We start from the raw sequence: 113,925 nt of genomic DNA on the forward strand, positions 1-113,925 counted from the left end.
CCATCCGCATATCTCACACACCACGGAATACAGCCAACGCCCCAGGTCGATCAGGGACTTCGAAAGAGATCACCCTAACGAGCCGAAGTCAGTAACCATCGCGCCTGAGTATCTGTACTCATGCGGAACCGGGACCTCGGTCGGGTGGGCCGACGCTGCCCGGCGCGCTCGGGGCCGAATGCGCGGCGTGCATGAACCCGGCATCTCGGTAAGGGAATTGGCTCGGACAGATCGTGGCCTTCTGGAATGACGCCGCAGGGGACCGACGCTTGCGGATGGCTGCGCGAATCGTGGGTGCTCCTCCGAGATGTATTGCCGTCCCGATACACCAGAGTGATCCAGAAGGTGCTGTCGTCGTCCTTCGCTGCGGAGGCCCTTGTGGCGGAGTCGTCCTCCTTTGCCGACGCATCGGTGCTGTTGGATCTGGAGGTGCCGGGAGACGACGCCTGCGACGCTGTGGCTGCGAGGTCCGGGAGGGGAGTACTCGTTGGCGGGGCACTGGTGCCAGGGTTCTGCAGAGCGATGCGGGGCGTACGGCGCCGTAGCCGAGGTAGTCGGTGCGCCCCTTGCGGCTCTTGGGCTTGTTTGTCGTGTTGAGCATGCCCGTGAGTATCTGGTTGTTCGTCCGGTGTCGTTCGTCCGGTCGGGACGCTTGGGCCAGATCATCGAGGCGGAGGCGGAGGCGGAGGCGGAGGCGGAGGCGAGGGCGGTGCCGTCGCTGGTGCCGTGCGTCTTGCATAGTTCCGTACCGCCGAGACAGGCCGTGAACATGCCCTCGCCCGGCGCGACCAGGTCGACGTGGGGGCCGTGCTGAGATTCCTTCGTCGCCTTGACGATTCTGTTGATTGCCCCGACGCCCTCCACGCCAGGAGTCGCTGCCGGATGTTCCAGTTCGTGGCGAGCATCGCCGGTGTTGCCCACTCCCGCGACGACCAGCTTGCCCTTGGACAGCGCGTAGGCGACGGACTCGGTCAGCCAGCTCCCGCGGGCGCCCGGTGCCGCCCTGCGAGATGTCGATGACCAGGGCGTCCGAGCCCGCTGGGCGTTCGCGGGCGCGGGTTACCACCCCGCCTCGGCCCCCAGTTCCGCGAGGCGGGTCAGGGCGGGGAGGGCCGCGGCGATCGACTGTCGTTCCTCGGGGGACAGCTGGGCGAGCAGCGGGAGCAGGTGGCGGCCCCGGTCCTCGTGGCGGGCCAGGCCTATCCTCCGGCCGTTCTCGGTGATGTGGACGAGGACGGCGCGTCCGTCCGCCGGGTCGGGGTGGCGTTCCACGAGCCCGTCGCGTTCGAGGCGGGTGACCAGCTGGGTGACCCCGGGCTGGCTGATCTGCTCGGTCCTGACGAGTTCGGTCAGCCGCTTCGGGCCGCCGAAGGCCAGGGTGTCCAGCACGGACAGCGTCGTGAACGACAGCTTCTGGACCGTGGGGAGCCGGATGTAGTAGCGGTTGAAGTTCTCGATCGCTCTGGTCAGATCGCCGACGTCCAAGTCGGCGTTCTCAGCGGGGTGTTGAGATGGAGTCACCCTGGAAATGTATCGCAGACTTATATAAGATCCTGATCGATCGCGGACCGGCGTGCTGCCTGGTGCGCGGTCCGCATCGCACCTCGGCGCAACGGCGCGTCAATCGACCACCTCAAGAGCGCTAGGTGAGGAGCACACCTCATGACCGTGCGTGTCGGTATCAATGGCTTCGGACGCATCGGCCGCAACGTCTTCCGTGCGGCGGCCGCCCGGGGTTCGGAGCTGGAGATCGTCGCCGTCAACGACCTGGGCGATGTGCCCACGATGGCCCACCTGCTCGCCTACGACTCGGTCCTGGGCCGTCTCCCCGAAGAGGTCACCGCCGAACCGGACGCGATCCGCGTGGGCGACCGGAGGATCAAGGTCCTCTCCGAGCGCGACCCGGGTGCCCTGCCCTGGGGCGATCTGGGAGTGGACGTCGTGATCGAGTCCACCGGTGTCTTCACCAACGCGGCGAAGGCGCGTGCTCACGTCGACGGCGGGGCGAAGAAGGTCATCATCGCCGCTCCGGCCAGCGGTGAGGACGTCACGGTCGTGCTCGGCGTCAACGACGGTGCCTACGACCCGGAGCACCACACGGTCATCTCCAACGCCTCCTGCACCACCAACTGCCTCGCCGTGCTGGCCAAGGTGCTGCACGACGCGGTCGGCATCGACGGCGGCATGATGACCACGGTCCACGCCTACACGCAGGATCAGAACCTCCAGGACGCCCCGCACAAGGACCTGCGCCGGGCCCGGGCCGCCGCCCTGAACATCGTGCCCACCTCCAGCGGCGCCGCCAAGGCCATCGGCCTCGTCCTGCCGGACCTCGACGGCCGGCTGGACGCGTTCGCCCTGCGGGTGCCTGTCCCGAACGGCTCGGTCACCGACCTCACGGTCACCACCCGTCGCGCCACCACCGTGGACGAGGTGAAGGAGGCGTACGAGGCCGCGGCCTCGGGGCCGTACAAGGGCCTGCTCTCCTATGTGGACGCGCCGCTGGTCAGCACCGACATCGTGGGCGACCCGGCCTCCTGCGTCTTCGACGCCGGGCTCACCCGGGTGTCCGGCCGACAGGTCAAGGTCGTCGGCTGGTACGACAACGAATGGGGCTACTCCAACCGCCTCATCGATCTGTCCCTGCTCGTCGGGTCGTCCCTCTAGCTCTCGCCGACCCGGTGCCCGCACCATCCGAACGCCCGCACCATCCGAACACCCGCCCCATCCGAACGCCCGCACCATCCGAACACCGCGGCGGCCGCCCCATCGGGCGGCGGCCCGCCGCTTCGTCGCGCCCGTGGCCCGGTGCGCGGCACATTCGGCGCCATCGAAGCCTTCGGCCTGCCCGGATGCCCGACGGACCCCCGCGCACGACGTCACGAGGACAAGGAGCTATGACGAACGCGATCAGCGATTACGTGGACTGCACGCCTCTCCTCGAAGACCGTGAGGCCCTCGACCGGTTCTACGACGAGCACGGCTACGTCTTCCTGCGGGGTGTCCTGGACCGCGACCTCGTCCGGGCCGCCGCCGAGCAGATGCTCGACGGCCTCGTCGAGCTCGGCCACGCCGCCCCGGACGCGACGCTCGACACCCTCACCATCGACTCCTTCGAGGCGGTCGACGAGGTGGCGATGCACGGACACGTGAAGTACGACGACTTCTGGAACCACCCCTCGACCCTCAGGGTCTTCGAGCAGGTCTTCGGCGAGCCGGTCTTCGTCTTCAGGTCCACGACGATCCGCTACTACCCTTCCGCCGCGGGCTCCGAGAAGCCGGACTTCTCGCACCTCACCCCGCTGCACCAGGACGGCTTCTACATAGGTCCGAACAAGGACTTCCGCACCGCCTGGATACCGCTCATCGCGACCACCCCCGCCTCCGGCGGTGTCGCGCTCGCCGACGGCAGCCACAAGAAGGGGCCGCGCGAGCACGTGCTCAGCGAGGACTACCGCAGGTTCGGCCACCCCGTGCGCGGCATCCCGCCGCAGGAGCTGGGCGAGGACGAGCGCCTGCTGTACTCCCCCATGGGGCCCGGGGACGTGCTCCTCTTCCACGCCTTCTTGTGCCACAAGTCCCTGCCGAACATCTCGGCGGACCCGGCGATCATGCGGATGTCGATGGACACCCGTGTCCAACCCGCCTCCTCGCACCGCGGGTTCAACGCCCTGACGCCCTGGACGGAGTCCGCCAAGGACCCCTCCAAGGGAATCATGTCGAAGATCACCGGCACCCCGACCACCGTCGACTAGCGGCGGCACCCCACGGCCGAAGAGCGAGCCCATGACGAAGAACCGGGGAACCACCCCCGCACAAGGACCGACCGCCCGGCAGACGCCCGCGGCCCGGGCGGCCCCGGCCGCGCCGGGGCTCGGCGGCGTCGCCCTCGTGGTGGTGCTCACCGGATACGCGCTGTCCATCGTGGACGCCTTCATCGTCAACGTGGCGCTGACCACGATCGGCAAGGACCTCCACGGTGGCCCCGCCGCCCTGGAGCTGGTGGTGTCCGGTTACGGGCTCACCTACGCCCTCGGCCTGGTGATGGGCGGGCGGCTGGGCGACGCCTTCGGCAGACGGCGCCTGTACGCCTACGGGCTCGCGGCGTTCACCCTCACCTCCGCCTTGTGCGGAGTCGCCCCGACCATCGGATTCCTCGTCGTGGCACGCCTGTTGCAGGGCCTGGCCGCCGCCATGCTGGTGCCGCAGGTGCTGGCGACGATCCAGGCGGCCACCGAGGGCCAGGCGCGCGCCCGGGCGATCAGCCTGTACGGCGCGACGGCGGGTCTCGCCGCCGTCGCCGGGCAGATCCTGGGCGGTCTGCTGGTCTCGCTGGACATCGCCGGGCTCGGCTGGCGGTCGGTCTTCGCGATCAACGTGCCGATCGGTCTGGCCGCGCTGCTGGCCGTGCGGCGCGTGCCCGCGACGAAGGCGGACCGGAGGCCGGGCTTCGACCCGCTGGGCACCGTGCTCTTCGGCGTCGCCATGGTCTGCGTCCTGGTCGTGGTCGTCGAGGGCCGCGAGCTGGGCTGGCCGCTGTGGCTGTGGTCGCTGCTCGTGGTGGCCGCGGTGGCGGCGGTGGCGCTGGTCCGGGTGGAGCGCGCGCTGGAGGACCGGGGCGGATCGCCGCTGCTGGCGCCGACGGTGCTGTCCCATTCGGGCATGCGGATGGGGCTGGCGGCGATGGTGCCGTTCTCCATCGGGTTCGGCAGCTTCATGTTCGTCTACGCGTTGATCGCGCAGGGCAGGTTCGGCCTCGGCGGGCTCGCCTCCGGCGGTGTGCTGTCGCCGTTCGCCGCGGCCTTCTTCGTGGTGGCGCTGTTCACGCCCAGGATCGCGGCGGCCCTGGGGCGGCGGATCGTTTCGCTGGGCGCGCTCGTCCAGGGCGCCGGTCTGCTGCTGATGGCGCTGGTGATCGGGGTGAGCTGGCCGCATCCGCCGCTGCCGCTGGTGCTCGCCGTGCTCGCCTTCACCGGCGTCGGGCAGGCGCTGATCGGTCCGACCCTGTTCCGCATGATCCTCGCCGATGTCCCGCCGGCCAAGGCCGGCATGGGCAGCGGTGTGCTGGTGACCAGTCAGCAGATGGCGACGGCCCTGGGCGCGACCGTGGGCGGAACGCTCTACCTGTCCCTGGCGCACGCGCTGTCGGAGCCCTCCGCGGCCGTGCTCGTCCTCGTCCTGCTGGCGGGTTTCTCGGCGACCATTTTCGTGATCAGTCTGAAGCTCCCCGATCCCCGCTGACCGGCGGGACGCCGCGTCCGCGGACCTCCCCGTGAGCAGTCCGAAGCCCCCGACCCCGCTGACCGGCGGATACCGCATCCGCCCAGCCCTGTTGACCAGCGCGACCTGAACAGAAGCCCCGTCGGCCGGCGGCGCGCCCCCATCCCGGCGCGCCCGCAGCAGAAGCGGAGACAGCCAGGTGCACTTACAACCCGGGACGGCCGTGGTGACCGGCGCGGCCGGCGGAATCGGTCTCGCCCTCAGTGCCCGCCTCGCGCGGGCCGGAGCGAGCGTCGTCATGGCGGACGTCGAGGGCGACGTGCTGAACCGCCGCGCCGCCGAACTCGCCGAGCAGGGCGGGCAGATCACGGCGGTGACGGCCGACCTGACCGATCCGGACGCCGTCGACCGCCTCACGGCCACGGCCTTCGACCGGCTCGGCCACGTCGATGTGGTGTGCAACAACGCCGGAGTCCTCGGGGCGGTCGGAGAACCGCTGTGGACGGTGCCGCTGGAGCGGATGCGACGGGTCTTCGAGGTGAACCACTGGGCGCACGTCCTGGTGGCCCGCGCCTTCGTCCCGAGGTTGCTCGCCGACGGCCGTCCCGCCCATCTGATCCACACGGCCTCGATGTCCGCCTTCGTGGTCGGCGCCGGCAGCGCGGCCTACGCCGCCTCCAAGCACGCCGACCTGGCGGTGGCACGCAGCCTGCGCGCCGACCTGAGGGGCACCCCCGTACGGGTGTCGGTGCTGTGCCCCGGACGGGTCGACACGCCCATGGTCCAGGGTCTTCAGGCCCCGCCCGGCGCGGGCGGCGACACCACGGTCGGCGCCGAGGAGGTCGCCGAGACCGTCTGGGAGGCCCTCGGGTCCGACCGCTTCTACCTGTTCACCAACCCCGACGCGCGGCAGCGGCTGAGTGAGCAGTTCGACGACGTATGGCGCCACGTTTCCCTTCCGACCCCGTTCATCGAGGAGCAGCTGTGGTCCGCGCCGGAAGCGACGACCGTACCGACCACCGGACGGAGACCGTCGACCTGGAGGCGGTGAGGGCGAAGTACCGGGAGGAACGCGACAAGCGAGCCGACGGCCGCACCTACCGGTTCGCCCGCGGCGCGTTCGCCCGCTACGCACAGGACCCCTACGCGGAGCCGCTGGAGCGCCCGCCGCTCGCCGACGAGGTGGACGTGGCGATCGTCGGAGCCGGCATCGGCGGCCTGCTGGCCGGCGCGCGCCTGCGCCAGTCCGGCGCCGTCGGACGGATCCGTCTGATCGATGCCGCGGGCGACGTCGGCGGAACCTGGTACTGGAACCGCTTCCCGGGGCTCAGGTGCGACATCGAGAGCTACATCTACATGCCGCTGCTCGAAGAGCTCGGCACGGTGCCCGCCGAGAAGTACGCGACCGGGGCCGAGATCCTCGCGCATCTGCGGGCCGTCGCCGAGCACTACGACCTCTACCGCGACGCGCTCTTCCAGACGTCCGTCACCGAACTGCGCTGGGACGACCGCGCCGGGCAGTGGCTGGTGCGCACCGACCGCGGCGACCTCGTCCGCGCCCGGTACGTGTGCATGGCGATCGGCTCGCTGCACCGGCTCAAGCTCCCCTCCGTGCCGGGACTGGAACTCTTCGGCGGGCACAGCTTCCACGCCGGCCGTTGGGACTACGCCTACACCGGCGGCGACAGCGGCGGGGGAATGACCCGGCTGCGGGGCAAACGGGTCGGAATCGTCGGCACCGGCGCCACGGCCGTCCAGGTCGTCCCGCATCTCGCCGAGTGGGCCGAGCACCTGTACGTCTTCCAGCGCACTCCGGCGGCCGTGGACGTGCGGGCGAATCGGCCGACCCCGCCCGACTGGGCGGCGGATCTGGAACCGGGGTGGCAGCAGCGCCGTATGGACAACTTCCACGCGCTGACCTCCGGGGTGCCGCAGGACGAGGACCTGGTGTCGGACGGCTGGACCCGGACCACGGCCCGGCTGGCCGCGATCCTGCCGAAGTCCGGCACCCACGGGGGCGGGGGCGGAGATCCGCGGGAGCCGGCGGCCGAGGCCGAGCGCGCGGACTTCCTCAAGATGGAGGAGCTGCGCGAGCGGGTCGACGCCCTCGTCCCGGACCCGGACACCGCCGCCGCGCTCAAGCCGTACTACCGGCTGTTCTGCAAGCGGCCGTGCTTCCACGACGGTTACCTGGAGACCTTCAACCGGCCCGGTGTGACGCTGGTGGACACCCAGGGGCGGGGCGTGGAGCGGCTGACCCGGACCGGGGTGGTGGCGGGCGGCCGGGAGTACCCGGTGGACTGCCTGGTCCTCGCCTCCGGCTACGAGTCCGAGTACGCCGTGCCGTACACCTCCCGCGCCGGGTACGACATCGTGGGCCGCGACGGCGTCAGGCTGTCGGAGAAGTGGGCGGACGGGGCCCGGACCTTCCACGGGCTCCAGGTGAACGGCTTCCCCAACTGCTTCATCCTGTCCAAGGTCCAGTCGGGACTGCACGTCAACGTCCCGTACATGCTCAACGAGCAGAGCAAGCACCTGGCCTACGTCGTCAAGTCCGTCCGGCAGCACGGCTGTCAGGTCGTCGAAGCCTCCGAGGCGGGCGAGAAGGAATGGGTCGAGGAGATCCTCCGGCTCGCCCGACGTGACACCGAATTCGCCCGGAACTGCACGCCGGGCCTGTTCAACAACGAGGGGAAACCCGGCGAGTTGCACGCCCTCAACTCCAGTTACGGCGGCGGCTCGGTGGAATTCGTGAACATCCTCGAGCGCTGGCGCGCCGCCGGCGATCTCGCCCATCTCGAACTGCGCAGCTGACCATCCGCAACCACCTGCGAAGAGGTGTCGACGACAGTGGAGATATCACCGATACCCGGTGCCGACCTCGGGGCCGTGGTGCACGGCGCCCGCATCACCGGAGACATGGACGAGACCCGGTCCAAAGAGATCTGGTCGGCACTCGACGAGCATCTGGTGCTCGTGTTCCGGGGCCACCGCACCCCCTCCGACGAGGAGCTCCTGTCCTTCGGCCGCCGCTTCGGGCACATACCGAAGACCGGCCTGACCACCGGTGCCCACCCCGACCACAACGAGATCCTGATCATCTCCAACGTGGTGGAGGACGGGCAGAAGATCGGCGTCGGCGACGCCGGGTGGATGGACTGGCACACCGACTACTCCTTCCGCCCCCGGGTCTCCCGGATCGGCTTCCTGGCGGCGGTCGAACTCCCGCCCTCCGGCGGCGGGCAGACGCTGTTCACCAACATGTACGCCCTGTACGAGTCGCTGCCCGAGGAGCTGCGGCGGCGCCTGCACTCCTACCGGGCCCGGCACGCGCTGCGCTCCGGGTACGAGGAGACGATCGAGGAGGAGTACCAGGGCGAGGTGTCCATCTCGGGCGGTGCCGCGGGCGGTGCGGAGGTGCTCGCGGCGGAGATCCAGCCCGAGGACGGCACCTCGACCGTCCACCCCCTGATCGCCCGCAACCCGCGCACCGGCCGCCAGGCCGTCTACGTCAACCGGCTGAACACCAAGCGGGTGCTGGAGCTCGCCCCCGACCAGAGCCGGGAACTGCTCCAGGAGCTGTGGACGCACGCCGGTTCGCCCGGGCACACCTACACCCACACCTGGCTGCCCGGCGACATCGTCATGTGGGACCAACTGGGCACCGTCCACGCCAAGACGGCCTTCGACCCGAACGAACGCCGCATCCTGCGCAAGGTCGTCAGCATCTTCGACGACCCGGCCCAGCCCTGGCGCGCGGAGGAGGCCGTATGACCGCCGTCCCCGCCTGCCTCCACCGCAGCCGCGACGCCATCACGCCGGCGCTGCGCGCGGCCGTGGACCGGCTCGACCGCAAGACACGCCACCAGGCGGCCTACCACTTCGGCTGGATCACCGCCGGGGGCGCGCCGGCCGCCGCCGGCGCCGGGAAGGCCGTCCGGCCGGCCCTGGCGCTGCTGTCGGCCGAGGCGGTGGGCGCGGAGCCGGAGATCGCCCTGCCCGGAGCCGTGGCCGTGGAACTGGTGCACAACTTCTCGCTGATCCACGACGACCTGATGGACGGCGACGAGGAGCGCCGCCACCGGCGCACCGTGTGGAAGCTCTGGGGTGCCTCCAGCGCGATCCTGACCGGTGACGCGATGCTGGCGCTCGCCCAGGAGGTGCTGCTGGACTCCGGGCTGCCCACGGCGGCGCCCGCGGCCGGGCTGCTGGCGCGGACCACCCGGCACCTGATCCGCGGCCAGGTGCAGGACCTGTCCTTCGAGCAGCGGTCGCACGTGGCCGTGGCGGACTGCGTCGACATGGCCGCGGGCAAGACCGGGGCGCTGCTGTCGGCGAGCGCCGCGATCGGCGCCGTACTCGCCGGGGCCCCGGAGGCCGCCGTGGACGCCCTGGCGCTCTACGGCGACCAGGTGGGCCTGGCCTTCCAGCTCACCGACGACGTCCTCGGCATCTGGGGCGATCCGGCCGTCACCGGCAAATCGGTCCACACCGATCTGCGCGCCCGCAAGAAGTCCCTCCCGGTCAGTTACGCGCTCAACCAGGGCGGCACGCTCGGCGTCGAGCTGGCCGCCTGGCTCTCCGCCCCCGGCGAGCCCGGAGAGGAGGAACTGCGGCGCGCGGCGGAGCTGATCGAGGCCGCCGGCGGCCGCGACTGGGCGCTGTCCGAGGCGGCACGGCGGATGGCGCTGGCCGAGGACGCGCTGCGCGGCGTCGACCTGGACGCCGGCGCGCGCGAGGAGCTCCTGGCGCTCGGACGCTTCGTCGTCGACCGCGAGGTGTGAGGCCGGACCGGACCTGATCCGCGCAGCCGTTCCCCCTGTTCCCCCCCAGGCACCACCCCGCCCGCTGTCCACACGTCAAGGATCCCCCATGCCACAGGATGTCGACTTCCACATACCCCTGCCCGGTCGGCAGAGCCCCGACCACGTCCGGGCCGAGGCCGAGCAGCTGGCGTGGCCGCGGTCGCTCGGTCTGATCACCTCCGAGGCGGCGGCCGAGCGCCATCTGCGCGGCGGCTACGCCGACCTGGCCTCCCGTTTCTATCCCCATGCCACCGGCGCCGACCTGGATCTGGGCGTCGACCTGATGTCGTGGTTCTTCCTCTTCGACGACCTCTTCGACGGGCCGCGCGGCGAGAGCCCCGAGGAGGCCAAGCGGCTCACCGACGCGGTGGCGGCCGCACTGGACGGCCCCCTGCCGGCCTCGGCGCCCCCGATCGCCCACGGGTTCGCCGACATCTGGCGGCGTACCTGCGAGGGCATGACACCGGCCTGGCGCGCGCGCAGCGCCCGGCACTGGCGGAACTACTTCGACGGGTACGTCGACGAGGCGGGGAGCCGGTTCTGGAACACGCCGTACGACTCTGCCGCGCAGTACCTCGCCGTGCGGCGGCACACCATCGGCGTGCAGCCGACGGTGGACCTCGCCGAGCGCGCGGGCCGCTTCGAGGTGCCGCACCGGGCCTTCGACAGCGCCGTGCTGTACGCGATGCTCCAGATCGCCGTCGACGTCAACCTGATGCTCAACGACATCGCCTCCCTGGAGAAGGAGGAGGCCCGCGGCGAGCAGAACAACCTGGTGCTGATCCTGCGTCGCGAGCACGGCTGGTCCAAGAGCCGCAGCTTCTCCCACATCCAGGACGAGGTGCACGCCCGGCTCGAACAGTTCCTGCTGCTGGAGTCCTGCCTGCCGAAGGTCGGCGAGATCTACCGGCTGGACGAGGGCGAGCGCGACGCGCTGGAGCGGTACCGGGTGGACGCGGTGCGCACGGTGATCCGGGGGTCCTACGACTGGCACCGCTCCTCGGGCCGCTACGACGCCGAGTACGCGCTCGCCGCCGGAGCCCAGGGCTACCTGGAGGAACTCGGCAGCAGCGCCCGCTGAGCGCCGTCCGCCGTCGCGGGAATCGCCGCCAACGGATCCGTAGAGACAGGAAGTTGAGGAACGGATGTCCGAGCAGACCCCCTTCGCCGCGGGTACGGCGCCCGGGGCCGTGCCCATCGTGGGACACGCCCTGCAGATGATGCGCTACCCGGTGAACTTCATGACGTCGCTGTCGGCCCACGGCGACCTGGTGCAGATCAAGATCGGTCCCACGCCGGCGTACGTACCGACCCATCCCGATCTGCTGAGGCAGGTGCTGACCAACGACCGCCTCTTCGACAAGGGCGGGGTCTTCTACGACCGTGCCCGGGACATCGCCGGAAACGGGCTGGTCACCTGCCCGTTCGCCGACCACCGCCGGCAGCGGCGGCTGATGCAGTCGGCGTTCACCCGCCCCCAGCTCAAGCGCTACTCGGCGGCCATGCACGCCGAGATAGAGGCGACGGCGTCGCGCTGGCACGACGGCCTGGTCGTGGACGCGTTCCCCGAGCTGTACGGCATGGCCCTGCGCACGGTGGCCCGCACCCTCTACTCCACCCCGGTCAGCCCGGAGCTGGCGGCCGGTGTGGAGGGGGCCTTCGACGTCGTGCTCAACGGGCTGTTCCGCCAGATGTTCCTGCCCCGCTTCATCCGCCGTCTGCCCCTCCCGGCCAACCGCCGCTACCGCGACAGCCTGCGCTTCCTGCACCGGACCACCCAGGACCTGATCGACGACTACCGCAGCGACGGCGTCGAGCACGACGACCTGCTCGCGGCACTGCTGGCCTCCCGCGACGACGACGGCGGACGGCTCGGCGACCGGGAGATCCACGACCAGGTCATCACCGTGATGGCCGCCGGCACCGAGACCGTCGCCGGCACCCTCACCTGGGTGTTCTACCTGCTCTCCCAGCACCCGGAGATCGAGGCGGCGCTGTACGAGGAGATCGACACCGTCCTCGACGGGCGCCCCCCGGGCTGGGACGACCTGCCGAACCTCGCCCTGGCCGACCGGATCATCTCCGAGGCGCTCCGGCTGCACCCGCCGGCCTGGCTGTTCACCCGGCTCACCACCGCCGAGACCGAACTGGCGGGCCGCCGGCTGCCCGAGGGCACGACCATCGTCTTCAGCCCGGCCGCGGTGGCCCAGTACGAGGACGCCTTCGACGACCCCACGACGTTCGCCCCGGACCGCTGGCTGCCGGACCGGGTCTCGACGCCGGCCCGCCAGGCGTTCATGCCGTTCGGCACCGGTGCCCGCAAATGCATCGGCGACCTGTACGCGCGCACCGAGGCCACGCTGGGGCTCGCCACGATCCTCGGCCGCTGGCGGGTGAGCTGCGAGCCGGACATGGACATCCGCCCCGTACCGCTGGCGACCATCTACCATCCGCGCCGACTGCGCCTGAAGTTGTCCGCCCGCACCCCGCGGCCCGTGCTGTCCTCCGTACCGGCGCCGAGCGGGGGCGATGCCACATGACGGGGGTGCGGTCGGCCGCCGCCGGGCATCCCGTCCGCCCGGCGTGAGCCCGGCCCCGCACGGCGTCGGCCGGGCCCGGCGGGCGGGCGAGGGAGCGCTCCGGCCCGTGGCGGGGCCGGGGCGCGGGGCGGGTCAGGCGCTCGTGCAGGTCCTGCCCCGCATGACACGTACCGTGATCGGAACTCGCTGCTTTTCTCATGCGCGCGAAGTACGCCGATGGTTCCGCGGGGCGACGCGGTGATCCGGCGGGGCGGGGCGTGATCCGGCGGTACGGACCGGGCCGCGTGTCATGTTCCAGCAGATCAGCGGGCACGTGGATGTCGTCCGCGGTTCACACGGCACTGATGGACTCGGCGGTGTCGAACCCCGTTCCGACCGGTTCCACCCCGTACCGACCTGTGCAAGGAGTCACGCATGCCCGGACCGCGAACGTCCCGCAGCCGTCTGGTGGCCGCCAGTGCCGTCGTGGCGGCCACCGCCGCCGTTGTCGCCGTCACCACGACGGCGGGCGCGTTCGGCCCGAACGAGCAGGCCCAGCGGGCCATCAAGGGCGGGAAGGCGAAGAACGTCATCCTGCTGATCGGCGACGGCATGGGGGACTCGGAGATCACCCTCGCCCGTGACTACACCGTGGGCGCGGCCGGCCGGCTGAACATGGACGAGTTCCCGCTGACCGGCGCCTACACGACCTACGCCGTGCACGCCGACGGCACCCCGGACTACGTCACCGACTCCGCGGCCAGCGGCACCGGCTGGGCGACCGGTGTGAAGACCGTCAACGGCCGGATCTCCAAGACCCCGGGCACCGACAAGGCCGTTCCGACCATTCTGGAGCTGGCCCAGAAGGGCGGGTACGCCACCGGCTCGGTGACCACCGCCGAGCTCACCGACGCCACCCCGGCCGTCCTGGCCGCGCACGCCACCGACCGCTCCTGCCAGGGCCCCGCCGACATGGCCAAGTGCCCCACCGACACCATCGCCAAGGGCGGCCCCGGCTCGATCGCCGAGCAGAGCGTCAACCACAAGGTCGACGTCCTCCTCGGCGGCGGCAAGCAGCGCTTCGACCAGAAGGTGACCGACGGCCGGTACAAGGGCCTGACCGTCACCGAGCAGGCGCAGAAGCTGGGCTACCAGGTCGTCACCGACGACCGGTCCATGAAGGCGGCCAAGGGCGACAAGCCCGTTCTGGGGCTCTTCGCTCCGGGCAACGTGCCCACCGAGTGGACCGGCAAGCCCGCCGCGGTCGGCGGCACCGACCCGCAGCGCTGCGTCACCGACAACCCGAACCGCCCCGCCGGCACCCCGAACCTCGCCGACCAGACCACCAAGGCCATTCAGCTCCTGGAGGCGCAGCAGAAGGGGAAGCACGGCAAGAAGGGCTTCTTCCTCCAGGTCGAGGGCGCCTCGATCGACAAGCAGGACCACGCGGCCGACCCGTGCGGCCAGATCGGTGAGACGGCCGCGTTCGACCACGCGGTGAAGGCGGCCCGCGACTACGCCGCCAAGCACCCCGACACCTTGGTCGTCACCACCGCCGACCACGGCCACACCAGCCAGATCGTGCCGCTGGAGGCCCAGCCGCCCGGCCTGTCCTCCATCCTGATCACCGACGAGGGCCAGAAGCTGAAGGTCAACTACTCGACCAACAGGCCCGGCCAGTCGCAGGAGCACACCGGCACCCAGGTCCGGATCGCGGCTCAGGGCCCGCAGGCGTACCGCGTCCTCGGCGTCACCGACCAGACCGACCTGTTCACGACGATCCGCGAGGCGCTCCGACTGCGCTGAGGGCCGCGCTGACCGGTCGCACCGACCGGCTGCCGGCCGTGTCGCGCCGGCCGGCAGCCACGTCACGCGCGTCCCCCGTGCCGCGTGTGCCGCCCGCTCCGCCCGTGCCATTCAGGTCATGCGTTGACAGGCACGTCGTGTACGCCCGCGAGGGGCCGCCCGGACCGCCGGGCGGCCCCTCGCGGGCGTCTTTCTCTGCCGCGCCCCGGGCCGGTGGTGGCGCGGCCCCGTCTCACTACGATGGGGTGCCACCCGAAGGGGAGGGCGCAGGGGCAGGGAGACGACGGCATGACGGACCAGGAGCACGACCGGGACCGGAGCGTGGGCGGCGGGGAGTGGGGTGCGCGGGCTCGCCGTCGTGGGCAGGGCGAGCTGGAGGCGCAGGTGCTGTCCGCGCTCCGGGTCGCGCCCGGTCCGGAGACGGCCGCCTGGGTACGGGCGCACCTGGGGGGCACGCTCGCCTACACGACCGTGATGACGATCCTGACCCGGCTGCATGCGAAGGGCGTGGTCACCCGGGAGCGTGCGGGCCGCTCGTTCCTGTGGACGGCGGCCGCGGACGAGGCCGGGCTCGCCGCGCACCGCATGCGCAGGGTGCTGGACGGCGAGACCGACCGCGAAGCCGTACTGATGAGCTTTGTGTCGGGCCTGTCCGCACGGGACGAGGAACTGCTCCGCGCGCTCCTCAACGACCCCCATGACACGGCACCGAAGGGCCGGAGCGAACCGAAGGGCTGTACCGAGGACCGGGACGGCCGGGAGAACTGAACCATGGGCGTCTTCGTCTTCCTGCCGCTCGTCCTTCCCCTGACCGCCTGGCCGGTCGCCCGCCTGGCGGAACTCCATCTCCACCCCCGGGCCGCCACCAGGCTCCTGTCCGCGACGAGCGCCGTTCTCGGCCTGTGCAGCACCCTGTGCCTGGTGCTGCTCGCGATCGTCGGCACCGCGCAGCTTCCGGGGAACCCGCTGCCCGACGGCTGGTCCGATCCCGAGGTACGGGCGGCCGTGCCGCACCATGAACTCGTCGGAAAGGCCGCCATCGGGGCCCTCGCGGTGGTGGCCGTGGCGTGTACGGCGCTCCCGCTGCGCCACTACCGGGTGCGGCGCCACGCCGAGCGGGCGCTCCGGGGGCTGCCCGCCACTTCCGTCGCCGTGCTGCGGGACGACACGCCCTACGCCCATACGCTGCCCGGCAGCGGGGACGCGGGCCGGATCGTGGTCTCCACGGGGATGCTGGCCGGTCTGGGGTCCCGGGAGCGCCGTGCCCTGTTCGCCCACGAACGCGCCCATCTCGTCGGGCGCCACCACCGCTTCCTCATGGTGGCGGGGCTGGCGGCGCGGGCCAACCCGTTCCTGCGCCCGCTCCGCACGTCCGTGGCGTACACCGTGGAACGCTGGGCGGACGAGGAGGCGGCCCGCGTGGTCGGTGACCGGCGGGTGACGGCCCGCGCGGTGGGCAAGGCCGCGCTGATCTCGCCCCCGCCGCCCGCCTCGACGCTGGTGGCCTTCGCCGCCGCGGGGCCGGTCCCGCGCAGGGTCGCGGCGCTGCTCGGCCCGGCTCCGGCGGCACGCACCTGGCCGCCCACGTTCACCGCGGTCGGTGCGGCGGCCTGGTACGCCGTGGCCGGCACCGCTCTGTCGGCCATGTCGTCCGCGAACTCCGCCGTCACGATGGTCCTGATCCTGCGGGCGGCCACACCGCTGTGAGCCTCGGCGGGGGCTGAGGGATCCGGGCCGGGGGACGGGGGCCGTGGGATCCGGGGGACGGGGGACGGGCGGGAGCGCGGGTCGGCCGGTGCCGTCGCGCGTCGGTCCCGTCCGAAATCCCGTCTCGGTCCCGTTCCGGCCCCGGTTCAGTCGCGCGAGTTCCCGAAGAGGAGGCGATAGGCGATCAGCAGGACGAGGGAGCCGCCGATCGCCGCCGCCCACGTGGCCAGGTCGAAGAAGCTGTTCTCCACGGGGCGGTCGAGAAAGCGTGCCGAGATCCAGCCGCCGACGAAGGCGCCCGCGATGCCGGTGAGCGTGGTGCCGATGATGCCGCCCGGATCGCGACCGGGCAGCAGGATCTTGGCGATGACTCCGGCGATCAGACCAAGCAGGATCCAGCTGATGATGCCCATGTTGTCGTTCCCCTCTTCGAGCCGTACCGGGCGGATCAAGTCCCGATCGGTGGTGGTGCGTTGCGTGGTTGCGCAACTGTACAGACGATGGTGAGGACGCCGTTCGGACCCTGCTGGTTGCGCGGCTGCCGCGGGGCCCCGCCGTGGCCGGGCGGGGCGGCCGGTGCACGGCCTGGTCGCCTGCACGGCCTGGTCGTCGCGACCGGCACTAGTGTGGTGGCCGGGAAGGTTCACCGGCAGACCTTCCGGGCCGCAGTACTAAGACGTCTAAGGGCTGTCCCGTCATCCGCGGTGGGCCGGCGCGCGGCGTCGGATGCGGTGCGGCACAAGGCGGAGAGGCGTCCGCATACTGGATGCATGTGGACGTTCCGGCAAAGCGGCGAGGTGCCGTAGCCGACGCCTCGCGCCCGCCGGGGATGACGGGACAGCCCGTAGACTGGGCAGGTTCGCAGGCGATCCGGCGAAAGGGAGGGACGACGGTGGCGACAGGCGTGGACGGCTTCGAGGACCCGCCTGCCGAGGTGCTCGCGGAGGCCGCCGCGGCCTTCGGACTGCTGGCGTCCTCGGCCCGGCTGCACATCGTGTGGGCGCTGGCCCAGGGCGAGAGTGATGTCACCGGACTCGCGGAGCGGGTGGGCGGCGCGCTGCCCGCGGTCAGCCAGCACCTGACGAAGCTGAAGCTCGCGGGCCTCGTACGCTCTCGCCGTGAAGGCCGGCGCATGGTGTACTTCGTGGACGATCCCGATGTCGTGACGGTCGTACGGCTGATGGTCGGCCAGTTGACCGCGCGGGCCGACGGCACGTCCGCGCCGGTGCGCGCGCTCCGCAGGACCGGTGCCTGAGACCTCCGAGGCCGAGGAGTCGGGTCTCACGGCGCCCGGACCCGCGGCCCTCGTGCCGTCGGCTGCTCCGTCGCGGGGCGGGACCGCCGTCACCGGCGGGGCCCTGCGCGAGCTGACCTCCCTCCAGGTACTGCGCGCGCTGGACAGCGGCCCGCGCGGCCTGACGGACGGGGACGCGGCACAGCGCCTGGCCGTGTTCGGCGAGAACACGCTTCCCGCCCGGCGGACCGTCTCATGGGCCGGACGCTTCCTGCGCAGCCTTCGTGATCCGTTCACGGGGGTGCTGCTCTGCCTCGGCCTGGTGTCCGCGGCCGTCGCGGCCTGGGGCACCGCCTGTGTGATCACCGTGCTGGTGGTGGTCAGTTGTGTGCTGCGGTCGGCGGGGGAGTACCGCGCCGACCGGTCGATGGCCGGGCTGCGGGAGCTGGTCGCGACCACCGCGACCGTCCTGCGCCGCGCGGACGACGAAGCGGCGCCGGTGGCCCGTGAGCTCCCGGTCGACGAGCTGGTGCCCGGGGACGTGGTCCGCCTGGGCCCCGGGGACCTGGTCCCCGCCGATGTGCGGCTGCTGCGCGCGAACAACCTGAGCGTGAACCAGGCGGCGCTCACCGGGGAATCGGCCCCGGTCGTCAAACACCCCGTCGACGTCCCGAACCGGCCGGTGAGCGGGACGCCGGTGAGCGGGGTACCGGGGTACGAGCGGTCGGAGGCCGGACCGGCGGGGAGCGGGGCGCCCGGGGACCGGGCGGCGGGCGGCGGGACGCCGGAGAGCGGCCCCTTCGGCGCGCCCCAGCTGTGCTTCCAGGGCAGCAGCGTCATGGCGGGCAGCGGCACCGCGGTGGTCGTCGCGACCGGGGCGCACACCCGGTTCGCCGCCGCGCACGACGCCGTGCCCCCGCGCGGCCGGAGCGCCTTCGACCGGTCGGTGCACGGCATCTCCTGGATCCTGATCCGGTTCATGCTGCTGACGCCGCCGCTGGTGCTGATGGCGAACGCGGCGCTGCGCGGCCGGGGCCTGGAGACGCTGCCGTTCGCGGTGGCGGTGGCGGTGGGGCTGACGCCCGAGATGCTGCCGGTCATCGTCACCACGTGCCTGGCGCGCGGCGCGTCGCTCCTCGCCCGCGCCCACGGCGTGATCGTACGGAGACTGCCCGCGCTGCACGACCTGGGCGCTGTCGACGTGCTGTGCCTGGACAAGACCGGCACGCTCACCCAGGACCGGCCCGTCGTGGTCCGCGCGCTGGACGTCGACGGCCGGGAAGACCCGGAGGTGCTGCGCTGGGCCGCGGTCAACGCGTGGTGGACGCTCCAGCTCGCCGACCTGCCCGTCCCCGACGCCCTGGACGAGGCGATCCTCGACGCGGCCGATGCCGGCGGCGGCGGGTCCGGCGCGGCCGACGGCACCGACGGCACCGACGCGGTCGGTCTCGTCGCGGTCGGTCACGACGGGGGCGGCCACGACGGGGGCGGCCACGAGGCGTTCGACTACGACGGGATCGCGGCCGTGCCCTTCGATCCCGCCCGCCGTCTCTCCACCGCCGTCGTGCGCACCCCCGGCCGCCTCGGTGTCCACACCCTCGTGGTCAAGGGCGCGGTCGAGAACGTGCTGGAACGGTGCGCGCTCGACGAGGCCGAACGGCGGCGGCTGCTCGCGCTCGCCGCGAGCCGGGCGGACGACGGGCTGCGCCTCCTCGCCGTCGCCACCGCCGAACGCCCCGCACGGCAGCGCCCGTACACGCCCGCCGACGAGCGCGGCCTGACGTTCACCGGCTTCGTGGCGCTGCGCGAGGAACTGGTGCCCTCCGCTTCCGGCGCCCTGCGCGTCCTCGCCGACCGCGGCGTCACGGTCAAGGTGCTCACCGGGGACCACCCCGGCACCGTGGCCCGGGCCTGCCGCGATCTGGGCCTCGACCCGGGTGAGGTGTGCACGGCGGACCGCATCGACCGGCTCACGGACCGGGAACTGGCCGAACTCGCCGACCGGACCACCGTGTTCGCCCGCTGCACCCCCGAGCACAAGGCGCGCATCGTCACCACGCTGCGGGCCGCGGGTCACACCACCGGCTTCCTCGGCGACGGCGTCAACGACCTGCCCGCACTGCACGCCGCCGACATCGGGATCTGTCCACGCGACGCCGTCGACGTGGCCCGGGAGAGCGCCGGGGTGGTGCTCGCCGACCACGGCAAGGACCTGACCGCGATCGACCACGCGATCACGGCGGGGCGGCACAGCAGCGTCACCATCGCGACGTATCTGCGCATCACGCTCTCGTCGAACCTCGGCAACGTCATCGCCATGCTCGCCGCCGGGCTGCTGCTGCCGTTCCTGCCGATGCTCCCGGTCCAGGCACTCGTCCAGAACCTGTGTTTCGACGCGGCCCAGCTCACCTTCTCCTACGACCGGGTCGCCCCGGCCGCGCTCAGCCGCCCGACCATGCTCCGGCCGCGCGACTTCCTCCGCTTCATCACCGCCTTCGGCGCGCTCAACGCCGTCGCCGACCTGGCCACCTTCGCGGTGCTCGCATTCACCCTGCGAGGCCCGGGCGGCGCGGACGACGAGGCGTTGTTCCACTCCGGCTGGTTCACGGAGAACCTGCTCACCCAGGCCCTGGTGATGGTGCTCCTGCGGACCGGCCGCCGCGCCGCCGAGGCGAGCGGCGGCTTCGGGGCGAGCGGCGGCTTCGGGGCCCGCGGGGTCAGCCCGGTCGGCCGCGCCGCCGCCGCGCTGGCCGTCACCGGTCTGCTGCTGCCGCTCTCCCCGCTGGGCCCGCCCCTCGGCATGATGGTCCTGCCAGGTGTCTATTACCTGCTGCTGGTGGTCGTCCTCGGGCTGTACGCCGTCGCCCTCGCGGTCGCCCGCCGCCGCTACGAGAAGCGCGGTGCCCGCGTGTAGACGCTGTGCCAGGGCCGGGCGCGGTGTCCGTGGACGCGGCGGCCGGTCCCGGCCTCGGGGCGAGCATTGCGGCGTCCGGGTGGGTGCGGGTGGGGTGGTGCCGCTCGCCGCCTCGCCGATGCCGCCGGACTCCGTAGGCTGGTGGGGAATCGGCGGGTGCACCGGAGGAGGCGGCGGAGATGGCGGACTCCGGGGCGCGCGGGCGCTGGTTCACGGTTCCGGTGCTCGTCCTGGTGGCCTGGCTGCTGGTACGCGGAGGCACCGCGTCCGACACGGCGGACGCGTCCCTGCCCTCGCCGTCCGGAGCCCCGTCGGCCACGGCCACGCCCGGCGGGCCGGGCACGACCGCCGAGCCGAGCCCCCCGGCGCCCGGGGCGAGCGGTCCGGCCCGGCCACCGGCCAGGGCCTACGATCCGGCGTCCTACGCCGCGCCGGTACGGACCCATGCGGCCCGGGCCGGAATCGAGCCCCGGCTGCTGATGGCGATCCTCTACAACGAGGCGTACAAGCCGCACGATCCGGAGCTGGAGCGGACCTGGCAGCGATACAAGCCGGACGCCTCCTTCGGCATCGCGAACATGCACCGCGCCGCCTTCGACGAGACGAAACGGCGGCACGGCCTCGCGGGCCGCCGCTGGGAGGACCTGCCCGACGACCGCGACCTGGCGATCGAGGCCGCCGCCTGGCACCTGCACGACCTGGCGGCGATGCTGCCCGCTCGGTGGGCCGGGGCGCACACGAAGGACGAACTGCTGGCGCTCGGCTACAACACCGGGTCGGGCAACATGCTGGCCTTCGCCCGCGGAGCACGTCCGGGCAGCCAGGCCCAGTCCTATCTGGACCGGCTGCACACCAACTGGGACAAGGCCGGGAAGGCGGTCTCGGGACGGTCGTGAGGCCCACGCCGCCTCAGGGCCACAGGGTGCCTGGACGGTCGTGAGGCCCCGACCCGGTGCGCAGGGTCCCGGCCGGTCGGAGGAACCGGCGAGCCCGCCCCGGGGGAGGGCGGGCTCGCCGGCGGTACGGTCAGGGGCTGGCGCGGTCGAAGCCGTACCTCAGCGGTTCGCTCCGTACCCGGAGGTCCCGGCGGTAGACGTAGAGCGCTTCCACCTGTATGTCGCCCGGAGAGGCGTCCAGTTGGCACGGGTATGTCACCTGGAGCACTCCGGGGCGGTCCGTGACGCGCGTCCGCAGTCCGTCGGCGGGGCCGCCGTCGAGAATCGCGCTTTCCCAGCACGGCGAGTCGTTCGCATCCGCAGTCATAGTTCAATTATTGCGCAATTCTTTAAGTTTTGGGTGGGGTGGAGATCACCAGTCGCCGCCTCCGAAGTCGCCTCCGCCGTCGAAGCTTCCCCCGCCGAGGCCCCCTCCGTCGAAACCGCCTCCGAAGTCCGACGAGTTGAAGTCGGATCCGGTGAACTCGCCCCCGCCCGGAGCCCCGGAGCCGAGGCCGCCGTCTCCCGACGGGGCGTCGGCGAACGCGGCCGGGGCGCTGAGCGCCGAACCCAGCATCGTGCCCACCAGCAGCCCGCCCACGGCGCCGACCGCCCCGCCGAAGTAGCCGCCTGCCCAGGGGGCGTAGGCGGGGCCCGCGTTCCAGTACGGCTGCGGGCCCTCGGCGGTCTGGACCTGACGGGCCATCGGTTCTTGCCCGGACGCGAGGAGTTCGGCGTCGACGCGGCACGCGGGCACGTCGCGGGGCGCGCCGCCGGGCGGGGCCCACGACACGTCCTCCGTGGAGGGGCCGTGGCGGGGGTCGAAGAAGCAGGGGACGCGGCGCTCGGGCAGCGGAGTGCCGTTGCGGCGCGCGGCCAGGGTGGCGAGTGCGAACCGTCCCTCCGCCAGGGCCTCGGTCACCGCCCGGACGTCCTGCGGCGCGGCGGCGGCGGCCATCAACTCCTTGGCCTTGTCGTACGCGTCGAGGGCGCGGGTGTAGTCCTCCCGCATCGCGTCGTCGGTGCCCGGCCCGGAGGGGCGGAAGTCGAGCCGGTCCAGTTCCTCGCCGAAGGCGGTGATGTCCTCGTCCACGACGACGCGCAGGGCGTCCAGCTCGGCGCGCTCGCGCTTCTTCCGGTTCCGGCGGTACCAGGCGTAGCCGCCGGCGCCGACCGCCGCGACCGCGCCGACGGCGAGCAGCGCCGATGCCCCGCCGCCCCCGTCGTCCGCGGACCCGCCCCAGGTGTCCGGGGCCCGGCCGCCGGCCTGTGCGGTGGCCCGGTCGACGAAGGCGGTCAGCATTCCGGCGGGGTCGCCGGAGTGGGAGCGCTTGACGGCTCCGGTCAGATTGCCGATCGCGTCGCGCGACATCACCGAGGAGTCCGCCTTCGCGTCGAAGCCGTCGCCCAGGCGCACCGCGTACACGCCGGTGACGCCGACCAGGGTGCGCAGGTCCCGCATCAGCGTGCCGGGCGCGAACTCGGCCGCTTCGGGCAGCACGGCGACGAACACCGGCTTGCCGGCGTCCTCGATCTTCTTCGCGAGTTCCTTGGCGTCGGCCTCGGAGAGCTTCCCCCGGACCCGCGGATCGACGTACACGGGCCCCTTCCGCAGGGCCTCCGCCACGGCGTCGAGTCCGGCGGCCGTGGCCTGTGCGTCGGCGGTCGCGGCCGCCGCGGGCGCCGGTGCGCCCGCGAACAGGCCGCAGGCCACCAGGGTCAGGGCCAGGGCCGCCAGGGCGCTTCGTGCGGCCCGGACGGCGTGTGCGGCCTTCGCGGTCGGGGCGGGGCCGGGTCGTGGTGGCGTCCGGTGGGCGACAGACATCAGAGTCCCTCCTCGGGCGGCGGGTCGCGATTGCGGCGGCCCCCCGTCAACGATTGCTCAGTTGCGTAATCTAGCAACTGAGATGTGTTCGAGTCGGCGGGTGCCGGACGTTCCGTCTCGACGACGGCTCCTTGCGCCGCCCTGCCCTCGCCGCGCCCTCTTGTGTGAGCGCACCACGTGATGCGTAAAGTGATGGTCAACGAAGAGCAAAGACGGTGAACGGGCGTGGGAGTGGCTGCGCGGGGGCAGGCCATGTCGGACCGTCGTGTTGTGACGACTCGTCAACTGTGCTGCCCCGCGAGCGGAACGAGAGCGGGGGTGCGCGGTGTCGGAAGAGTCGAGGGCGTCGAAGGCGCAGAGTGAATCGAGGGCGACGAGCGGGGCGAAGGTGCCGACCGCGCTGAAGGCGCTCTGGAGGTGGCATGGACCGGTCTTCGGTGTGGGCGCGTTGTGCGTCCTGGCGAACGGCCGGGGCCTCGGCCCCCTCTGGTACACCGGCGTTGTGCTGCTCGTCGTCGGCGGCCTGATGCGCTGGACCCTGGGGCGCAGTCAGCGTCCGCGCGGGGAGCGGCCCGCGGTGCCGGTCGGTGTGCCGGTGACCGGTCGGTGGATGGTGCTGAACGGGCCCGCGACGAAGGTCCCCAGCCATGTGCACAGTCATGCGCAGACGTACGCCGTGGACCTGAAGCACGACCCGGCCCCCGCGCAGGACGGAGCGGACGTCCCGGCCCCGCCGCCGTTCAACTGGCTCGTGCCCTTCGGCCGGAGGCCCCGGCACTACTCGTCCTTCGGGGCACCGGTGCTCGCCGTGGCCGACGGGGTGGTCGTCACGACCGCGAGCAAGCAGCGCGACCACCTGTCCCGGACGTCACTGCCCGGCCTCGCCTACCTCTACCTGGAGGGATTCGTCCGCACCCTGGGCCGCCCCCGCCACCTCCTGGGGAACCACGTCGTGATGGATCTGGGCGACGGCGTGTACGCGGTCTACGCCCATCTGCGGCGCGGTTCCCTGCGGGTGGCGGCGGGGGACAGGGTGGCGGTCGGCCAGGAGATCGCCACCTGCGGGAACTCCGGCAACTCCTCCGAACCGCACCTGCACTTCCAGCTGATGGACGGCTCCGATGTCATGACTGCGCGCGGCCTGCCGTTCGCCTGGCGCTATCTGGACGACGACGGTAGGCGGCGGACCGGCGTGCCCGAGGACTTCGCGCACGTCGTCGCCGACCGGGACGGGCATCTCGCCGACCCGGACGGGCGCGTCACCGGTCCGGAGGGGCGCGTCGCCGGTCCGGAGGGGCGCGTCGCCGGTCCGGTGGGGCGCGTCGCCGACCGGGACGGGCGCGTGGCGTCCGGCCGGGACGAACCGGAGCCGGGAGGCGGGGCCGTTCAGGGGCGGGATATCCGGACCCGGTAGTTCCCGTCGTCGTTCTTCTCGACCACGGATATGCGTATCCCGGTCCTCCGGTCGGTGAAGGTCTGGCCGGGCCGGAAAGCGGCGTCGGAGAGTTCGGCGTGCACATTGGGCAGCCGGGTGCAGCCACCGCTCTTCTTGGTGCTGTCCATGACCGACACCGGACCCTGACCGGTGTCGATGTCCGAGTTGACGCGGTAGATGAGCACGCCGGGCCGGCACACCTCCTCGTCGTTGCCCGCCCGGGTCCGTACCTCCACCGCGTAGCCGGATTCGGTGCTCGACGGTATGAACGCCAGCTTCGTGCCGCCCCGGGTGGCCAGCGGTTCGAGGAGGTGTTCGCTGGTGCCGGACCGGGCGACACAGGCGACCTGGCTGTTGTCCAGCCAGCCCAGCTTCCACTTGTGCCAGCCGAGCAGGTCGTTGTCGGCCCCCCAGTCCTCGGACATGATGTCCCAGTGCCCGACCGCACCGCCGCCCTCCATGGTGTACAGGTCGGGAAGGCCGAAGACATGGCCGTTCTCATGCGGCAGGACGCGGAATCCGGTCCGCCTGTACGACCCCGAACCGTCGTCCTGACGGCTGTAGATGAAGGACGTGTTGGCGAGCGGGACGCCGTCCGCGTGCGGGGCGTTGGCGTTGCCGGCGAAGGTCACGGACAGGACGGTTTCGAGCGCGGGAGGACCGGCGTTCGGCGTGACCAGGATGTTGACCAGGTCGTATCTGCTGAAGTCCACCTTCGCATCGGCGGCGGCGACGATGTCCTGGACGAGGTGCCGGTAACCCGGTTCGTACGGTGCCCCCCGGTCTATTCCGTACTCGGCGAACGGCAGCGGCATCCGCAGCCAGCTCTTCACAGGGGCGTCGGGGATGTACACGAGCCGCCCGTACGAAGCGGTCCGGAACCAGGTGACGGTCTGCGGGAAGAACTCCGCGTACCGGTCCATCGCCGGCTCGGTGCCCTGCGCGTCCGGAAAGTCGATCATCAGGTTGAGGGCGCGGACCTTGCCCGTGGAACGGACGTACCCCTTCGGGGTCGGTATGCCCTCCGACATCTGCACCCCCATGGCCGCCGGTATCCGGCACGCGGCCACACCCGCCGCCCGGGGCTCGGCCACCGGACCGGCCGAGGCCGGGCTGGGTATCGGAATGCTGCTGCTGGCCGTCGCCACTGCGGCGACCACCAGAGCCGTCGCCGAGGTGAGCGCGATCGGGCCGCGATGCCTGCGTATCCGGTGGCGGGGATGTTCCATCTAGGCGCCTCGGGGTCCGCGGCAGTCGGCCGACCCCGACTGCGCTCTGCTGATCAGCCTGGGACGGGAGGCGTGACCCCGCTCGCTGGGTGGGCCGTTCGGCTGGTTTTCCGGCCGGGAGGTGTGCGGCGGGTCGCAGCGGACCGCGGAAGTGAGCGGGGGCGAGCTACGGCTACGCCCTGCGCCGACCTACGGCACGCACCGGCGTACGGCTCGGCTCCGTTCCGGTTCCGCGCAGGTGGTACCGGGACGGAGCCGAACCCGGGCTCCGTTCCTCGTGATGACGACCATGACCGCGGCCATGGTTCGGGCGGGGCCGGCCGCCCGCCGAACCGCGCTCACCGAAGCCAGGGGAGATCCGCGTCCGTGTCCTCCGGCTGCAGCCCGGTGGCGATGACCTGCATGATCTCGCCGAGCGAGTGCACCTGCTCGGGCGTGAGCCGGTCGAACATCGCCTGCCGTACGGCGCCGACATGGCCCGGCGCGGACCGGCTGAGCATCTCGTGGCCCCGGTCGGTGAGGACGGCGTTCTGGCCGCGCTTGTCGGACGGGCAGTCCTCGCGGCGCACCCAGCCGCTCTTCTCCAGCCGTGCGACGGCATGGGAGAGCCGTGAGCGGGTGATCTTGGCGTCCTTGGCCAGTTGGGTCATCCGCTTACGGCGGCGCGGCGCCTGGGAGAGCTGGACGAGCAGTCCGTAGTAGATGTGCGGCATGCCGGCGTCACGTTGCAACTGGCGGTCGAGATGGTCCTCCAGAAGCATGGTGGCGTGGAGATACGCACGCCACGCTCTCTGCTCTTCATCCGAGAGCCAGCGCGGTTCGCCGGGTGGTGCCGTGGTCATGTACTCCACTGTATGCCTTTTCTTGAAAGTTTAACTAGATAGGGCTAAGGTCTCAGGGGGTAGGAGCTTGAAGATTAAAGAATCCTTCCTTTTCAAAGAGACCTTAAAAAGACATACCTTGAGCAGCAGCGGATGGGGAGTGCCATGACAGTCGCCGCGGAGCGCATGCCCGCCCTCTACCTCTCCCACGGAGCGCCACCGCTGGCCGACGACCCGGTCTGGCCCGGTGAACTGGCCGCCTGGTCCGCTGCCTTGCCCCGGCCCCGCGCGATCCTGATGGTCTCCGCGCACTGGGAGGAGGCGCCGCTCGCGCTCGGCGCGACGGAGACGGTTCCGCTCGTCTACGACTTCTGGGGCTTCCCCGAGCACTACTACCAGGTGCGGTACGCCGCTCCGGGCGCGCCGGAGCTGGCGCAGGACGTGCGCAAGCTGCTGCGGCGTGCGGGAACGCCGGTCCAGGACACGCCCCACCGCGGGCTCGACCACGGCGCGTACGTGCCGCTGGCGGAGATGTTCCCCGACGCGGACATCCCCGTGCTTCAGATCTCCATGCCGACGCTGGACCCGCGAGAGCTCATGGACATCGGGCGCAGGCTCGCACCCCTGCGCGACCAGGGCGTCCTGATCGTCGGCAGCGGCTTCTTCACCCACAACCTGGTCGCGCTGCGCCACGCGGGTGGTGTCCCCGGCTGGTCGTCGGAGTTCGACGAATGGGGGGACCGGGCGCTCCGCGCGCAGGATGTCGACGCGTTGCTGGACTTCGAACGCAAGTCCCCGGCCGGCCGGCTGGCCCATCCGCGCACCGAGCACTTCGCGCCGCTCTTCGTGACGCTCGGCGCCGCGGAGGAAGAGCTGGACCGGGGACGGAGCGTCATCGACGGGTTCTGGATGGGGCTCGCGAAGCGCTCGGTGCAGTTCGGCTGAGGCGGTGGGCGTCATCGGAATCGTGCGGCCGGCTGCGTCAGGGGGCCGGGGGGATCAGCTCGACCGCGCGGAGCCCGGCGAGCAGGGCGGTGTCGTCGCCCACGTCCAGTGCGGTGTCGGCGAACTTGATGGCGTGGTCGTCGCCGTGCGCCGCAGCCCTGGCGAACAGCTCCTCGGCTGACGAGGAGGAGCGCGGGCACGAGGACGGGGGCGCGGAGGCGGTCGCGGATGCGTGCCGGGTCGGGGCCGGGGCGGGCTCGGACGGGGCGTACGCGGCGGTGACCGCGGCGCTCGCCGCCCAGGCGGCCTCCAGGCTCGGCGCCCACAGCGTGCGGGGGAGCGCGGGCAGGGCGCGCAGTACGGCGTTGGGCGCGGTCGCGGCGTGCACCAGCATGACCGGTTCGCCGTGCCCGTACGCGGCGTAGCGGTGGGTCGCGGCCCGCACCAGTTCTTCCAGGCGGGTTTGCGCCTCGTCCGGGTCGCCGACCGGTTGCCGCGGCCACACCGGGAACCCGGTGAGCAGTGCCAGCCGGTCCCGGATGCCGCCGCTCTGAGCGGACACCGGAGGCACCGCGTCCAGCGCGGTCGCGGCACTCGGGGCGGGCGCCAACGGGGTCAGCGCCGGGAGCGGCTGGTGCCGGGCGGCCCAGTAGCCGAGGCCGTGGGCCAGCTCCGCGACCCGGGGCGCGCTCGCCTCACCGGCGAGCAGGGTGCGCGCGGCGTGGCCGACCCGGATGACGGGGTGGGTGGCGCCCGCCGCGATCCCGGGCAGCAGCCGCGGCCACCACTCGGCCAGCACCTCCCGCCAGGGGCGCTCGGTCGTCTCCTGTGCGAAGTACGCCGTCCAGTCCGCGATCCGTCGCGGGTCGCCCAGGGCCTCGCGCCAGTTCTCCGCCGTGACCCGCGACGTGGTGCCGGGCATGTCCTCCAGCTTGTGCCGGTAGTGGTCGAGCCATCGGTGGACGGTCGGTGCCTGACCGTGCCGGACCAGCGCCTCGACAGCCATCGGGGCGTGGTTGCTCAGCCAGCCGTCGCGCTCCGGGCCCGAGGAGTGGAGCCGCTCCAGCGCCTCGTCGAGCGTGCCGGTGGTGTCGTCGGCGCGGGCGGCGCGGGTGCTGCGGGCGTCCGAGGCGGCGTCACGGTCGACGTGACCACCGTGGGCGCGGTGATCGTCGTGGGTGAACGGGCGCGCGGTGCCGTCGAAGTTCGTGTCCGTGGTTCCGTCGGGGACCCGGGAATCCCCGCTCCTGGTATCGCTCATACGGAAGCACGCTAGGGGCGCGCCCCGTGAAGCGTAACGGGCCGTGGGCGTAATCCGGACCCGTGCCCCGGCCCTAGGACCGCAGACCCAGCCGCTTCCCTTACCAGGTCATGGCACGGTAGGCACCGTGCTTCCACACCCGCCCCGGCCTACGCGCCGGCGCGACGGAGACCGAAACGCGCGAGCGGCCGGTCCGCGGCGGAACCGGCAATACGGACATCCCAAGCAACCTGGAGACGGCGCGGGCCGTCTTCAGGATGGGAAAGGGAACGAAAGCACGGCGGCCGCTGTTCGGGTGTGAAGAGGGCCGAATCGGATGTGACCGCAATCTCATACGCGTCATGGCCGGGGATATGCCCGAGCGTCCGTGGACCGCCCTCAATGCTCGGTCTGACCTGCGTTTCTGCTTGATCGTGCGGTGTGCTCGCCCGTACCGCGGGCGACGCAGGGTACTGCATGATCGCGAAATTGAATGCCGGGCATGGGAATTCTGTCCTGATTCCAGTCGTTGTTTCCATCGGATGCAGGGCACCCGAGGAGGGTGTCGCGACTTACTCAGCAAGGGAGCTCGCATGGCAACCCGTGCCGTCGCCCGTCGTTCGTCCGCCAGTGGTGGGACCAACCGGGCGAGCAGTGCTCGCGCGGGCGGAGAGATCGCCGATCGCGACCTGGTCGGCATGTACCTGGACGAGATCGCCCGTACGCCCCTGCTCGACGCCGCGAGGGAAGTCGAGCTGTCACAGGCCGTCGAGGCCGGTGTCTACGCCCGGCAGATACTCGACGGCGTGGTGGAGAGCGACGCCGGCGGAGCGACGCGCGAGGAGCTGGTGGCTCTGGTCGCCGAGGGCGAGCGGGCCAAGGACATGTTCATCCGCTCCAACCTGCGGCTCGTGGTCGCCGTGGCACGCCGTTACCCGCGGGCCGGGCTGCCCCTGCTCGACCTGATCCAGGAGGGGAACGCGGGCCTCGTGCGCGCGGTCGAGAAGTTCGACTACGCCAAGGGCTTCAAGTTCTCCACGTACGCGACGTGGTGGATCCGTCAGGCCATCACCCGCTCCATAGCCGACCAGTCCCGCACGATCCGGCTCCCGGTCCATCTGGTGGAGGAGCTCGGCCGGATCCGTCGTGTGCAGCGCGAGTTCAACCGCGAACACGGGCGCGAGCCGGAGCACACGGAGATCGCCGCCGAGCTGGACTCCACGCCGGAGCGCGTCGGCGATGTCCTGGACTGGGCCCGTGACCCGGTCAGCCTCAACATGTCCGTGGACGACGAGGGCGAGACGCAGTTCGGCGATCTGCTGGAGGACACCTCCGCGGTGTCGCCCGAGCAGTCGGTCATGACGCTGCTGCGCAGCGAGGAGCTGGAGGACCTGATCGGCAAGCTCGACCAGCGCACCGCCTCCATCATCCGCATGCGGTACGGCATCGAGGACGGCCGCGAGCGGACCCTCACCGAAGTGGGCAAGCAGCACGGCCTGACCCGCGAGCGGATCCGTCAGATCGAGAAGCACGCACTGCTCGAACTGAAGCGCATGGCCCGCGACACGGGTTTTGACGCCGCGGCGTGAGCGGTCGTCCAGTAACCTCCGGAGCAGGTCGCTTCGCTTGAGCCCTGGGCGTCGCCTTTGTGTGACGCCTCGGATGCCGCTCCGCGTGACGCCCTGAGCGTCGTCCCGTACGACGCCCCCGAGCTGAGTCCCGGCGCCCACCCCCCCCTGGCGCCGGGGCTCATTTCTTTACCCCGGTCCCCTTGACCCGGATCCGCTCCCCCCGTTTTCTCCTGCCTCGGCTTTTTCCGCCTCAGCTTCGTTCGCGTCAGTTCCCGGTTCCACGGCCCCTCCTCTCTTCACGGCCCCACCCCTTTCCACGGCCCCTTCCTCCCCGACCTCCGTGGCCCCGAGGTGCTCCGCACCGGCGTGCTGGATGCCGACGCCCTGTCTGCCGGTGTGCCGTGTTCCGGCCGGCGGCGCACCGGTGTGCTCCTCGGCGTTCGTGGCCGTGTTCGTGGCCCTGGCCGTCGCGGTGGTCGCGGTGACCGTCGTGGCACGTGTGGCGCGGTTCAGCCGGGCGCCCAGATCGCTCAGGTACGTCACCAGCGCAGCAGGCCCGTGGACGGTGAACTCGCAGTCCACCAAGGCCAAACGGAGCGCCACCCACTCCAACGAGTCCGTCAGCGTGGCCCGTATCCGGCACCCGTTCCCGGCGGTCGGTTCCGGTGGGCCGAACGAGTGTGGCAGCCTGGCCGACACGAAGTCCGCCGGGGCGGCGAAGCTCACCTCGACCTCCAGTTCCGGCTGCCGTCTGCTGATGGAGCCGCTCAGGAACTTCGCTGCGTCACCCGTCGGCAGCTCGCGCGGAGCGAACCGGGCCCCGGTCGCGAACGGCTCGCTGATCCGGTCGACCCGGAACGTACGCCAGTCCGCGCGCCCCAGGTCGTACGCGACGAGGTACCAGCGCCACCCCGCGCTCACCAGCCGGTACGGCTCGGCCTCGCGCCTGGTCTCGGCGCCGTCACCCGCGCGGTAGGCGAACCGCAGCCGCTCCTGACCGGTGACCGCCGCCGCCATCACCGTCAGCGTGCGCGGATCGATCGTCGAGCCGTCGCCCCGGGTCAGCGGAACCGTGGCGTTCTGCAGGGTCGAGACCCGGTGCCGCAGGCGCGACGGCAGCACCTGTTCCAGCTTGGCCAGTGCCCGTACGGAGGCCTCGTCGACCCCCTCGATGGCGTGCCCGGCACCGGCCCGCAGGCCCACCGCGATGGCCACGGCCTCCTCGTCGTCGAGCAGCAGCGGCGGCATCGCGGTGCCCGCGACCAGCCGATAGCCGCCGATCGATCCGCGCGTGGCCTCGACCGGATAGCCGAGCGCCCGGAGCCGGTCGATGTCGCGGCGGATGGTGCGCGGGCTGACGTCGAGTCGCTCGGCGAGTTCGCTGCCCGGCCACTCGCGGGGCGTCTGGAGCAGCGACAGCAGATTCAGCAGCCGTGCCGGAGTGTTCGTCATGGGCCCACCCTCGGGTCGCAGTGCGGTCGTGTGTCCGAGCCTGGTCGAGCGCCGGTGCTCGGCCGGTCAACGGTGTTCGGCCGGGTAACGGTGTTCGGTCGGGCGCCGGTACCCGGTCGTCCGGCCGCGCATGGCCCGTCTCCGTGCACGGTCCCGTCTCCGTGCACAGTCCCGTCTTCCCGCACGGTCCGGTGCCCGTGCAGGGCCGGGTGCCGGCGCACGGTCCCGCCACCACGCATGGCCGGGGTGCCCGCGCACGGTCTTGTGGCCGCGTGCGGGCGGCGCCGGAGGTCGGTTCGGTGATGTCAGTCACCGGGCCAGGATGCCGGTTCATTGGGCCATGAGCTGACCTAATGAACATCTAGTGTCTTTCCATGCCTTCTTCCGCAACACCGCCGTCCCCGGCGTCCGGCCCCTCGGCCGGTTCGGCCACTCCGGCCGCGTTGGTCACTCCAGCCCCATCGGCCATATCGCCCGCTTCAGCCTCGTCGGGCACCCCGGCCGCGTCGGACCGGCGGCGCTGGTTCGCCCTCGCCATCGTGATGACCGCGGCCTTCATGGACCTGGTGGACGTCACGATCGTCAATGTCGCCGTTCCGAGCATCCGGCAGGACATCGGCGCCTCGTTCAGCTCGATCCAGTGGATCACCGCCGGATACGCCCTGGCCTTCGCGGCCGGGCTGATCACCGGAGGCCGGCTGGGCGACATCCACGGCCGCAAGCGGCTGTTCCTCGTCGGCGTCGGCGGCTTCACACTGGCCTCCGCGCTCTGCGGCTTCGCCGTGAGCCCGGAGATGCTGGTCGCCTCGCGCATCCTTCAGGGCGGCACTGCCGCGCTGATGGTTCCGCAGGTGCTGTCGATCGTGCACGCCACCTTCCCGGCACACGAGCGCGGCAAGGTCTTCGGACTCTTCGGCGCGATCGTCGGGCTCGGCTCGATCATGGGGCCGCTGTTGGGCGCTCTGCTCACCCAGTGGAACATCGCTGGCCTCGAATGGCGGCCGATCTTCCTGATCAACCTGCCGGTCGGCATCGCGGCCCTGATCCTGGGCAACAGGTTCATCACCGAGTCCAAGGCGCCGCAGGCGCTCCGGCTCGACATGGTCGGTGTCGTCCTGGTGACGCTGGGGATGCTGATGTTGATCTACCCGCTGACCAGGGGGCGGGAGCTGGGCTGGCCGCTGTGGGGCCATCTGTCGATGGCCGGCAGCCTGCTGGTGTTCCTGGTATTGGTGCTGTTCGAGCGGGCGAAGGCGGGCAAGGACGGTTCACCGCTGGTCGAGCTCTCGCTGTTCCGGTTCAAGAGCTTCGCGGCCGGTATCGCCGTGCAGCTGACCTTCGGCATCGGGCTCGGCATCTTCTTCCTGGTCTGGACGCTCTACATGCAGATGGGTCTCGGCTGGACCGCGCTGCGGGCGGGGCTGACCGGAATCCCGTTCTCGATCGCCGTCTCGCTCGCCGCCGGGATCTCCGTGCAGAAGCTGGTGCCCAGGTTCGGCCGTAAAGTCCTCCAGACCGGCGTGCTGCTGATGATCGCCGGTCTGCTGCTCTACACAGCGGTGTCCGAACGGTACGGAATGGGCATCACGTCCTGGCAGATGGTGACGCCGCTGGTGGTCATGGGCCTCGGCATGGGCCTGATCGTCGCGCCGCTGACGGACATGGTGTTGTCCGAGGTGCCGAAGGAGCACTCCGGTTCGGCCTCCGGCCTCATCAGCACCGTTCAGCAGATGGGCAACGCGCTCGGGCTCGGACTCGTCGCGGTCGTCTTCTTCGGGGTGATCGACGACCAGCCGGCGGCCCAGCAGACAGGAATGGCCGGAGCGGCGGGACCGGCCTTCGCGGAGGCGTTCCGGCACTCGCTGTGGTGGGTGGCCGGAGTGCTCGGGGTGATCTTCGTGGTGATGTTCGCGCTGCCCGCGCGCCCGAAGCAGCACATGGAGGGTGGCGACGGGGCCATGGCAGGCGGCACCCCGGCCGAGGCCGGCGAGTCGGGGATGGGCAGGGGGGTCGGTGGCGGTTCCGGTGCCGGGTCCGAGGGCGCCGCCGCGCCGGGCAAGGAGCCCGCGCTGCTGTCGTGAGGCCCTGAAGCCGTGGGCGGTGTGCTGTCGTGAGGCCCTGAAGCCGTGGGCGGGTGCGCTGTCGCGATGCTCTGAAGCCTTTCCGGGGGCTGTCTCGTGGGGTCCTGCCGTCGTGAAACCAGTGGTGCCCGCTCCCTACGGGGCGGGCACCGTTGCTTTGCTTGCGCCACTCGTTCAGCCCTGGTGCCGCCCTGGCCCTCTCGGCCCCCAGGGGTGTTCTGGCCCGTGCCGGCGGCCTGACGGCCCCGACCCGGCGGGCCCCGACCCGGCGGGGGCCGGCACGGGCGGCCCGCGGGGGTGGACCCGAGGGCCCGCCCCCGCTCTGGTCAGCAGATGCGCGTACGGCTCTCCATGGCGCCACGCGCGGAGTCCTCGTCGGTGTACACCTCGCACATGTGGCGGCCGTCGGGGGTGGCCGTGTGCTCGACCTCCCACAGGCTCGTCTCGCTGCCGTCCAGGAGGAGGAAGGCGTGCTCATACAACGTGAACCCGGCGTTCCGCCCGCCGACTTGGCACTGGCGGCCGAAGACCTGGGTGATGTGGTGGGCGAAGGCGGCGCGCAGCAGCCGGGCGGTCTCCTCGCCTGGGCCGTCGCTGTTCTCCGCGCGACGCAGCACGCGTCGGGCGTGGTCGGCGGAGTTGTCCGGGGCGTACGTCCGGGGCATCGGGGCCGGGGGAGCGGCCATCAGGATCGTGAGCGTCTCCACATCGGCCTGCGGCCCGTCTTCCCCGAACAGCGGGACGTCCCCGAGACCGCCCGCCAGCCTGGCGGCCGCGACCTGGGCATCGGCCTCGTCGTCGTACAACTCGTGGTGACGGAATTCGGGTTCTTTCCGGGACCGCGGATCCTCCGTGTCCCGCGGACCGCTGTGCACGAGCTCCCACAGGGAGACGGCGGTCCCGTCGGACAGCAGATACGTGTGCCGGTAGGTCTCCCGATGAAGCACGGAACTGTGGTGCGAGGAGTGCAGGGAACTGCTGTGGGCGAGCGCGGTACCGAGTCTTTCGACCGTACTGTCCGGCAGGTCGAAAGAGTTGAGTGCCCGTCGCAGGAGTCGCTCGAGGTGTTGCTCGGTTGTCTCGTACGGATCGCTCAAGGTGCTGTCTCCAGGCCGTTGCCGCGTGTTACGTGGTGCGTGCTTAACGTAGTCCCTGGCTCAGACATCGTGACCGGGGTTCAGGAAAACGATCGGCGCACGAGGATGGTTCCTGGCGGTTCGTCCGAACTTCCTCTCCCCGTAGGGGAGTCGGGGCCGGGCGGGTGTGCGACGGCCGAGGCGCGACGGTAGGCGCTCGGGGCGGTCGGGACCGTCGAAGGCCGGCCGCGCCGGGCCGTCGCGCGGAATATCGGAGCGGTCGTGCGGGGAGGTGCGCGGGGCCGTCGGACGGCGTGCGCGCGGGGCGTCTGCGCGGGGATGCGCCTGGCGGTGGTGGGGCGTGCACGGGGCGGTCATGCGGAGGTCGCGGGGGTGCCGTAGAGATCGCTGTACGAGGGATGGCCGGCCGTGCCCTGGCGGTCCGGGGTCCCCTGCGCCGCCCGGACGGCCTTCACAATGGCGCGGGCCAGGCAGTCCGCTCCGGCCGCCAGCAGGTCGTTGAGGGCGATCGGGTTGTGCGGGTCCAGCGGCCGGGCGCCGGTGGCCAGCGCGAATACGGTGTCCCCGTCGGTCAGCAGGTGCACGGGGCGCACAGCGCGCGCCAGCCCGTCATGTGCCGTTCCCGCGAGCTTCTGCGCCTGGGCCCGGGTGAGGTCGGCGTCCGTGCCGACGACCGCGAGCGTGGTGTTGAGCGGGCGGGCCGCACCGGCCTCCCGCGCCTCCGCCAGGCGCCGCAGTGCCGCGCGATGGATCTCGGGCGCCGGGACGACCGGCGGTTCGGCGGCGCCGTACTCGCCGTACAGCACGCCCGTACGCGGGTCGACCACCGAACCCGCGGCGTTCACCACGACGAGCGCGCCCACCGTGATCCCGGACCCCAGGCGCACGCTGGCCGTGCCCACCCCGCCCTTGAGCCGTCCGGCGACCGCGCCCGTCCCGGCGCCGACGCACCCCTCGGCGACCGGCGCCCCCGGCTCCGTACCCGCCGCGTCCTCCACCGCCGCGCGACCGGTCGAGGCGTTCGGGCGGGCCCGCCAGTCACCGCCCCGACCCAGGTCGAAGAGGCACGCGGCCGGCACCACGGGTACCACCTGCGACGGATCCGGGCCCACCCGCACCCCGCGCCCCCGTTCCTCCAGCCAGGCCATCACGCCGGACGCGGCGTCCAGTCCGTATGCGCTGCCACCCGTCAGGACGACGGCTTCGATCCGCTGCACCAGATTGCGCGGATCGAGGGCATCCGTCTCCCGGGTGCCGGGACCGCCGCCGCGCACGTCCACGGCCGCGATCACACCGCCCTCGGGGGCGAGCACGACCGTGGTGCCGCTCAGTGCCCCCTCGCCCGCCACCCGTGCATGGCCGACGCGCAGCCCGGCGACATCCGTCAGTGCGTCCGCAGGTCCGCTCCCGACCGGCCCGCTCCCGATGGGGCCGGTGTCGAAGAGCCCTGACGCCTCGGCCGGGCCAGTTCCGGAGGCTCCGGTTCTGGTTGTTCCGGCACTGGGGGCCCCGGTTCCGGACCCACCCGGCGCCTCGACCGGGGCGTTCCCGGAGGCGCCGACGTCCGTGAGGCCGCTCGCGGAGGCGCCGGCATCCTCGGGGGCGCTCCCGGTGGGCACGTCCTCGGTCGGGCCACTCCCGGAGGAGTCGCCCTCCATGGGGCCGCCCGGGGTGGTGCCCGGCGGCAGCGGGCCGGTGGTCATGGATTCTCGCCGCTCCTGCGGTTCTTCCGTCACCGTACGCTCCTTCTTCCCGGCCCGACCGGTACGCCTCCGCGCCGGGCTCCGTCCGCCCTACCGCTCACTGCCCCTCCCACATGCTCTCAACGCTTCGTCCACTGCCCGCTGCCCCACCCGACGACCGGGGACGGGTTGACCGGCTGCACATCGTGCTGCTCACCGGTTGTCCAAGCCCGCGCCGCCGACGGCCCCGTGCTCGCGCGACCTCCCCGCACCCGCCCGCGCCCCCCGCATTGGCGCCCCCCCTCCGGAGGTATCCGCTCATTCCGCCGCCGGAGCGGTCCGCCCGGAGAGCAGCACTCCCGTGGTCACGGTCGCAGCCGCCACAAGACCCGCCGCCGACACCGCCCACTCACCGGCGAACGTGCAGGCCAGGATCGCCGGCGCGGCCAACGGGAGGGACAGCTGCTCCGCGGGATCGCGCTTGAAATGACGGGCGTGCAGAGCCCACACCGACAGCAGGAAGACCGCGGTCGGTACGGTGACCGAAGCGGCGGCCGTGATGCCCGAGATAGGGGCCTTGCCCACGGTCTCCTCCGCCGCGACCTCGATGCCCGAGCCGATCGCCGCCGCGGAACCGAGGACCAGGTAGTGCCCGTATCCCCAGACGAACGCCTCCTTGCTGCCGCGAAGGCAATCGTGGATCGGCACGGCGAAGTAGATCCACCAGGCGGAGAAGACGATCAGCAGCCCGCCTGCGGTGAGCGGCAGCAGTTCGCCGAAACGCGTTGTGCTCGGTCATCGCCTCCTGGACCGCGACGGTGGCCGCCGCGATCGACTCGCCCAGCACGATGATCGTGAACAGGCCGTACCGCTCGCCGATGTGACGGGGATGCCAGCTCGTCGCGCGTTCGCGTTCGGCGATCGCCGGAACCGACAGCTCCGCAAACACCAGCACGAGGAACACGGCGGCACGCGCACTCCCCTTGTTCCCGGTCGGGAACAGCATGCCGATCCAGCCCAGTTGCACCACGGCGATGCCGACGGCATACCTCAGCGCGACACGGCGTTCGGTCCCCCGGGTGCGATGGGCGGCACGCAGCCACTGGCTGGTCAGGGCGAGCCGCATCACGACATAGCCCGCGACACCGACCGTCCAGTCGCCCGAGTCGAAGGCGCGCGGCACCCCGGAGGCGAAGATGAGCACGCCGGCGATCTGGATGAAGGTGACCACGCGGTACAACACATCATCGGTCTCGTAGGCCGAGGCGAACCAGGAGAAATTGACCCAGGCCCACCAGATCGCGAAGGAGACGGCCGCGTAGCTGACGACGCCGGTGGCCGCATGCCCCCTCGACGACGGCATGGACCAGCCGTCTGCCCGCCTGGGCCACGGCGACGACGAAGCAGAGGTCGAAGAGGAGCTCCAGCGGGGTTGACGCGCGATGTTCCTCGGTGCGGCTGCGGGCAGTCATTCTTGGCGTGAGGAACAGCACATCAGATGAGGAAAAGGGTGTGCGACGGACGCCATGCCGGAGGCCGGCGCGCACCCCGGACCGTTATCAGACCGCTCGCCCCCGCCGGGCCGCAGGTGGCTGCCTGAGCCCCGGGCCGCTGCCCGAGCGGCGGGCCGCTATCTGAGCCCTCAACCGTCAACCCGACCCGGCCAGGGTCGCTGCTCGGGCCCCTGACCCTTACCTGAGCCCTCAACCGTCTCGCCCGGACCCCGGGTCGACATGCGCGTTTCCGGCCGTCTTCCGGGCCCCGGACGGGCGAACGGCTCACTCTGCCGAACCGCAAAACAGGGCCAACCATCACGTATATCCCTACGGTGGCGGCGTGACCGAGCCACCAGACGACCCTGCGGCGGCAGAGCCCGTCCCCAGTGCCCCCACCGGCCCCCCAGGGGATCAGGGAACCGCGCCGCCTGCCGACACCGCCTCGCCCGGGACGCCCGCCGGAGCCGGGAGGAGGCCTCCCACCGGGAAGCACGCCGAGAGTCGATCTGTCCCGCTCCGGGGCGCCGGGCCCCGTTCCGTCACCGCCCGTGCGACGTGCGCGGGTGTTCTCGTCTCCGCCCTGCTCGTCTTCGCGATCGTGTTCGGCAGCCGGTTCCTGGAGAACTTCGACTCCGCCCTCCTCCCGTATGCCGTGGCCACCGTCTTCCTCGCCTTCGGCGTCGCCTACCGCTACACGGTCTGGATCTCCGCGCCCGGTGCCCGTCGCCTGTTCAAGCAGGGGTGGCGGGGCCCAGCGGCCCCCGGGCGGCCACGGGCCCTCCGAGCCCTCGAAACACCGGGAGCGCGCGCAGCACCGGAAGCACCCGAACCACCCGGAGAACCCAGCGGGCCCGGAGGACGCGGAGGGCCTGGAGGACCCGGCGAGCGTCGACCGCCCGGAGCGCCCGGGTTACCGTTCCGGCAGTGCCCGCCCCGAACTCAACCGCCCGGTCCACCACGGCTATCCGCAGATCCGTGCCACCAGCGGCTACGGCGACCCCCGCGTCCGGCATACCGGCCCCGCTCCGGGCGCGGGAACCGAGCAGGAACCCGAACGCTCCTCGAAGCTGACGGCCCGGCTGGTGCTGGCGATGACCGTGGTCGCGGGGCAGCTCTGGGGACTGACCGTCGTCGTCGACGCGTGGATGACGGGGGACACCCGTACGGCCTGGTGGGGCGCCGGTCTTCTCTGCCTGTCGTTCCTCGTGGTCCTCGGGCTGTGGAGGCTCGACCCGAAGGATCGCTGACCGCCGCCGTACCCTGGATACATGAGCACCGCCCCCGCCCCCGGCCCGCGCGATTCGAAGTCGTCGGAGCCGGGTCGGCCGAAGCCGAGACCGACTCTGATCTTCGACGATCCGTTGGATCAGCAGTCCGCGGACGATACGGACCGAGGGTGGGGCGAGCGGGCCCCGGCCGGTGACAGCGCCGCCGACGATCTGGCGCGCTTCCTGGACGAGAAGCCGCCCCACCACATCTGAGCTCTCCGCTCGGTCGTGGGCCGACGACGCTGCCGCCGGTGCCCCCGCCGTGCGTTTTGCTACCGGTCCTCCCGGCCCCCGCCGGAGTCCGCGCCGGGAGTCCCGCCGGAATCAGTGCCGGCGATCTCCTCCGTCGGGCCGCCGCGCTGCGAGACGAGGGCGTCGCGGATTTCCTTCAGGACCTCCAGTTCGCTCACCTCCAGCGTTTCCTGCATGCCTTCCTTCGCCGCCTGCATGGCCGCCCGCCTGGCCAGGTACTTGGCCATGGGCAGCACCATCAGGAAGTAGACGACGGCCGCGGTGATCAAGAAGCTGAGGGTGGCGCTGAGCACCGAGCCCCACAGGATCCGGATGCCCTCGGTGGCTTCGCCCGTCTTCGGGTCCGTGACGCAGGGCCCCTTGAGGCAGGAGCTGTAGCTCTCCAGGTCCTTGGTGCCGAACGCGCCGACCAGCGGATTGACGACTCCCTTGACGACCGAGTTCACGATCTGGGTGAATGCGGCACCAATGACGACGGCGACCGCCAGGTCGATCACGTTGCCGCGCAGCAGGAAGGCTTTGAACCCTTCCAGCACACCGGCCTTCTTCTTCTCGCTCACGGGTGAGTCTTCCTTCGCGTGTGCCGTGGGTGAAGCAAACTGCTCCGAAATTTACGACAGTACGCATAAGAAACACCCGATTAGCGGCTTTAGTTGTTTTTTGGTGTCGGCGGTCGGGACGGGTCAGCACAGGACCACCGCCAGCCTGGTCGAGATCCCGGCGCCGGCCAGCGAGGCGGCGGTGCCGCGGGGGACGGACAGCACGATCAACGCGCCTTCCTCCCTGAGACCTTCGGCCGGGGCCTGCGGCACATCCGCCACGAGCGCGCCCTTGGCCAAGACTCTGGCGCCCTCTCCCTCTCGTCCTTCTCCGGCTGTGATGACGTCGACGTGGTCGCCCGGACGTAACAGGCGCACCGCCCCCGCGTCCGCGATCCGCACCGGAGCGGACACCAACGGGGCTGGTGGATGCACCCCCTCCGGCGCGGCACCGGCCGTGCCGCCCGCGCTCGTTCCGGCGCCATGTGCGGGGTCACTGCTCGCGCCGCCCCCGCCCAGTCCCGTCGCCGCCAGTGCGGCAGCCGTCAGGGCGAGCCCGGCGGCGACGGTACGGCGTTGCCGCCACAACGCCCGTCGCAGCCGGTGCGCACCGCCCCCACGCACCCGCAATGGCTCGAATGCGGGCACGCCACAGCGCGGGGGCGCGGACGCCGGGGGGTCCGGGACGGGAACGGCCCGGGAAGCCGGAGCCGGTGCGGGCGGTCCGGTCGGCGCGCGCGGCCCGGACACGGTGGGCGATGCGGACTGCGTGGACCGCATGTACGGGCCGGTCGGCGTGCACGTCCCGGAGGACCTGTACGAGGTGGCCGAAGCGCACCGCCCGGACATGGTGGATGACATGGGCGGCCCGGCCGAAGCGGATGCCACGGACGGCGAGAAGGGCCGGAGGGACTGGGGCGATGCGAAATCCTCGGACGACGCGAGGGACGGTGGGAGATTCCGGGACGACGGGGACATGGCCAACACCACCTGCTGTGAGGAGTTTCGGACGAACACCCCTCACGATCCCGGGTCCGCGGATTTCTCGCTGAGGCCTGTGCATGGCCCAGGCGTCGTGGACAACTCCGTCACCCACCCGCGCCACAACGGTCACACAGCAAAACCCTCGTCATGCCGTGCCCGCCCGCATGCGTCCCCCAACAGCCCGCCCACGCTGCCGGCTCGTGTCTTCGAACGGGCGGCGTCCGGCCGGAGACCGCACAGCAGGCGGCAGTGTGAAGAAACGGGCTACGGAAGCTCGATCCCCGGGTCGAGGCCGTCCAGCGCACGCGAGCACGGGCAGTCGCGGCCGGACTCCGCCGGCAGGGCGCCCACCACGTCGTAGAGCACAGCCCGCAGCCGGTCCACGTTGGCCGCGAACACCTTCAGCACCTCGTCGTGCGATACGCCTTCTCCGGCCTCCGCTCCCGCGTCCAGGTCGGTCACCAGCGTCATCGTCGTGTAGCAGAGCCCCAGTTCACGGGCGAGGACGGCTTCCGGATGCCCGGTCATGCCGACCACCGACCAGCCCATCGCCGCGTGCCAGCGTGATTCGGCCCGGGTCGAGAAGCGCGGGCCCTCGACGACGACCAGCGTGCCCCCGTCCACCGGCTCCCACTTCCCCGCGCGGGCCGCCGCCAGCGCCGCCCTGCGCCCCGTGGGGCAGTACGGATCGGCGAAGCCCAGGTGAAGGACGTTCGGGACGGTGCCGTCGGCGCGGGTCTCCCCGTCGTAGTACGTCTGCGTACGGTTCTTGGTGCGGTCCACCAGTTGGTCGGGCACGAGCAGGGTGCCCGGCCCGTACTCCGGGCGCAGACCGCCCACCGCGCACGGGCCGAGCACCTGACGCACGCCGACCGAGCGCAGCGCCCACATATTGGCCCGGTAGTTGATGCGGTGCGGTGGCAGATGGTGTCCGCGTCCATGGCGGGGCAGGAAGGCGACCCGGCGGCCACCGACCTCGCCGACGAAGAGGGAGTCGCTCGGCCGTCCGTACGGGGTGTCCACACGCACCTCCGTGACGTCCTCCAGGAAGGAGTACAGGCCCGAACCGCCGATGACACCGGTCTCTGCGTTCACCATGCGATCACACTAGTGCCGGTCACGGCACTGGGCTCTGTCTCCCCCCCCCCCCCCGCACGTCCCTGTCTCCCCCGCACGGCAGGCGGCGGTGCGAAGGCGTGGTGCTGGGCATGGCCTGGATGGCGCGGTGTGCGGGCAGGACTTGGATGGCACGGTGCGCGGGCCGGACTTGGCGAGCCCGGTGCGATGGCCGGGTCTGAGAGGGGAAGTCGTGCGAAGACAGGGGGCCGGCGGGCACGACCTGAGCGGCAAGCCGTGCGGGGCGGGGTCCGAGGGCGGACGAAAGCGCCGAAGGACCCCGCCGAACGGATCGGCGGGGTCCCAGAGAAGCGGGTCCAGGCACACAGCATCCTGGAGAAGCGGGTCCAGAAAAGTCGAGTCCCAGAGAACTCGGGAGTCTCCTGAAAACGAGAACTCGGGAGTCTCGTGCAAACGCGCGTGACGCGGAAAGCGGTCCGGCTCAGGCGGCCGACGGACCGCTCGTCGAGGACGACGCGGTGGACGAGGAGGAGGCGGACGCCTTCGAGTCCGAACCCGTCGACGAAGAAGACGAGGACGAGGAGTCGGACGAAGAGGAACCGTTGCCCTTGGCCGAGGACGGGGAACTGCTCGACGAGGAGCCCCGGCTGTCGTTCCGGTAGAAACCGGAACCCTTGAAGACGATACCGACCGCCGAGAACACCTTCTTGAGGCGTCCGTTGCAGCTCGGGCACACGGTCAGGGCGTCATCGGTGAACTTCTGCACCGCCTCGAGGCCCTCGCCACATTCGGTGCACTGGTACTGATAGGTCGGCACTTGCTCCTCCTGGCACTCTGACTCAATGAGTGCTAACGACGCTCCATAGTGACGTATTCCGTCGGCTCAGTCCACCGCGACGGACTTCCGGTGACCGACACCACGCGCCACGGTCCGTCCCGGAGCGGCGTGCTCCAGTCGTGAACGCAGTGCCACCAGGGTCGCCAGCGCCAGCACGGTCCCCACCAGCGGCACCATGAAGCCGGAGCTCGCGCCGTGGGCGTCGGCGAGCCGTCCTGCGACCGTCACCGCGACCGCCTGGCCGAGCGCGACCGAGCCTGTCAGCCAGGTGAACGCCTCGGTCCGGGCGGATGCCGGCACCAGCGACTCGACCAGTGTGTAGCCGCCGATCAGGGCGGGGGCGATGGAGAGCCCGGCCAGCAGTCCGAGCCCGGCGAGCAGGAACACCGAGTGCGCCGCCCACAGTCCGGACGCGGTCAGGGCCAGCGCCGTGTACCCGACGATCAGCCGGCGGCGCGGTCCGCTCCGCCAGGCGATGGCGCCGCAGGCGATACCGGACAGCATGTTGCCCGCCGCGAAGATCCCGTACAGCAGGCCGTTCACTCCGGGCCGGCCGATCTCCTCGGAGAACGCGGTCAGGGAGACCTGCATGCCGCCGAAGACCACGCCGATCCCCAGGAACGCCACCGCGAGCACCCGCACACCCGGTATGGACAGGGCGGACGCGTGCCGCTCGGAAGTACCGGGAGCGGTGGCACGCACCGGCGGCTGGGTGCGGTGCTGGGCGGCGAAGAACAGGCCGCCGACCAGCGTCAGCCCGGCCTCCGCGCTCAGCCCGGCCGCCGGGTGCACGCCGGTGCACAGCGCGGTGGCGAGCACCGGACCGATGACGAAAGTGAACTCGTCCGTCACCGATTCGAAGGCGGCCGCGGTGGACAGCAGCGGTGACGCCTCACGGCCCGGGGCGGCACCCAGGACGGCCGCCCAGCGGGCCCGCACCATCGGCCCGACCTGCGGAACGGACGCACCGGTCGGCACGGCGGCGGCGAACAGTGCCCACAGGGGCGCATCGGCCAGCGCCAGTGCCGTCAGCGCCGACACGGACGCCGTGTGCACCAGGACGCCGGGCAGCAGCACGGCGCGCTGGCCGAACCGGTCGGCGAGTTTGCCGGTCTGCGGCGCGAACAGGGCCATGGACACACCGGTCACGGCGGCGACGGCGCCCGCGCTGCCGTACGAGCCGGTGGTGTGCTGGACCAGCAGGACGATGCCGATCGTCAGCATCGCGAAGGGCTGCCGTGCGGCGAAGCCCGGAAGGAGAAAAGTCCACGCACCCGGGGTGCGCAGCAACTGCCCGTAACCGGGCCGTTCAGTGACCGTGGATGCCACGGCCCATGCCTTTCTGCCGCCTGGTGGCCGGGCACCGCGGGGCCGGTCCGGCATGGCGGGCGCCGGCTCGGGGCGAGTGCTGCCGAGAGCTGTCCTCTTCGCGCGGAACTGCGGTAGATGCCGGGCGCTCAGCAGGGCGGAGGACGCCACGACCGCCATACGGTCGCGCCAGCTCTGCATCAGGCAGAGTCGGTCGTTCGATGTGGTCAAGCGGACCGACGGCCCCAGGAAGGGACCGGTCGGACTTTCCGCATGATACAACCGGCGTTCCCTTGGGGCGCACCCCTACATCTGTCGCGTGCATCACGCCCATTACGCCCGTAACCGACAGCATGTGCATCACGCGCGTCACGCGCGTCACGCCCGTCACCCCGTCATGCCCGTCACGTGCGTGGCGCACATGCCGGCCGTCACGTCGGACGCCCACCACGCGGCCCGCATCGCGCACCTCACATGCGCCGCGCGCTTCCGGTACGCCACACACACCGCGTACGCGGTGGCATCCGGCCGTCAGCGATGGGCCCTCGGCCCGTCCGACTTCCCCCGCTTCTTCGCGGCCTTCCATGGATGCGCCACGTCGTGCACCACATGGGCCAGATCCGGTCTGGCCAGGCTCTCCCCGCCGCTGCCGGTGGTGCCCAGCCAGCCCGCGAGCTTGCCGCCCGCGCCGACCGCGTGCAGTCGGCGTTCCGCCGCGTCGCGCACCGGGTCGGTGGTGATCACGAGCAGTTCGTCGCCGCGTCGCAGCACGGTGGACGGCGCCGGGACGAAGCTCTTCCCGTCCCGCACGACAAGGGTGACCGCGGCCCCGGCGGGCAGGCGCAGCTCTCCGACCTCCACGCCGTGCATCTTCGACTTCCCGGGGATGGCCACCGACAGCAGATGGCCGCGCAGCCGCTCCAGCGGGGCCGACTCGATACCCAGGTCGGCCGCCTCGGCCGGATCCTCGGCGAGCTTCAGGGCCTTCGCCATCCAGGGCAGCGTCGGCCCCTGGATGAGGGTGTAGACCACGACGAGCACGAAGACGATGTTGAAGATGCGGGTGGAGCCCTCGACCCCCGCCACCATCGGAATGGTCGCGAGGATGATGGGGACGGCGCCGCGCAGCCCCGCCCATGACATGAACACCTTCTCCTGCCACGGCAACCGGAAGGGTGCCAGCGAGATGAAGACCTCCAGCGGGCGCGCCACCACTGTCAGCACCAACCCCACGATGACCGCGGGCCAGAAGTCGGCGTACAGGTCGTGCGGCGTGACCAGCAGCCCGAGCAGCACGAACATGCCGATCTGGGCCAGCCAGCCGAGCCCGTCCGCGAAGCCGCGGGTGGCCGGCCAGTGCGGCAGCTTGGCGTTGCCGAGGATCATCGAGGCCAGGTAGACGGCGAGGAAGCCGCTGCCGTGGACCAGTGCGCCGGCCGCGTACGCCGACACGGCGATCGCCATCACGGCGATCGGGTACAGGCCGGACGCCGGCAGTGCCACACGCCGCAGCCCGAACGCGCCGATCCAGCCGACGGCCAGTCCCATGGCCGCGCCGATCGCGAGCTCCAGGGCTATCTCGCCGACCAGGGCGTACCAGGTGTCCACCGGCCCTTTGGCGGAGAAGGCCACCACCAGGATGACCACGGGGGCGTCATTGAAGCCGGACTCGGCTTCCAGGACCCCGGTGAGCCGGGCGGGCAGCGGCACCTTGCGCAGCACGGAGAAGACCGCGGCGGCGTCCGTGGACGAGACGACCGCGCCGATGATCAGCGACTGCCGCCAGTCCAGACCGACGAGATAGTGCGCTCCGGCCGCGGTGATGCCGACGCTCACCGCGACTCCCGCGAGGGAGAGCATGGCGGCGGCCGGCAGGGCGGGTCTGATCTCTTTCCACTTCGTGCCCAGACCACCTTCGGCGAGGATCACGACAAGTGCGGCATACCCGATCACCTGGGTCAGTTCCGCATTGTTGAACTTCACATCGAAGAGGCCGTCCTGCCCCATGGCCATCCCGATGCCCAGATACAGCAGCAGGCTGGGGAGCCCGCTTCGGGACGAGATGCGTACCGCAGCCACCGCGACGAGCAGCACGAGCGAGCAGACGAGCAGGAGTTCGTTGAGCGTGTGGACAGTCAGTGGCCGTTCCTTCCCTGCGTGCGCCTGCCGAATCGGCCGGTGCGAGCGGCTTCGCGGGCTCGACCGGACCGCTCCTCGGCAGCGGCTGTCGGTCGTCGGTACTTCGTTACCTTACCTAATCTTTAACGCTTTCTTGACGCGTTCCTTCATTCATCACAACCACTGACGACCGCGGTGGAACCGGACCCATTTCGATACCGCGTCAGAGCCGCCCCGGCTCTGCGCCTATCGTTGCTCCTGCACTCCCAGGACCACCTGCCCCTCGAAGGACAGCGATGCCCGCCAACACAACCGCCTCTTCCGGCCCTTCCGGTACGGCCGGTTCCGCCGCCGGGAAGACCAGCAGGAAGAAGGGGCGACGCGCCCGCCTGATCGTGATCGTTCTGGTGCTGGCGCTTGTCGCGGGTATCGGATACGGAGCCTTCTGGTCCGTCTCGACCGTGCGCGCCTCATATCCGCAGACCACCGGGACGATCAAGCTCGACGGTCTCGACGGGGACGTCGAGGTCAAGCGCGACGGCTACGGCGTCCCGCAGCTGTACGCGGACTCCGACGCCGACCTCTTCCGCGCCCAGGGCTACGTCCACGCGCAGGACCGCTTCTGGGAGATGGACGTCCGCCGCCACACGACGGCCGGCCGGCTCTCCGAGATGTTCGGCGCCGGACAGGTCGACACGGACGCGTTCCTGCGCACCCTGGGCTGGCGCAAGGTGGCACAGGAGGAGTACGACAAGGTCCTCTCCGAGGAGACGAAGAAGAACCTCCAGGCGTACGCGGACGGCGTGAACGCCTACCTCAAGGGGCGTGACGGCAAGGACATCTCCGTCGAGTACGCCGCCCTCGGCCTCACCAACGACTACAAGCCGGGCGAGTGGACCCCGGTCGACTCGGTGGCCTGGCTCAAGGCGATGGCCTGGGACCTGCGCGGCAACATGCAGGACGAGATCGACCGTTCGCTGATGGCCAGCAGGCTCGACGAGAAGCAGATCAAGCAGCTCTACCCGGACTACCCGTACGAGAAGCACAAGCCGATCGTCGAGAAGGGCGCCGTCTCCTCGGTGACCGGGAAGTTCGACCCGGACGCGAGCCCGATCCCGTCCGGCCTCGGCACGGACACCGTGCAGGGCGTCACCGAAGGCGTGCAGACCCAGCTCGCCTCGCTCTCCGACACCCTCGACAAGATGCCGGCGCTGCTCGGCCCGAACGGCAACGGCATCGGCTCCAACTCCTGGGTGGTCTCCGGGGAGTACACGACGACCGGCAAGCCGCTGCTCGCCAACGACCCGCACCTGGCTCCGCAGCTGCCCTCGCTCTGGTACCAGATGGGGCTGCACTGCCGTGAGATCAGCTCGAAGTGCCAGTACGACACCGCCGGTTACACCTTCTCCGGCATGCCCGGTGTGATCATCGGTCACAACCAGGACGTCGCCTGGGGCTTCACCAACCTCGGCGCGGACGTCACCGACCTCTTCCTGGAGAAGGTCTCCGACGACGGCTACCTGTACGACGGCAAGGTCAAGCCGTTCATCACCCGCGACGAGATCATCAAGGTCGCGGGCGGCAAGAGCCGGACGATCACCATCCGCGAGACGCGCAACGGCCCGCTGGTCTCCGACCGCAGCGGTGAGCTGGAGAAGGTCGGCCAGAAGGCACCCGTCGCCGGCGTCGCCCCGGACCGGGCCGGTGGCTACGCGGTCTCCCTCAGGTGGACCGCGCTGGACCCGGGCCACTCCATGGACGCGGTCTTCGCGCTCAACCGGGCCAAGGACTTCACCTCCTTCCGGAAGGCGGCCGAGCTCTTCGAGGTGCCGTCCCAGAACCTCATCTACGCCGACACCGAGGGCAACATCGGTTACCAGGCGCCCGGGAAGGTCCCGGTCCGCAAGAACGGCGACGGCACGGTGCCCGGCCCCGGCTGGTCCTCGGAGTACGGCTGGGAGAAGGACCCGGTCCCGTTCGACGCACTGCCCTACGAGTACAACCCGAAGCGCGGCTACATCGTCACCGCGAACCAGGCAGTCATCGACGAGAAGTACGCCCACCTGCTCACCAAGGACTGGGGCTACGGCTCCCGCAGCCAGCGGATCAACGACCTCATCGAGTCGAAGATCAAGGGCGGCGGGAAGATCTCGACCGAAGACATGCAGAAGATGCAGATGGACAACGTCAGCGAGATCGCGGCGCTGCTGGTGCCCGAGCTGATGAAGATCAACATCTCGGACAAGAGCATCCGCGAGGCGCAGAAGCTGCTGGAGGGCTGGGACTACGCCCAGGAGCCCGACTCGGCCGCGGCCGCGTACTTCAACGCGGTCTGGCGCAACATCCTCAAGTTGGCCTTCGGCAACAAGCTGCCCAAGGAACTCCGCGTCGAGGGCGAGTGCCTCAATGTGCGCCGGGCCGACAGCTCGGGCCCGGTCGACGAGCGGCACAAGCTGGTGCGCGAGTGCGGCCGGCGCGACGCCACCTCGGCCCAGCCGGACGGCGGCGACCGCTGGTACCAGGTGGTGACGGAGCTTCTGGACGATCAGAAGAGCGACTGGTGGAAGTCGTCGAAGAGCGGTCGGGACGAGGCGACCGAGACCCGCGACGAGCTCTTCGCGCGGGCCATGAAGGACGCCCGCTGGGAGCTGACCGCCAAGCTCGGCAAGGACATCAGCACCTGGAGCTGGGGCCGACTGCACCAGCTGACCCTGAAGAACCAGACCCTCGGCACCGAGGGCCCGGGCGTGCTCAAGCGGCTCCTCAACCGCGGCCCGTGGAACCTCGGCGGCGGCGAGGCCGCGGTGAACGCCACCGGCTGGAACGCGGCGGGCGGCTACGACGTCGTCTGGGTGCCGTCGATGCGGATGGTGGTCAACGTGGGCGACTGGGACAAGTCCCGCTGGATCAACCTGACCGGCGCCTCCGGGCACGCGTTCGCCGCGCACTACACCGACCAGACCGACAAGTGGGTCAACGGCGAACTGCTCGACTGGCCCTTCGGGACCAACGCGGTGACCAAGTCGACGGCCGACACCCTGACCCTCAAGCCGTAGGAACCAGAACCAGTCGCTCAAGCCACAGGAGCCAACAGCCGGCTCTCAAGCCGCAGAAAGGGGCCGGGGCCTCGCAACAGCGCGAGACCCCGGCCCCTTGGCATGCGCGGTTCCGGCCTCTCGGGCGTATCCCGGCCTCGCGCGCCTACAGAGGCCCCGGGATCTCGGGCCATCGGCCCGCCCCGCGCCCCGTTCGGCCTGTCTCGTGCCCGTGCCTCGTTCGGCCTGTCTCGTGCCCGCGCCCCGTTCGGCCCGCCCCGTGCCCATGCCTCGTTCGGCCCGCTTCGGGTGCCGAACGGCCCTTCCCGGACGCCCGTCGCCTTCCCGGACGCCGCACGCCGTTCCCCGGCGCCGCTGCCCACCCCGAGACCGCCGCCGCTTCTCATTGCGCGCGGGCCGGTCGCGGGTCAGGGCGTACCGCCCGTCCCGGGCTCCGCATCGCGATGTGTACGGCGGATCGCGGCCGGAGTCACCACCACGTCCACGGGGCGGTCGTGCGGCTCCACCGGAACCCGGGCCACCACCTCGTCGTCGTACAGCAGGACGACCAGCGCCGGGTGCGCCCCCGCCGCCGCGAGCCGGGCCAGCACCCGGTCGTAGCTGCCGCCGCCGCGTCCGAGCCGCATTCCGCGCGCGTCCACCGCGAGTCCCGGCAGCAGCACCGCGTCGGCCGCCAGGACGGCGTCCCGGCCCAGCCGCTGCCCGTCCGGCTCCAGCAGGCCGCGACCGGCGCGCACCAGACGTCCGGCGCCCTCGTACACGCCCCAGTCCAGATCGTTGTCCGGCAGCAGCACGGGCAGCAGCACCCGTACGCCCCGCGCGCGCAGCGCGTCCAGCAGCGCGCGGGTGCCCGGCTCGCTTCCGACCGAGACATAGGCGGCGACGGTACGGGCTTCGGAAAGCTCCGGAAGATCCAGTGCGCTCCGGGACAGAACCATCGCGGAGTTTTCCGCGTCTTCCCCGGTCAGAAGGCGTCGCGCGGCGAGCAGTTCGCGCCTGAGGCGGGCCTTTTCGGACATCTCGATGTTCAATGGGTTCCCTGAACCTCTCATATGTGCGTATAAGCGTACAAAGTTAACCGGATCCTCATCTTCCGCCCATGTGTGCCGGATATCGTTCTGCGCATGACTATGTCGCACCGCAGGATCAGCAAGGCCGTCATCCCGGCCGCAGGGCTCGGTACCCGCTTTCTGCCGGCCACCAAGGCCACTCCCAAGGAGATGCTGCCTGTCGTCGACAAGCCCGCGATCCAGTACGTCGTCGAGGAGGCGGTGGCAGCCGGGCTCTCCGATGTCCTGATGATCACCGGCCGGAACAAGCGCCCTCTTGAGGACCACTTCGACCGTAATTACGAACTGGAGTCCGCCCTCACGCGCAAGGGTGATGCCGATCGCCTCCGGAAGGTCCAGGAGTCGAGCGACCTGGCGACCATGCACTACGTACGGCAGGGCGATCCGCGCGGTCTCGGCCACGCGGTGCTGTGTGCGGAGCCGCACGTCGGCGACCAGCCGTTCGCGGTGCTCCTCGGCGACGACCTGATCGACCCGCGCGACCCGCTGCTGTCCCACATGGTCGAGGTCCAGGAGCGCGAGGGCGGCAGCGTCGTCGCGCTGATGGAGGTCGCTCCGGAGCAGATCCACATGTACGGCTGTGCGGACGTGGCCCCGGGCGGCGACGGCGATGTGGTGCGTGTGACGGGCCTGGTCGAGAAGCCGGAGCCGTCGGAGGCGCCCAGCAACCTCGCCATCATCGGCCGCTACGTCCTGGACCCCGCCGTCTTCGGGATACTGCGCAGGACCGGGCCGGGCCGGGGCGGTGAGATCCAGCTCACCGACGCCCTCCAGCTCCTCGCCGAGGACGAGAAGGTCGGTGGCCCGGTCCACGGCGTCGTCTTCAAGGGGCGCCGCTATGACACCGGCGACCGGAGCGACTACCTCCGTGCCATTGTCAGACTCGCGTGCGAACGTGAAGACCTCGGCCCGGACTTCAAGGCCTGGCTCCGTAGTTTCGTCACTGAGGAGATGTAGCACCTTGAGCAGCACGATGTGGTCGGTGGAAGAGCACCTGGACGATATTCTCGGCGCGGTGCGACCGCTCGAGCCCATCGAGCTGCAACTGCACGACGCCCAGGGCTGCGTCCTCGTCGAGGACGTCTTCGTGGAAGTCGCCCTGCCTCCCTTCGACAACAGTTCGATGGACGGCTACGCGGTCCGGGTCGCCGACGTCGAGGGCGCCGACGAGGAGTCCCCCGCGGTGCTCACCGTCATCGGCGACGTCGCGGCGGGCAGCGGCGGACTGCCCGACGGCCGGAGCCTCGGCCCGGGGGAGGCCGCTCGCATCATGACCGGCGCCCCGCTGCCGGACGGCGCCGAGGCGGTGGTCCCGGTCGAGTGGACCGACGGCGGCACGGGGGGTGGTCCCGCCGACACCATGCGCGCACACCGCGAGGCCCCCGAGGGCGCGGGCGGCGAGGTGCGCGTGCACCGCCCCGTGGAGGCCCGCGCCCACGTCAGGGACCGAGGCAGCGATGTGCGGCCGGGTGAACTGGCCCTGCCCGCCGGTTCGGTGATCGGCCCGCCGCAGATCGGGCTGCTCGCCGCGATCGGCCGCGCGACGGTGAAGGTGCGGCCCCGGCCGCGCGTCGTCGTCATTTCGACCGGCGCCGAACTCGCCCAGCCCGGTGAGGAACTGACCGACGGTCGGATCTACGACTCCAACAGCTTCGCCCTGACGGCCGCCGCCCGGGACGCCGGGGCGATCGCCTACCGTGTCGGTGCCGTCACGGACGACGCCGACACGCTCCGCGCCACGATCGAGGACCAGTTGATCCGCGCGGACATCGTCGTCACGACGGGAGGCGTCAGCGTCGGCGCGTACGACGTCGTCAAGGAGGCCCTGTCCTCGGTGGGCGACGCGGACGAGGCCGGCGGCGTCGACTTCCGCAAGCTCGCCATGCAACCGGGCAAGCCGCAGGGCTTCGGCTCGATCGGCCCCGATCGCACGCCCCTGCTGGCGCTTCCGGGCAATCCCGTCTCGGCGTACGTCTCCTTCGAGCTGTTCGTACGGCCCGCGATCCGTGCCCTGATGGGTCTCGGGGACCTGCACCGCCCCACCGTCCGGGCCACGTTGAAGGCCGACGAGGCGCTGACCTCGCCGGCCGGGCGCCGCCAGTTCCTGCGCGGTACGTACGACGCGGAGGCCGGTACGGTCACCCCGGTCGGCGGCTCCGGATCGCATCTGGTCGCGGCCCTCGCCCGGGCGGACGCGCTGATCGTGCTGCCCGAGGACGTCACCTCCGCCGAGCCCGGTACCGACACCGAGGTGGTCCTGCTCCGCTGATCTCCCGGTGGTGGCGGTACGGTATCTGCCGCTGTGCCTTCCCGGGGACGATCCCGGGCCCCGGGCCCGCACCCCGGTGCGGGCCGAGCGGGCAACCGGCGCCCTACCGCGAGGCGGAGTGAGTTGAGTACGCAGAACAGGCTGACGCACATCGATGACACGGGTGCGGCCCGCATGGTCGACGTCTCCGGGAAGGACGTCACCACCCGGGTGGCCCGCGCCAGCGGCCGGGTCCTCGTCTCGCCGCGCGTCGTCGAACTGCTCCGCGGCGAAGGTGTCCCCAAGGGCGACGCCCTGGCCACCGCTCGCATCGCGGGGATCATGGGCGCCAAGCGCACCCCCGACCTGATCCCGCTCTGCCACCCGCTGGCCGTCTCCGGCGTCGCGGTGGATCTGGGGGTCGCCGACGACGCGGTGGAGATCAGCGCCACCGTGCGGACGACCGACCGCACCGGCGTCGAGATGGAGGCGCTGACTGCGGTCTCCGTCGCCGCGCTCACCGTGATCGACATGGTCAAGGCGGTCGACAAGTCGGCCGTCATCACGGACGTGCGGGTCGAGGAGAAGTCGGGCGGTGCGTCCGGCGACTACCGGCGGGCCGACACGGATGGAGCGGACGCGTGACCGGTTCCGGAGCCGAGCGGTCCACGCCCCCGTCCGGAGCCACGCCCCCGCCCCGAGCCACGCCCCCGCCCCGAGCCACACCGCCGTCCGGAGCCACGCCTCCGGCCGACGACCGGCCCCGGGGCAACGAGGGCCTTTCGCTTGGAGGGGCGCTGCTCGCCCCGTACGCCGCTCTCGTCGTCACCGCCTCGAACCGTGCCGCGGCCGGGGTCTACGCCGACAAGGGTGGTCCGCTCATCGTCGAGGCGCTCACCCGGTTCGGCTTCGCCACCGACGGCCCGCAGGTCGTGCCCGACGGCGACCCGGTCGAACGGGCGCTCCGCGACGGCGTGTCCGCCGGGTACGACGTGATCGTCACCACCGGTGGTACGGGCATCTCGCCTACCGACCGCACCCCCGATGCCACCCGCCGTGTCCTCGATCAGGAGATCCCCGGTATCGCCGAGGCGATCCGTGCCCAGGGTCGTGACAAGGTGCCCACCGCCGCGCTCTCCCGGGGGCTGGCCGGTGTCGCGGGCGGCACGCTGATCGTGAATCTGCCCGGCTCCACCGGCGGGGTGCGTGACGGCCTCGCCGTACTCGAAGGCATCCTGGTGCACGCCGTCGACCAGTTGCGCGGTGGCGATCACCCCCGACCCGGGAGCCCGAGCTGAACGTTCCGACCTGGCCGGTGGTCCTCACCGACGGCGAGATCTCCCTGCGCCCGGTGAGGATGCGCGACCAGCGCATGTGGCGCGAGGTCAACCAGCGCAACCGCGACTGGTTGCGTCCCTGGGAGGCGACCGTGCCGCCGCCCGCCCCGGGTGGGCCGGTGGCACGGCGTCCCACGTACCGTCAGATGGTGCGCCACCTGCGTGCCGAGGCCAATGCGGGCCGGATGCTGCCCTTCGCGATCGAGTACCGGGGCCGGCTCGTCGGTCAGCTCACCGTCGCCGGGATCACCTGGGGCTCGATGTGCTCCGGTCACATCGGCTACTGGGTCGACCGGGAGGTGGCCGGTCGCGGCGTGATGCCCACTGCGGTCGCCCTCGCCGTCGACCACTGCTTCGGCGGGATCGGACTGCACCGCATCGAGGTGTGCATCCGCCCGGAGAACCGGCCCAGCAGAAGGGTCGTCGAGAAACTCGGGTTCCGGGAGGAGGGCCTGCGTCCGCGCTACCTCCACATCGACGGCGCCTGGCGGGACCACCTGATCTACGCGCTCACCGCCGAGGAGGTACCCGGCGGCCTGCTCGAACGCTGGCACCGTACGAGAGCCGCGGCATCCGGGCCGCCGACCGCCCCCGGGGCCCCCGAGGGCACCAGGACATCCGACGGGCCTGGCGGCGACGCGAGCCCCGACCGGTCTGGCGGAACCGGGAGCCCCGACCGGCCTGGCGGAGCTGGGACAGCCGAGGGGCCTGGGGCGTCTGAGGGGCCCGAGGCACTCTGAAAATGAAATAAACGTTCGATTGTGATCAATGCGGGTCACAAATGAACGCCCAAACCTCCACGTTTGATCGGAACAATCACAAAAAAAGCACTTGATATCAGCGGGATTGCGCGACACACCGGCCCAATTGGCCGATGGGCCCGCCCAAACCCCTCTACGGTGTGAGACGTGAGCAGCAGCGGCCTCATCTACGCAGTCATCGTCGGGGCCTGGGCCGCCTATTTGGTGCCGATGTGGCTCCGCAGGCAGGACGAACTCAACGAGGCTCGTCCGACGGAACGCTTCAGCACAGCCATCCGGTTGCTGTCCGGACGGGCGGCGATGGAGCGCCGGTACGCCAAGGACCTGCGGGGGCGCATGGGTGAGGAGGCCGCCCTCGACGCCGACCCGGACGCCGACACGGACCGAATGGACCCCGTGGACGTCCGGGCCTTCGCCGCGCCCGAGGCATACACCGAGGCGCGGTCGCACGACCCGGCGCACGTGCCGGAGCACGCGGACCGGCGGCGTCCCGACCCGGCGCGACGCGCACGCCCGCGCTCCGGCCGTACGGATGCCGAGCGCGCCCGCCGAGCCCAGCGCCTCCAGGTCCTCGCGCGCCGTCGGCGGACCACCACCATCCTGTTCCTCGCCTTCACCCTGGGGGCGGTCGTCGCCGCGGTCGGCGGCCTCACCTTCCTCTGGGCGCCGGCGGTCCCGGCGGTGCTGCTGAGCGTGTACATCGTGCATCTGCGCACCCAGGAGCGGCGCCGGTTCGCCTTCACCATGGACCGGCGCCGGGCTGAAGCGGCGGCGCGGCAGCTGCGCGAGAACCGCCCCCGCAGGCAGCAGGCCGCCGAGGACCGACCCGCCGAGCCCGGCGAGGAGCCCGAGGCACGCGGCCCGGAGCCCCAGCCGGCCCCCGCGGTCTCCCCCCAGGAGGCGGGCCGCCGCGCCCTCGTCGAGCAGACGGACCACGCGGAATGGGTCGACCAGCAGCGCCAGCGCGGCCCAGCCCGCGGTGGTAGCTGGGAGCCCGTCCCGGTCCCGCTGCCCACGTATGTCACCGCCCCGGTCGCCCCGCGCGCCACGGGCGGCGTCGAGGTGGGCAACCCGGAGACCTGGAGCGCCGCCCGCTCCAGCACCGGCGAGCCCTCCCGGACGGGCGCCTCGCACCCCGCGGCACCTCCCGTCGAACCGGCACCCCGCCAGCGCGCCACCCAGCCCCGCCGCTCCCGCGACCGCGGCCGGACCCCGCTCTTCGATCAGTACGAGGACGGCGACCGGCCCCGTGCCGCCAATGAGTGAGACCCTCCGGCTCACCGCGCGGCCGTCTCGGCTGACCAGCGAGTATCGGATTTCCGAGCACGCCCGTGGGGATGCTAGAGTTTCACTCGTTGCAAGGGCCTGTGGCGCAGTCTGGTAGCGCACCTCGTTCGCATCGAGGGGGTCAGGGGTTCAAATCCCCTCAGGTCCACCGCAAGACCGTACTTGAGCCAGATCAAGTACGGTTGACAAGGTCTCGGCCGGTCTTAATGATCGGCCGAGACCTTTGTTGTTTCCCAGTCTTGTTCGGTTCCGGTGCTGGTTCGGGGCCGGCGCTTGTTCGAGAGCGTTCGGGGTGGCGGTCGGCGGTCGGTGGCCAACGGGAGTTGTGGGCGTGATCGCGTGCGCCCGGGCGCACGGCTGGTCCGGGCACGGCGGCATGCCTTGCTACGACGACACTCCCGAAGGCGCTGGACTGGTCCTCGTCTTGACGGACTACGACCGAATAGCCGCATGGCGTCCGGTACGGCGGGGCACGGCGGCATCAGGCCGCAGGAGCCGACGACTCCGCGCTCGATCGATTCGATGACCGCTGCGTTGACCGAGTGCCGCATTCCGAAGTCATCGGCGCTGATGACGAGTTAAGCCGAGCGGTTCGCTCGACCGAGGCCGCAGTTGAGGCCGGGACAGGGAGAGGTGGGGCTCGGGGGGCGTGGGTTCCGCAGCGTGCGCGCCCATTCCAGCAGTGTGGACGCGCCGCTGGAGCGGTGCGGCGGAATTCACGGTCAACGGCGCGAGCGCGATGGTGAGGGTGCTGAGCGTGACCGTGGCCGGCACCACCAGGGTGCCGCGCGCCGAGAGCAGAGAGGCGCTCAGCGGTCCGGGCTCGGTCAGCCGGTCGGCCATGTATGTGTCGAGCGGCCTCTGCCACTTGATCGTCGACCCCGTCCCACAGGCGGGCGCCCAGTGAGCCGCTTCCGGGATGCTGCCGGGTGTCCGGCAGGCCCCGCCCCGGAGAGGCCGGGAGGCCGAAGGTGACAGGGGGTGGAGAAGCCGAGGGCGTCGGAGGGGCGGTTAACGCAGGGGCTTGGCCATGCAGAGGCTGCTGTCGTAATTGCGGTAGTAACCGAACTTCTCGCACGGGGCGTAGCCGCTGGACGTGTACAGCGCTATGGCCTCGGGCTGCTGGTCCCCGGTTTCCAGCACCATGCGGGTCCGGCCCGCCGCCCGTGCGTCGGTCTCCAGGGCGGTGAGTATGCGGCGGGCCAGGCCCAGGCCGCGGCTCTCCGGGATCACGAACATCCGCTTCAGCTCGGCGTCGCCGTCTGAGTAGCCCTCGGCGTTCCGCTCCTGGGATCGCCAGCCGCCGGTGGCGACGGGGTGGCCCTGCTCGTCGTAGACGAGCAGATACAGACCGTGCGGGGGCTCGAACATCGACGGGTCGAGGGGTGTGACATCGCCCTCATCGTCGCCGTACCGCTCGGCGTATTCACGCAGGACCTGGGCGTTGAGCTTGAGGGCGTCGGCGTGATCGAAGGGCCGAGGCTGAATAATCATGCGAAGAATGGTACATGCATGCATTTCTCGATGCCGGTATCGTGCCGTAATGCTCACTGTGACCACCGCCAATGTAAACGGGCTCCGCGCCGCCGCCAAAAAGGGATTCGTCGAATGGTTGGCCGGGACCGGTGCCGATGTGATCTGTCTCCAGGAGGTGCGTGCCGAGCCGGGGCAGCTGCCGGACGAGGTGCGTGATCCCGAGGGCTGGCACACCGTGCACGCGCCGGCAGCTGCCAAGGGGCGTGCGGGCGTCTCCCTCTACACCCGGCGTGCGCCGGAGCGCGTGCAGATCGGGTTCGGCGGCTTCGGCCAGGCCGGGGGCGAGGAGTTCGACACCAGCGGTCGCTATGTCGAGGTCGACCTTCCCGGTGTGACGGTGGCCAGCCTGTATCTGCCCTCCGGTGAGGTCGGTACGGAGAGGCAGGAGGAGAAGGAGCGGTTCATGGCCGCGTTCCTGCCGTATCTGAAGGGGCTGAAGGAGCGGGCAGCCGCCGGCGGGCGCGAGGTCGTGGTCTGTGGCGACTGGAACATCGCCCATCGCGAGGCCGACCTGAAGAACTGGCGGGCCAACAAGAAGAACTCCGGCTTCCTGCCCGAGGAACGGGAGTGGCTGACCCGGGTCTTCGACGAGGCCGAGTACGTCGATGTCGTGCGGGCGCTGCACCCGGACCAGGAGGGGCCGTACTCGTGGTGGTCCTACCGGGGGCGGGCCTTCGACAACGACGCGGGCTGGCGGATCGACTACCACGTGGCGACGCCGGGGCTGGCCGCCCGTGCGGTGAAGGGCTGGGTCGAGCGGGCCGCGACGCACCCGGAGCGATGGAGCGACCACGCGCCGGTGACGGTGACCTACGACCTGTCGTGAGCGGCCGTCAGGACGGTTCCGGTCCGTAGGGCCCCCGGGAGGTCTGTTGAGGCACCCTGTGTTGACGAGGCATCGCGCGTTGATGGGGCGGCTGCTGCCCGAGGACGAACCGGGCCGTCTCACGGTGCGCCGAGGGCAGTTCCACGACGTCGTCGTCGGCTCGGACCGTGTCGTGTGTCTGCCGCGCACCGGCGCGGCGGCCGCCCGGCTGCCCGAGCGGGAGGCGAGGCTGCGCGTGCTCGCCGGGGTGGACCTCGGCTTCCGGACGCCCGAGCCCGTGGGCCGGGGCGTGGACCGTGACGCCGCTGTCGCTGCTGCCGATGCCGATGCCGATGCCGATGCCGATGCCGTTGGAGGTGGAGGTTCCGGTGGCGGGGTGCCGTATCTGGTGCTCGGCCGGATTCCGGGGGAGCCGCTGGCCGCCGACGCGGTCGGCGATGTCGGGATGGCCGAGGCCGTGGCGCGGCAGTATGCCGCGCTGCTGGGCGGGCTGGTGCGTGCCGGTGCGGATGGTGCGGTTCGAGCCGTTCTGCCCCAGGAGCCGGAGGGCCGGTGGCGGCGGTTCGCGGAGGGCGTGCGCGCGGAGCTGTTCGGGCTCATGTCCGAGCGGGGGCGCCTGCGGGCCGAACGGGAGCTCGCGGCGCTCGACGAGCTGCCGCGCACCGGCGCGGCGGACGTGGCCGTGGTCCACGGTGACCTCGGTGCCGAGAACGTTCTGTGGGAGTGGGAGCGCGGCCTTCCCCGCCTCGTCGGGGTGCTCGACTGGGACGACGTCGCACTCGGTGATCAGGCCGAGGACCTCGCGGCCGTGGGTGCGAGCTACGGCGACGAGCTGCTGGCGCGGGTGCTCGCCCTGAGCGGCCCTCCGGACGCCGGGCGTCTCGCCCGTATCGCCGCGATCCGCGGCACGTTCGCCCTCCAGCAGGCACTTTGGGGCATGCGTGACGGCGATGAGGCGGAGTTGGCGGACGGTCTGGCCGGATACCGCTGAGACGGACCACGCCCCGGAACCGAGGCTCACCGTTTTGCGTCGTCCGTCTCCGTGCATCATTTCCCGCTTGTCCGTTCCGCCCCACCCGTCATGGCCGAACGTCTCGGGCCGGCCTTGCGCGCCCGGCCGTGCCTCGGTGCCGGGGCGATCTCCCGTGCCTGGGCGAGCCTGGGTGCCGGGACGGCGCCTCGTGCCCGGTCGTACGTCTTTGGCCTGCGGTGTCTCCGGACCTGGCCGCGCCATCGGCCAGGGGTGTGCGCGCCCGTCCGGACGTACTCGCATACGAGGGCGTGCGCGCCCGCCCGGCCGCACGCCCCCGTTCGGCCCGTGCGCCGGGGCGGGGGGTCAGGAGGGTGCGGGCTCCCGGGGTTCCGACGGCCGGTCGGGAGGTTCGCGGCGTTCGCGGCGCAGCCTGCGGTCCAGGGCCATGGACAGCTCGGCGTCCATCACCGCGTGGGCCAGCGGCCGGAGTTGCGGCGGCTCGGGGGCGTCGGCGTGCGATTCGAGCACGCTCACGAAGAGGTCCGCCAAGTCATCCGCGTGCTTGCGGACGCTGCGACCGGCCGCGAGGATCGCGGCGAGCGGCACCCCCTTGCGCACCAGTTCGGCCGATACCTCCAGCAGGCGACGGCTGATGTGGACGATCTCGTCGCCGTCGGTGGCCAGGTAGCCGAGCTCCAGCGCGGTCGCGAGGTTCTCCGGGTTGGTCTCGCCCTCGAAGTAGTCCGCGAGCTGTTCGGGGGCGAGGCGGACCGGGGTCTCCTCGGTCGGTTCGCCCAGTCCCAGCACCTCGGCGACGTCGCGCCCGCTCTCGAAGGCGCGGGCCAGATCGGCGATGCCGCTGAGGGTGTGCCCGCGCTCCAGCAGGCCGGCGATGGTGCGCAGTCGGGCCAGGTGGTGGTCGTCGTACCAGGCGATGCGTCCCTCGCGGCGAGGCGGCGAAAGCAGGCCGCGCTCCCGGTAGAAGCGCACGGTCCGGACGGGGATGCCGGCTGCGTCGGCCAGCTCTTCCATCCGGTACTCACGATGCTCGCGTCTTTCAACCACAGCCGCACCCTACGTTGTACCGACGGTAACTTGCCTTCGCCGTACCCCTACCCATTGGTACGGAGCTGTTCTAGGCTCCAATCGTGCCAGTGATCGCTGGCAGAGTCGTGTGGCGTATCGCGGGAGGCGGCAGCATGGCCCAGCATGAGCACGTAAGGGTGGCGGTGATCGGATCCGGATTCGGCGGCCTCGGGGCCGCGGTCCGGCTGCGCCGCGAAGGCATCACGGACTTCGTCGTCCTCGAACGGGCCGATTCCGTGGGCGGGACGTGGCGCGACAACAGCTATCCGGGCTGTGCCTGTGACGTTCCCTCGCACCTCTACTCGTTCTCGTTCGCACCCAACCCCGAGTGGCCGCGCACCTTCTCCGGGCAGGAGCACATCCGCGCCTACCTGGAACACGTGACGGACACCTTCGGGCTGCGCCCGCACATACGGCTCAACCACGAAGTGACGTTGATGCGTTGGGACCGCGAGGAGCTGTACTGGCGGATAGAGACGGCGAACGGGGCCACGTTCACGGCTGACGTCGTCGTCTCTGCGACCGGTCCGCTCTCCGACCCGAAGACGCCGGACATTCCCGGCCTTGACGGGTTCCCCGGCAAGGTCTTCCATTCGGCGCGCTGGGACCATGACTACGACCTGACCGGCAAGCGCGTCGCGATGGTCGGCACCGGCGCGTCCGCCATCCAGATCGTGCCCGCGATCCAGCCCAAGGTCGGACGGATGACGCTCTTCCAGCGCACCCCGCCCTGGGTCATGCCGCGCATGGACCGCAGGATCAGCGAGGCCGAGCGCCGGCTGCACCGCGCGCTCCCGGTCACGGGCACCGCGCGCCGCGGACTGCTGTGGGGTATCCGGGAGTTGCAGGTCAGTGCCTTCACCAAGCACCCGAACGAGCTGGGGCTGGTCGAGAAGATCGCCAAGTCCAACATGGCGCGCGCCATCAAGGACCCCGTGCTGCGGGCCAAGTTGACCCCTTCCTATCGCATCGGTTGCAAGCGGATCCTGCTCTCCAGCTCGTACTACCCGGCTCTCGCCCAGCCCAATGTCGATGTCGTGACCTCCGGCCTGGCCGAGGTGCGCGGCTCCACGGTCGTGGCGTCGGACGGTACGGAGTCCGAGGTCGACGCCATCATCTTCGGCACCGGCTTCCACGTCACCGACATGCCGATCGCCGAGCGGGTGGTGGGTGCGGAGGGCGTCACGCTCGCCGAGTCCTGGGCGGGCGGCATGCAGGCGCTGCGTGGTGCGACCGTGGCCGGGTTCCCCAACCTGATGACGGTCATCGGCCCCAACACCGGCCTCGGGAACTCCTCGATGATCCTGATGATCGAGTCCCAGCTGAACTACATGGCCGACTACCTGCGCCAGTTGAACGTGCTGGGCGGCCGGGTCGCCCTCGACGCACGCCCCGCGGCGGTGGACGTCTGGAACCGCCGCGTCCAGCAGCGGATGAAGCGCACCGTGTGGAACACCGGCGGCTGCAACAGCTGGTACCTGGACGCCAACGGGCGCAACACCACGGTCTGGCCGGGCACCACCACCGAGTTCCGGAAGGTGACGCGGGCGGTGGACCTCGGGGAGTACCAGGTCGTACGCGCCCAGCGGCGGCCCGCCGAGACGGCCGATGCCGCTGGTTCCGCCGGAGTTGCCGAGACCGCCGGCGCCGCCGCGTCCGGGGCGTCCGCCATGGCGGGCTCCGCCGGGAAGAAGGTGGCGGGGTGAGCCGGCTGTCGCGGGGCGACGGCGCCCCCGTTCCGATACGCACGCTGACCGCGCGCTCCGCCGACGGCGCCCGCGTCCACGTGGAGGTGCACGGTCAGGACGGCGCGCCCGCCGTGGTGCTGGCGCACGGCTGGACGTGCAGCACCCGCTTCTGGGACGCGCAGATCGGGGACCTGGCGGCGGACCACCGCGTCATCGCCTACGACCAGCGCGGGCACGGCCGTTCACCCGAGGTGGGGCGCGAGGGGTACAGCACGGACGCGCTCGCCGACGACCTCGAAGCGGTGCTGGCCGCCACCCTGGAACCGGGGGAGAAGGCGGTGATCGCCGGGCACTCCATGGGCGGTATGACGGTGATGGCCGCATCGCAGCGGCCGACGGTGCGCGCGCACGCCGCCGCCGTGCTGCTGTGCAGCACCGGCAGTGCACGGCTGGCAGCCGAGTCGCGGGTGGTCCCGCTGCGGGCCGGGGCCGTGCGTGACCGAATACACAGGGCGATCCTGCGCTCGCCCGCACCGCTCGGGCCCATCACGCCGTTGTCACGGCGGATGCTGAAGTACGGGACGATGGGGCCGGGTTCGGCGCCGGAACGGGTCGAGACCTGCGCCCGGATCGTGCACGCCTGTCCTCGAACGGCCAGGCAGGCATGGGGACATGTTCTCGCGGAGCTCGACCTCGACGCCTGCGTAAGGGAGTTGACCGTGCCCACGGCGGTGATCGCGGGCACGGAGGACCGGCTGACGCCGCCCGTGCACGCCCACGCGCTCATGGCCTCGTTGCCCGACTCCCTGGGGCTGACCTTGCTCACGGGGGTGGGCCACATGACGCCCGTGGAGGCCCCGGAGGCGGTCACCGCCAGGATCCGGGAACTGGTCACCGCGTACGTACGGGCGGCGGGCGGCGGTCCGGTCGCCGAGGCCGACGGCGTGGGTGTCCCGGGCGGTGCGGGTACCAAGGCTGAGGGCGCGGGTATCCCGGGCGGCGCGGGTGCCGAGGCCGAGGGGACGCGTAGCGGAACGGTGGACGGCATGGCCGAGAAGGAGGATGTGGCATGAGCGGCGCGCGGGGTCTCGAAGGACAGGTCGTCGTCGTCACGGGCGCGGCGCGTGGTGTGGGCGAACTGCTGGCGCGCAAACTCTCGGCGCGTGGCGCGAAGCTCGCCCTGGTCGGCCTGGAGCCGGACGAGTTGAAGAAGGTCTCCGAACGGCTGCACGGCGACAGCGACCACTGGCTCGCGGACGTCACCGACCACGAGGCGATGGAGCGGGTGGCCCAGGAGGTCAAGGAGCGGTTCGGGAAGGTCGATGTCGTCGTCGCCAACGCCGGGGTCGCGACGGGCGGCCTGTTCGTCGACTCGGACCCGGAGGCGTGGCGCCGGGTCATCGAGGTCAATCTGATCGGTGGCGCGGTCACCGGGCGGGCGTTCCTGCCGGTGCTCATGGAGAGCCGCGGGTACTTCCTCCAGATCGCCTCGCTCGCCGCGATGACGCCCGCGCCGATGATGACCGCCTACTGCGCGTCCAAGTCGGGTGTGGAGGCGTTCGCGCACAGCCTGCGCGCGGAAGTCGGCTACCGCGGGGTGAAGGTCGGGGTCGGCTACCTGTCCTGGACCGACACGGACATGGTGCGGGGCGCCGACCAGGACGACGTGATGCGGGAGCTGCGGCAGCGGCTGCCCTGGCCCGCGAACCGCACATATCCGCTGGGCCCGGCCGTCGACCGGATCGTGGCCGGTATCGAGCGGCGCTCCGCGCATGTGTACGCGCAGCGGTGGTTGCGCGGCATGCAGTCCGTGCGCGGCTACCTGCCGACGCTGATCGGGGCCGTGGGCCAGCGCGAGATGCGCCGGTTCGGGCCGCGCCTGGCGGGCATAGGCCGGGGGCTCGTGGGAGCCGGAGGTGCCGCCGATCAGAATGCGCGGGCGACGGGCACGCAGCGTAACTGATCGACATGCGCTGGGTGTCGGGGCGTGCGACTGTGGTCGAGGTCCTCACGGACCGCCCCCACGCACCCACGAGGAGTGAACAGCATGGGTATCTCAGACCAGTTCAAGGACAAGGCACAGCAGCTCGCCGACCAGGCGAAGAAGAAGCCGGACGAGGGCCGCAACGAGGAACGCGGCCAGGGCCGCGGCCGGACGGGCGAGGGCCGGGAACGGACGGGCGAGGGCCGGGAACGGATGAAGGACGAGCCCGGCCGCGGCCAGCAGGCGACGCAGCGGGGCCGTGAGCGCCTCCAGGACACCGAGAACGACATCCGCGAGCGTCGTCGCGACCGCTGACGGGGCCGTGCGCGCCGCACGTATCCGCGCATCGCGGAAACGTGTGGATCCGTACGCGGCGGACGTGTGAGCCGCCGTACGCCGCCGTACGTCTGCGTATGAGCTGTGCGTTGTCCGTGAAGGGCGCGCCCGGAGACCGGGCGCGCCCTTTTCGCACGGTGGGTTGCGAAGCGCGCCGGTGCGAAAGGAGCGCTGGTGTGTTGCGATGCGCCGGTGGTGCGCGACGCCGGCGTTGCTGTTGTCGTTGTTCTTGTTGTTCTTACTGCTGCCGCCGTCCCGTCCTGTTCCTGTCGCGGGGCCGTTTCCGTTTCGCGCTTCGGGGGCTTCGTGCCTCGGGACGGGCCCGCCGGTCACGGGCAGCGGACCACCTGCCCCGCCCACGACAGGCCGCCGCCGAAGCTGAACAGCAGAGCGGGGGCGCCTGGGGAGACCTCGTCGCGTTCGACGAGTTTGGCCAGGGCGAGGGGGATGGAGGCGGCGGAGGTGTTGCCGGAGTCGACGACGTCGCGGGCGACCACCACCCGGTCGGGCAGGGAGAGTTGACGCACGACGGAGTCGACGATGCGCAGGTTCGCCTGGTGGGTGACGATCGCGCCGAGGTCTTCGGGGGCGACCCCGGCCCGGCGGCAGGCCTCCGTGGCGAGGGCGGGGAGTTCGGTGGTGGCCCAGCGGAAGACCGTCTGGCCTTCCTGGGCGAAACGCGGGTGCCAGGCGTCGACGAGCCGGACGGCGTCGCGCCGGGTGGGGTCGGAGCCCCAGACGACCGGCCCGATGGCGTCGTCCTCGGCGGCGCTCACCACCGCTGCCCCGGCCCCGTCGCCGAGCAGGACGCAGGTGCTGCGGTCGGTCCAGTCGGTCACGTCGGACATCTTCTCGGCGCCGACGACCAGGGCGTGCCGGGCGGCGCCGGCGCGTACCGCATGGTGGGCGGTGGCCAGGGCGGTGCAGAAGCCGGCACAGCCGTTGTTGAGGTCGTAGGCGACGGCGGACGGGACGCCGAGGCGCCCGGCGACCTGGGCGGCGATGCTGGGGCAGCGGTCGATCGCCGAGCAGGTGGCGACGGTGACCAGGCCGATCTCCTCCGGGGTGAGCCCGGAGGCGGCGAGCGCCTTGCCCGCAGCGGCGGCGGCCAGGTCGGCGACGGACTCCTCGTCCGCGATGCGGCGGGTGGCGATCCCGGTGCGCTGCCGGATCCACGCGTCGCTGGTCTCCACCATCGTGGCGAGGTCGTGGTTGGTCAGCACGCGATTCGGCTGGTGGTGGCCGAGCGCGGCGATGCGGGCTCCTGGCATGGCGCTCCTCGAATCGGGCATCACGATGCCGCGAATATAGCGAACGACCGATCGGAAGTTAAAGCGTGGGGCATGGGATGCCCCGATACCCTGGAGTTCATGAGCCCGCGCAAATCCGTCGTCGAGGCCCGCAGAACGCGGGACCGGATCATCGATCGCAGCGTCGCCGTCGCCTCGGTCGAGGGCCTGGAAGGGCTCACGATCGGACGGCTCGCCGCCGACCTCGGGATGAGCAAGTCCGGCCTGCTCGGCCATTTCGGCACCAAGGAAGTGCTCCAACTGGCCGCCCTGGACCGGGCATCGGTGATCTTCTTGGAGTCGGTGTGGGAACCGGTCGCCGACGCCAGGCCCGGACTGACCCGGCTGCGGGCGGTCTGCGAGCGGTGGATCGGCTATCTGGAGCGCGAGCGGGAGGCGTTCCCCGGCGGCTGCCTGTTCACCACCGCGGTGGTCGAGTTCGACGGCCGCGCCGACGGGCCGGTGCGGGACGTGGTGGAGCGGCTCTTCCGCATCTGGCGGCGTCGGCTCGTGGTGGACCTGCGCCTGGCGGTACGTGCGGGTGAGCTGCCTGCGGGCACCGACCCCCGCCAGATCGCCTTCGAACTGATCGGCCTCTACCTGGGCCTCAACCACGCGATCCAACTGGAGCGCGACCCGCTGGCCCCCGAGCGCACCCGCCTCGCCGTCGACCGCCTGCTGTCGCCCTGAGCCAACGACCCCGAGGATCCGCCGGACCGCGAACCCCTCCAGGGCCGGAACGCACCCCGCGTCGGCCCCGGCCGCTCGCTCTGGGACCGCCCGTCCGGCGGCTCGCTCCGAGATCGCCCCGCAGTCCATCAGCACCCAGGGCCCACCCGCCACGGAGACCTCACGAGTGATCGCCGAGACCGGACGCCAGGTCGCTCGGGTCGGTGTTCGCGCCGCACAGTACGACGGCGATCTTCTCGCCGCTGCTCGGCCGGTACCCGTATGGGGCCGGGGCGGTGAGCGCGGCCAGAGCGGTGGAGGCGGCGTGCTCGACGGCGACGCGGTGGTGGTCCCACAACGCCTGGCGGGCACGCACGATCTCGCTGTCCGGTACCAGGACGGAGTGCACCCCGTCCTGGCGGGCCGCGTCCAGGGCGAGCGCGGTGGCGCGGCGGGCGCCGAGGGAATCGATGGCGACCGAGTCGACGGGCACATCGACCGGTCGCCCGGCCTCGACGGCGGCGTTCAACGCCCGGCAGTTCTCCGGTTCGACGGCGACCGTACGGATTCCGTGGTGCCGGGCGGCGGTGGCGACCCCGGCGAACAGCCCACCGCCACCGACCGAGACCACCACGGTGTCCAGGCCGGGAATGCGGGCGTGGATCTCCTCCATCAGCGTCCCGGCTCCGGCGGCGATCAGCGGGTGGTCGTACGCGTGCGAGGCGAGCGCGCCGGTCGTGGCGGTGAACTCGGCGCACGCCTCCAGGGCCTCGGCGTACTCCGCGCCCACGATCCGTACGTCCGCGCCGAGTGCGCGGAGCTTGGCGACCTTCACCGCCGGGGCGACGGTCGGCAGGAACACCGTTGCCCGCACACCCTGTTGCCGGGCGGCCCACGCGCAGGCCAGTCCGGCATTGCCCCCGGAGGCGATGGTCACCCCGGAATCCGGCAGGGTGCCGGCCTCGCGATGGGCCTGGATGAAGTTCCGCGCGCCGCGCGCCTTGAAGGAGCCGGTGTGCTGCATGAACTCCAACGCGAACCAGACCTCCCCGCAGGGAGCCTCCTCGGACCGGCCGCCGACGGTCCCGAGGTGCGCGGTACGGACCGTTTCCGAGTCGATGGGGGCGATGGCGAGGGGGCGGACGTGACCGGTGATCCGGTCGGTGGCGGCCTTGATGTCGTCGTACGTGAGCTGCTGCACTTCATTGCTCCTGCCAGGAGGACACGGCCGGGCGCGCGGGCGAGTCGGCCGTGGATCGGTTGCGAGCTGGTTCGGTTGCGAGCTGGTTCGGCTCGAATGGGTTCGGACTGGGCGTGAAGGGGGCCGGACCGGGTGGGGAAGAGTCCGGCCAGAGGTTCCGTCGTGCACTGTCGGGACGATGCACAGGGCACATAGAATTCCTGAAACATGAGGGTACTGATATCTGTTGACATGGAGGGCATCTCGGGGATCGTGCATCCCACTGAGACGAACCCGGATCGCTACGACTACGAGCGCAGACGCGCATTGATGACGGCCGAGGCGAACAGCGTGATCGCCGGGGTGCTGGACGCCGAGCCCGCTGCCGTGGTGTGGGTAGCCGACGCGCATGGGCCGTTCCGCAACCTGCTGCCGGAGGAGCTTGACCGGCGGGCACGACTGGTGCGTGGCAAGCCGCGTCCGCTGGGCATGCTCGGCGGGCTCGACGACCGTACCGACGCGGTGCTGCTCGTCGGCTATCACGCACGTGCCGGCCGAGGCCCGTCCGTGCTGGCACACACCATGAACGACGGCATCCTCGACGTGCGCGTGGCCGGGCGTTCCCTGGGCGAGATCGGTCTCAACGCCGCCATGGCCGGGCACCTGGGCGTACCGGTCGTGCTGCTCAGCGGCGACGACAGTGCCTGTGCCGAACTGAGCGATCTGGTCCCCTCGGCGGTCACCGTCGCCGTCAAGGAAGCCCTCGGTCAGAGCGCCGCCGTCGCTCTGCACCCCGAAGAAGCGCGGGAGCGGCTGCGCGGCGCGGCCGCCGAAGCCATCACGCGGCATACACAGGTTTCGCCGCTGGCCCTTGCCGGACCGCTTGAGGTCGAGGTCGACCTTTCCGCGCCGTCCACGGTCGACCTGGCGACGCTCGTGCCGGGCGTCTCCCGTGGTGACGGTGGTCGCACGGTCGCCTTCACCGCCGCCGACTTCGGCGACGCCTACCGGCTGGTCCTGCTGCTCGCGCAGCTCGCGACGATCAAGCCCGGCTGAGGGTTGTGCCGTCATCCCTGGCGGGCGCCCGGCGCCGGATGACGGGACAGCCCTCGGGCTGGGATTCGATTCCCCGGCGCCGACCCGGAATCAGCGCGATGCCGGGCCAGTTCCGGCCAGAATGGTGTGAGCGACGACGAACTCACCACTCCATCATTACCGAAACGCGTGCTCATCAGGCTGCGCGGCCCGGATACCGTCATTTCTTTCTGAACCACCTTTGGGGGGACAACGTGCGAACCCGCACGACCACTGCCGCGCTCGTCGGTCTGGCCGCCGTGGCACTGACGGGCTGCGACCCGGCCAACACTGCTCAACAGCCCACCACGCCACCGCCGGCCGTCACCGCTTCAAGTACGGCGCCGCCGGAAAGGCCGGAAGAGGACGACAAGCCTGTCGAGCGAAGGGAGGTGGCGAATTTTGTCGGGATGGGTCTGCAGTCCGCGCAGGACAAGGCGCAGGCCGACGGATTCCATTTCCTCGCATCCCATGACAGTGCCGGTCGCGGCCGAATGCAGGCGTTCGACCGCAACTGGAAGGTCTGCTCCCAGAACTACGCGCCAGGAAAGACCATTCCGGTCGATACGAAAATCGACTTCGGAGCGGTGAAGCTGGCGGAGTCCTGCCCGTCCAAGGACAGGAAGGAGCCTGCCCCGGCCCGGAACACCATGCCCGGCTTTGTCGGCACGTCCGTCAAGTCCGCACGAGCATCTCTCGACTCAAGCACATCGATCACGGTCAAGGACGCCGGCCGAGACCGCATGGTCCTAGTGGAGAGCAACTGGAAGATCTGCACCCAGAACCCGAAGGCCGGAGCCGCGCTCAACGGGCAGCCGGTCGAGTTCACTGCCGTCAAGTTCGACGAGTCCTGCCCGTAGTCACCGGTGAAGACCCTCGCTGCGCGGCGCGAAATCCTGCCCGTTCTCCGCGTCCGGCGACCTCGCCAGCCGGATGCGACGGTGAGGGGTGCGGCCTTGGTCCGGGAGGGACGGCTCCGTCATCGAGCCCGCCCCGCCGGTACGCCCGGACCGGGTACCGGGTACCGGGTGTCCTGTGGGCACTGGCCTGGCCCGGCCGTTCGTCGAGACACCGCGCCGATGCGGTCGAGCTCACCGACCGACCGCTGGCGACCACTGCTCGATGACCTCGGCGTGCTTCTCCGCCTCCAGTACACGTTCGAAGTACTCCGCATGCCCTGCGCCGGGCCTTGCGTACGTCTTCGCGGCGTCGCTCGAAGAAGCCGTCCGTGCCCAGTACTCGGTCCACGTGCTGGGCGAGGTCGAGGGGCATGCGGCGGTTGCCGCGCTCGATGTCGCTGAGGTACGTGATGCCGTCGAGCAGCCTTTCGAGGGTGAGGCCCGCCTGTTCCCGTTTGAAGCGGAGTTCGCTTTCGGGTACGGCTCATTCTGCTCGGGCCTTGATCTCCGGGAAGGCGATCAGCCAGGCCGCGGCCAGTGCGACGGCGCCGAGGACCGGGACTGCCGGTGCGCCGAAGTGATCGAGGGCGAGTCCGCCGGTCGCACCGGCGACTGCGGTGCCGAGGTAGAGGCCGGAGATGTTGAGCGAGACCGCGGTCATCGCCGCCTCCGGGGCGGCCTGGATGGTGCTGGCCTGCATGGGCGGATTGAGTGCCCACGCGAAGACCGACCACACACCGATCCCCGTTGCGAGCACCCATACCGGTGTGCCGAGGAATACGAGGGCCGCGAGGAGTGCGAGCGCGAGTGCATGGCCGCCCAGGACGGCCAGACGTGCTCGGCGAGGCCCGTAGGTATCTGTGAGGCGGCCACCCAGCAGCGCGGAGACGACACCGACCAGACCAACGATCAGCAGGAGCACGGGCAGCGCGCGGTCGGTGCCGAGCGTGTGCAGGGTGATCGGGCCGAGGTAGGTGTACAGCATCAGCCCGCCTGTGCCGCAGAGGAAGATCGCGGCCACCATCCGGAGCACCGCCGGGCGGCGCAGCGGCGCGAGTCGCGCGTTCAGGGGGCTCGGCGTGGCGCCGGGCAGGCGTGGCATGGTCGTCAGCGCGATGACGGCTGCGACGGCTGCGACGACCGCGATCAACACGAACGTCGAGCGCCAGCTCGTTGCTCCGGCGATCCACGTTCCCACCGGAACGCCGGTGAAGAGGGCGACGGTGAGACCTGCGGTGACCACGGACAGGTAGGTGCCCTGCCGTCCCTCGGGTGCCCCTTCGGCTGCCGCGGCGAACGCGGTGGTCGAAACGGCCGCCGCCGAAAGTCCGGCGAGGACCCGCAGGATGAACAGGGTCGTCAGGCCAGGGGCGAGAGCGCAGCCGATGTTCGCCAGCACGAACACCGCGAGCCCGCCGCACAGGACAAGTCGGCGTGGATAGCGGTCCAGCCACACTGCCAGCACCGGGGCGCCGAGGGCGAATGCGAAGGCGAATCCGGTCACGAGCTGGCCGGCTGTTCCTGCGGTCACGCCGAGGTCGGCTGCGACGGTGTTCAGGACTCCAGCGATGACGAACTCGTCGGTGCCCAGCGACAAAGTGGCGATGAACAGGGCGAAGAGCCAGAGCGGGTTGCGAGTCATGATCCTCCTTGTTCGATGTTCGACGAACCTAGAACAAGCTAGCATTGCTCCATGGGGCACTCAGAACATCCGGATATCGGGGACATCTCTCTGACGCGAGTGCTGTCGGCCCTGTCCGACCCGTTGCGTCTCGGTGTCGTGTGCCTGCTCTCGGACGGGCAGGAGCGGCAGTGGGGTGAGCTGGATGCGCCGGTATCGAAATCCACTCTGAGTCACCACATGAAGACGCTCCGCAGCGCTGGTCTGACCCGGACTCGTGACGAGGGCACCCGGTGCTACGTCCGCCTTCGCGCCGACGACCTCGAAGTGCGCTTCCCTGGGCTACTCGCTTCGGTGCTGAGCGCGGCGCCGGACGACGCGACACCCGTCGGACTGAAGTAGGTCGGGTCCGCTCGACGGGGCCACCTGACGGGGCCACTCCGCGGGTGGGCTGCCGCTGTCTTCACCACGCAGCGATGGCACAACGGTTGTCGCGCCCGTTCGCCGTCAGCTGTGCGCCTTCTTGGCGTGACGATATCGATGCGGCCCGATGAGCGCCGGAAACCTGCCGACCTGCTGGGACGACGCCGGTGTGCGGGGCATGCGGGCCGTGCCAGGGTGGGGGCGTGACAAAGAGCGGGACAGCGGATGTGTTTGCGGCCGGACACCGCGGTGGAAACCGGAGCCTCTATGCGTATCGGGTGCGTGGGCTCGGCCGCAGCGCGGTAGTTCTGTGGATCCGTGGCAGAGGCGACGAACCCGATCAGGTGTTGACGTTGCCGGAAGCCGAGCGCCGGCGGGTGCCGACGTTCATGACGGTTCGGCAGGCGCGGGTGTATGTGAGCCGACGGGGCCGGAGGCTGGTCACTTCTGAGACCAACACGCTGGAACTCACCCGTGTCCAGCATTGGCTGGAGGACCCGGTGCGCCGACACGTCCCCCCGGGCGCGGTGCTGGACGCGTGGAACTTCTTCGAGGATCTGGCCCGGGGGCTCCGCGAAGACCACCTGCTGCAGCAGGGCGCGGTGCACAACAGCGCCTACGAGAAGCTGTTCGGAGACGAGTGCGCTGCATGGACTCCCGGCGAGCGGCAAGCTGTACTGGAACTGATCACGGCCGGGGTGGAGCTGTGGAACTCCTGCCCAGTGGTCGTAAAGCCCCGTTCGAGTTCGCGTTCGCGTCGCCCGTGAAGCCGCTTCTTCACCGGTGCCGAGCATGGCGAGGCGACTCCGCTGCGCGGTCAACGCGATCAACTCGAAGGGCTGGGGCGGTGAGCGGCAGAACACCCAGGGGGCATGGCTGGCACCGCAGCCGACGGGTGCGAGAGCCGAGATGACGGAGTGGGATTTGACGATGAGGCGACGGAAGGCCGGGCCGCGTCCGGCGAGCCGGGCGGCCTTTGGCCTGCTCGTCCTGTGGGTGATCCTGATGCTGACCGCGAGCAGCACGATATCGACGGGAAGCTCCTGGGCGGAGGTCCTCGGGCGGATCGAGGTGTGGCAGTGGGTCCTGTACGCGTGGCTGGTCATCGGTGCCCCCTGGCTGGGGGCGGACGCGATGCCCGTTGACCTCGTTGCGCGTGATCGCGACATCCGGGCGCGGGGGTGGTGGGACCGCGTCAGGTGCTTCGCCCTGCTGCTCGGGACTTCCGTGCTCAGCCAGTTCGTACTCGGGGTGTTGCCGAGTGACCGGCCGTGGGGCGACCGGACAGCCGACTTCACCGGTTTTCTCATGTCGCCGATATGTGTGACGTTGACCCTGCTGTTTGCCGCGTACGCCTTCCTCTCCCCGGTCATCTGGCCAACGGGAGCCAGGGTGATGAGGAAGTTGGGAAGGTCCGGGCGTCGGGAGCAGGTCCCCGGGTCCTGAGTTCCGGGGGGACGGCCGGGCCGTCACCGATGCTGGCTTCGTGGTGCTCCGGAGTGTGTTGGGGGAGCCGGTGGGGACAGAGCGCAGGGGGTGCCCCGGAGCGTGTTGGGTGCGTCCGGTGTGTGGCAATCTCCAGCCTGGTGCTGATGTCCTGCTCACGTTTGGCCGACGCTCCCCGAGGGGCGAGGCGCCGACCGATGCCGGGCGTGCGCCGGGTGTGGGCCCCGGGGGTCAGAAGACCGACACGGGCGACTGATCCGTATTACGCCGTATTGTTTAATTGTTAACGTAAATGCGCCGCGCGAGCACGCACCTCACTCCACGGCGAGACTCGATATGAGGTGTGAGCGGAAAACAGACGAAGGAGGCAGCTCAAAATGAAGGCTGCACGCTACTACGACCGCGGCGACATCCGTATCGAGGACATCCCGGAGCCCGACGTCCGGCCGGGCACGGTGGGCATCGACGTCGCGTTCTGCGGGATCTGCGGCACCGACCTGCACGAGTACCTCGACGGACCGATCTTCGTCCCGCCGGCCGGTCACCCGCACCCGGTCTCGGGCGAGTCCGCCCCCGTGACGCTCGGCCACGAGATGTCCGGCGTCGTGTACGCGGTCGGTGAAGGTGTAGAGGGCCTGAAGCCGGGCGACCGCGTCGTCGTCGAGCCCTACATCCTGCGCCCCGACGTCGACACCAGCGAGAACAACCCGACGTACCACGTCTCGCCCGACATGAACTTCATCGGCCTGGGCGGCCGTGGTGGCGGGCTCGCGGAGAAGATCGTCGTCGAGCGCCGGTGGGTCCACCCGGTCGGGGACATCCCGCTGGACCAGGCGGCCCTCATCGAGCCGCTGTCGGTGGCGTACCACGCGTTCCAGCGCTCGGGCGCGAAGGCGGGCGACTTCGCCCTCGTCGGCGGCGCCGGCCCCATCGGGCTGCTCACCTGCGCGGTGCTCAAGGCGATGGGGGTCGAGGTCGCGGTCTCCGAGCTCAGCTCGCTGCGTCGGCAGAAGGCGCTGGACGCCAAGGTCGCCGACCACGTCATCGACCCCGCCGTCACCGACGTCGCCGAGGAGGTCCGGCGTCTCACCGGCGGTAAGGGTGCAGACGTCGCGTTCGAGGCCACTTCCGTCAATGTCGTCCTCGACACGCTGTTCGACGCCGTCAGGCCGGGTGGTGTCATCACCGTCATCTCGATCTGGGGCAAGCCGGCCTCGATCGACATGCAGAAGCTCGTCCTCAAGGAGGTCGACCTGCGCGGCACGATCGCTTACGTCAACTCCCACCCGCAGACCATCAAGCTGGTGCAGGAGGGGCGCATCGACCTGTCGCCGTTCATCACCAAGACCATCGGCCTGGACGGCCTCGTCAGCGAAGGCTTCGAGACCCTGATCCACCACAACGAGACGGCCGTCAAGATCCTGGTGGACCCCCGCAGCTGATATGCCCCCCGGGCCGGGTCTGGGAGGACTCGGACCCGGTGGACCCGGCGACGGTGGACCCGGCCACGGCCGACACCGCCCTCCGCCCGACGGTGACAGCGCCATCCGCGCGCAGACAGCCGCCGGTGGTCCGTTTCCAGCGCCAGTCGGCGCTGCGGACGGACCACCGGCGGCTGTCTGTCGTCTGTCGCCCGCGGTGTGCGGTCAGCGGTCGGCGGTGTCGTGTCGGGGGTGCTGGCCAGTCGTACCGGGGTTGAGTGCCTGCCGGGCGAACCGCAGGGCGTACGGCAGCGCGGCCCGGGTGAGCGGGCCGGCTCCGACGGCGACGGCGGCGGCCGAGACCAGGGGCTCCGCGCACACGGCGGCGCGCAGCAGGGCGGCGGGAGCGGCGTAGAGCTGGGCGGGCAGGCCGGGCAGGCCGGGAAGTACGAGGGTCAGGGTCCGGTCGTCGGTGTCGGGACGCGACCAGGTGAGTTCGATGCGCATGAGACGGCCTCCGCAGAAGTGGGGCTCGGCGCCCGTGGCCGGACGGCGTCGCCCTCGCGAACAGCGGGACGGCCCGGTCCGCGAAGAAGCGCGGGGCGGGTCGGCCGGCGTGCGCAGGGGCCGCGGTCAGGCCGGAAGGGCGGTGAGGGGGACGACGGTGGTGAGGGTCGGCTTTCTGGAGTAGGGGTCGGGACTGGACCGGGCGCTCATGCCGTCACCTCCTCATGGCCGGGACATGCGCGAGTGTTCGGTCTGTGATCCGCAGCGGCCGGCGCCGGGGCGGAGCCGGACCTGCGGATACCGGAACGCCGGTAGGACGTTTCCTCGGGCCCATCGGGCCTCTCCTCGGACTCGTCCGGTGGACTCGAACGGGCGGCACGACGGCCGCGTCGCCGACTCCACCATCCGGCGGCATGCGGATATCTCCAGAGTTGCCGAAGTTGTCGGATCTGGTCAAGGTTGTCGAGAAGGTGAGCAATATCACTTCTGGTTGTATGCCTCACCTGTCCTACGGAGGGAGAGCGACCATGACTGGCAGTTCCCAAGCGCGCGGCTCATCCCATGCGCACGACCCAGGGGACACGAAGGCGCGGCATCCCGTCCAGGAGACGCTGACGCACCCCGTGCAGATGATGACGACGGCAGTGGAGAAGGTTCCGGGCGCCGACCGAGCGAAGGAGTTCGTCGACGGTGTGCTGGACTCCGTCGGGATCGTCTCGCCCCGCGCACGGCGCGTCGCGGCGTACACCGGTGCCGGGCTGCTCGGTGTGGCCGGCGTGGTCGAGTGGCCGCTGGCTGCGGCGGGCGCCGCCGCGGTGTGGCTCACACAGCAGCGCCCCAAGGAAGCCGAGGCGGCCCGAGCGGCCGGCGAGGCCCGTGCCGAGGGGGCGCAGAGGAAGCACGCCGCCAGGTCGGCCAAGGCGTCCACCACCACCGGCAAGGCGAAGTCCCGTTCCAGCAAGGCCGGTCCGGGTACGGCGAAGACTCGCGCGCCCAAGTCGGCGAGCACCACGGCCAAGGCCAAGGCCCGCCCGGCCGGGCGGACCACCAAGAGCGCTTCGGCGAGCACCTCGCGCACCAAGGCGGGCGGGCGGAAGAAGACCTGACGTACGACGACGGGCCGCCCTACGACGGCCCGCCGCGACCGCCGCCCGCCGTGACCACACCCACCACATCCGCTCGACCGCTCCGACGACTATTCGTTCCGCCCAGCCCGTGCGGCAGGCCCGCGAAGGTGAGACATGCTGCTCCGCTTGCTGACCGGGCTGCCCGCCGCGGCCCTCCAGAACGCCCTGGCGGTCCCCGTCGGGGCTACGCGCAAGATCGCCCCATCGGCCGTCGACACGGCACGCATGGCCACCGAACTCGTGAGCGCCGGTGCGCGCGGCGTCGTGAGCGGTGCGACCGCGGTGTCCGCGACCGCACTGCGGGTCGGCAGGGTCGCCCGCAACGTCGTGACCCCTCAGACCGGTCACTGGCGTGCCGGATCCCGCATGCACCTCGCGCTGCGACGGAAGCCGGAGGCGCGGAAACCGGCCATGGAGCAGTTCGAGGCCGCCTGCGAGAAGGTGGCCGTCGAACTGGCCGAACACCCCGATGTGCTGGTCGCCTACTGGGACAGCGGCCTGGAACGGCTGGTCGTGCAGACCACCGAGGCCGCGGTCGGTGAGCAACTGGTGGACCGGGTGTCCGAGATCGCCGCCCGGTACGGGCTGGTGCGCGTCGACGACCAGGTGCTGGAGCACACGCACCCGGGTGCGCCCGGCGGTGTGCGCGCCAATGCCGTCGCCGTGGCCTGCGACGCGGCGGGCATCGCCACCGCCCTCGTGGCGAGGACGGCCTTTCTGAAGGCCGTGCCGGAGATCGTCGTGGCCGCGGCCGTCGTGATGCGGGAGGACTCCCGGGTGCGGGCGGTGCTGAACCGCGCGCTGGGTTCGGACCTGGCCGACCTGGTGCTCGCCGCGGCCCATGCGGGCGCCTGCGGGATCGGGCAGGCGCCGAGTCCACTGCTGCTCGACGCGGCCCTGCGGATCGCCCAGTTGACGGAATCCGTTGCCCAACTCGCGGCGTTCGACGCGGTGCACGACACGCTGTGCGTCCCGGGCAGACCGACGATGGGCCGAGACGACGCGATGCGTCCGTCGCTGCGTCCGTCTCCCGGCGAGCAGTACGCCAACGCCGCGATCAACGGAATGCTGGGCGGTGCCGTCACCGCGCTCCTGTTCACCCGCAGCTTCGACGGGGCGGCGGAGACCGCACTCGCCGGTTCGCCCAAGGCCGCGCGCTACGGCCCGGCGGCCTTCACCGCCGCGCTCGGCAGTGTCCTGGCACGCGAGGACGTGCTGGTCCGCAACCCGGAGCGGCTGCGCCGACTGGAACTCGTGGACACCGTCGTCCTGCATCCCGGAGCGCTGCGCAGCACCCGGCGCACCGTGCTGGAGGTCCATCCCAGCAAGGCCGGGTGGGATCACCGTCGGCTGTGGCGGGAGGCCACTGCGGCCCTGAGCACACCCGGGAACGGGGCGGTGGCGTTCCGGGCCCGGAAACCGGGACTCGACCTGCGGCCGGTGCCCGACGAGGCGGTGTCGGACGCGGCGGCGCCGGACATCGGCCTGATGATCGCGTCGGTGCACGGCAGGGATGTCGGTACCGTCCTGGTCGGCCGGGAGCTCGACCCGATGGCCGAGGCCGTGCTGGACGCGGCACGCCGGGCCGGTCTGCACGTCGTCGTAACGGATGACCACTCGCTCGGCGAGTTCGGGGCGCTGGCCGACCAACTCATCCCTCCCGGGCGTCCGTTGGCCGAGGTGGTGGCCGGTCTGCGGAACGACGGGCGGACGGTCCTGACGGTGGCGCGCGTACCGGCCGACCGGACGGCTGCGGAAGAGGCGTCGGCCGACCTGGCGACGCAAGAGGCGTCGGCCCGCACGGCTTCGGAGGGGGCGTCGGCCGACGGGACGGCAGGGGAAGGGACGCTGGGCGACGCCGCCCGCGACGTGCTCGAAGGGCTGCTCGGCAGCGACATCGCCGTGGCCGTCGCCGATGAGCGCGGCGCCGTCGTCTGGGGTGCGGACGTGCTGCCTCTGCGCGGCCTGGAGGGCACCTGGCGGTTGCTGTCCGCCGTGCCCGCGGCACGGGCGGCCGGCCGGCGGGCCAAGTTCCTCGCCGAGGCGGGTGCCGCGCTCTCCGAACTCCTGGTACTGACCCGCGGGGCCCGGACGCACCCGGTCCCCTTCCCCCTCGAACTGCGGATCAGCCCGGTCAACATCGCCACCGCCGTGTCTCTGGTGTCCGGCTGGTGCGGTGCGCTGGGTGCCGCCACCGGTGAGCCCCCGCACCCCCGGCCGCGGGTGCCGTGGCACGCCCTGCATCCGGAGGAGGTGATGGCCCGGCTGGCGAGGGTGCCGCGGGCCGCGCCCACCGCGTGGGAGGTGGTGCGGGGCCGGGCCGGCCACGCCCTGCACGAGGTGGCCGCTCACCCGGCCCTCACACCGGTCCGGGTCGGGGCGCGTCTGGCGGGCGCCACCTGGGCCGAACTCGATGACCCGTTCACCCCCGTCCTGTTGATCGGTGCCACCGCCTCCGCGCTGCTGGGGTCCGCGGTGGACGCGTTCCTCGTGGTCGGGGCCGTCGCGGGGAACGCCGTGGTCGGCGGGGTGCAGCGGCTGCGCGCGGAGCGGGCGCTGGCCGAACTCGCCACGGGACAGCGGCGCACGGCCCGGCGCCTGACCGACGTGAAGGCGGCCGAGCCGTCCGTCGTCGAGGCCGGACGGCTGGTGCCCGGCGAGGTGATCGAGCTGCGTACCAACGACGTGGTGCCGGCCGACGCGCGTCTGCTGGAGGTCAGCGGCTTCGAGGTCGACGAGTCCTCGTTGACCGGCGAGTCGCTGCCCGCCCGCAAGCAGGTGGCGCCGGTGGCGGAGGCGTCCGTCGCGGACCGCAGTTCCATGGCGTTCGAAGGCACCACGGTGGTGGCCGGGCGTGCCCGCGCCGTGGTGGTGGGTACCGGCGACCAGACCGAGGCCGGCCGCGCGGCGTCCCTCGCCGCCCGGGTGCCCGCCTCGGTGGGGGTCCAGGCGCGGCTGCACCAGCTGACCCGCCGGGCCCTGCCCCTCACCCTCGCCGGCGGCGCCGCGGTGGCGGGTCTGTCCCTGCTGCGCGGCCGTCCGATGCGCACCGCGCTCCAGGGCGGGCTGGCGGTCGCGGTGGCCGCCGTCCCCGAAGGCATGCCCCTGGTGGCGACGGTGGCGCAGATGGCCGCGGCACGGCGGCTGAGCAGGCTGGGTGTCCTGGTCCGCACACCGCGCAGCCTGGAGGCCCTGGGACGTGTGGACACCATGTGCTTCGACAAGACCGGGACCCTCACCGAGAACCGGTTGCGGGTCGTGCGCCTGGTCACCGCCACCGGCGACGAGCACTCGGCGTCCGGCCCCGGAGCGGAACAGATCCTTCGCATCGCCGCCCGCGCCTGCCCCCGCGTGGCCGAGCAGCCGGGTGTCCACGCCCACGCCACCGATGAGGCCGTCCTGGCGGCTGCCCCGCGCGAGACCGGGTGGACCGTCGTGCGGGCCCAGCCCTTCGAGGCGAGCCGGGGCTACGCGGCTGCCGTCGGACGGGACTTGGAGGGCGGGGACGTCCTGGTCGTCAAGGGAGCTCCCGAGGTCATGCTGCCGTGCTGTCCCGACGCGGATCCGGCGTCCGTCGACAGGGCGCGCGCCCTTGCCGCCAAGGGCCTGCGGTTGCTGGCCGTCGCTCGGCGCCGTCTCGCGGCGGAGGTGGCGGCCGAGGCGCTGGACAAGCCGCTCGAAGAGCTGGAACTCGTCGGGTTCGTGGCGCTCGCCGACCGTCCTCGTGCCAGTTCGGCCCCGCTCGTGGCCGGTCTCGGTGACGTGGGCGTACGCCCTGTCATGCTCACCGGCGACCATCCCGAGACCGCCCGTTCCGTGGCCCTGGCCCTGGGCTGGCCGTCGGACGTCACGGTCGTCACCGGTGACGAACTGGCCGCCCTCGACCGGGCGGGGCGAGCGCGTCTGCTCCGGGACTGCGGCGTCGTGGCACGCGTCGCGCCCGAGCAGAAGTTGCAGGTGGTCGAGGCGCTCCAGGAGGCGGGGCGTGTCGTGGGCATGGTCGGAGACGGTGCCAACGACGCCGCCGCCATCCGCGCCGCCGACGTCGGGATCGGCATCGCGGCGCGTGGGTCGGCCGCCGCGCGCAACGCCGCGGACCTCGTCATCACCAACGACGAACTGTCGGTTCTCATCGACGCCATCGGCGAGGGCCGCGCCCTGTGGCGCAGCGTGGCCGACGCGATCAGCATCCTGCTCGGCGGGAACGCCGGTGAGGTCGGCTTCTCCGTGCTGGGCACCCTGCTGTCCGGTACCTCGCCGCTGTCGACGCGTCAGTTGCTGCTGGTCAACCTGCTCACCGACATGTTCCCGGCGATGGCGGTCGCGGTCACCCCCCACGATCCGGAGCCCGCCGGTGAGTCCACCGCGGCCGTCGCCCCCGTGGGCCTCGCCGTCCTCGGGCCGCCGCTGACCCGTCAGATCCGCCATCGCGGCGTGATCACCGGGGTCGGCGCGGCCGTCGCGTGGCTGCTCGGCGGGCTCACCCCCGGCTCGGTCCGGCGTACCAGCACGATGGCCCTGTGCGGTGTGGTCGGTGCCCAGCTCACCCAGACCGTCGTCGGACGCCGCCACAGCCCGCTGGTGCTGGTCACCGTCCTCGGCACCGCAGTCGTGCTCATCACCCTCGTCCAGACGCCGGGCGTCAGCCACTTCTTCGGGTGCACGCCGCTGGGACCGGTGGCATGGACCGGTGTGGCCATCGGCGTCGGCACCGCAGCCTTCGGGCCCCGCGTACTGCCGCACGCCGACCGGCTGCTGTCCGACCTCGCCTCGCGGGTGCGTCCCGTGGTGCGGTTCGTCCGCTGAGGGCCGTCCGCGAACCGCCGTCGTCCGGCCGGTGTCCGGTCCGAGGCGGACCGCCGACGACCGGCACGCCGCGCGTCCAGGGGTTCGGGGGCAGAAGTTCGGGGGCCGGGGAGACGACTGCGTGTCGGAAAGGGGCTGGGGGAGGAGAAGGCTACGGCCACGCGTGGAGCGAGGCCGAGGGGGAGGGGGAGGCGGCTACACGTGGAAGGGGATGGTGGTGACGACGACCTTCGGCAGCGGGCGCAGTGCGCGCCGCAGCCTCGGGGCGATCCTGCTGTGCAGCAGGCGATGCCGCCACCGCCTCGCGACGATCTCCGGCAGGATGACCGTCAGGGTGAGGTCCGGACGCTGTGCGTGCAGGGCCTCGATGTAGTGGACCAGCGGTGCCACGATCGCCCGGTACGGGGAGACCACGACTTCCAGCGGGAGATGGTCGCCCCACAGGGTCCAGTACCGGCGGAAGCGTTCGGCCTCGTCCTCCTCGGGGCTGATGTGGAGCGCGAGTACGGGCTGGTGGAGCGAGGCCGCGTAGGCCAGCGCGCGCAGGCCGGCCAGGTCCATGGTCGCGATGGGGACGACCGACAGGTGGACGATCTCCTGGGGGGTCTCCTCGGCCTCTTCCTCCGGCCGGGCTCCTGAACGTTCCTCGGGCAGCCGCGGTGCCGCCGCCGAGGGCTGTGGCACGACGGGACCGGCGGGTGGCGGGACGACGGTGGTGGGGACGACGGGGGTGGGGACGGGCAGTTCGAAGCCGTGGGGGTGCAGACGAAGCGCCTTGGCGACGGTCTCGTAATGACGCCGGATGCGCGTCGCCCCCACGAGGAACAGCCCGACGGCGAGCACCGCGACCCAGGCGCCCTCGGTGAACTTGGTGATCCCGGCAGTGAGGAAGACGACGGCCGACAGCAGCGCACCGGCGGCGTTGAAGAACAGGCTCTTGCGCCAGTGGCGGTCCCGCAGACGCCACCAGTGGACGACCATTCCGGCCTGGGACAGCGTGAAGGCCAGGAAGACGCCGACGGCGTACAGCGGGATCAGTGAGTTGGTCATGCCGCCGAAGGCCACGTAGACCAGCACCGCCGCGAGCGACAGCAGGATGATCCCGTTGCTGAAGGCGAGGCGGTCGCCCAGACGCAGAAAGATCCGCGGGGCGTACCGGTCACGGGCGAGCAGGAACAGCACACGGGGGAAGTCGTTGTAGGCGGTGTTCGCGGCGAGCAGCAGAACCGCGGCCGTGGCGGCCTGCGTGAAGATGTACAGCGGTCCGGAACCGAAGCTGTGGTGGGCCAGTTGGGAGAGGACCGTCTCCCGGGAGCTGGGCACCACGCCGTCCAGCAGGACCATGGCGATCGTGCCGGCGAACAGCGCGATGAGCAGTCCGACCATCCATGTGAGCGTGGTGCGGGCGTTGCGCCACTCCACGGGCTTGAACGCGGGCACCGCGTTGGAGATCGCCTCGATGCCGGTCATGGCCGTGGACCCGGAGGCGAAGGCGCGCATCACGAGCAGGATTCCGACGCTCTCCGTGGCGTTCGGGTGCGGAGCCGCGAGAGGGCGGAAATCGCGCCCGGCGGCGTCGAAGAGGCCCACGGCGACGAGCGCGAGCACGGCGATGATGAAGGCGTAGGTCGGTGCGGCGAAGAGTGCGCCGGCCTGCCGGACGCCTCGCAGGTTCCCGGCGAGCAGCAGGGCGATCACGCCGACGCCGATCGGGACGGCTTCGGGGGCGAGCGAGGGAACTGCCGAGGTGATCGCCGCGACCCCGGAGGCGATCGACACGGCGACGGTGAGAACGTAATCGGTCATCAGACCGGCGGCAGCGATCAGCCCGGGAACACGGCCCAGATTGTCACCGGCGACGATGTACGAGCCGCCGCCGTGCGGGTACGCGCGGACCGTCTGACGGTACGACACCCCCACCGCCAGCATCAGGAAGACGATCGTCGCGGCGATCGGTACGGAGTAGGCCAGCCCCGCGGCGCCGCCGAGCACGAGGATGGCGAGCATGGCCTCGGGCCCGTAGGCGACCGAGGAGAGGGCGTCGGCCGACAGAACGGGCAGTGCGACCAGTTTGCGCATCCGCTCCTGCGCGATCGCCGTGCTTTTCAGGGCGGCCCCGAGGAGCACCCGCCGCACGTGGTAGCCGAATCGGCCGAGTCGGCTGGGAGGCAGGTCCCCCGCGGCTCTCCCCGGCACGGGCGGCCGTCCACCGAGAGGCGTGACGCTGACCAGACGCCCCCACCCGACCGGGCGGATCTCCGCAGGGGAGGGAAACGTGCCGAGATCGGAATCCACGGGCAGCGCCCGATGCCATGTCCCGGGAGCCGACACCCGTCCCCACTCACGCCCCACTCGGCTCAGCAGCCGCAACTGCTCACCGTCGAGCGCCGGCAAACCGGCCGAAGGGCTCAGCGCACCCGTCCCCACCCCGCCATCGGAATCACTCTGCGCATGCTTCACGTTACGTAGTGTCGCGCATGGGTGCTTTCGGGGGTCGCAGCCTGGGCCCTCTCCGGCTGAAGTGGCGGTGTCCGCTAGGGGCTGCCCCTCACCGTTCCGTTCCGCGCCTCAGTGCCTGATCGAGCCTCAGTGCCTGATCGGGCCTCAGCGCTGGGCGGCGCTGCGGCGTGCCTCGCGCAGGAAGTGCCGCGCGAAGGCGGTGATGCCCCAGACGAGGAGGACGTTCACGACCGCTCCCGCCGTGAACAGCGGCAGTGAGTTGAACAGGCTCGTGGGGGTCTCCGGGGCCATGGTCTCCACCGGCACGTCGAGGGGCAGGATCAGTGGATATGCCACGAAGTAGGTGATCAGGACTGCTCCTGGGGAGGTCGCCAGCCCCAGAAGGGTGCCCAGGACCTCCGGCCGGCCCATGGCGTCGTACACGACGGAGCTCGCGGCGGCGAGGCCGACGTAACAGGCGGCCAGGGTGAGGCATCTGTTCCAGGGGCGTGAAGTGTCCGTCTGCGTCATGTGTGACATCCGTCTTCCTGGAAGGAGGCGTGGTAGGGCTGCGGGTGGGCAGCGGACCCGTGCCCCTGTGGACGGCGAGAGGTCCCGTCGATCATTATTGAACATGTTCAAATCCAGGCCAAGGGGGGGGCGACGCGAGAGGGTTCGTCGGTCGGGCGCGGGCGCGCGCCCGGCATGGGCGTGAGCATGCTGGGGGAGCCGTGAGCGGCGTGTTCATGAACCGGGCCGACGCTGTGTGCGCCCGGCCTTCAACTCGGCTCGCACGAAGGCGGGTTGCTCAAGCCGGGGAACTCGCCGTGTCGAGGGTGGTACGTTCTGTCACCTTGAACTCAATAAGGCGACCCCGGCAGCGCGCCAACGCCCCGGGGTCCGGCACAAGGAGAGAGACTCCTCATGCAGATTCATCGTAGCCGCCATACGCGCGGTTTCACGGTCCTGCCCAACGGGTTGTTGCAGGATCGGCGGTTGTCGTACACCGCCCGTGGCCTTCTTGCCGATCTTCTGTCCCGTCCGGATGGTTGGTCCGAGGACGGTCGGCGGATGGCGGATGCGAGTCCGCAGGGCCGGTTGGCGGTGGCGAAGGCGCTGCGGGAGTTGACGGCTTTCGGGTACTACCGGGTCCACAAAGTCCGTCGTGAGGACGGGACGTTCGTCAGTGAGGCCCATGTGTACGACATCCCGCAGCCCGTCTCAGGATCGGGTTCGGGTGTCAACTGCCAGGCCGTACCGGCTGTCAGCCGTCCGGGTTCCGGTGTGCCGACCGCTGGTGGCCGGGGTGCCAACCCCGTAAAGAACCGTGGGAAATCCCCCTCCCTCCCCGGTCCGCGGCAACGGCCGGGCGCGGCCGGGGTTCGCGGCGGGGGTGTCGTCAGGGGCGTGGGTAGGCCGCCGACGGCGTGCACGGCGGCGGTTCGGCCCACAGTGAGGGCGGCGTCTGCGGCCGGGGACGTACACGCAGCTGGTCACGTACGTGTGACCGGGGACGTACACACGGCCGGGGACGTATCTGCGACCGGGCACGTATCTGCGACCGGGGACGCACTTGCGGCCGGGGATGTGCACACGGTCAGCGACGTTCCCACGGCCACGGGGGAGCACGGGTCCGGGCTCGGGTCCGGATCCGAGGTTGATGGGGGCCGTGTGGATGAGGCGGCCGCCGAGGCGTCGACCGAGGCGCATGGGGTGGCGGTCGCGACGTTGTTCCGGGCGATCCGGCCTGAACCGCGTCTACGGCTCGGTGCGGTCGAGGCGCTTGCGCTGGCGCCGCTGGTTTCCGCCTGGTTGGAGCGCGGCTATGACCATCGTGATCTGGCGGGGGCGCTGTTGGGAGGGCTGCCGGCCCGTGTTCATTCCGCCTCGGCGCTCCTGCGGAACCGCCTGACGCGGAAGCTGCCTCCGCCCCCTGTGGCGATGAGCCTTGAGCGCTCGACGCCGGGGCGGCCGGTCCCGGGTGTGCCGCGCTGGGCCGAGTGCGAGGGGTGCGGCTATCCCGTTCGGAGTGCGGGCCGCTGCCCTGGCTGCGTGGCCCTGTATGAGGGCCCCGGCCCCGACCCCGGTCCCAACTCCCATGCCGATGTCGAAGAAGCCCGCCGTGCGGAGACAACCGCCAGAGGCAGCGCTTTGGTGCGCGCCGCACTACGGACGGACCGCTCGGAACTCCTCGTCACCATCAGCACCTGACCGTCATCATGTACGCGCGCCCCGGTGCGTGACGCGATGTGGCTCGGCGCGCCCGTAGCTCTTCTGCGGCAGGGCGCACGCCAGGTGAGTGGCAGCATCGCGTACCGACCCATCCCACTCGATCCCGCCGGGGCGGGGCGATGTACGCGTGTGGCCGGGTTGGCAGCTCCAACCACGCGGGGTTCAGGCCTACTTGACTGACTCGATGAACGGCTTCCACGCGGACGCGGGGAGGACGAGCACCGGGCCGTCGGGACGCTTGGAATCGCGGACGGGGACGAGGCCGGGTTGGCTGTCGGAGACCTCCAGGCAGTTGCCACCGTCGCCGTTGCCCTGGGCTACTTCGAGGCAGTTGCCGCCGCTGCCGTTGCTGTAGCTGCTCTTGCACCAGTGTGCGAAATCCTGGGCCACTTCCAGACATTCGCCGCCGCTGCCGTTGCTATAGCTGCTCTTGCGCCAAGTGACGGTGCTGAAATCACGACCGATGCTGGCCATTCCGGTACTCCTCAGCCGCCTCTTCGATCAGGGCCAGGGACACCTCCGGCGGCAAGGCGGCAGCCCTCAGCCCCTTCACAGTAGAGGCCACCGCAGCACGACGTGATGGATTCATTACAGAAAGCGACGAAAGTGGGTGGTCCGCCTTTCCGGGGGTACGGCCGCCTTCGCGAGGTCGGGTCAGCGAAAGGTCTTTCGCCACGCGTACCCGCCAAAGATGAACACGAAGAGGACGTAGCCCGAGAAGATCGACCAGGTCCATAGCAAGGGGGCTCCGCTTCCAACCCAGGCCGCGCTGACAATCATGTTGAGGAAGAGCGCCAGCAATGCGAACGCGAGGCCGGCGCCCGGCCAGTAGTCGGCCCGCAGCCATCCCCGGCGCCTGAACGCTGCGATCACACCGAATGAGCCGATCAGGACAAGGAGGGGGACCAGCGCCTGAGTGGTCAGGAAGAACAAGTCGAGAATCCATATGGTGCCGTCCAGGCTGTTGGACAGCAGCTCCACCCCCTGGGTGAGCAGGGCGGCAAGCAGCCACGGTGGGACGGCGACCCAGAGGAGCAGTGGAAGATGCAGACGCTTCGCCACGGGTGCTCCAAGGAGTAGAAGGAGTAGAGGCTTTCTTCCCGCTCTCTACCTTAGGAGGAGCATGCGTGGCGGGGGCTGGGGTCGGCGCCTGCATCCGTGGACGCATAGACGCATAGACACGTAGACGCGGGTGCGAGATGTGTCCGGTCGGCCAGGCTCCGCGTATCGGAGCGGAAGCCGCTCAGGGGTGCAAGGCGGCGTCCAGGTACTCCTGTACGACCTCGAACAGCCCGTGGGGCACGTACTGCGGGATGTCGCCGTGGGTGACCCAGACGAGTTCGGCTAGTTCCTCGGGGTCTGCGATGCGGGCGGTTCCGCCCACCACCTCGCAGGCGGTGTAACACATACGGCGACCCGTCTGGGGATGGGCACGCTTGCCGAGCAGCTTCGCGGGGGCCACATTCAGACCGGTCTCCTCCCGGACCTCCCGCACGGCGGCGTCCTCGCAGGTCTCCCCGGGGCCGACCTCGCCGGCGGGGAACTGCCAGGAGAGCTGCCCCTCGCCGATGCGGCGCCCCACCATGAGTACGCGCCCTTCATGGACGACGATGGCAACGGCGATGCCCGGCTGTTCTTCCGTGTTCTGCTGGGGCACGTCTGCTCCTTCGGAGTGGCCAGGATGGCCAGGATGGGGCGGGTGAGGACGGGTGGGTGGATCGTACGGGGGCGAAACGGTTCACCTGTGGATCAGAAGGGGTGAGTCGGCGCAGGCCGCTCGTGACGGATTCCGGAGACCGCGCTTACCTGTTCGCTTCTGATGCCTGACCCCCGTGGCGGTCGCCTCTCCCGACCCGAGCCGGATCGCTTCACACGGAAAGGCAACTCATCGCATGCAGAAGGTCGCACTCTTCGGTGCCCCCGCCACTGGAAAGACCACCTTGGCCGCAAGGCTCGCGTCAGAGCTTGGCTTCCGTCACACAGACCTGGACGACCTCCTGTTCACCTTTGACGGGGCACTGCCGCTGGCGGAGTTCCGCCGACAGGCCGCGGAGATCACGAGCGGGGACGCGTGGATTGTGGAGGGGAACTTCTCGAAGCTCGCGGATGTCGTCTGGCATCGCGCCGATGTGCTCGTCTGGCTTGACTTTCCGCTGTCCCTGATCGTCTCCCGCATTGTGCGCCGCAGTCTGCGTCAGCTCACCGGGCGGGAGGACAGTGCGCAGGCCAGGCGGTTGACCTGGGGTAGGGCGTTCTTCGGCCGCCGGTCGCTGCTGCGCAGCGCCGTCCGCAAGTACCGGAACAACCGCCCCCGTTACGTCCGGCAGGTGGATGAGACCGCGGCCCTCGGGGTCGAAGTGGTCAGGCTGCGCAGCCCGCGGGAGGTCGAACGCTGGATGGCCGCGCTGTGCCGGGGTGAGGCGGAGCGCTGACGGCTGCCGACCGCCCCCGGGCGGCGGTCAGGCTTCCTTGATGGTCCTCTTGACGGGCTCGCCATCGGGCCGGGAAGGTCATGCCTTCGTCACCGTTCTCCAGTGCCCAGGCTGGAATGCATGTCAGGCGGCTTGCCGCAGGTGGTGACAGGTCCGCGCCCGGGGCGACGTGTGGTCGTCGCGGTCGGCTTTCGCACTGTGCTGTGCGGACCGGGAAACCCTTTCAAGGCGGGGTTCATTGCGGCAACGTGTGAAGGGTTCGTCACCGTGTGCAATGAAAGGTGGAAAGTCCTCCATGGACAGCGCGCAACACACGCCCCCGCTTGAGGCGGTCGGCTACGGCCACGAAGCGGTCGGCTATGACATCCACGCGGACGTCCATGCCCTGCGCACCGCGCTCGCGGTGCACGGCATCACCCTGCCCTCGCTCGGGGTCGACCCGGTGACCCTCGCCGGGGGTGCGGGACGGCCGCAGCTCGTCGCGCTCGGCAACTGCAACGCGGCAACCGCGCGTCGGCTGGCCGGTGCACTGCGCGCGGCGGCCGGGGCGTGACCGCGGAGCCGTTCGCGGTGGAGCTGATCGCCGTGCCGAAGGCGGTGCCGCAGGTGCGGCAGATACTGCGTGACTGGTGCGGCCATGCGGACGCGCTCCACCTGCTGCTCTGCGTCAGCGAGTTGCTTTCCAATGTGATCGTGCACCTGGGCGAGGGCACGCCGGTCGGTCTTCGGGTCGTCGGTACGGACCGCGGTCAGGTCCGGGTGGAGGTGAGCGATCCCGAGCCGGGGATGTGGCCCGCGCCCCGGGCCGCGGATGTGGAGGACGAGTCGGGGCGGGGGCTGGCGCTCGTCGGTGCGCTGGCGTCGCGGTGGGGTGTGGAGCAGGGGGTGCGCGGCAAGACGGTGTGGTGCGAGCTGCCCGCGCCCGCCGGATGGGGGCGGCCGGGGCGCGAACCGGTCGACCCCGACCATGGATCCGCGGCGGGTGTCACGCCCGGCGTCGGGTGACGGCGGGCAACACGCCGTCCGCACGTCCCGCCGCCGGAGCGGCGAGCGCCCTCATGAGGGCGCTCGCCGGGCGGATTCAGCGGTTCGCCGGTTCGGCTGCGGTATCGGGCGTATCGGGGGTGGGTGCTCCGTCCGCCTCGGTTCGCGCCGATGCGGGCCGGGACCGTTGCGGTGCGCGGGTGTTGAGGAGGAGGTGGACGGCGCTTCCGGCGATCAGTCCCCAGAAGGCGCTGCCGACGCCGATGAGGACGACGCCGGACATGGTGACCGCGAGGGTGGTCAGCGCGGCGGCACCGGTACGGGCGTCACCGCTCATCGCGCCCTTCAACGCGGTCAGGGTCGAGGCGAGCAGGGCGACCGCGGCCAGTGCGGTGATCGTCTCGGACGGGATCGACTGGAATCCGTCGACGAGAAACCCGCCGAAGACACCGACCAGCAGGTAGGCGGCCCCGGCGGACAGTCCCGCGACATAGCGGCGGTTCCTGTCCGGGTGCGATTCGGGTCCGGTCGCGATCGCGGCGGTGATCGCGGCGATGTTGATGGCGTGGTTGCCGAACGGCGCCAGCAGTGCGGACACCGTCGAGATCGACCCGACCAGCAGGCGGTCGTCGGGCTGGTAGCCCTCCGAGCGCAGCAGTGCCAGCCCGGGGGCGTTCTGGGAGGCCATCGTCACGATGAACAGGGGCAGGCCGATGCTCACCATCGCGGCGAGATCGAACGTCGGCATGGTGAACACCGGGCCGGTGATCGACAGTCCGGACGTCATGGTCTTGAACGAACCGGTCGCCGCGGCCACCAGGATTCCGACGACCAGGGCCGCGAGCACCGCGTACCGGTCGAACAGGCGCTTGCCGACGAAGTAGGTCAGGACCACGCTGCCGACCAGTACCGGGGCCGCCTTGAACGCGCCTCCGGCGGTGGTGACGAACGGCAGCAGGATGCCGGCCAGCAACGCCTGGAGCACCGGTGCGGGCACCCGGTCCAGCAGCCAACCGAACCAGCCGGTGTACCCGAACACCGCCGCGGCGACGCTTGCCACCAGGAACGCGCCGACCGCGTCGGAGAAGCTGAACCCGCCGAGCGACGCGATCAGCAGCGCGGCGCCCGGAGTGGACCAGGCCACGATGACCGGTATCCGGGTGAACAGGCTCAACGCGATGCTGCACACGCCGTTGCCGATGGACACCGCCCACACCCACGACGCCGTCTCCGCCTTGTCGAGGCCCGCCGCCCGCGTGGCCTCCAGCACGATCAGAAACGGCCCCGAGTAGTTCACCAGTGCCGAGATGACCCCGGCGACCAGCGCCGAGGCCGACAGGTCCCGCAGGACCGAACGACGGGCCGTCATGCCGCAGCCCCCGGGCCGGAAGCCTGCGGAAACGGTGTTGACGAAATTCGAGTAACGTTATCCACTATCCTCATGAAAAACGATAACAGGGCGTCGTTGATCGCGGAAATCCTGCGGGACCGCATCGCCGGGATGCGGGTGGGACAGAAGCTGCCGCCGGTCCGGGAGCTGTCCAAGGAGTTCGGGGCGAGCCCGGCGACGATCACCCAGGCCATCGCGTCGCTCTCGGCGCTCGGTGCGGTACGGGCCGAGCCGGGGCGGGGGACCTTCGTCGCGGGCCGGGACCGGCTGCCCGAGCCGGACTACTCCTGGCAGTCCGCGACACTCGGGCGTGCCCGGGTCGATGCCCGCCGGGCGGCCCGTCTCGGTGCGTACGCGGGCACCGACGACATCCAACTGTCCTGGGGCTACCTCGCTCCCGAGCTCCAGCCCCTCGACGAACTGCGCACCCTCGGCGCCCGGGCCGCGCGGAGCCCGCGCGCCTGGTCGATGGCGCCCGCGACCGGACTGGCCGACCTGCGGCGCGTGTTCGCGTCCGAGTTCCATGCCGATCCGGCCGAAGTCCTGATCGTGCCCGGCGGACAGCAGGCGCTGGTCTTCGCGATGCGCACGCTGACCGAACCCGGCACCACCCTGATCACCGAAAGTCCCAGCTACCCGGGGGCGATCATCGCCGCGCAGGCGGCCGGTCTCGACCTGGCCGCGGTCCCCGCCGATGCCGACGGCATCCAGCCCGACCGGCTCGCCGACGCGCTGGAGCGGACCCGGGCGACCCTGATCTACCTCCAGCCCTGCTACGCCAACCCCACCGGTGCCGTTCTCGGGTCCGGACGCCGGGAGGAGGTCCTCCGCCTTGCCGCGCGGTACGGCGCCTTCGTCATCGAGGACGACTGGGCCCGGCACCTGTCCATCGACGGCACCCCGCCCAGCCCCTTGTTCACCCAGGATCCCGACGGGCACGTCGTATCGATCGCAACGCTCACCAAGCCGGTCGCCCCGGGACTGCGCGTAGGCGCGATCATCGCGCGTGGGCCCGCCGGAGAACGCCTGCGCACCGCCCGGATCGCCGACGACATGTGCGTCCCGCCGCTCACCCAGGAGATCGCGCTCAGCCTCCTGACCTCCAGTGCCTGGCCGCGGCACCTCAAGCGGCTCCGCAACCGCCTCGCCGAACGCCGCGACACCATGATCGCCGAGGCGCACGCCTCGCTGCCCGGCGTCCGCGTCGCGCATACGCCGCGCGGCGGAATCCACGTCTGGGCCAGGCTCCCCGAGGGAACCGACACCACCGCCCTGACCGCGGCGGCTCTCGACGCGGGCGTCCTCATCGGCGACGGCAGCCACTTCTACGCCGACGAGCCCCCGGCCCCCTGCATCCGCCTCTCCTACAGCGCCGCCTCCACCCCGCAGATCGCCGAGGGCATCCGCCGGTTGGCGCCGCTGCTGGACGCCGGCTGAGCGGTGTGCGGTGCGGGCGGTGTGGGTGGCGTGGGTAGTGCGGATGGCGTATCCGCGGACCGTCCCGGCGGTCTTCCTACCGCGGCGGCAGGGGTGGGCGGCGGCGGTCCGGGACCGTGTCGTAGGTCGGCGGGGTCGCCGCCGGGTGGGCGGCCAGCAGGTCGAGGGCCGCCCGTACCGCGTCGTCGAGCACCGCGTACCGGCCCTCGGCCCAGTCGAGGGGCGTGCGCAGGGCCTCCACGTCCGGTTCGACGCCGTAGTTCTCGATCGACCAGCCGTATGTGTCGAACCAAGCGGCGTTCATCGGGACCGTGATCACCGTGCCGTCGCCCAGCCGGTGGCGGCCGGTCATGCCGACCACGCCGCCCCAGGTCCGCTGGCCCACGACCGGGCCCAGCTTCAGCAGCCGGAACGCCGCGGTGATCATGTCGCCGTCGGAGGCCGTGGCCTCGTCGGCCAGGGCCACCACCGGGCCGCGCGGGGCGTTGGAGGCGTACGAGACGGGCTGGGCGTCGCGGGTCAGGTCCCAGCCGAGGATCGTGCGGGTCAGCTTCTCGACCACCAACTCGCTGATGTTGCCGCCCGCGTTGCCCCGTACGTCCACGATCAGCGCCGGACGGGACATCTCCATGCGCAGATCCCGGTTGAACTGGGCCCAGCCGGAGCCGCCCATGTCCGGGATGTGCAGGTACCCGCACTTGCCGCCGCTCAACTCCCGTACCACCTCGCGGCGTTTGGCCACCCAGTCCTGGTAGCGCAGGGGGCGTTCGTCGATCAGGGGGACGACCGCGACGCGTCGGGGGCGACCCCCGACGGCCTCGGGCGGCCTGAAGGTGAGTTCGACGGTGGTGCCGCCCGCCGCCGCCAGCAGCGGGTACGGTCCCGTCACCGGGTCGACCGGGCGGCCGTCGACATGGGTGAGGGCCGAGCCCGCCCGGATGCCCGTACCGGCCAGCGGGGAACGGGCCTTGGAGTCGGAGGAGTCGCCGGGCAGGATGCGGCGGATCGTCCAGTCGCCGTCCCGGCACACCAGGTTGGCACCGAGCAGGCCGATGGCCCGCTGGTAGTGCGGCGGGCCCTCGTTGCGGCGGGCCGGTGACACATACGCGTGCGAGGTGCCCAGTTCGCCCAGGACCTCGCGCAGCAGATCGGCGAATTCGTCGGGGGAGGCGACCCGTTCGACCAGCGGGCGGTACTGGTCGAGGACGCCGTCCCAGTCGATGCCGGACATGCCCGGATCCCAGAAGTACGCGCGGATGATGCGTCCGGCCTCCGCGTACGCCTGACGCCACTCCGCAGGCGGGTCGACCTCGTGCAGGATGCGCCGCAGGTCGAGGTAGACGGTGGTGTCGCTGTCGGCGATCTCGTTGGCGGGCACGGCGCGCAGTTCGCCCTCGTCCATCACGACCAGCCGGCTGGCGTCGCCGCTGATCGCGAACCAGTCGAGATGGGCGACGAGTTCGGTCTTCCGGGCCCGGGAGATGTTGAAGTGCTCCAGGGTGGGGCGGCCCGACATGTCCGCCGGGTTGGCGAACGTCTCGCCGAGCGCGCCCGAGATCGGCCAACGCAGCCAGACCAGCCCGCCGCCGCTCACCGGGCGCAGGCCCGAGTACTTCGACGCGGACACCGGGAACGGCGTCACCCGGTTCTCCAGCCCCTCGAACTCGACGCTGACCGTCGACGGTCCCGACAGCTCCTCGCCCGTGGCGGGGACGGTCGCCTGGACGTCGTCGACCGGGTCGAGCCCGCCCGCCGCCGGGCGGCCCTCGGGGGAGAGGGCGAAGGGGGAGGGTGTCGCGGAGGAGAGCGGCACCAGGTACGGGCGGCAGCCCAGCGGGAACGACAGGTCGCCGGTGTGGACGTCGTACACCGGGTCGAAGCCGCGCCAGGAGAGGAACGCGAGATAGCGGCCGTCGCCCGTGAACACGGGGTTCTCGTCCTCGAAGCGGCCGTTGGTGACGTCGACGATCACCGGGGCGCCGGTGCCGAGGATGCGAGCCAGTTTGATCTGCCGAAGCGACCGTCCGATGCCGGGGTGGGACCAGGTCAGCCACGCGCCGTCCGGGGAGAACGCCATATCGCGGACCGGGCCGTTGATGGAACGGATCAGCTCGGCCGGTTCGCCGGTGGCGGTCTCCTCGTCGGTGTCCAGGAGCAGCAGCCGCCCGTCGTGGGTCGCGATCGCCAGACGTTCGCCGTCCGGGTCGGCGACGAGTTCGTGGACCCGGCCGATCCGTCCGGAGGCCAGTCGGCGGGGCGGGTGGTCGCCGCTGGCGCGCGGCAGGTACGCGATCTCGATCGCGTCGTCGCCGTCGGCGTCCGTGACGTAGGCGACCTGACCGCCGCTGCCGAGCATCACGGGGAGCCGGACCCGGACGCCCGGGGTGTCGGCGATGGTGCGGGCCGGTCCGTCGCGGTGGGTGAGCCAGTACAGGCTGCCGCGTACGGCGACGGCGCTGGCCCGGCCCGTCTCGTCCACGGACAGCGAGTCGATGTTGCTGGCCGCCGACACCTGGTACGGACGGCGTCCGGCGCGCGGGCCGCCGAGGCGTACCTCCAGCTTGCGGGGCACCGCGTCCGGCGACGCCAGGTCGTCGACCAGCCACAGGTCGCCCGCGCACTGGTACACCACCCGGTGGCCGTCGCTGGAGGCGTGCCGGGCGTAGAACGCGTCATGGTCGGTGTGGCGGCGCAGGTCGCTGCCGTCGGGGCGGCAGGAGTACAGATTGCCGACGCCCTCGTGGTCGGAGAGGAAGGCGATCCGCCCCGCGACGAACATCGGCGAGTCGAGGTGGCCGTCGAGGTCCGCGAGCAGCCGCTTGCCGTGCAGCCACAGCCGGCCCGTGGCGCCGCCCCGGTACCGCTTCCAGGAGGCCGGTTCGTGCGGGGGCGTGCCGGTGAGCAGGAGGGTGCGGCGCTCACCGTCGATGTCGGCGACCGCGATGTCGGAGACCGGACCCCAGGGAAGTTTGCCGCCGGGGCTGCCGTCGGTGTGGAGGGCGTAGGCCCAGGAGAGGTGGGCCAGCGGCTGATTGTGCGAGGACACGGCGAGGATCTGGGCGGCGTCGCCCGGCTCGGGGGTCCAGCCGCGGACCTGCGCGTCCGTCGAGCCCCAGTAGGTGAGTCGGCGGGCCGGGCCGCCCTCGACCGGGACGAGGTGGATCTCGGGGTCGAGGCTGCGCCAGCTCGTGTAGGCGATGCGGGTCCCGTCGGGGGAGAACCGCGGATGGCCGACCCGGGTCCGGTCCACGGTCAGCCGCCAGGCCCGGCCGGGGCGCTGTCCCTTTGGGGCAAGGGGCGCGACCCAGAGGTCGTCCTCGGCCGCGAAGCAGATCAGGTCGTCGTGGAGGTGCGGGAATCGGAGATACGCGGCGTCGTCACTCACCTCTCCATGCTTTCCGCGGGGGAGGGCCCCGGCAACTCGTGGTGGTGGGGTGGTGGGGTGGTGGGGTGGTGGGGTGGTGGGGGAGGCGCGGGGGCGGTCGGGGTGTGGGAAGGGGACGGGCGTGCGCGGGGCGTGCGCGCGGGTGCCGGGGTGCGGGGGGCGGGATGAGGGAGGCGGGCGCGGGCGGCGGAGGCCGGGGCGGTGGGATGCGGCGGCGGTTGTGGTGTGGAACACAAGCGAAACGACATAGTTTCGCTTGGCGGGGACGTTATCGTGGAAGTGTACGAAACAGTTTCGTTCGCTTACTGGTTCGGCGGCTGACGGCTTTCGATCTTCGGCGTTCGATCTTCGATCTTCGGGCTCCGGCTGTCGCGCAGCGGCTGTCGTACAGGGATCCGTTGTGCGAATCTACGGAAATCACGGGAATCAGGAGGTCGGCACATGGCACGCACCCGGCTCACGCCCGAGCGTGAGGGCGAGTTGTACGCCGCCGTGCTGGACCTGCTCCGCGAGGTCGGTTACGACGCCCTGACCATGGACGCCGTCGCCGCCCGTACCCGCTCCAGCAAGGCCACCCTCTACCGCCAGTGGGGGAGCAAGCCCCAACTGGTCGTGAGGGCCCTGCAGCATGACAAGACGGTGGCCCTCGCCTCGGCCGACACCGGGTCGCTGCGCGGTGACTTCCACGCCGTGCTGGACCTCGTCGACCCCTGCCAGATGGAGAAGGATTCCGCGCTGCTGCGGGGGGTGGCCCACGCCGCCCACGGCAACCCCGATCTGCTTCAGGCGCTGCGTGAGCTGCTGCTCGAACCGGAGATGTCCGGCCTGGACTTGATGCTGCGCAGAGCCGTGGAGCGGGGTGAGGTGCGTCCGGACCAGCCGGCGCTGAAGTACGTGCCGCACATGCTGGTCGGTGCCTATATGACCCGGTGGCTGATCGAGGAACGCCCCGTCGACCACACCTACCTCGTCGACTACGTCGATTCCGTGATCCTCCCCGCTCTCGGAGTCTGACCCGCTTCCGTCCCTCCTTGGACGGTCGCGTCCCCCTTCCGTCCCCGTACGGCCCGCCCGTCCCCTCGTACGGCCTCCGACTTCTCCCCGAGCCCTACCTGACACGCCGCTCTCGTCGTCGGGCTGGTCCCCCATGCCCATGTCCACCCACACGACCTGACCGGGAGTAAGCCCTCGTGGCCACATTCCTCTACAAACTCGGGCGGTTCGCCTTTCGGCGCCGCCGCTATGTCGCCCTGATCTGGGTGGCGCTGTTGGCGCTCGCCGGTTTCGGCGCGGCCTCCGCGTCCACCGCCACCTCCAGTTCCTTCTCCATCCCCGGCACCGAGGCGCAGCGCGCGTTCGACCTGCTAGAAGAGCGATTCCCCGGTGTCAGCGCCGACGGCGGGACCGCCCGCGTCGTCTTCAAGGCCCCCGACGACCAGAAGATGACCGACCCGGCGAACCAGGCCGAGGTCACCAAGATCGTCGACAAGCTGAAGTCCGGCTCGGACCAGGTGGCCTCCGTCGCCGACCCGTACACCGTCGGCGCCGTCAGCAAGGACGGCTCCACGGTTTACATCGCGGTGTCCTACAAGGTCAACGGCATGGAGCTGACCGACGCGACCCGGGACGCCCTGAAGGACGTGGGCCACGCGGCGCAGAAGAACGGGCTGACCGTGGAGATCGGCGGTGACGCGCTCCTGGCGATCCCGGAGACCGGTGCCACCGAGGTCATCGGTGTCACGGTCGCGGCTGTGGTGCTGGTCATCACCTTCGGGTCGCTGGTCGCCGCCGGGCTGCCGCTGCTCACCGCCCTGATCGGGGTCGGCATCGGCGTCTCGACGATCACGGCGCTGGCGAACCCGCTCGGCCTCGACTCCACCACCTCCATCCTCGCGATGATGATCGGCCTCGCGGTCGGCATCGACTACGCGTTGTTCATCGTCTCCCGCTACCGCGCCGAGCTGGCCGAGGGCCGGGAGCACGAGGAGGCGGCCGGGCGCGCCGTCGGAACGGCCGGTTCCGCGGTGGTCTTCGCCGGTCTCACCGTGGTCATCGCGCTGGTCGGCCTCGCGGTCGTGAACATCCCGATCCTGACGAAGATGGGCCTCGCCGCGGCCGGCACGGTCGTGATCGCGGTCCTCGTGGCGATCACCCTGGTCCCGGCGGTACTGGGCTTCGCGGGCAAGCGGATCATGGGGCGCAAGGCCCGCAAGGCCGCCGCCGCGCCCGACTCGGGCGAGGCCAAGCCGAACATGGGGACCCGCTGGGCCCGGTTCGTGCTGCGCAAGCCGGTATGGGTGCTGCTGGCCGGGATCATCGGCCTCGGTGCCATCGCCGTACCGGCCACGTCCCTGGAGATGGGGCTGCCCGACGACGGTTCCCAGCCCACCAGCAGCACCCAGCGGCGCGCCTACGACCTGCTCTCCAAGGGCTTCGGCCCCGGCTTCAACGGGCCGCTGATGGTCGTCGTCGACACTGCGGGCAGCTCCGACGGCAAGGCCGCCGCCAAGCGGGTCACCGACGAGATCTCCGGTATGCAGGGCGTCGTCGCCGTCACCCCGGCCCAGTTCAACAAGGACGGTGACACCGCGATGGTCACCGTCATCCCGAAGGACCGGCCGAGCTCCACCGCGACGGAGGACCTGGTCCACGCGATCCGCGACGCCGGTACGGACATCAAGGCCGACACCGGGGCGAAGGTCCTGGTCACCGGTGCCACGGCGATGAACATCGACTTCTCGCAGAAGATGAACGACGCGCTGCTGCCGTATCTGGCGCTCGTGGTCGGTCTGGCCTTTGTGCTGCTGATGCTGGTGTTCCGTTCGGTGCTGGTGCCGCTGAAGGCCGCCCTCGGCTTCCTGCTCTCGGTCATCGCGGCCCTGGGCGCGGTCGTCGCGGTGTTCCAGTGGGGCTGGCTCGGCTCGCTCTTCGGCGTGGAGCAGACCGGCCCGATCATGTCCATGATGCCGATCTTCATGGTGGGCGTGGTCTTCGGTCTCGCGATGGACTACGAGGTCTTCCTCGTCACCCGGATGCGTGAGGCGTACGTCCACGGCGAGCAGCCCGACCAGGCGATCGTCACCGGCTTCCAGCACGGCGCCCGGGTCGTCACGGCAGCGGCCGTGATCATGATCGCGGTCTTCGCGGGCTTCATCGGGTCCACGGAGCAGATGGTGAAGATGATCGGCTTCTCGCTGGCCGTCGCCGTCTTCTTCGACGCGTTCGTGGTCCGGATGGCGATCGTGCCCGCAGTCCTGGCCCTGCTCGGCCACCGTGCCTGGTCCCTGCCGGGCTGGCTGGACCGGCTGCTGCCGAACGTGGACGTCGAGGGCGAGGGGCTGCGCAAGCAGCTCGGCGACGCGCCCGAGGACGGGGCCGCTCGCGGTGGCCAGGGTGGCGACGGCGGACGTGGTGGTGACGGCTCCGGCCTGGACGGGCGCGGTGGCGACGCGGAGGAGGAGCGCGAGCTGAGCCGGGCCTGAGGCAGAGACCCGCCGGCTCGGATCGGCCGATCCGAGCCAGCGGGTCTCCGGCCCGCCGAGTTTCCGGCCCGTCGGGTCTCCGGCCCACTCGTGGGGACGGGGTGCCGGGCGAACGCGAAGCCCCCGTGCGAGCGGCGCGGGGGCTTCGCCATGCGTGTTGTGTGGCTGCGTCGGACGGGCCGGGCGGCGCTCGGCGCCGGGCGGGCGGTTGCGCGGGTCAGGCATGTGGCGGCCCGCCCAGGCAACGCGGCGGACCGCCCCGGCATGCGGCGGACCGCCCTCGTGACGCCGGGCGGTTGTCGTGCGTCACGCGTGCGTGTGGACGCCGACGCCCTCGTCGTCGGTGTCCTCGTCCTGGGTGCGGTGCAGGAAACGGATCAGCGGCGCGTTGTCGAACTGCACCACCTCCACGCCCTCCTTCGAGTGACGTTCCACAACCAGCTGGGTCCGCCCGCACGGCCAGACCCGGACGCCGCCGCGTTCGGCGGGGCCGCTCAGCCCGCGTTCCAGCAGATCGCGGTCGAACGACCAGTCGATGCCGCCGGGGAAGGCCACGTGGACGTTACGGGGGTCGGTGTCGGCGTCGTACAGCAGATCCACTGGCACCGCCGGGAGGTCCGGGGTGTCGTTGACCAGCCAGGCCTCTGCCTGTTCATGGATCACGGGGGGCATGGCGGACTCCTCGCGTGTGTTCTATCCCCGCATTAAATGTCGCATTTTTCTTGCTTGGGTGCCTCGGGTGGGCGGTCGGGTATCCGTCGATATGACGCTCCCGCTCTTGCGAAATGTTTGCAGCAAGGTCCTATCGTTGAGCGGTTCACGACACCGCCGTCCGACACCGCCGTCCGTGACACTCGTGTCCGCGTCATCCCGGCTTCGTGGCGCGAGCTCGCCGACATGCTGCAGTCCCTGGACGTCACCGTGCCGATGGTCACGCACGACCTGCCGTACGTCCTGGAACTCTGCCCGTGCTCGGAGATCCTCGGCGAGGGCGTCATCGCCGCCGACGACCGCATCCGGACCTGCTGTGCGACGAGGAGTTGATGCGCGCCCACCGCCCGGAGCTGCCCTCCGGCTTCGACCCGCGCTCCGTCGGCGTGGACGCGCCGCGGCGTTGAGTGTTCCTCCCCCGGGGGTGTCCCGCGGTGCTGAGTGTTCCGTCGGCGTGGACGCCTTGGGGTGCTGAGTGTTCCCGCCGCCGCGGACGGCCTGCGGTGTTGAGCGTTCGGCGGTCGACGTGACCGATGTCTTCGTCACCGCAGCCGTGAACCGTCATGAGCGCCGTGCGTACCGTCATGGGCGCCGTGGACATCGGGTGACCCGCACCCCTTGGGGCCCACCGAAGGATGCACCATGGGGGGATGAGCGGGAACGCAGTAGCAGGCGTGGACGTACGCGGCACGGTGGCGGCCGGATTCGAACCGGTCCGGGACACCTTCGTCCGCAACTTCGAGCAGCGAGGCGAACGCGGCGCGGCCGTCGCGGTCTACCGGGACGGCCGCAAGGTCGTCGACCTGTGGGCCGGTACGCGAGACGTCGACGGTACCGAACCGTGGGCCGTGGACACCGTGCAGATCGTCCGCTCGGCGGGCAAGGGCATCGCCTCCGCCGTACCGCTGCTGCTGCACCAGCGTGGCCAACTCGACCTCGACGCCCCGATCGGAACGTACTGGCCGGAGTTCAAGGCGGGCGGCAAGGAACGCGTCCTGGTCCGCCACCTCCTCGCCCACCGGGCCGGCATCCCCGCCCTCGACTGCCCGCTGACCCCTTCCGAGGCGATCGACGGGGTCTCCGGGCCGCAGGCCGTCGCCGCACAGTGCCCCCAGTGGGAGCCCGGCGCCGACCACGGCTACCACGCCCAGACCTACAGCTTCCTCATCGGCGAACTGGTGCGCCGGGTCACCGGGCGCACGGTCGGACGCTGGATCGCCGAGGAGATCGCCCGCCCGCTCGGCCTGGACTTCTGGTTGGGTCTCCCGGACGACGAGGCACACCGGGTGGGCCGGATCGGCCCCGTCGAAACCCCGGCCGGTCCGGGCGGCGCCCTGCGGCTGCGCCCCAAGCAGTCCGTCGCCCAGGCGTACAGCGACCCGCTCTCCCTCACCCGGCGCGCCTTCGGGGCCATCGACCCGCTGCCCGACGAGAACGACCCCGACTACCGGGCGGCCGAACTCCCCGCCTCCAACGGCATCGCCACCGCCCGCGCCCTGGCCCGCTGCTACGCCGCGATGATCGGCCCGGTCGACGGCCACCGCCTGTTCGCCCCCGCCACGCTCACCCTCGCCCGCACCGAGGAGTCGGCCGGGCCGGACCGGGTCCTGGTCGTCAACACCCGTTTCGGACTCGGCTACATGCTGCACGGCCCGGCCGCCCCGCTGCTCGGCCCCGGTTCTTTCGGCCACCCCGGCCGGGGCGGTTCACTGGGCTTCGCGGACCCCGAAACCGGCGTCGCGCTCGGATATGTGACGAACGGTCTGCAGAAGGGAGTGACCGCCGATCCCCGCGCCCAGGCACTGATCAGGGCAGTACGGTCGGCGCTATGACTCCTGCTTCCCCTGCTTCCCCTCCTTCCCCTGACTCTTCGGGCGTTTCACGGTTCGACGGGTACGGCGTGCTCATCACCGGGGCGGGCCAGGGAATCGGCGCGGCCACGGCCCGCCGCCTGGCCTGCGAAGGCGCCCGGGTGCTGGTCACCGACCTGGACGGCGACCGCGCCGAACACTCCGCCGCCGCGATACGCGCCACGGGCGCGACGGCCGAGGCACTGGCCTGCGACGTGGCCGACCGGGCGGCGGTCGAGGCCGCGGTCGCGCACGCGGTCGCCGCGTTCGGCTCCCTCGACGTGCTGGTGAACAACGCGTACGCGTGCGCCGAGGACGCCCCGCTCTTCGAGGACGAGCCGGACGAGTCCTGGCAGCGCGACCTGGACATCACGCTCACCGGCCCGTACCGCTGCGCCCGCGCCGCCCTCCCGCACCTGGCGGCCTCCGGTCGGGGCGCGATCGTCAACATCGGCTCGGTCAACGGCGAACAGAGCTTCGGCGGCCACGGCTACAGCGCCGCCAAGGCAGGGCTGGTCAGCCTGACCCGTACCCTCGCGGGCCACGCGGGACCGCGCGGGGTGCGCGTCAACCTGGTCGCGCCCGGCACGGTCCGCACCGACGCCTGGGCGGGTCAGGACGACGCGCTGGCCCGGGTGAGCGGCCTCTATCCGCTCGGCCGGGTGGGCGAGCCGGAGGACATCGCGTCCGCCGTCGCGTTCCTCGCCTCCCGGGACGCGGCCTGGATCACGGGGACGACGCTCCGGGTGGACGGCGGGCTGATGGCCGCCAACTACGGTTTCCATAAGGCGGTGTCGGGGGAGTGAGCCGTGCGGGCGCGTCCGCTGGCGCGGGTGGGGGTGAGGGACGTGTGTGACGGGTCCGCTGGCGGGCGTCACGCCGGACCCGGCGAGGGACGTGTGTGACGGATCGGCTGCCGGGCGTCACGCCGGACCCGGCGCCCCGCTCTCCGCGGACGCGGCAGTGCCCTGTCCGCCCGGCGCCCCGCCTCGCCTTGCCGAAACGGTCACCCCGGGGCGATTGCCGTTCCCTTTCACCCCATCGGAGTCACGCCCGCTCCCTTGCCGGACACGGCGCGTGTCCGCTGCCGCTCGGCACGCGTGCGACACCGGCCCGACTCATGTGCGAAAGCGACGCACAGCGCGCGGCATCGGCTCGGCTCGCGCGCGGTGCCGCTCAACTCGCGTGCGGAGCTGTCCAACTCGCGCGCGACGTTGCTCAACTCGCGTACAACATCAGCCCGATGCCGACGATCATCAGTCCCGCCGCCGCGATGCGCGGCACACCGAACCGTTCCTTGAAGAACAGCGTCCCCATGGCCGCCCCGACGATGATCGACGACTCCCGGAGCGCCGCGATCGGGGCCAGCGCCGCCCGGGTCTGCGCCCACAGGACGAGGCCGTACGCGGTCATCGACAGTGCCGCGCCCAGCAGACCGCGAGCGGCGAACGGACGGAGTTGCGCCGCGAGTTCGCCCCGTCGCCGGTACAGCGCGTAGGCCGGGATGGCCAGGCCCTCCAGAATCATCAGCCAGACGACATAGCCCAGTGGGGTCCCCGAGGCCCGTACCCCGACCCCGTCGACCGTGGTGTATCCGGCGATGGCCAGGCCGGTCGCGACGGCAGCGAGCAGTGCGGGCCAGTCCGGGCGTCGTCCGGGCCCCCGGATGCCCCAGAGAGCCAGCCCGACCAGTCCCGCCGACGCCACCGCGACCCCCGCCGAGGTCCAGGCGCCCGGGTGCTCACCGACGAAGACGGCGGCGAGCACGGTCACCACCAGCGGGGCCGTACCCCGGGCGATCGGATACATCTGCCCGAAGTCGCCCAGCGTGAACGAACGCATCAGCAGCAGCATGTACAGCACGTGCAGCACGGCCGAGAGCAGGAGATACGGCCACGCCCCGGCGGCCGGGAACGGGACGAAACAGGCCGCCACCATGCTGAACAGCAGCGCGCCACCGGAGATCAGTGTGAAGGAGACGAGTTTGTCCTCGATCCCGTGCGCGATGGCGTTCCAACTCGCGTGGGTGACCGCGGCGACGAGTACGGCGAGCGCGACCAGCGGGGTCACGCGGACTTCTCACGTACGTCCACGACCGTTCCCCCGGCGTGCGTGATCAAGGCCTCGGGGGCGAGCGGGAACACGGTGTGCGGGGTGCCGGCCGCCGCCCACACCACCTCGTGTTCCAGCAGCCCCCGGTCGGCCAGGACCCGGGTCCTGGTGCGGTGTCCGAAGGGCGGTACGCCGCCGATCGCGTACCCGGTCGTCTCGCGGACCAGGTCCGCCCCGGCCCGCCTGACCTTCTCCGCCCCCAACTCCGCGCGCACCAGTTCCACATCGACCCGCGAGGCACCGTCCACCAGCACCAGCACCGGCAGGCCGTCCGCCTCGAAGACCAGCGATTTGGCGATTTCCGACAGCTCGCAGCCGATCGCGGCGGCGGCCTCGGCGGCGGTGTGCGTGCCCTCGGGGAACCGGCGCACCTCGACATCGAGGCCCAGCTCCCGCAGGGCCTCGGCGAATCGGGGATGGGCCTCGGACGGGGCGGCGGAGGAGTTCATGCCCCGCACGCTAGCGAAGGCCGCGACACGCCCGTGCGATGGGGCGTGAGGCGTGCGGCTGCCGGGCTTCACACCGGACCCGGCACCCCGCTCTCCGCGTACGCGGCAGTGTCCTGTCCGCCTGGCACCCCGCTCTGCCCCGCAGACGATCAGGAGAGGGAAGAGCCGCAGAGGGAGACCGCGCCGCGGCGCGGTCGACGGGGCACCGGGTGGCCCCTTCTCTCCACCCCTCTTCGCTCAGGGCGTGTCCAGGCTTGCCAGGGCGTGCCGGATCGCCGCGAGCACCTCCTCGTCGGTGGCGTCGAGCTGTCGGGCCGCAGCCGCGTAGGTGTTCGCGTGCTCCTGGAGCTTGGCTTTGACATCGGTAGCGGGTGCGGGGGCGATGACCTGTGTGCCGGAACCTCGACGGCTTTTGACGAGGCCGGCGGCCTCCAGTTCGCGATAGGCCCGCACCACGGTGTTGTTGGCCAGCCCGAGATCGGAGGCGAGCTGGCGCACGGGCGGCAGCCTGTCCCCCTTTCGCAGCCGGCCGACGGCGATCAGGTCGGCCAGTTGTGCGCGGATCTGCTCAAAGGGGGGCACCGGGGAAGGGTGGATGACTCTGATGCTCACATCGTTCACGTTCAGGGCTGCTTCCTGACGTACACCTGAGGGAGCAACGAGACACACAGGCAGTGGCCTGCGGTCAGGGCGGAGATGAGGGCGGTGATGGCCAACCCCCACAGCGCCACGGATTTCATCTCTCCTCCACAGGACAAGCTCAGTACCACGACCCCCATCGTCAAAGAGACGCCGAAAAGAGGGGCACACACGAGTACTCCCCATGAGCCGATCGCGGCCCGGGCCCCGGTGCGGCGCTGCTCATCGCTTCCGGACCGGGCGGTGACGCGGCGCAGGAGTAGTGCGCAGGCAACGGTACCGAACGCAAGTCCGCCGAGAATCGGCCACGCGTAGTACGGGCCGGGCCAGGGCGACAGCAGCTGCGCTCCCGCCGGGCATGTGATGGACAGCGCGCGCCCCGAGCGTCCGGCGGCGTCCGGCGAGGCCGTTGCCGCGGCGATGACCAGCAGGATCACCAGGACGGTGGCCTGCACGGCCACGGCAGCGGTCAGACCACGCGGCACGTAGTTCTGGATCCGGCGCGATGTCACGCGGGCGACTCGTAGCGGGCCAGGCCGCTGGCGCGCGACCACGTCGGCTACGAACGCACTCGCCATGACGCACAGACCGAACACGGCGAATCCGTACAGCAGATCCACGTCTGGCTCGGGGCTGTAGGAGACCAGCTTGTTGACGGCCAGGCCGACCGCCGCACCGACCCACCGCACGGGGGTCTCAAGCCGTTCCCGCCACGTGTTGCCCCGTCCCACGGCAACAGGCATGCCGACCCCTTTCCTCCCGCTAATGTATCAATCACTTGACACAATTCCCCCATGATTGGATTGTGTCAAGTGATTGATACGCATGTGGTTTGGGCCGGCCGGGCCGTCCGGCGGGGAATCCGCCCGGCCGAGGTCCGCCCGGTGGGGTCACACGGGCTGCTCGCGCACGTCCACGACCGTTCCCCCGGCGTGCGTGATCAGGGCCTCGGGGGTGAGCGGGGACACGGTGTGCGGGGTGCTGGCCGCGGCCCGCACCGCCTCGTGCTCCAGTAACCCCTGGTCGGCCAGGGCCCGGGTCCTCGTGCGGTGCCCGAGGTGGCGGTACGCCCCCGATCGCGTACCCGGTCGTCTCGCGGACCAGGTCCGCCCCGGCCCGCCTGACCTTTCCGGCGCCCAGTTCACCGCGTACCCGTGCGACATCGACGCGCGAGGAACCGTCCATCAGGACCAGTACCGATACGCCGTCGGCCTCGAAGGCCGAGGACTTGACGATCTCGCCTGAGCCCGCAGCCGGTCGCGGCGGCGGCCTCGGCGGCGGTACGGGGGTCTCCGGGAACCGGCGCATCTCGACATAGAGGCCCAGCTTCCGCAGGGCCTCGGCGAACCGGGGATGGACCTCGGCGGGGCCCGTGGTGAACGTGGCTCGTAGTGGAAATCCACTACCGCCGCGACTATGGCAACCGGTACCCCAAATACCGTCGTCCGTCCGCGGCCTCACGGACCCGCGCGGAGGACCGCCGCCACCACCGGGCCCGCCGCGTCGCCGCCGTGGCCGCCGGCCTGGACGACCGCGGCGGCTGCCAGGTCGTTGCTGAAGCCGGTGAACCAACTGTTGGACGTGGCTTGGCCGTCCACCTCCGCCGAGCCCGTCTTGGCGCCCTTGTCGCCGCCGACCGAGGCCATCGCGGCCTTGCCCGTTCCCCAACTCGCGGTCTGGCGCATCATGTTGGTGAGCTGCTGGGACACGGACGGGGAAAGCGAACGGGCCGCCGTGGCGATGGGGCGGCCGTCCAGGTCCGGGTCGACGATGATCGGCTGGCGGAAGGTGCCGTTCTTCGCGGTCGCGGTGATGGACGCCACGTTCAGAGCGTTCATCTGGATCGTGCCCTGGCCGATGTACTGGGCTGCCGCCTCGCCCCCGGTGGCCTCCGGCACACTGCCGTCGTACGTCAGCACACCGGTCTTCCAGTCCAGGCCGATCCCGAAGACGTCACGGGCCTCCTTCGCGAGCGCCGCGTCGTCCTTCGTGTCGTCGATCAGCTTGATGAAGGCGGTGTTGCAGGACCGGGCGAAACTGGTCGTCAGGGTGCCGTCCGGGATGGAGAAGTCGTCCAGGTTCTTGAAGGTGCGGCCCATGTACATCGCGGTGGGCGGGCACTCGATCTTCTGGTTCGCCGAGGCGAGCCCCTTCTCGATCAGCAGGGCCGCGGTCACGATCTTCATCGTCGAACCGGGCGCCTGCTGGCCCTGGAGCGCCGCGTTGAAACCGGTGGCCGGGTTGTTGGCGACCGCCCGTATCGCACCCGTGGACGGCCTGATCGCGACCACCGACGCCTGGCCGTACTTCTTCACCGCCGACTCGGCCGCCGCCTGGACGTCCGCGTCCAGCGTGGTGCGCAGCTTGCCCGCCCTGCCCTTGCTGAGGGTGAGCAGGGTCTTGTCCGGGCTGCCCGCGTCCGTGCTCTCGATCACGGTCTCGATGCCCGCGGTGCCGCCCGCCTTCTCCCCGTACTTCTCGCGCAGCACGTCCAGGACCGGGCCCAGAGAGGGGTAGTTCTCCTTGGTGAGCACCCTGCCGTTGTGGTCCACCGCCTCGATCGAAGGCGCCGACGCCTTCTTCGTCTTCAACGACGTACCGGTCGTCAGCTCCGGGTGGAGGACGGCGGGGCTCCAGTCGACGAGCGGCCTGCCGGTGGTCTGACCGCGCACCACGGTCAGCTCGGACGAGTACGACCAGGGCTTGGACTCCCCGCCGTACGACACGGTCGCCTTCACCGTGTACGGCACCTTGGTGCCGACCGCCGCGCCCGGCGTGATCACCGCCCGGCTGATGTGCGCCTCCTCCCGGTAGCCGGCGAGGAGCGGTTCGGCTTCGACCGCGTTGTTCGTGAGCTGCGACGCGGTGGTCGTTTCGCCGCTCGCCCAGGCTTCGAGGAACCTCTTCGACACGTCGGCGATCTCCGCCTCGGTGACCGGCCCCGTTCTCACCTCCGCGGAGGCGGTCTCCGTGCCTGTTTTGCCGCCGGTGCTGTTCAGGACGTTGTACGCCCCGTAGCCCACCCCGCCGGCCACGACCACGAACACCCCTCCGACAATCGCGATCTTCGCTCCACCGCGCATCCCTGCAGTCCCCTCCCCAGGAGTTTCCCTTGAACGCGTTCAAGGAGATGGCGGAGGCACCCTACGGGACACCGTGGACAGCCGGGACGGTCGTTACCGGACCGGGATATGTGCGGCCTGAACGCATCGGGACCGTCCAGAGGCGGGCGGCAGCGCCGATCGCGGCCGATAACCACCGAGGGGCCGCAGTCGACGACTGCGGCCCCTCGGTGCTCCTGCCCGGCAACGTTCGCCCCGTCGGCAAGCATTGCCTGCCGCGGCACTAGATCCAGGTGTCCAGCCACATCCGTGCGCGCCAGGCGTCGTCCGGGATCGGGGCGCCCGTGTAGATCGGCCAGAAGTAGATGAAGTTCCAGATGATCAGCAGCACCAGCACACCCGCCGCGACGGCCCCCACCGTCCGGCGGCGCTCGGCCGACAGGTCACCGGCCGACAGGCCGATCCCCCGCATCGGCCCGGCACCCGAGCCCATAGCCGTCCCCGTTCCTGAGCCCGTATCCGCAGACGCCCCCGGGCCCAGCATCGCGCCGATCATCATCGTCACCGCCAGACACAGGAACGGCACGAACACGACCGCGTAGAAGAGGAAGATCGTCCGCTCCTGGTACAGGAACCAGGGCAGCCAGCCCGCCGCCACACCGCAGGCGATCGCGCCCGCCCGCCAGTCGCGCCGGAAGATCCACCGCCACAGCACGTACGCCAGGGCGAAGCACGCCGCCCACCAGAGCAACGGCGTCCCGATGGCCAGCACCTCGCGGGAGCACTTGCCGCTCGCCGAGGCCGCGCAGCCCGGTTCCTCCGCCCAGAAGTACGACACCGGCCGACCGAGCACGATCCAGCTCCACGGATTGGACTGGTAGGTGTGGCCGGAGGTCAGGTTCACATGGAACTCGAACACCTGGTACTCGTAGTGCCACAGGCTGCGCAGCCAGTCCGGCAGCCAGGTCCAGTAGCCGCCCCGACCGTCGGTCTGCGCCCAGTTGCGGTAGTAGCCCTTGCCGGTGACGATCCACCCCGTCCAGGAGACGAGGTAGGTGAGGACCGCGACCGGCACCGTCGAGACGAACGCCGGCAGCAGGTCCCGCCTCAGCACCGCCGTGTACGGGTGGACCGCACCCGCCGTCCGCCGCGCGCCCACGTCCCACAGCACTGCCATCAGACCGAACGCGGCCAGGATGTACAGACCGTTCCACTTGGTGGCGAAGGCCAGCCCCAGCAGCACGCCGGCGGCGATCCGCCAGGGACGCCAGCCGAGCCGCAGATGCTCCGCCACGGCCGCATCCGGGCGCAGCACCCCCTCCTCGTCCACCGGCAGTGCGTCGGCGAGCCTGCGCCGCGCCCAGTCGCGGTCGATCAGCAGCGCGCCGAACGCGGCCACCACGAAGAACATCAGCACCAGGTCGAGCAGCGCGGTGCGGCTCATCACGAAATGCAGGCCGTCGAACGCGAGCAGCGTCCCGGCCAGGCAGCCCAGGAAGGTCGAACGGAACAGCCGTCGTCCGATCCGGCACAGCAGCAGCACCGACAGCGTGCCGAGCACCGCCACCATGAACCGCCAGCCGAACGGTGTGAAACCGATCAGCTGCTCACCGAGACCGATGATCCACTTGCCGACCGGCGGATGCACCACATAGCCCGGATCCACCGGGACGGCCACCTTCGACGGGTCTTCCAGGATCAGCTTGTCGACGTTCTTGGGCCAGTCGCCCTCGTACCCCTGGTTGATCAGCGCCCAGGAGTCCTTGGCGTAGTACGTCTCGTCGAATATCAGCGCGTGCGGGCTGCCCAGCTTCCAGAACCGCAGCACTCCGGCGACCAGCGCCACCAGCAGCGGACCGCCCCACGCGGACCACCGCACCAGGCGCCCGGCCATGGCCGGGGAAACCCCGAGCACCGCCCACAACTGGCCACCGGGCCGCGTGTACGGGGGAACCAGCCGCTCACGCAGCCCGATCCCGGGCCGGGGCACATGGCCGAAGCGGCGCAGCCGCCGCTGCCAGGAGGGCGGTTCCTCGCCGTGCGGATGTCCGGCGTCTTGGCCCAGCCGGGCTTCGGGCGCAGTACTCGTCACCGCGCCATCGTAGGGAACCGCCGCGCCGACGCAGGGAACGCGTCCGTGCGAGCGCTGTCATCCGTCCTGGGAGGATGACTCATGTGACTGGAACGACTGGAACGACTGGAACGGCTGGAAAGACCGGCCCGGCCCGGACAACCGGCATGGGTGGCATGGTCGACACGGCCGGTACGCGCGCCGAGAGCGGCGAGGGCGGCGCGGCCGACAGGGCCGAGACGGCCGACTGGGACGAAACGGCCGCGAGGACCGGCATGAGCGGCACGGCTGGCACGGCCGGCACGCTGGTGCTCGCGGGCACCCCCATCGGCGATGTGGCGGACGCCCCGCCGCGCCTCGCCGCCGAACTGGAGTCGGCCGACGTCGTCGCCGCCGAGGACACCCGCAGGCTGCGCCGCCTGACTCAGGCGCTCGGCGTCCGCACCACGGGCCGGGTCGTCTCCTACTTCGAGGGCAACGAGTCGGCCCGTACCCCCGAACTCGTCGAGGCGCTGACCGGCGGCGCCCGTGTCCTGCTGGTCACGGACGCCGGGATGCCGTCCGTCTCCGACCCCGGCTACCGGCTCGTGGCCGCGGCCGTGGAGCACGACATCAGGGTCACCGCCGTGCCCGGCCCGTCCGCGGTGCTCACCGCGCTCGCCCTGTCCGCCCTGCCCGTCGACCGCTTCTGCTTCGAGGGTTTCCTGCCGCGCAAGGCGGGCGAACGGCTCGGCAGGCTCCGCGAGGTCGCCGCCGAGCGCCGCACCATGGTCTTCTTCGAGGCCCCGCACCGGCTCGACGACACCCTCGCGGCGATGGCCGAGGTCTTCGGAGCCGAGCGCCGGGCCGCCGTGTGCCGGGAGCTGACCAAGACGTACGAGGAGGTGAAGCGCGGCCCGCTGGGCGAACTGGCGGACTGGGCGGCGGACGGGGTACGCGGAGAGATCACCGTCGTCGTCGAGGGCGCGGCCGACACCGGGCCCGAGGAACTGGACGCCGCGGAACTGGTGCGCAGGGTGCAGGTGCGCGAGGAGGCGGGGGAGCGGCGCAAGGAAGCGATCGCCGCCGTCGCCGTGGAGGCGGGACTGCCCAAGCGCGAGGTCTTCGACGCCGTCGTAGCGGCAAAGAACGCGGCTCGAACCGGCCCCGGGAAGGCCAAAGGACTATCGTAAAAAGCAAAGCGCGAGCCGCGCACCGGGCCTTTCTGCCACGAGAAGCCCAAAACCGCTCCAACACTCGACAGAGCCTGATGCGCTCCCGCCAGTACGGGCGTCCACTGGATCGGGGACCCACTCCCCGGAGCGCCGGTCCGGCGGACAAAGGAGCAGGCATGAGTGAGACCGCAGCGACCACCGTGCACGAGGCGTACGCCTTCGCCTGTATGGGGTGCGGACACGGCTGGGAACAGTCCTACGAGATAGAGCATCACGTCGACGGTTCCGGCAAACCGTTCATCATCTACAAGGCGGACGGAAAGCGGGTGCCGTCGCCGCTTTCCAGGCCCACCTGCGCGAACTGCGGAGGGCATGTCGTCCGGATCATGCGGGCCGGGCGGGTGTCGACCGTCCAGCAGTTGCTGCAGCACTCCCACCCGGGCCGGCCCGCGAAGGAGGGCCACGGGGGCCCGGAGGACTCGGGCACTCCGGAGGGCGATGCCGTGGCCGCCACCGCCGCGACCACCGGTGCGTCGCACCACTGGCAGCTGTCCGACCTGCTGCGTCCCTTCCACCGGAAGTAGACCTCGAAGAGTAGACCTCGAAGCAGGCCGCGTCGGCGGCTCTCGTCGGCAGGTTTCAGCGGTGCGCCCGGGGCCGCGCCGCACGGGTCCGCAGAGGGCCCGGGACGGCCTGGCACGGGGTCCTCGGGACGCCCTCGTACGATCGTCGGCATGAGCCGCACCGAAGCCCCGCCGCTGCCCGAACCCCTTCGGGTGCCGGTCGCCGATTCGCACACCCACCTGGACATGCAGGACGCGACCGTCGAAGAGGGCCTGGCCAGGGCCGCCGCGGTCAATGTGACCACCGTGGTCCAGGTGGGCTGTGATGTCGCCGGTTCGCGGTGGGCCGCCGAGACCGCCGCCGCACACCCGAACGTGCACGCCGCGGTCGCCCTCCACCCCAACGAGGCGCCGCGCATCGTGCACGGCGACCCCGACGGCTGGTCGCGCCAAGGGGCGCGGGAAGCCGGAGGGACGGCCGCGCTGCACGAGGCGCTCGCCGAGATCGACGCACTGGCCGCACTCGACCCTGTACGCGGTGTCGGCGAGACGGGCCTCGACTACTTCCGCACCGGCCCCGAGGGCATGGCCGCGCAGGAGGAGTCGTTCCGGGCGCATATCGAGATCGCCAAGCGGCGCGGCAAGGCACTCGTCATCCACGACCGGGACGCGCACGCGGACGTGCTGCGCATCCTCGCCGACGCGGGCGCGCCCGAGCGGACCGTGTTCCACTGCTATTCCGGCGACGCCGAGATGGCCCGGATCTGCGCGGACGCCGGGTACTTCATGTCCTTCGCGGGAAACGTCACCTTCAAGAACGCCCGGCCGCTGCGGGACGCGCTCGCGGTCGCCCCGACGGAGCTGGTCCTGGTGGAGACGGACGCGCCGTTCCTGACCCCGGCGCCCTACCGGGGGCGGCCCAACGCCCCGTACCTCATCCCGGTCACGCTGCGGGCCATGGCGGAGGTGAAGGGCCTGGACGAGGACACCCTGGCCGAGGCCGTCGCGGACAACACCGCCCGCGCCTTCGACTACTGATGGCCACCGGCTCTGCCCACCGAGGGCCGTCGAGGGCCGCAGACGGCCCCTGGCGACTTCAGGCGGCCTCCGGCGACCTCCGGTGTCCCGGCGGCGGCCGGTGGCGCCCGGGGCCGCGGATGCCCGGGTACGGGGGCAGCGCCCGGTACGCGGGCACTCGGCCGGCGGGCGGACGAACCCCCGCCCGCACGGCCGTACGCTTACCGGGTGAGCACCACTGAGCCCGATGCCCTCCTGGGCCCCGCAGACATCCGCGAGCTGGCCGCCGCGCTGGGCGTGCGCCCGACGAAGCAGCGCGGCCAGAACTTCGTCATCGACGCCAACACGGTCCGCCGGATCGTGCGCACGGCGGAGGTCCGCCCGGACGATGTCGTCGTCGAGGTCGGTCCGGGGCTCGGGTCGCTGACCCTGGCGCTGCTGGAGGCGGCGGACCGGGTCGTCGCCGTCGAGATCGACGACGTGCTGGCGGCGGCCCTGCCGACCACGGTCGCCGCCCGGATGCCGGAGCGCGCCGACCGCTTCGCCCTGGTGCACTCGGACGCGATGCTGGTCCGGGAGCTGCCGGGCCCGGCGCCCACCGCGCTGGTCGCGAACCTTCCGTACAACGTCGCCGTGCCGGTGCTGCTGACCATGCTGGAACGGTTCCCGTCCATCGAGCGGACGCTGGTCATGGTGCAGGCCGAGGTCGCCGACCGGCTGGCCGCCCGGCCGGGCAACAAGGTCTACGGCGTGCCGTCGGTGAAGGCCGGCTGGTACGCGGACGTCAAGCGGGCCGGGGCCATCGGCCGCAACGTCTTCTGGCCCGCCCCGAACGTGGACTCCGGCCTGGTGTCGCTGGTCCGCCGCACCGAACCCGTCATGACGCGGGCGAGCCGGGCCGAGGTCTTCGCGGTCGTGGACGCGGCCTTCGCCCAGCGCCGCAAGACCCTGCGGGCGGCCCTGGCCGGCTGGGCGGGCTCCGCGCCCGCCGCCGAGGCGGCCCTGGTCGCGGCCGGGATCTCGCCGCAGGCCCGGGGCGAGGCGCTGACGGTCGAGGAATTCGCCGCCATCGCCGAGAACAAGCCGGGCCAGAACAAGCCGGGCGAGGGCGGGCCGGGCGAGGGCGGGCCGTCCTTGGACACCGACCCGGGCCCGGGCAGCGGATGAGTCCCCGGGCACGGGCACGACACGAATCCCCGGCTCGGACTCGGGCTCGGACTCGGGCACGGACTCGGGCATGAACACGGGCATGAACACGGACATCCACACGAACACGGCTTCAGGGAGTGGTGAGTGAGCGTCACCGTCCGCGTACCCGCCAAGGTCAACGTCCAGCTCGCGGTAGGCGCCGCGCGCCCCGACGGATTCCATGACCTGGCCAATGTCTTCCTCGCCGTCGGGCTGTACGACGAGGTCACCGTCACCCCGGCCGACGAGCTGCGGATCACCTGCTCGGGCCCGGACGCCG

Annotated in this window: 95 protein-coding genes, 1 tRNA gene and 7 pseudogenes (1 of these 103 only partly in view); 61 read left to right on the top strand and 42 right to left on the bottom strand. The window is 71.4% G+C overall.

Annotation, left to right across the window (positions count from 1 at the left end; all coding sequences use genetic code 11):
• Positions 1 to 1,059: 1,059 nt before the first annotated feature.
• A complete protein-coding gene (locus tag ACIHCL_RS15575) occupies positions 1,060 to 1,521 on the bottom strand; it encodes a MarR family winged helix-turn-helix transcriptional regulator (RefSeq protein ID WP_399861890.1) in 462 nt (153 codons plus the stop codon).
• A gap of 141 nt (positions 1,522 to 1,662) precedes the next feature.
• On the opposite strand from ACIHCL_RS15575, the gene gap reads away from it, so the two are divergent.
• From gap to ACIHCL_RS15635, 12 genes are all read left to right on the top strand, one after another.
• On the top strand, positions 1,663 to 2,667 hold the full coding sequence (gap, locus tag ACIHCL_RS15580; RefSeq protein WP_399861892.1) for a type I glyceraldehyde-3-phosphate dehydrogenase: 1,005 nt from the start codon (positions 1,663 to 1,665) through the stop codon (positions 2,665 to 2,667).
• Positions 2,668 to 2,897: 230 nt separating this feature from the next.
• Positions 2,898 to 3,755 carry a 1-deoxypentalenic acid 11-beta-hydroxylase gene (ptlH, locus tag ACIHCL_RS15585; protein WP_399861894.1) on the top strand — a complete coding sequence of 286 codons (858 nt, stop codon included), beginning with the start codon at positions 2,898 to 2,900 and terminating at the stop codon, positions 3,753 to 3,755.
• A gap of 31 nt (positions 3,756 to 3,786) precedes the next feature.
• Positions 3,787 to 5,241, top strand: coding sequence for an MFS transporter (locus ACIHCL_RS15590; protein ID WP_399861896.1), 1,455 nt, complete (start codon positions 3,787 to 3,789; stop codon positions 5,239 to 5,241).
• Between the two features lie 178 nt (positions 5,242 to 5,419).
• A complete protein-coding gene (ptlF, locus tag ACIHCL_RS15595; protein ID WP_399861898.1) occupies positions 5,420 to 6,271 on the top strand; it encodes a 1-deoxy-11-beta-hydroxypentalenate dehydrogenase in 852 nt (283 codons plus the stop codon).
• Entirely contained in the window at positions 6,205 to 8,034 is a 1,830-nt protein-coding gene (gene ptlE, locus ACIHCL_RS15600; protein ID WP_399861900.1) for a neopentalenolactone/pentalenolactone D synthase, read from the top strand. The genes ptlF and ptlE overlap by 67 nt, the downstream gene beginning before the upstream one ends.
• Positions 8,035 to 8,070: 36 nt before the next feature.
• Positions 8,071 to 8,994: a neopentalenolactone/pentalenolactone F synthase gene (gene ptlD, locus ACIHCL_RS15605; protein WP_399861902.1), complete on the top strand. Its 924-nt coding sequence runs from the start codon at positions 8,071 to 8,073 to the stop codon at positions 8,992 to 8,994.
• Positions 8,991 to 10,004, top strand: a complete 1,014-nt coding sequence (locus tag ACIHCL_RS15610) for a polyprenyl synthetase family protein (protein ID WP_399861904.1) — start codon at positions 8,991 to 8,993, stop codon at positions 10,002 to 10,004. Before ptlD ends, ACIHCL_RS15610 begins: the two co-directional genes overlap by 4 nt.
• Positions 10,005 to 10,092: 88 nt before the next feature.
• Positions 10,093 to 11,106: a pentalenene synthase gene (gene ptlA, locus ACIHCL_RS15615; protein WP_399861906.1), complete on the top strand. Its 1,014-nt coding sequence runs from the start codon at positions 10,093 to 10,095 to the stop codon at positions 11,104 to 11,106.
• 64 nt (positions 11,107 to 11,170) lie between these two features.
• A complete protein-coding gene (gene ptlI, locus ACIHCL_RS15620) occupies positions 11,171 to 12,565 on the top strand; it encodes a pentalenene oxygenase (protein ID WP_399861907.1) in 1,395 nt (464 codons plus the stop codon).
• Between the two features lie 414 nt (positions 12,566 to 12,979).
• Positions 12,980 to 14,350 carry an alkaline phosphatase gene (locus ACIHCL_RS15625; RefSeq protein ID WP_399861909.1) on the top strand — a complete coding sequence of 457 codons (1,371 nt, stop codon included), beginning with the start codon at positions 12,980 to 12,982 and terminating at the stop codon, positions 14,348 to 14,350.
• A gap of 288 nt (positions 14,351 to 14,638) precedes the next feature.
• Complete coding sequence (locus tag ACIHCL_RS15630; RefSeq protein ID WP_399861911.1) at positions 14,639 to 15,118, top strand: BlaI/MecI/CopY family transcriptional regulator; 480 nt, start codon at positions 14,639 to 14,641, stop codon at positions 15,116 to 15,118.
• Between the two features lie 3 nt (positions 15,119 to 15,121).
• Positions 15,122 to 16,057, top strand: a complete 936-nt coding sequence (locus tag ACIHCL_RS15635) for a M56 family metallopeptidase (protein WP_399861913.1) — start codon at positions 15,122 to 15,124, stop codon at positions 16,055 to 16,057.
• Positions 16,058 to 16,203: 146 nt separating this feature from the next.
• Here ACIHCL_RS15635 and ACIHCL_RS15640 read toward each other — a convergent pair whose 3' ends face one another.
• On the bottom strand, positions 16,204 to 16,470 hold the full coding sequence (locus ACIHCL_RS15640) for a GlsB/YeaQ/YmgE family stress response membrane protein (RefSeq protein ID WP_399862284.1): 267 nt from the start codon (positions 16,468 to 16,470) through the stop codon (positions 16,204 to 16,206).
• Between the two features lie 479 nt (positions 16,471 to 16,949).
• Here ACIHCL_RS15640 and ACIHCL_RS15645 point away from each other — a divergent pair, with 479 nt between their 5' ends.
• The 3 genes from ACIHCL_RS15645 (at position 16,950) to ACIHCL_RS15655 (ending at position 21,101) form a co-directional block, all read left to right on the top strand.
• Positions 16,950 to 17,312 (top strand): ArsR/SmtB family transcription factor, encoded by a 363-nt coding sequence (locus ACIHCL_RS15645; RefSeq protein ID WP_399861915.1) that lies wholly within the window; start codon positions 16,950 to 16,952, stop codon positions 17,310 to 17,312.
• Positions 17,305 to 20,205 carry an HAD-IC family P-type ATPase gene (locus tag ACIHCL_RS15650; RefSeq protein ID WP_399861917.1) on the top strand — a complete coding sequence of 967 codons (2,901 nt, stop codon included), beginning with the start codon at positions 17,305 to 17,307 and terminating at the stop codon, positions 20,203 to 20,205. The genes ACIHCL_RS15645 and ACIHCL_RS15650 overlap by 8 nt, the downstream gene beginning before the upstream one ends.
• A 179-nt stretch (positions 20,206 to 20,384) precedes the next feature.
• Positions 20,385 to 21,101, top strand: a complete 717-nt coding sequence (locus ACIHCL_RS15655; RefSeq protein WP_399861919.1) for a lytic transglycosylase domain-containing protein — start codon at positions 20,385 to 20,387, stop codon at positions 21,099 to 21,101.
• Positions 21,102 to 21,231: 130 nt separating this feature from the next.
• On the opposite strand, the gene ACIHCL_RS15660 is transcribed toward ACIHCL_RS15655, so the two are convergent.
• Both ACIHCL_RS15660 and ACIHCL_RS15665 read right to left on the bottom strand, forming a co-directional pair.
• Positions 21,232 to 21,468 carry a hypothetical protein gene (locus tag ACIHCL_RS15660; RefSeq protein WP_399861921.1) on the bottom strand — a complete coding sequence of 79 codons (237 nt, stop codon included), beginning with the start codon at positions 21,466 to 21,468 and terminating at the stop codon, positions 21,232 to 21,234.
• A 45-nt stretch (positions 21,469 to 21,513) separates the two neighbouring features.
• Positions 21,514 to 22,965: a hypothetical protein gene (locus tag ACIHCL_RS15665; protein WP_399861923.1), complete on the bottom strand. Its 1,452-nt coding sequence runs from the start codon at positions 22,963 to 22,965 to the stop codon at positions 21,514 to 21,516.
• Between the two features lie 388 nt (positions 22,966 to 23,353).
• Here ACIHCL_RS15665 and ACIHCL_RS15670 point away from each other — a divergent pair, with 388 nt between their 5' ends.
• Positions 23,354 to 24,379 carry a M23 family metallopeptidase gene (locus ACIHCL_RS15670; RefSeq protein WP_399861925.1) on the top strand — a complete coding sequence of 342 codons (1,026 nt, stop codon included), beginning with the start codon at positions 23,354 to 23,356 and terminating at the stop codon, positions 24,377 to 24,379.
• Here ACIHCL_RS15670 and ACIHCL_RS15675 read toward each other — a convergent pair.
• Positions 24,352 to 25,629: a M6 family metalloprotease domain-containing protein gene (locus tag ACIHCL_RS15675; RefSeq protein ID WP_399861927.1), complete on the bottom strand. Its 1,278-nt coding sequence runs from the start codon at positions 25,627 to 25,629 to the stop codon at positions 24,352 to 24,354. The two genes, ACIHCL_RS15670 and ACIHCL_RS15675, sit on opposite strands and share 28 nt — an antisense overlap.
• 338 nt (positions 25,630 to 25,967) lie before the next feature.
• A complete protein-coding gene (locus tag ACIHCL_RS15680; protein WP_399861929.1) occupies positions 25,968 to 26,480 on the bottom strand; it encodes a MarR family winged helix-turn-helix transcriptional regulator in 513 nt (170 codons plus the stop codon).
• Between the two features lie 135 nt (positions 26,481 to 26,615).
• On the opposite strand from ACIHCL_RS15680, the gene ACIHCL_RS15685 reads away from it, so the two are divergent.
• Entirely contained in the window at positions 26,616 to 27,395 is a 780-nt protein-coding gene (locus ACIHCL_RS15685; RefSeq protein WP_399861931.1) for a dioxygenase, read from the top strand.
• A gap of 37 nt (positions 27,396 to 27,432) precedes the next feature.
• On the opposite strand, the gene ACIHCL_RS15690 is transcribed toward ACIHCL_RS15685, so the two are convergent.
• On the bottom strand, positions 27,433 to 28,656 hold the full coding sequence (locus ACIHCL_RS15690) for a questin oxidase family protein (RefSeq protein WP_399861932.1): 1,224 nt from the start codon (positions 28,654 to 28,656) through the stop codon (positions 27,433 to 27,435).
• 572 nt (positions 28,657 to 29,228) lie between these two features.
• Here ACIHCL_RS15690 and ACIHCL_RS15695 point away from each other — a divergent pair.
• On the top strand, positions 29,229 to 30,224 hold the full coding sequence (locus tag ACIHCL_RS15695; protein WP_399861934.1) for an RNA polymerase sigma factor RpoD/SigA: 996 nt from the start codon (positions 29,229 to 29,231) through the stop codon (positions 30,222 to 30,224).
• A gap of 483 nt (positions 30,225 to 30,707) precedes the next feature.
• Here the strand turns inward: ACIHCL_RS15695 and ACIHCL_RS15700 are convergent.
• Positions 30,708 to 31,658: pseudogene (locus tag ACIHCL_RS15700) on the bottom strand (helix-turn-helix transcriptional regulator); the annotation flags it as partial.
• Positions 31,659 to 32,200: 542 nt separating this feature from the next.
• Between ACIHCL_RS15700 and ACIHCL_RS15705 the strand changes: the two are divergent.
• Positions 32,201 to 33,739 (top strand): MFS transporter, encoded by a 1,539-nt coding sequence (locus tag ACIHCL_RS15705; RefSeq protein WP_399862286.1) that lies wholly within the window; start codon positions 32,201 to 32,203, stop codon positions 33,737 to 33,739.
• A 326-nt stretch (positions 33,740 to 34,065) separates the two neighbouring features.
• On the opposite strand, the gene ACIHCL_RS15710 is transcribed toward ACIHCL_RS15705, so the two are convergent.
• The 3 genes and pseudogenes from ACIHCL_RS15710 to ACIHCL_RS15720 all read right to left on the bottom strand — a co-directional run bounded on the left by ACIHCL_RS15710 (position 34,066) and on the right by ACIHCL_RS15720 (position 37,990).
• Positions 34,066 to 34,836 carry a DUF6227 family protein gene (locus ACIHCL_RS15710; protein ID WP_399861936.1) on the bottom strand — a complete coding sequence of 257 codons (771 nt, stop codon included), beginning with the start codon at positions 34,834 to 34,836 and terminating at the stop codon, positions 34,066 to 34,068.
• A 353-nt stretch (positions 34,837 to 35,189) separates the two neighbouring features.
• Positions 35,190 to 36,263: a P1 family peptidase gene (locus ACIHCL_RS15715; protein WP_399862288.1), complete on the bottom strand. Its 1,074-nt coding sequence runs from the start codon at positions 36,261 to 36,263 to the stop codon at positions 35,190 to 35,192.
• Positions 36,264 to 36,836: 573 nt separating this feature from the next.
• Positions 36,837 to 37,990: pseudogene (locus ACIHCL_RS15720) on the bottom strand (low temperature requirement protein A).
• A gap of 364 nt (positions 37,991 to 38,354) precedes the next feature.
• Between ACIHCL_RS15720 and ACIHCL_RS15725 the strand changes: the two are divergent.
• The 3 genes and pseudogenes from ACIHCL_RS15725 to ACIHCL_RS15735 all read left to right on the top strand — a co-directional run.
• Positions 38,355 to 38,762, top strand: a pseudogene (locus ACIHCL_RS15725) (MFS transporter); the annotation flags it as partial.
• A gap of 121 nt (positions 38,763 to 38,883) precedes the next feature.
• Positions 38,884 to 39,261, top strand: a complete 378-nt coding sequence (locus tag ACIHCL_RS15730) for a hypothetical protein (protein ID WP_399862290.1) — start codon at positions 38,884 to 38,886, stop codon at positions 39,259 to 39,261.
• 21 nt (positions 39,262 to 39,282) lie between these two features.
• Positions 39,283 to 39,495 carry a hypothetical protein gene (locus ACIHCL_RS15735; RefSeq protein WP_399861937.1) on the top strand — a complete coding sequence of 71 codons (213 nt, stop codon included), beginning with the start codon at positions 39,283 to 39,285 and terminating at the stop codon, positions 39,493 to 39,495.
• Positions 39,496 to 39,554: 59 nt separating this feature from the next.
• Here the strand turns inward: ACIHCL_RS15735 and ACIHCL_RS15740 are convergent, their stop codons facing one another.
• The 6 genes from ACIHCL_RS15740 to ACIHCL_RS15765 all read right to left on the bottom strand — a co-directional run bounded on the left by ACIHCL_RS15740 (position 39,555) and on the right by ACIHCL_RS15765 (position 46,359).
• Positions 39,555 to 40,094, bottom strand: a complete 540-nt coding sequence (locus ACIHCL_RS15740) for an MscL family protein (protein ID WP_399861939.1) — start codon at positions 40,092 to 40,094, stop codon at positions 39,555 to 39,557.
• 123 nt (positions 40,095 to 40,217) lie between these two features.
• Positions 40,218 to 40,697 carry a hypothetical protein gene (locus tag ACIHCL_RS15745; RefSeq protein ID WP_399861941.1) on the bottom strand — a complete coding sequence of 160 codons (480 nt, stop codon included), beginning with the start codon at positions 40,695 to 40,697 and terminating at the stop codon, positions 40,218 to 40,220.
• Positions 40,698 to 41,321: 624 nt separating this feature from the next.
• The gene (locus ACIHCL_RS15750) at positions 41,322 to 42,155 is read right to left on the bottom strand and encodes an S-methyl-5'-thioadenosine phosphorylase (RefSeq protein ID WP_399861943.1); all 834 of its coding nucleotides are present in this window, start codon (positions 42,153 to 42,155) and stop codon (positions 41,322 to 41,324) included.
• 460 nt (positions 42,156 to 42,615) lie between these two features.
• Positions 42,616 to 42,951, bottom strand: a complete 336-nt coding sequence (locus tag ACIHCL_RS15755) for an FmdB family zinc ribbon protein (RefSeq protein WP_399861945.1) — start codon at positions 42,949 to 42,951, stop codon at positions 42,616 to 42,618.
• A gap of 66 nt (positions 42,952 to 43,017) precedes the next feature.
• Positions 43,018 to 44,301 (bottom strand): MFS transporter, encoded by a 1,284-nt coding sequence (locus tag ACIHCL_RS15760; protein WP_399861946.1) that lies wholly within the window; start codon positions 44,299 to 44,301, stop codon positions 43,018 to 43,020.
• Positions 44,302 to 44,811: 510 nt separating this feature from the next.
• Complete coding sequence (locus tag ACIHCL_RS15765; RefSeq protein WP_399862292.1) at positions 44,812 to 46,359, bottom strand: potassium/proton antiporter; 1,548 nt, start codon at positions 46,357 to 46,359, stop codon at positions 44,812 to 44,814.
• 335 nt (positions 46,360 to 46,694) lie between these two features.
• Between ACIHCL_RS15765 and ACIHCL_RS15770 the strand changes: the two genes are divergently transcribed.
• Entirely contained in the window at positions 46,695 to 49,454 is a 2,760-nt protein-coding gene (locus ACIHCL_RS15770) for a penicillin acylase family protein (RefSeq protein ID WP_399861948.1), read from the top strand.
• Positions 49,455 to 49,861: 407 nt separating this feature from the next.
• Here the strand turns inward: ACIHCL_RS15770 and ACIHCL_RS15775 are convergent, their stop codons facing one another.
• A complete protein-coding gene (locus ACIHCL_RS15775; protein WP_399861950.1) occupies positions 49,862 to 50,473 on the bottom strand; it encodes a 5-formyltetrahydrofolate cyclo-ligase in 612 nt (203 codons plus the stop codon).
• A 105-nt stretch (positions 50,474 to 50,578) separates the two neighbouring features.
• Between ACIHCL_RS15775 and galU the strand changes: the two genes are divergently transcribed.
• The 7 genes and pseudogenes from galU to ACIHCL_RS15810 all read left to right on the top strand — a co-directional run bounded on the left by galU (position 50,579) and on the right by ACIHCL_RS15810 (position 56,305).
• On the top strand, positions 50,579 to 51,481 hold the full coding sequence (galU, locus tag ACIHCL_RS15780) for a UTP--glucose-1-phosphate uridylyltransferase GalU (protein ID WP_399861952.1): 903 nt from the start codon (positions 50,579 to 50,581) through the stop codon (positions 51,479 to 51,481).
• A 4-nt stretch (positions 51,482 to 51,485) separates the two neighbouring features.
• Positions 51,486 to 52,793 (top strand): gephyrin-like molybdotransferase Glp, encoded by a 1,308-nt coding sequence (glp, locus tag ACIHCL_RS15785; RefSeq protein ID WP_399861954.1) that lies wholly within the window; start codon positions 51,486 to 51,488, stop codon positions 52,791 to 52,793.
• Positions 52,794 to 52,916: 123 nt separating this feature from the next.
• Positions 52,917 to 53,417, top strand: a complete 501-nt coding sequence (moaC, locus tag ACIHCL_RS15790; protein WP_399861956.1) for a cyclic pyranopterin monophosphate synthase MoaC — start codon at positions 52,917 to 52,919, stop codon at positions 53,415 to 53,417.
• A 152-nt stretch (positions 53,418 to 53,569) separates the two neighbouring features.
• Entirely contained in the window at positions 53,570 to 54,070 is a 501-nt protein-coding gene (locus tag ACIHCL_RS15795; RefSeq protein ID WP_399862294.1) for a molybdenum cofactor biosynthesis protein B, read from the top strand.
• Between the two features lie 17 nt (positions 54,071 to 54,087).
• Positions 54,088 to 54,705: pseudogene (locus ACIHCL_RS15800) on the top strand (GNAT family N-acetyltransferase); the annotation flags it as partial.
• Between the two features lie 312 nt (positions 54,706 to 55,017).
• Positions 55,018 to 56,136, top strand: coding sequence for a gephyrin-like molybdotransferase receptor GlpR (glpR, locus tag ACIHCL_RS15805; RefSeq protein WP_399861958.1), 1,119 nt, complete (start codon positions 55,018 to 55,020; stop codon positions 56,134 to 56,136).
• A 95-nt stretch (positions 56,137 to 56,231) separates the two neighbouring features.
• Positions 56,232 to 56,305, top strand: a tRNA-Ala gene (locus tag ACIHCL_RS15810).
• A gap of 55 nt (positions 56,306 to 56,360) precedes the next feature.
• Here ACIHCL_RS15810 and ACIHCL_RS15815 read toward each other — a convergent pair.
• Positions 56,361 to 56,708 (bottom strand): ChbG/HpnK family deacetylase, encoded by a 348-nt coding sequence (locus ACIHCL_RS15815; protein WP_399861960.1) that lies wholly within the window; start codon positions 56,706 to 56,708, stop codon positions 56,361 to 56,363.
• Between the two features lie 98 nt (positions 56,709 to 56,806).
• Here ACIHCL_RS15815 and ACIHCL_RS15820 point away from each other — a divergent pair, with 98 nt between their 5' ends.
• Positions 56,807 to 57,064: a hypothetical protein gene (locus tag ACIHCL_RS15820; RefSeq protein ID WP_399861961.1), complete on the top strand. Its 258-nt coding sequence runs from the start codon at positions 56,807 to 56,809 to the stop codon at positions 57,062 to 57,064.
• Between the two features lie 104 nt (positions 57,065 to 57,168).
• Here ACIHCL_RS15820 and ACIHCL_RS15825 read toward each other — a convergent pair whose 3' ends face one another.
• Complete coding sequence (locus ACIHCL_RS15825) at positions 57,169 to 57,651, bottom strand: GNAT family N-acetyltransferase (protein ID WP_399861963.1); 483 nt, start codon at positions 57,649 to 57,651, stop codon at positions 57,169 to 57,171.
• A 49-nt stretch (positions 57,652 to 57,700) separates the two neighbouring features.
• Here ACIHCL_RS15825 and ACIHCL_RS15830 point away from each other — a divergent pair, with 49 nt between their 5' ends.
• Together ACIHCL_RS15830 and ACIHCL_RS15835 are read left to right on the top strand one after the other, a co-directional pair.
• Entirely contained in the window at positions 57,701 to 58,519 is an 819-nt protein-coding gene (locus tag ACIHCL_RS15830; protein WP_399861965.1) for an exodeoxyribonuclease III, read from the top strand.
• A gap of 82 nt (positions 58,520 to 58,601) precedes the next feature.
• A complete protein-coding gene (locus ACIHCL_RS15835; RefSeq protein ID WP_399862296.1) occupies positions 58,602 to 59,510 on the top strand; it encodes a phosphotransferase family protein in 909 nt (302 codons plus the stop codon).
• A gap of 345 nt (positions 59,511 to 59,855) precedes the next feature.
• Here ACIHCL_RS15835 and ACIHCL_RS15840 read toward each other — a convergent pair whose 3' ends face one another.
• Positions 59,856 to 60,524: a MerR family transcriptional regulator gene (locus ACIHCL_RS15840; protein WP_399862299.1), complete on the bottom strand. Its 669-nt coding sequence runs from the start codon at positions 60,522 to 60,524 to the stop codon at positions 59,856 to 59,858.
• A gap of 167 nt (positions 60,525 to 60,691) precedes the next feature.
• On the opposite strand from ACIHCL_RS15840, the gene ACIHCL_RS15845 reads away from it, so the two are divergent.
• The 4 genes from ACIHCL_RS15845 to ACIHCL_RS15860 all read left to right on the top strand — a co-directional run bounded on the left by ACIHCL_RS15845 (position 60,692) and on the right by ACIHCL_RS15860 (position 64,565).
• Positions 60,692 to 62,284 (top strand): flavin-containing monooxygenase, encoded by a 1,593-nt coding sequence (locus ACIHCL_RS15845; protein WP_399861967.1) that lies wholly within the window; start codon positions 60,692 to 60,694, stop codon positions 62,282 to 62,284.
• Positions 62,281 to 63,339: an alpha/beta fold hydrolase gene (locus ACIHCL_RS15850; RefSeq protein WP_399861969.1), complete on the top strand. Its 1,059-nt coding sequence runs from the start codon at positions 62,281 to 62,283 to the stop codon at positions 63,337 to 63,339. The genes ACIHCL_RS15845 and ACIHCL_RS15850 overlap by 4 nt, the downstream gene beginning before the upstream one ends.
• A complete protein-coding gene (locus tag ACIHCL_RS15855) occupies positions 63,336 to 64,229 on the top strand; it encodes an SDR family oxidoreductase (protein WP_399861971.1) in 894 nt (297 codons plus the stop codon). Before ACIHCL_RS15850 ends, ACIHCL_RS15855 begins: the two co-directional genes overlap by 4 nt.
• A gap of 84 nt (positions 64,230 to 64,313) precedes the next feature.
• Positions 64,314 to 64,565, top strand: a complete 252-nt coding sequence (locus ACIHCL_RS15860) for a hypothetical protein (protein ID WP_399861973.1) — start codon at positions 64,314 to 64,316, stop codon at positions 64,563 to 64,565.
• Between the two features lie 350 nt (positions 64,566 to 64,915).
• Here the strand turns inward: ACIHCL_RS15860 and ACIHCL_RS15865 are convergent, their stop codons facing one another.
• Positions 64,916 to 65,857 (bottom strand): beta-ketoacyl-ACP synthase 3, encoded by a 942-nt coding sequence (locus tag ACIHCL_RS15865; RefSeq protein ID WP_399861975.1) that lies wholly within the window; start codon positions 65,855 to 65,857, stop codon positions 64,916 to 64,918.
• 99 nt (positions 65,858 to 65,956) lie between these two features.
• Here ACIHCL_RS15865 and ACIHCL_RS15870 point away from each other — a divergent pair, with 99 nt between their 5' ends.
• On the top strand, positions 65,957 to 66,565 hold the full coding sequence (locus ACIHCL_RS15870) for a TetR/AcrR family transcriptional regulator (protein ID WP_399861977.1): 609 nt from the start codon (positions 65,957 to 65,959) through the stop codon (positions 66,563 to 66,565).
• Positions 66,566 to 66,725: 160 nt separating this feature from the next.
• Here the strand turns inward: ACIHCL_RS15870 and ACIHCL_RS15875 are convergent, their stop codons facing one another.
• On the bottom strand, positions 66,726 to 67,745 hold the full coding sequence (locus tag ACIHCL_RS15875; RefSeq protein WP_399861979.1) for a threonine/serine dehydratase: 1,020 nt from the start codon (positions 67,743 to 67,745) through the stop codon (positions 66,726 to 66,728).
• 207 nt (positions 67,746 to 67,952) lie between these two features.
• On the opposite strand from ACIHCL_RS15875, the gene ACIHCL_RS15880 reads away from it, so the two are divergent.
• Both ACIHCL_RS15880 and ACIHCL_RS15885 read left to right on the top strand, forming a co-directional pair.
• Entirely contained in the window at positions 67,953 to 68,780 is an 828-nt protein-coding gene (locus tag ACIHCL_RS15880; RefSeq protein ID WP_399861981.1) for a M55 family metallopeptidase, read from the top strand.
• A gap of 98 nt (positions 68,781 to 68,878) precedes the next feature.
• Positions 68,879 to 69,658, top strand: a complete 780-nt coding sequence (locus ACIHCL_RS15885) for a hypothetical protein (protein WP_399861983.1) — start codon at positions 68,879 to 68,881, stop codon at positions 69,656 to 69,658.
• A 240-nt stretch (positions 69,659 to 69,898) separates the two neighbouring features.
• Here ACIHCL_RS15885 and ACIHCL_RS15890 read toward each other — a convergent pair.
• Positions 69,899 to 70,121: pseudogene (locus tag ACIHCL_RS15890) on the bottom strand (XRE family transcriptional regulator); the annotation flags it as partial.
• A gap of 60 nt (positions 70,122 to 70,181) precedes the next feature.
• Entirely contained in the window at positions 70,182 to 71,339 is a 1,158-nt protein-coding gene (locus tag ACIHCL_RS15895; protein ID WP_399861985.1) for an MFS transporter, read from the bottom strand.
• A gap of 51 nt (positions 71,340 to 71,390) precedes the next feature.
• Between ACIHCL_RS15895 and ACIHCL_RS15900 the strand changes: the two genes are divergently transcribed.
• The 4 genes from ACIHCL_RS15900 (at position 71,391) to ACIHCL_RS15915 (ending at position 74,629) form a co-directional block, all read left to right on the top strand.
• Positions 71,391 to 71,720, top strand: coding sequence for an ArsR/SmtB family transcription factor (locus tag ACIHCL_RS15900; RefSeq protein WP_399861987.1), 330 nt, complete (start codon positions 71,391 to 71,393; stop codon positions 71,718 to 71,720).
• A 410-nt stretch (positions 71,721 to 72,130) separates the two neighbouring features.
• A complete protein-coding gene (locus ACIHCL_RS15905) occupies positions 72,131 to 72,508 on the top strand; it encodes a hypothetical protein (RefSeq protein WP_399861989.1) in 378 nt (125 codons plus the stop codon).
• A 25-nt stretch (positions 72,509 to 72,533) separates the two neighbouring features.
• Positions 72,534 to 73,187 (top strand): hypothetical protein, encoded by a 654-nt coding sequence (locus tag ACIHCL_RS15910; protein ID WP_399861991.1) that lies wholly within the window; start codon positions 72,534 to 72,536, stop codon positions 73,185 to 73,187.
• Between the two features lie 377 nt (positions 73,188 to 73,564).
• Positions 73,565 to 74,629: a 2,3-butanediol dehydrogenase gene (locus tag ACIHCL_RS15915; RefSeq protein ID WP_399861993.1), complete on the top strand. Its 1,065-nt coding sequence runs from the start codon at positions 73,565 to 73,567 to the stop codon at positions 74,627 to 74,629.
• A gap of 204 nt (positions 74,630 to 74,833) precedes the next feature.
• Here ACIHCL_RS15915 and ACIHCL_RS15920 read toward each other — a convergent pair whose 3' ends face one another.
• The gene (locus ACIHCL_RS15920) at positions 74,834 to 75,115 is read right to left on the bottom strand and encodes a hypothetical protein (RefSeq protein WP_399861995.1); all 282 of its coding nucleotides are present in this window, start codon (positions 75,113 to 75,115) and stop codon (positions 74,834 to 74,836) included.
• Between the two features lie 527 nt (positions 75,116 to 75,642).
• Here ACIHCL_RS15920 and ACIHCL_RS15925 point away from each other — a divergent pair.
• Complete coding sequence (locus tag ACIHCL_RS15925) at positions 75,643 to 76,221, top strand: hypothetical protein (protein WP_399861997.1); 579 nt, start codon at positions 75,643 to 75,645, stop codon at positions 76,219 to 76,221.
• Positions 76,222 to 76,356: 135 nt separating this feature from the next.
• On the top strand, positions 76,357 to 81,048 hold the full coding sequence (locus tag ACIHCL_RS15930) for a cation-translocating P-type ATPase (protein WP_399861999.1): 4,692 nt from the start codon (positions 76,357 to 76,359) through the stop codon (positions 81,046 to 81,048).
• 195 nt (positions 81,049 to 81,243) lie between these two features.
• Here the strand turns inward: ACIHCL_RS15930 and ACIHCL_RS15935 are convergent, their stop codons facing one another.
• The 3 genes from ACIHCL_RS15935 to ACIHCL_RS15945 all read right to left on the bottom strand — a co-directional run bounded on the left by ACIHCL_RS15935 (position 81,244) and on the right by ACIHCL_RS15945 (position 85,368).
• Positions 81,244 to 83,127, bottom strand: a complete 1,884-nt coding sequence (locus ACIHCL_RS15935; protein ID WP_399862301.1) for an APC family permease — start codon at positions 83,125 to 83,127, stop codon at positions 81,244 to 81,246.
• 525 nt (positions 83,128 to 83,652) lie between these two features.
• On the bottom strand, positions 83,653 to 84,018 hold the full coding sequence (locus ACIHCL_RS15940; RefSeq protein ID WP_399862001.1) for a hypothetical protein: 366 nt from the start codon (positions 84,016 to 84,018) through the stop codon (positions 83,653 to 83,655).
• 1,227 nt (positions 84,019 to 85,245) lie between these two features.
• The gene (locus ACIHCL_RS15945) at positions 85,246 to 85,368 is read right to left on the bottom strand and encodes a hypothetical protein (protein ID WP_399862003.1); all 123 of its coding nucleotides are present in this window, start codon (positions 85,366 to 85,368) and stop codon (positions 85,246 to 85,248) included.
• A 171-nt stretch (positions 85,369 to 85,539) separates the two neighbouring features.
• Between ACIHCL_RS15945 and ACIHCL_RS15950 the strand changes: the two genes are divergently transcribed.
• Positions 85,540 to 85,698 (top strand): hypothetical protein, encoded by a 159-nt coding sequence (locus ACIHCL_RS15950; RefSeq protein WP_399862005.1) that lies wholly within the window; start codon positions 85,540 to 85,542, stop codon positions 85,696 to 85,698.
• Positions 85,699 to 85,887: 189 nt separating this feature from the next.
• Here ACIHCL_RS15950 and ACIHCL_RS15955 read toward each other — a convergent pair whose 3' ends face one another.
• The 3 genes from ACIHCL_RS15955 to ACIHCL_RS15965 all read right to left on the bottom strand — a co-directional run bounded on the left by ACIHCL_RS15955 (position 85,888) and on the right by ACIHCL_RS15965 (position 87,376).
• Positions 85,888 to 86,193, bottom strand: coding sequence for a DUF397 domain-containing protein (locus ACIHCL_RS15955; protein ID WP_399862006.1), 306 nt, complete (start codon positions 86,191 to 86,193; stop codon positions 85,888 to 85,890).
• A gap of 180 nt (positions 86,194 to 86,373) precedes the next feature.
• Entirely contained in the window at positions 86,374 to 86,781 is a 408-nt protein-coding gene (locus tag ACIHCL_RS15960) for a hypothetical protein (RefSeq protein ID WP_399862008.1), read from the bottom strand.
• A 181-nt stretch (positions 86,782 to 86,962) separates the two neighbouring features.
• Positions 86,963 to 87,376, bottom strand: coding sequence for an NUDIX hydrolase (locus ACIHCL_RS15965; protein ID WP_399862010.1), 414 nt, complete (start codon positions 87,374 to 87,376; stop codon positions 86,963 to 86,965).
• Positions 87,377 to 87,611: 235 nt separating this feature from the next.
• On the opposite strand from ACIHCL_RS15965, the gene ACIHCL_RS15970 reads away from it, so the two are divergent.
• From ACIHCL_RS15970 to ACIHCL_RS15980, 3 genes are all read left to right on the top strand, one after another.
• Positions 87,612 to 88,151, top strand: a complete 540-nt coding sequence (locus ACIHCL_RS15970) for an adenylate kinase (RefSeq protein WP_399862012.1) — start codon at positions 87,612 to 87,614, stop codon at positions 88,149 to 88,151.
• Positions 88,152 to 88,446: 295 nt separating this feature from the next.
• Positions 88,447 to 88,704, top strand: a complete 258-nt coding sequence (locus ACIHCL_RS15975; protein WP_399862013.1) for a hypothetical protein — start codon at positions 88,447 to 88,449, stop codon at positions 88,702 to 88,704.
• Positions 88,701 to 89,156, top strand: coding sequence for an ATP-binding protein (locus ACIHCL_RS15980; protein WP_399862015.1), 456 nt, complete (start codon positions 88,701 to 88,703; stop codon positions 89,154 to 89,156). The genes ACIHCL_RS15975 and ACIHCL_RS15980 overlap by 4 nt, the downstream gene beginning before the upstream one ends.
• Before the next feature lie 76 nt (positions 89,157 to 89,232).
• On the opposite strand, the gene ACIHCL_RS15985 is transcribed toward ACIHCL_RS15980, so the two are convergent.
• Positions 89,233 to 90,504: a benzoate/H(+) symporter BenE family transporter gene (locus tag ACIHCL_RS15985; RefSeq protein ID WP_399862017.1), complete on the bottom strand. Its 1,272-nt coding sequence runs from the start codon at positions 90,502 to 90,504 to the stop codon at positions 89,233 to 89,235.
• A gap of 72 nt (positions 90,505 to 90,576) precedes the next feature.
• On the opposite strand from ACIHCL_RS15985, the gene ACIHCL_RS15990 reads away from it, so the two are divergent.
• Positions 90,577 to 91,962: a PLP-dependent aminotransferase family protein gene (locus tag ACIHCL_RS15990; RefSeq protein WP_399862019.1), complete on the top strand. Its 1,386-nt coding sequence runs from the start codon at positions 90,577 to 90,579 to the stop codon at positions 91,960 to 91,962.
• A 76-nt stretch (positions 91,963 to 92,038) separates the two neighbouring features.
• Here ACIHCL_RS15990 and ACIHCL_RS15995 read toward each other — a convergent pair whose 3' ends face one another.
• Positions 92,039 to 95,347, bottom strand: a complete 3,309-nt coding sequence (locus ACIHCL_RS15995) for a S41 family peptidase (protein WP_399862021.1) — start codon at positions 95,345 to 95,347, stop codon at positions 92,039 to 92,041.
• 441 nt (positions 95,348 to 95,788) lie between these two features.
• Here ACIHCL_RS15995 and ACIHCL_RS16000 point away from each other — a divergent pair, with 441 nt between their 5' ends.
• Together ACIHCL_RS16000 and ACIHCL_RS16005 are read left to right on the top strand one after the other, a co-directional pair.
• Positions 95,789 to 96,361 carry a TetR/AcrR family transcriptional regulator gene (locus ACIHCL_RS16000; RefSeq protein ID WP_399862023.1) on the top strand — a complete coding sequence of 191 codons (573 nt, stop codon included), beginning with the start codon at positions 95,789 to 95,791 and terminating at the stop codon, positions 96,359 to 96,361.
• 176 nt (positions 96,362 to 96,537) lie between these two features.
• On the top strand, positions 96,538 to 98,829 hold the full coding sequence (locus tag ACIHCL_RS16005) for an MMPL family transporter (RefSeq protein WP_399862025.1): 2,292 nt from the start codon (positions 96,538 to 96,540) through the stop codon (positions 98,827 to 98,829).
• A 306-nt stretch (positions 98,830 to 99,135) separates the two neighbouring features.
• Here ACIHCL_RS16005 and ACIHCL_RS16010 read toward each other — a convergent pair whose 3' ends face one another.
• Positions 99,136 to 99,501 carry an SsgA family sporulation/cell division regulator gene (locus ACIHCL_RS16010; RefSeq protein WP_399862027.1) on the bottom strand — a complete coding sequence of 122 codons (366 nt, stop codon included), beginning with the start codon at positions 99,499 to 99,501 and terminating at the stop codon, positions 99,136 to 99,138.
• Between the two features lie 198 nt (positions 99,502 to 99,699).
• On the opposite strand from ACIHCL_RS16010, the pseudogene ACIHCL_RS16015 reads away from it, so the two are divergent.
• The 3 genes and pseudogenes from ACIHCL_RS16015 to ACIHCL_RS16025 form a co-directional block, all read left to right on the top strand.
• A pseudogene (locus ACIHCL_RS16015) lies at positions 99,700 to 99,947 on the top strand (cobalt ABC transporter ATP-binding protein); the annotation flags it as partial.
• Between the two features lie 267 nt (positions 99,948 to 100,214).
• Positions 100,215 to 101,372: a serine hydrolase domain-containing protein gene (locus tag ACIHCL_RS16020; protein ID WP_399862303.1), complete on the top strand. Its 1,158-nt coding sequence runs from the start codon at positions 100,215 to 100,217 to the stop codon at positions 101,370 to 101,372.
• Complete coding sequence (locus ACIHCL_RS16025) at positions 101,369 to 102,196, top strand: SDR family NAD(P)-dependent oxidoreductase (protein WP_399862029.1); 828 nt, start codon at positions 101,369 to 101,371, stop codon at positions 102,194 to 102,196. The genes ACIHCL_RS16020 and ACIHCL_RS16025 overlap by 4 nt, the downstream gene beginning before the upstream one ends.
• A 412-nt stretch (positions 102,197 to 102,608) precedes the next feature.
• Here the strand turns inward: ACIHCL_RS16025 and ACIHCL_RS16030 are convergent, their stop codons facing one another.
• From ACIHCL_RS16030 to ACIHCL_RS16060, 7 genes and pseudogenes are all read right to left on the bottom strand, one after another.
• Positions 102,609 to 103,460 carry an EamA family transporter gene (locus tag ACIHCL_RS16030; RefSeq protein WP_399862031.1) on the bottom strand — a complete coding sequence of 284 codons (852 nt, stop codon included), beginning with the start codon at positions 103,458 to 103,460 and terminating at the stop codon, positions 102,609 to 102,611.
• A complete protein-coding gene (locus ACIHCL_RS16035) occupies positions 103,457 to 103,951 on the bottom strand; it encodes a YbaK/EbsC family protein (protein ID WP_399862033.1) in 495 nt (164 codons plus the stop codon). Before ACIHCL_RS16035 ends, ACIHCL_RS16030 begins: the two co-directional genes overlap by 4 nt.
• Before the next feature lie 237 nt (positions 103,952 to 104,188).
• Positions 104,189 to 104,533 (bottom strand): GntR family transcriptional regulator, encoded by a 345-nt coding sequence (locus ACIHCL_RS16040; RefSeq protein ID WP_399862035.1) that lies wholly within the window; start codon positions 104,531 to 104,533, stop codon positions 104,189 to 104,191.
• 41 nt (positions 104,534 to 104,574) lie between these two features.
• Positions 104,575 to 105,333 carry a hypothetical protein gene (locus tag ACIHCL_RS16045; RefSeq protein ID WP_399862037.1) on the bottom strand — a complete coding sequence of 253 codons (759 nt, stop codon included), beginning with the start codon at positions 105,331 to 105,333 and terminating at the stop codon, positions 104,575 to 104,577.
• 147 nt (positions 105,334 to 105,480) lie between these two features.
• Positions 105,481 to 105,925, bottom strand: a pseudogene (locus ACIHCL_RS16050) (YbaK/EbsC family protein).
• Between the two features lie 122 nt (positions 105,926 to 106,047).
• A complete protein-coding gene (locus ACIHCL_RS16055; protein ID WP_399862039.1) occupies positions 106,048 to 107,673 on the bottom strand; it encodes a penicillin-binding transpeptidase domain-containing protein in 1,626 nt (541 codons plus the stop codon).
• Positions 107,674 to 107,935: 262 nt separating this feature from the next.
• Positions 107,936 to 109,744: a dolichyl-phosphate-mannose--protein mannosyltransferase gene (locus ACIHCL_RS16060; RefSeq protein WP_399862041.1), complete on the bottom strand. Its 1,809-nt coding sequence runs from the start codon at positions 109,742 to 109,744 to the stop codon at positions 107,936 to 107,938.
• Between the two features lie 254 nt (positions 109,745 to 109,998).
• Between ACIHCL_RS16060 and rsmI the strand changes: the two genes are divergently transcribed.
• The 5 genes from rsmI to ACIHCL_RS16085 all read left to right on the top strand — a co-directional run.
• Positions 109,999 to 110,895 carry a 16S rRNA (cytidine(1402)-2'-O)-methyltransferase gene (gene rsmI, locus ACIHCL_RS16065; RefSeq protein ID WP_399862305.1) on the top strand — a complete coding sequence of 299 codons (897 nt, stop codon included), beginning with the start codon at positions 109,999 to 110,001 and terminating at the stop codon, positions 110,893 to 110,895.
• Positions 110,896 to 111,053: 158 nt separating this feature from the next.
• The gene (locus tag ACIHCL_RS16070) at positions 111,054 to 111,461 is read left to right on the top strand and encodes a hypothetical protein (RefSeq protein WP_399862043.1); all 408 of its coding nucleotides are present in this window, start codon (positions 111,054 to 111,056) and stop codon (positions 111,459 to 111,461) included.
• A gap of 150 nt (positions 111,462 to 111,611) precedes the next feature.
• Complete coding sequence (locus tag ACIHCL_RS16075; protein ID WP_399862045.1) at positions 111,612 to 112,478, top strand: TatD family hydrolase; 867 nt, start codon at positions 111,612 to 111,614, stop codon at positions 112,476 to 112,478.
• 207 nt (positions 112,479 to 112,685) lie between these two features.
• On the top strand, positions 112,686 to 113,624 hold the full coding sequence (gene rsmA / locus ACIHCL_RS16080; RefSeq protein ID WP_399862047.1) for a 16S rRNA (adenine(1518)-N(6)/adenine(1519)-N(6))-dimethyltransferase RsmA: 939 nt from the start codon (positions 112,686 to 112,688) through the stop codon (positions 113,622 to 113,624).
• Between the two features lie 126 nt (positions 113,625 to 113,750).
• Positions 113,751 to 113,925: the start of a 4-(cytidine 5'-diphospho)-2-C-methyl-D-erythritol kinase gene (locus ACIHCL_RS16085; RefSeq protein WP_399862048.1), read on the top strand. 719 nt of this gene lie beyond the right edge of the window; the window shows 175 of its 894 coding nt (coding positions 1-175); the start codon lies at positions 113,751 to 113,753; its stop codon lies beyond the right edge, outside the window.

The organism is Streptomyces sp. NPDC052042 (assembly GCF_044548345.1).
Classification (GTDB): Bacteria; Actinomycetota; Actinomycetes; order Streptomycetales; family Streptomycetaceae; genus Streptomyces.

What these genes read in the sequence shown, in the direction of transcription:
- ACIHCL_RS15855 (WP_399861971.1), top strand. Translation starts at nt 63,336, where the DNA reads ATGAGCGGCGCGCGGGGTCTCGAAGGACAGGTCGTCGTCGTCACGGGC.
- ACIHCL_RS15770 (WP_399861948.1), top strand. Translation starts at nt 46,695, where the DNA reads ATGCCCGCCAACACAACCGCCTCTTCCGGCCCTTCCGGTACGGCCGGT.
- ACIHCL_RS15665 (WP_399861923.1), bottom strand. Translation starts at nt 22,965, where the DNA reads ATGTCTGTCGCCCACCGGACGCCACCACGACCCGGCCCCGCCCCGACC.
- ACIHCL_RS16025 (WP_399862029.1), top strand. Translation starts at nt 101,369, where the DNA reads ATGACTCCTGCTTCCCCTGCTTCCCCTCCTTCCCCTGACTCTTCGGGC.
- ACIHCL_RS16070 (WP_399862043.1), top strand. Translation starts at nt 111,054, where the DNA reads ATGAGTGAGACCGCAGCGACCACCGTGCACGAGGCGTACGCCTTCGCC.
- ACIHCL_RS15625 (WP_399861909.1), top strand. Translation starts at nt 12,980, where the DNA reads ATGCCCGGACCGCGAACGTCCCGCAGCCGTCTGGTGGCCGCCAGTGCC.
- ACIHCL_RS16010 (WP_399862027.1), bottom strand. Translation starts at nt 99,501, where the DNA reads ATGCCCCCCGTGATCCATGAACAGGCAGAGGCCTGGCTGGTCAACGAC.
- ACIHCL_RS15705 (WP_399862286.1), top strand. Translation starts at nt 32,201, where the DNA reads ATGACCGCGGCCTTCATGGACCTGGTGGACGTCACGATCGTCAATGTC.
- ACIHCL_RS15685 (WP_399861931.1), top strand. Translation starts at nt 26,616, where the DNA reads ATGACAGTCGCCGCGGAGCGCATGCCCGCCCTCTACCTCTCCCACGGA.
- ACIHCL_RS16035 (WP_399862033.1), bottom strand. Translation starts at nt 103,951, where the DNA reads ATGAACTCCTCCGCCGCCCCGTCCGAGGCCCATCCCCGATTCGCCGAG.
- ACIHCL_RS16055 (WP_399862039.1), bottom strand. Translation starts at nt 107,673, where the DNA reads ATGCGCGGTGGAGCGAAGATCGCGATTGTCGGAGGGGTGTTCGTGGTC.
- ACIHCL_RS15905 (WP_399861989.1), top strand. Translation starts at nt 72,131, where the DNA reads ATGACGGTTCGGCAGGCGCGGGTGTATGTGAGCCGACGGGGCCGGAGG.
- ACIHCL_RS15610 (WP_399861904.1), top strand. Translation starts at nt 8,991, where the DNA reads ATGACCGCCGTCCCCGCCTGCCTCCACCGCAGCCGCGACGCCATCACG.
- ACIHCL_RS15915 (WP_399861993.1), top strand. Translation starts at nt 73,565, where the DNA reads ATGAAGGCTGCACGCTACTACGACCGCGGCGACATCCGTATCGAGGAC.
- ACIHCL_RS15695 (WP_399861934.1), top strand. Translation starts at nt 29,229, where the DNA reads ATGGCAACCCGTGCCGTCGCCCGTCGTTCGTCCGCCAGTGGTGGGACC.
- ACIHCL_RS15840 (WP_399862299.1), bottom strand. Translation starts at nt 60,524, where the DNA reads ATGGAAGAGCTGGCCGACGCAGCCGGCATCCCCGTCCGGACCGTGCGC.
- ACIHCL_RS15775 (WP_399861950.1), bottom strand. Translation starts at nt 50,473, where the DNA reads ATGTCCGAAAAGGCCCGCCTCAGGCGCGAACTGCTCGCCGCGCGACGC.
- ACIHCL_RS15750 (WP_399861943.1), bottom strand. Translation starts at nt 42,155, where the DNA reads ATGGTGAACGCAGAGACCGGTGTCATCGGCGGTTCGGGCCTGTACTCC.
- ACIHCL_RS15640 (WP_399862284.1), bottom strand. Translation starts at nt 16,470, where the DNA reads ATGGGCATCATCAGCTGGATCCTGCTTGGTCTGATCGCCGGAGTCATC.
- ACIHCL_RS15845 (WP_399861967.1), top strand. Translation starts at nt 60,692, where the DNA reads ATGGCCCAGCATGAGCACGTAAGGGTGGCGGTGATCGGATCCGGATTC.
- ACIHCL_RS15945 (WP_399862003.1), bottom strand. Translation starts at nt 85,368, where the DNA reads ATGAACACGGGCCGGCAGCCCTCCCAACAGCGCCCCCGCCAGATCACG.
- ACIHCL_RS15885 (WP_399861983.1), top strand. Translation starts at nt 68,879, where the DNA reads ATGCCGGGCCAGTTCCGGCCAGAATGGTGTGAGCGACGACGAACTCAC.
- ACIHCL_RS15660 (WP_399861921.1), bottom strand. Translation starts at nt 21,468, where the DNA reads ATGACTGCGGATGCGAACGACTCGCCGTGCTGGGAAAGCGCGATTCTC.
- galU (WP_399861952.1), top strand. Translation starts at nt 50,579, where the DNA reads ATGACTATGTCGCACCGCAGGATCAGCAAGGCCGTCATCCCGGCCGCA.
- ACIHCL_RS15900 (WP_399861987.1), top strand. Translation starts at nt 71,391, where the DNA reads ATGGGGCACTCAGAACATCCGGATATCGGGGACATCTCTCTGACGCGA.
- ACIHCL_RS15835 (WP_399862296.1), top strand. Translation starts at nt 58,602, where the DNA reads ATGGGGCGGCTGCTGCCCGAGGACGAACCGGGCCGTCTCACGGTGCGC.
- ACIHCL_RS15930 (WP_399861999.1), top strand. Translation starts at nt 76,357, where the DNA reads ATGCTGCTCCGCTTGCTGACCGGGCTGCCCGCCGCGGCCCTCCAGAAC.
- ACIHCL_RS15675 (WP_399861927.1), bottom strand. Translation starts at nt 25,629, where the DNA reads ATGGAACATCCCCGCCACCGGATACGCAGGCATCGCGGCCCGATCGCG.
- ACIHCL_RS15635 (WP_399861913.1), top strand. Translation starts at nt 15,122, where the DNA reads ATGGGCGTCTTCGTCTTCCTGCCGCTCGTCCTTCCCCTGACCGCCTGG.
- ACIHCL_RS15735 (WP_399861937.1), top strand. Translation starts at nt 39,283, where the DNA reads ATGAGCACCGCCCCCGCCCCCGGCCCGCGCGATTCGAAGTCGTCGGAG.
- gap (WP_399861892.1), top strand. Translation starts at nt 1,663, where the DNA reads ATGACCGTGCGTGTCGGTATCAATGGCTTCGGACGCATCGGCCGCAAC.
- ACIHCL_RS15865 (WP_399861975.1), bottom strand. Translation starts at nt 65,857, where the DNA reads ATGCCAGGAGCCCGCATCGCCGCGCTCGGCCACCACCAGCCGAATCGC.
- ACIHCL_RS15860 (WP_399861973.1), top strand. Translation starts at nt 64,314, where the DNA reads ATGGGTATCTCAGACCAGTTCAAGGACAAGGCACAGCAGCTCGCCGAC.
- ptlA (WP_399861906.1), top strand. Translation starts at nt 10,093, where the DNA reads ATGCCACAGGATGTCGACTTCCACATACCCCTGCCCGGTCGGCAGAGC.
- ACIHCL_RS15895 (WP_399861985.1), bottom strand. Translation starts at nt 71,339, where the DNA reads ATGACTCGCAACCCGCTCTGGCTCTTCGCCCTGTTCATCGCCACTTTG.
- ACIHCL_RS15935 (WP_399862301.1), bottom strand. Translation starts at nt 83,127, where the DNA reads ATGCGCAAACTGGTCGCACTGCCCGTTCTGTCGGCCGACGCCCTCTCC.
- ACIHCL_RS15690 (WP_399861932.1), bottom strand. Translation starts at nt 28,656, where the DNA reads ATGAGCGATACCAGGAGCGGGGATTCCCGGGTCCCCGACGGAACCACG.
- ACIHCL_RS15940 (WP_399862001.1), bottom strand. Translation starts at nt 84,018, where the DNA reads ATGACGCAGACGGACACTTCACGCCCCTGGAACAGATGCCTCACCCTG.
- ACIHCL_RS15920 (WP_399861995.1), bottom strand. Translation starts at nt 75,115, where the DNA reads ATGCGCATCGAACTCACCTGGTCGCGTCCCGACACCGACGACCGGACC.
- ACIHCL_RS15815 (WP_399861960.1), bottom strand. Translation starts at nt 56,708, where the DNA reads ATGCGGCACTCGGTCAACGCAGCGGTCATCGAATCGATCGAGCGCGGA.
- ACIHCL_RS15630 (WP_399861911.1), top strand. Translation starts at nt 14,639, where the DNA reads ATGACGGACCAGGAGCACGACCGGGACCGGAGCGTGGGCGGCGGGGAG.
- ACIHCL_RS16075 (WP_399862045.1), top strand. Translation starts at nt 111,612, where the DNA reads ATGAGCCGCACCGAAGCCCCGCCGCTGCCCGAACCCCTTCGGGTGCCG.
- rsmI (WP_399862305.1), top strand. Translation starts at nt 109,999, where the DNA reads ATGAGCGGCACGGCTGGCACGGCCGGCACGCTGGTGCTCGCGGGCACC.
- ptlI (WP_399861907.1), top strand. Translation starts at nt 11,171, where the DNA reads ATGTCCGAGCAGACCCCCTTCGCCGCGGGTACGGCGCCCGGGGCCGTG.
- ACIHCL_RS15955 (WP_399862006.1), bottom strand. Translation starts at nt 86,193, where the DNA reads ATGGCCAGCATCGGTCGTGATTTCAGCACCGTCACTTGGCGCAAGAGC.
- ACIHCL_RS15655 (WP_399861919.1), top strand. Translation starts at nt 20,385, where the DNA reads ATGGCGGACTCCGGGGCGCGCGGGCGCTGGTTCACGGTTCCGGTGCTC.
- ACIHCL_RS15925 (WP_399861997.1), top strand. Translation starts at nt 75,643, where the DNA reads ATGACTGGCAGTTCCCAAGCGCGCGGCTCATCCCATGCGCACGACCCA.
- ACIHCL_RS16045 (WP_399862037.1), bottom strand. Translation starts at nt 105,333, where the DNA reads ATGCCTGTTGCCGTGGGACGGGGCAACACGTGGCGGGAACGGCTTGAG.
- ACIHCL_RS15975 (WP_399862013.1), top strand. Translation starts at nt 88,447, where the DNA reads ATGGACAGCGCGCAACACACGCCCCCGCTTGAGGCGGTCGGCTACGGC.
- ACIHCL_RS16000 (WP_399862023.1), top strand. Translation starts at nt 95,789, where the DNA reads ATGGCACGCACCCGGCTCACGCCCGAGCGTGAGGGCGAGTTGTACGCC.
- ACIHCL_RS15985 (WP_399862017.1), bottom strand. Translation starts at nt 90,504, where the DNA reads ATGACGGCCCGTCGTTCGGTCCTGCGGGACCTGTCGGCCTCGGCGCTG.
- ACIHCL_RS15830 (WP_399861965.1), top strand. Translation starts at nt 57,701, where the DNA reads ATGCTCACTGTGACCACCGCCAATGTAAACGGGCTCCGCGCCGCCGCC.
- ACIHCL_RS15880 (WP_399861981.1), top strand. Translation starts at nt 67,953, where the DNA reads ATGAGGGTACTGATATCTGTTGACATGGAGGGCATCTCGGGGATCGTG.
- ACIHCL_RS15825 (WP_399861963.1), bottom strand. Translation starts at nt 57,651, where the DNA reads ATGATTATTCAGCCTCGGCCCTTCGATCACGCCGACGCCCTCAAGCTC.
- ptlH (WP_399861894.1), top strand. Translation starts at nt 2,898, where the DNA reads ATGACGAACGCGATCAGCGATTACGTGGACTGCACGCCTCTCCTCGAA.
- ACIHCL_RS15970 (WP_399862012.1), top strand. Translation starts at nt 87,612, where the DNA reads ATGCAGAAGGTCGCACTCTTCGGTGCCCCCGCCACTGGAAAGACCACC.
- ACIHCL_RS15870 (WP_399861977.1), top strand. Translation starts at nt 65,957, where the DNA reads ATGAGCCCGCGCAAATCCGTCGTCGAGGCCCGCAGAACGCGGGACCGG.
- ACIHCL_RS15910 (WP_399861991.1), top strand. Translation starts at nt 72,534, where the DNA reads ATGGCGAGGCGACTCCGCTGCGCGGTCAACGCGATCAACTCGAAGGGC.
- ACIHCL_RS15990 (WP_399862019.1), top strand. Translation starts at nt 90,577, where the DNA reads ATGAAAAACGATAACAGGGCGTCGTTGATCGCGGAAATCCTGCGGGAC.
- ACIHCL_RS15590 (WP_399861896.1), top strand. Translation starts at nt 3,787, where the DNA reads ATGACGAAGAACCGGGGAACCACCCCCGCACAAGGACCGACCGCCCGG.